Below are 115,343 nucleotides of genomic sequence, written 5' to 3'. Positions count from 1 at the left end.
CATTTTTGTGTTGGAACTGCGAAAAACGGGTTTTTCATTGGTAGAAAATTGGGGTATAATCAATTTTTATCAAAAAAACACAAAAAAATTTGACTTAATTATATATCTGATGTATAATATTAGCATATTAAGGCAAAATTTTTGTAACTTACAAAAAAATAAAACGTCTTAATGTATATCTGAAATAATTCGGGTTGTTTCGTTTAAGTGTAAGTAGCAGCTCGAGTTGAGGATTAGTGGTCGTTAGAGACGCTAATTTGACGAACGGGGGAATTTCGCATGCCGAAGAAAGTAAGTACGAAACAGGTACTGATTGCCTGCCAGATGTCGTTCGATGGTAAAAGCAACCGCGAAATTGCCAGCACACTCGGTTTCACTGAAACAACTGTATCGAATTGGCGGAAGTCGGAGGTCTGGCAGGAATTCGAGGCGGAACTCATTGATGCATACAAACAGCAAGCCTTAAGCCTCGAAAGTGCAACGCCTTCGTAATTTAAGCACTAATGACCCAAAAGCGCGGGTTGCGGACTGTGCACCCACGCAAAAAAGGTTAGTTTATTTTGTAAGAATGGGTTTATTTCCCTGAATCCATTCGATTGTTGAATGGAAGTCTTTAAAGTAACCAGTTAACAGTCACCAGTAAAGAGTCCTCTTCTCTGGCAACTGGAAACTATCAACTGGAAACTGATACAGACTTAACACTATTTTTTTTCTATTTACTTTTTGGAGGAAAATAACCTATGTCAAATCGATTGACATTTTCCTTAGCAAGTTTAATTCTAATTTTCGCATTCGCAGCGATGCCAGCAATGGCAGAACCGACTCTGAGTGCGACGTGGACCGCAGACGTGAATGGTGACGGAACTGCTGATGACGCAGGGTGGAACGCCACTCTTACGTATGCTGCAGCACCCGCGGCTACTGTTACAATTCCTGCTGCTACAGCAGCGGGGGGAACTGCTACTGGTTACTATACCGGCAACGATCCTACGGTTACGGTTACGGTAGGTGATGCTACTGCGACTGCGTTTAAGTTTAATGTAACACCTTCTGCTGCTGGTGCCGATGTAACTGTAACGTTTACAGCTGGCCGCAGAACCACTTTCAAAAATGCGCGGGATCTGATGGCAACAAGCATCGCTCAGCCGAAATTGAAGAGCATTACCGCACCCGAAGCGACAAATAAGTTCTTCAACGCTGTCATTACGTTTGAAACTCCAGCAGCTGCAATGACAGGTCCGCCAGCAGTCCCTGAAATAGGTCCTTCGGATAGCCTCGTCCAGGGTGATTTAACTGTAACTAACGGTACTATTCTGAGTTTCACTGATAATAGTGATGGTACGTATACTGTGGCTATTAATCCTACTGACACTCCGGTTACTGTGATCATAACTGCAGGTGGTTTCCCATTCCAAGCACCAGATCAGGCTGCTGACGCTACAGCGTCGGTTGTCTATGATACTTTAGTACCAGCAAGAGATGCAGCTACTAATGCTGCGACTGACGGTCCAGATACAATTCCTGTGAATAACAGGAAACCGGCACCGCCTGATAGTGGTCAGTGGGGCCCTGGAGATTTTGATTTTATTTTCACGATCATAGATGCTGCCGCTGCTGGTACTAGTGGTAGTAGTGGCATAAGAGCTTCAAGCATTATGCTTGAGGATAATCAGAGTCCGCACATCTTATCCTTTAGCAATATTGGCAGAACTCTTATAGCGAATCAGTTCGCCGCCACGGTTTCAACGGCAAATGTTGATATAGAGGCGGGCACTATAGTCACAGTCCTCGCAACAGTTAGTGATATGGCTGGTAATGAAGCCACGTTTCCGGTAGGCACTGTTACGTTGGCAGCGAAATCGATGACTATGGTGGATATGACTGCGACTTTCACTTCAGCAACGCCAGCTACCGGTGGTAGTGTTATGCAAGGCGGCACGATTGCTCTTGTATTTGGCACCGATCCGGGTGTTGTAACAACGTCTGTCGGTACTATCACAGGTACCGGTACAATGCGTACGCTCACGATTCCTGCTACTCAAACAGCAGGTGCTGTAAGCATTATGCTGAGTTGGGGAACTTCTGGTGCGCAAACGCTCGCCTACACGGTTACCGAGATGGATGCACCAGCTGCTGATGTCATGGTCACGATTCCAGCGAAGAGTTATGTTATTGTCGCACGGACGATGTCGCCTATGGGACTTCCAATGTCTGCGATTCCAGCTAACCCTGATGAAATGAGTTCGCCTACAACCATCATGGCTTGGCCAACTATGCCGAATTTGGAAGACTATTTATTCCGAGGCGCGACGCTGTTGTTGACAACCCCTAAGGCAACAATGTTGGATCGCGATGGTGACGGTGGTACTACCGCAGCAGAAGCAGCCAAAAAACGTGATGCGCTGATCACTGAAGTTATGGCAGCGGTCAATACGGCTGAAGTCGGAGAAATGGGGTATGACGCTCACCAATGGATTGAACTCTATAACAAACTTCCTGTTCCAATAACTGTCACGTTGAGTGCCACGCAAGGGCGTCCTGCTCCTGATGCTGGTAGTGATGATGTCCGGTTAGACCGTCTCAGTAACCAAGTCGGTGCAGGTTGGGCATTTGACCTCGGTCAGAATGGGTTTGATGACGGTGACATGGAAACCAGGGATGTTGACTTCGTCTCCTTCTACAGAAATGACCGTGGTCCACAGAATGACCGCGACGGCCACAACAAGAACAGGTGGTCAACATCAACGGACTACTATCTTAGTGGTCATAAAGGCACACCCGGTGCCATAGAACGTAAGACAGCAACCGTTGTTGGTACAACCTCTTTCAATGTCGGTCCGGTCATCTTCAACGAAGTTTCTAACAGATCAGCTGGTAAGTACGAATGGTTTGAACTTCGCAACAAATCTGATAGCGAACAGAACTTGAAGAACCGCGAGATTCGCATTGTGAAGGACGTTGGTACAGATACTTCGCTCTTCCAGTTCGGTGATCAGGATTTGAAGATTCCCGCACAGGGCGTCCTGCTCTGCGTGTTCACGGATCCGAGAGACGATGATGATCATCCGGTAGCCACGGGTTGGAACGTCGACTTGGGGGACAACGATCAGATCAACGGTGTCAACAAGGAAACATCCGCACGCTATCTCATCATAGAGGATAGCAGCAATGGGAAGCGTAAGTTTAATGAAGCTGCGGTTGATGTTGATGGTGAAGGGTTCCCTGCTGAATTCGTACTGATTCTGCGTAGCCGAAGGCACAATGATGATGTCGGCAAAGATACGAATATCTGGGACATTGCCGGTTATGACACGAGTTTGAAAGTCGCCGCTGAACAGGCTGGGTTCACGAACCTCTGGCCCCTGAAAGGCGGAGTCCGGAATGCCGAACTTTCTAACAACAAGTGGGTCGTTGGTGAAGTCCATCGTCGCCAGAAAGATAACGTCTGGGGTACGAGTTCTACCAATTACGGTAGAAACGGTGGTAACCATCACGATGATACCGCTTGGCGGAATGTCGGTTGGACCGGTATCGGCTATAGACGGAATGCCGCCGCAGGTAATGAGAACGGTGGAACACCCGGGTATGCGAATAACACGCTGCAAAGTAATGAAACGCAGGCAGGCGCGGATCCTGTCATCATCAGCGAAATTATGTATGCCACGGGTACCCGTGCGAACATACCGCAGTGGATTGAACTCTATAACACGTCGAAAACGGTCGGTATTAATCTCGACGGTTGGCGCGTCACTATCATCAACCATGACCAAGATTTAGGTGGTGAGACGTACGCCGGTGATCTGAATAAGGATTACGCTATTAATGGTAAGATCCCACCGGGTCAGACGTTCCTGCTTGTCGCATATGCGGGTCGGAATGATACAAACCTCCCGAGCGAACGTGTTCATGCCCTCCGTGGTAACAAACGGGGTGAATTGATCCTGAGTCAGTATGGCTTTGAGATTACCCTGCTGACGAAAGGCAAGGACAATAAGGATGCGAATCGTAAACTGGCTGATAAGGTCGGTAACCTCGCGACTGTCGTAGCAGGTGAGGGTCGTGTCCGTAGAAATCCGCAGTCCTATGAGGATCCTGTTTGGATGTTGCCGATGGGTACGAATGACGATGGTGATCGTGTCTCTATCGTTCGCGCATCCATAAAGGGCGATCCTATTAACGGGCAACTCGAAGGTGCTTGGAATACCTTTGATATGAGCGCGCAGTTCGTTTCAACACTTGAGACAACATCCTACGGTCATAACTCTGACCTCAGTTCTCCAGGTCATACCGTTGGTGGTGTGCTTCCCGTATCGCTTTCTAAGTTCCGTCCGGAACGGATGAAAGATACTGGCGCAGTCGTTATTCGTTGGATCACCGAATCTGAATTGAACAACGCTGGATTCAACATCCTGCGGAGTGAAACACGAGACGGTGAGTTCACGAAGATTAACACGAAATTGATCGCAGGTCAAGGCACGACGAGTGAACGTACAACTTACGAGTATGCCGATACATCTGCGAAACCCAATGTCATCTACTACTACCAGATCGAAGATGTTTCCTTAGAAGGTCATGCTTCCCGCTTGGCGACCACGCACCTTCGCGGTAACGTCACAGCAGCTGGTAAAGCAACCACGACATGGGGTGAACTAAAAGCGTTGCAATAATACGAAAGCACGCCATCACGCTGATAGTGATGGCGTGCCTTTCGACGCAACAACTCGGTTATTCAGGGAGAAGTCTATAACCGAACTAACCTAACGCAAAAGCGGTGGATTCCCTGTTCACCGCTTTGCACTTTTATAATGGCTGTCAGTTATCAGTACGATTTTTTCTTCGAAAAAATCTTTCAGTTGTCAGTACTCAGTACGCTGCGCTTTCAGTTATCAGAGGGATAGTTATCAGTTTTCAGTACGCTGCGCTTTCAGTTATCAGTTAAGAGAGAGGGGTGGTTCTCCAGCCACGCCTTTTTTGCTTAATTTTCCGAGCCCAAAAACGGACACACGCCTGCCACTGTCGCGTTCAGACTTAATATGCCGAAAATGGCGCGGAAAATCGCTAAATTGATACCTCTGGGTGCGGTTAGGAAACCGCACCATAACTGTCAATTTAGGGCATTCCCCCAGGCCCGGTAGGTTCGGTTTGCAACCGAACCAGAGGTATCAATTTTAGAAAAAATAACCGTCGTGATCCCGAGGCCGGTAGGTTCGGTTTGCAACCGAACCGGCTCCGACGCGTCAACCGTAACAACTTCAAAAACCTCTTGAATTCCGTTCTCGGTTTCTTCTTTAGGGGAACGCGTGTTCCGCAAACGCTGCATCTGAAGGTTTTCGCGAGGTATCCGGTGCGGTTAGAAACCGCACCTACCGGACCTGGGGTGCCGCTAAATTGACACCTATGGTTCGGTTTGCAACCGAACCGGATTTCTAACCAACAACCTTGAAGTCCTCTTGAATCCCACCAACTATCAATATTCCATTTGAAATTTGCATCGCCAATGCGGATAATCGCGAGGGGTCTCCACTATTCCCGCTCTTACCGGATTCGCATAGCAGTAACGGATGGTATCGTTTAATGCAGCGTCATCTCGAATACCCCAATCTGTATAACCTTTCTGCCAAAAGACACCTGCTGTGGATAACTGTTTGTTAATTTCACGCGCAGTATAACGTTTTATAGAATGCAACACTTTCGCGAGCGTCTGCTCCTCTCCGAGTCTAATGACCGCATGTACGTGATCAGGCATCACCCTAATACATATCCACTCCAAACGTTTTTCTCCTTCCATCCAATCAAAAGTCTGAAAAATGATTGATGCGACCTTGTTATCCGAGAGGATTCGCCGCCGCTTGTTGGTGACGATCACAATGTGGTAATATGTGCCTGGTATCGAATACCTACCTGTGCGTAAGGTGTGACTGCGGTGTTTTGGAAAGGTTTTCATGTCTGAAGTTCTCAAGAAAGGTTTTTGTGTAAAATCCGGTTCGGTTGCGATGCAGATCGCATCTGGGCGTGTACGCCGCAAAACCGAACCTACCGGACCTGGTTCTAAGACGGTTATTTTTCCCTAAATTGATACCTCTGGTGCGGTTAGGAAACCGCACCCACCGGGCCTGGAGGAAATTACCCAATTCATTTGTTAAACCTCATTAGGAGTGCTATTACTTCATAATGAGAATAAACAGGTAGCAACTTGCGTTATAAATACGGCACCTATGGTAAAGGTTCCCCTTCATTAGCTGTCCGTTCTGCATAAAGTTCCTGTAACCGAGTCGTCACGGGACCGATGCTGTCATCTCCAATTTTTCTACCGTCAACCTCCAAAACAGGACTCAATTCACCAACAGTCCCCGTCGTGAAAACTTCATCGGCAGTGTAAACCTCAACCAACGAAACATTCCGTTCTGTGAGCGGGATCCCCGCCTCACGGGCGATTTGGATGACCATACCCCGCGTAATGCCGGGGAGGCAGCTATCGGCGTGGGGTGTCAGGACATGTCCACGCTTTACAATAAACATATTCGTCGCATTCGTCTCTGAGACATACCCGTGAATGTCGAGCATAATCGCATCGTCTACGCCAGCGACATTCGCCTCAATCTTGGCGAGGATGTTGTTAATCAGGTTATTGTGGTGGATTTTAGAGTCAACGCACTGCGGTGGATTCCGTCGGATCGCTGAAGTGATCAAACGGATACCACCCTTTGAATAGATAGGCGGCTTCCACTCCGCGAGTACAATCAGACTCGTACCGTACTGATTGACGCGCGCGTCCATACTGGAGGTAACTTTTTTCCCGCGACTGAGTGTTAGACGGATATGGACACCGTCGCGCATGCCGTTGGCTTCAAGCGTCTCGAAGATTGCCGTTTTGACTGCCGCACGTGTTGGGATATTCGCGAATGCCATAGCGTGCGCGGAATCCATGAGTCGGTCAAGGTGTTCATCCAATGCAAAAATCTTCCCGTTGTAGACGCGCAAGCCTTCCCATACACCGTCGCCACCTTGGACGAGGCTATCGAACACGGAAATCTTCGCATCCTCACGGGGCAGGAGCTCACCGTTAACGTGGATTAAAATATCTTCATTCCTTGAATCAGGTAATTTAGGCTGCATTTATCCTCCATAAATTGGCTATCGGCTGTCGGCTGTCAGAAAGAATAGCCGTCAGCCATCAGCCGTCAGCAGTCAGCGGAATAGCCATCAGCAGTTAGCGGTCAGCAGTCAGGGCGGTTTTTCTCTCACTGCGAGGCATGAAAAAACCTCTCAGCGGTCAGCGGATTAGCGGTCAGCAGTCAGGGCGGTTTTTTCTACTAAAAAACCGCCCAGCGGTCAGTAAAGAGGGTGTTTGGTAAATCCAACGTCTTTGCTGATTGCTGACGGCTGATGGCTGATGGCTATTCTACCATGTATCCCGTACGCTTACACCTTCATCCGTCAGATAGGTCTTGATGCTCTCAATCGTGAATTCGCCGTAGTGTGTAATAGACGCAACGATTGCGGCATCGGCATTGCTTTCGACAAATACATCGCGCAGATGCTGCGGGTTCCCGGCACCACCAGAGGCAATCACAGGCACCGGCACGAGATCAGCGATAGCACCCGTCAATTCGAGTTCATATCCGGCTTTTGTGCCGTCTGCGTCGATACTATTGACGACAATCTCGCCTGCGCCCAAATCAACACCGCGTGCCGACCATTCCAAGGCATCCCAGCCGACAGGTTTCCGACCACCGTCTATGTAAATCTCATAACCGCTCGGAATCTGTTCGCTTTTCGGGACCCGCTGTACCTGCATACTCAGCACGACACACTGACTGCCGAATGCCCGCGCACCTTCCGCGATAAGTTCAGGGTTCCGCACAGCACCGGAATCTATACTCACCTTCTCTGCCCCTGCGAGTAGGACGCGGCGCATATCTTCAAGCGTGCGCAGTCCACCGCCGACAGAAAAAGGGATAAAAATCTCAGCGGCGACAGCGGAGACGACATCAATCATTATATCACGGCGTTCATTGCTTGCCGTGATGTCGTAAAAGACGAGTTCATCGGCACCGCCCTCATAATAAAAGCGTGCCATCTCAACCGGGTCGCCGACATCGACATTGCCTTGAAAAGCGATGCCTTTCGTGACCTTTCCTGCACGCACATCTAAACATGGAATTATTCGTTTCGTTAGCACTTTTTAATTTTTGAACCTCCGCTCCGATTTTTCCGTTTTGACCAACAACTCGTGCCTTATTCTATTATATTCGGAGTCGAGTTGTTAGTCAAAAAATCGGGTTTCTGATACGTATGAATCACAATTTGGAGTGATTAACATTTCTCAAAGTTCTGTATAGTTTTCGAGTCCCGCGGGACTACATTTTCTCCAGGCCCGGTAGTTGCGGTTTTGCGGCGTACCCATAGGTGTCAATTTAGGGATATTTTGCGATATTTGGTGCGCCCCGATCATAGATGCTGAAGAAACACCCTATCAAAAACCCCCTACGGGGCTTGGTTCTTGGCGGAGACACATTTCTACACAGATGCTGCAGAAATCCGCAGAAACACCCAAGCAAATACCCCAAGCAAATAAATCCTACGGAACTCAAGAGAGGTTTGAAGTCATCAAGGTTTCCGCGTCGTATCCGGTTCGGTTGCAAACCGAACCTACCGGACCTGGGTACCCAAGCGGTTATTTTTTCTAAAATTGACACCTATGGTGCGGTTTTGCGGCGTACACACCTGCCCCCCTGATAAGGGGGGATAAAGGGGGGTTTCTTGCGACCTGCATTATTGCCCGTTCCTCTCACCGCATAGTAGTCCTTCAATGTTCAGTTTATACATCATCCTGTTCGTAGTAGGGCAATTTTGCGGTGTACGCGAAGAAATACCCAAGCAATACGCAGAAATACCCAAGCAAAAACACCCCAAATGCGACGTGCATTATTGCCCGTTTCTCAATTGACGTAATAAATCAATCTTTTAATCTCAACCCCCGAGTCGCCGTTTGAATATATTCAAGATGTCATCAAATTCGGAGACCTGTAAAAGTTTATACATCGCCGCGAGTATCAGCAGCCCCAACCCTATTGGGGCAAATACTGCGACAGTGCGTGGGATGATGCCTTCCGTGCCGAGCCAATCGCTTTCAATGACCCCATTTGTCAGCCAGCAGACGAACCCCATCACCGCCGAAGCGATCAAGATTTTAAGCGTCAGTGGAACGACCGCGCGTAACCCCAACCCACCGACTTTTCGGCGGAGCAGCAACAATAGGATACCACAATTCAGCGTTACCGTCAAAACCGTTGAGAAGACCACGGCACGTGGGTCCAAGAAGAATCCGCGAAAGATAAAGAGATAGTTGAGGCAGATGTTAAGCATCACTGCGCAAATACTCACAATAACAGGGGCGCGAATATCTTTGTAGGCGTAGAACCCATCGGTCACAATTTTGAGTGTCGAGAACCCACACAGACCAAAGGCATAGACGAACAGAAGCCCGCCTGTCCTGATTGTGTCTTCTTCGACAGTTTCACCCCATTCGTAGAGCAAACGACAAATCGGTTCAGATAGCATCATGAGTCCAATGCCAGCCGGAATTGTTAAGACCAGCATTAAACGGAGTGCATAAGAGAGCGCATTGCGAAAATTCTGCGTCTCCCCGGCTGTTACGTACCTTGCGAGTTGTGGGAGTGCTACTGTTGAAATCGCGACACCGAATATCCCGATAGGGAGATGCATGACGCGGTATGCCCGACTAATCCACGTTAACCATCCAGAATCGGAAGTAATAAAGAACGTGTTCGTCAATAGGTTCACCTGTACCGCCGCAACGCCTAACACGGCGGGTCCAACAAGATGAAGGACTTGAAGCACTCTCGGATCGCGTAGGCTCAGCATCGGACGATACCGAAAGCCGACACGGTACATAGATGGCACCTGAATCAGGAACTGCAGGATACCGCCGACGATTACGCCGATCGCCATACCCGTTACGGGGTGAATCTCGAACAGTGGACACACATAGTAACCACCTATCCCAATCGCAAGAGAACTCACATTAAAGAAAGTGGATGCGCAGGCTGGAATACCAAACTTTCCCTTACTGTTCAACAACCCCATCGCAATTGCTGCAAATGACACAAATAGTAGATACGGAAACATCAACTGCGTGAGATAGATTGCCAGTTCAACTTTACTGTCAAATCCGAAATGTTGTAGGGGCTGGGTCGCCCAGTCCGTACTATTATCAAAATCATCCCGTGCCAACACATCAACAATAGTAGGTGCAAAAGCGATACCGAGAATTGTGATACCGACTAAAACGAGGAGCGTCAGATTAAAGATACGGTTCGCAAGATGCCACGCCGCTTCTTCGCCGTCTTCGGCTTCCGTCGCGAGGAATGTCGTAATAAACGCTTTGCTCAAGATACCTTCGCCGAACATATCGCGCAGAAAGTTCGGGATACGGAAGGCGAGGTAAAAAGCGTCCGCACTGACTTTTGAAGCGAAATAGTACCCGATCGCCGTTTCGCGGGCGAGCCCTAATATCCGAGATACCAGCACAGCGATGCTGACAACCCCTGCAGCACGGGTGACGTTTTGATGCTGTTGGTCCGTGGATTTCGTTTCATTTTCCATTTTTGTATTGGCTATCGGCTATCGGCTTTCAGCCGTCAGAAAGAATAGTCCCGTAGGTTGGGTTGAACGGATGCCCCCGAAACCCTCCAAATCATAGAAAAACATAGCTTTCTCCTGATACGCAACTGACACCAAACACCGAGTGAAACCCAACACTTTCGATACCCTGAAACTTCCTACACCCTGACAGTGTAAAGTTGGGTTTCACTACGTTCAGGAGTAGATAGAACGCGATATTAACTTTCTGGTGTCTTTGGCTTATCAACATCCAACTTCTCAACGCCGTTCTACCCAACCTACCGGACTGAAAACTAATAAATTGACATTTCACGTAAATTCGTGTAAATTTAGAGAAACCACAAAAGAAAGGAGAACGCAAGATGCAAGAAAAACGATACTTTACACTCGAAGAAGCCAACGCATGTATCCCCGACTTAGTTGATGAGATTTCACAGTTAAGAGCCATAAGAAACCTACTCGCAGGATTACATGCAGAAATCACACCACTTTTGGAGGTAGTCTCCTCTAACGGTGGCAGTAAGCACACCCCCGCACTCCTTAAAGCGACTGCCGACTTTGAGGAAATTTTGGAACGGATTGCGGCGCGTGGCTGTCATCTGAAAGGACTTGACCCCGGATTGGTCGATTTCCCACATCTCCGCGAGGGTCGGGAGGTCTATCTCTGCTGGCGCATCAACGAAAACGAGATCCGCTACTGGCATGAAATTGATGGCGGATTTGAGGGACGACAACGACTGTAGGGGAAACCGGGTAACCCAACGCCTACATCCTTAGAATTTACGCATTCCCTCTTAAAGTCCCCTTGATAAGGGGGATTTAGGGGGTTGAAAATAGGGACGACAACGATTGTAGAGGCTCGGTAACCAGTAGGGACTGGGTAACCCAGCCCCTACGTCTGGAAAAAATGGTTCGTCGGACCGTGTCCATGTCCGATATCCAAGGCGTGCTGAATAGCACCTGTAATATACGCCTTCGCTGTCCTGACAGCCTCCATTAAATCTTGGTTCCCGTGCGCCAGTTGTGTCGCAATCGCCGCTGAGTAGGTGCAACCGGTGCCGTGCGTGTTTTCTGTTTCAACGCGTTCCGCCTGAAAAAAAGACCACTCGCCGTTGTAATAAAGCACATCGGTTGCGTCGTCTCCGATAAGGTGTCCACCTTTGACGAGAACGGCGTGACAACCGAGTTCAGCAATCGCTTTCGCAGCACTTTTCGCGTCATCTATGCTTTGGATCTCCTGTTCTGCAAGCAATTCCGCCTCGTAGACATTAGGTGTAATCACCGTCGCCAGCGGAATCAATGCCGTTTTGAGGCTATCAATCGCTTCCGCTTTCAAAAGCGGGAATTTGCTTTTGGAGATCATCACCGGATCGACGACGATAGCAGGCGGTGTATATTCTTTTAATTTCCCAGCGACCGCTGCAACAATCTCCGACGAGGAGAGCATTCCTGTTTTGACACTGGCAACATCAAAATCCGTGAAGACCGCGTCCAACTGTGCCTCAATCAGCGAAATCGGTAAATCAAAAGCGTCGGTCACCGCGACTGTATTCTGTGCGGTAACGGAGGTAATCGCGGACATTGCAAAACCGCCATTCGCGGAAATCGCCTTGATATCCGCCTGTATACCGGCACCTCCGCCTGAATCTGAGCCTGCAATCGTTAAAATCTGTTTCATTTTTTTCCCTGCTAACCTAAAATATCAAGATAGCGTCTCGCCTGTTCTCCCGCATTTGTCGGAGACATAACGCCTGACATGACAGCCACGCCAAAAGCACCCGCAGCTAAGCACTCAGAAACTCTTACTGGTGTAATCCCACCTAATGCGAAGACCGGCAGTTTAACACTCTCTGTCATCTCTGCCAAGTGCTCTACGCCAACAACGGGACCGTATCCCGGTTTGCTTGCTGTCCGATAGATAGGGCTATAGGTTACGAAGTCGGCACCTTCCGCCTCTCGTCTTTGCGCTGCATCAAGACTATGCACCGAGCATCCGACATAGAGGCTGTTCTCTGTTCGCGCTTTCACCGCCTCTACCGATTCTGCATTCGCTGGCAGATGAACCCCCGCTGCACCGACTTCGAGTGCAATGTGCGTGTTTGTGTTGATGAAAAGTTTTGCATTATAATTTCGACACAACTCAGCGATCGGTTGTGCCAGTCCGATCAACTCGGTATTGTCTAAATCCTTCTCACGCAATTGGATGGCGTTTACGCCAGCATCTAACAATTCCGAGACGACATCGGCTAACGGGGTGGGTGTGCATCGGTGTCTGTCGGTAATGGCATACAACTTAAAATCAATTCTTTTAATTTTCCTTGCGGTTCGGTAAGGTAGGTTTAGATATTGACGTGCCTTTCCGTAGATCCGCCCTCCATTCCATTACGGGCTACAGTTTTGACTGATGCTCTAAAGAAACATTTTTAATTTTCCTAAATTTCTCTTCGCAGACGTGCGGCAAACGCGCCATCAACGCCGTGTTCATGTGGGAATGTCTGGACGAAGCCTTGTGGTGTTATCACACTTGGTGGCACATCGGGCAGAAAACCTTTAGCATTTTCTATCGTCCACATCGGAAAATCTGCCAAAAATCGCTGGACCACCTTTTCGTTTTCGATCGGTTCAATGCTACAGGTACTGTAGACAAGGATGCCGCCGGGTTTGATGTATCGCGCTGCGTTTTTTAATAGGTTATATTGTATTTCACTGAGGGCGCGAAGCTGTTCAAAGGTCTTATTCCACCGGATGTCAGGATGCCGCCGGAGTGTCCCGAACCCTGAGCACGGTGCGTCAATTAGCACGGCATCTGCAGTTTTCATAAAACTCAGACCGGCTTTTGTCGCGTCAAGCACTCGGGTCTTAACGTTACATGCCCCGACACGTCGGCAATTTTTTTCCAACACGGCGACTTTTTCGGCTGAGACATCCACGGCGATAATTTTCCCAGCATTGCCCATGAGATGTGCGAGATGTGTTGTCTTACCGCCGGGCGCAGCGCACAGATCCACGATGAATTCCGCGTTCTCTGGTGAGAGTAGGCGCGCCACTAACATTGCGCTCTCATCTTGCGCATAGATATCCGCTCGATTGAGGATATCCTTTAACGTCTGATCGCCAGCAGTATCAAAAGCGGTGATAGCCCGGCTTTCAAGGACCACGCCATCGGGTGCTATTTTGGAGGCGGTCGCGGCGATGCCGCTTGCTGCTAACGATTCGCAAGCTTCTTCACGTTTTGTTAGGAGGGTATTCACACGGAGTGCGAGCGGCGCGATCTGGTTGCTGGCACGACAGAACGCCAACGTCCACGCAACGCCACGTGTCTCAAGCCATCGCTTCACTAACCACGTCGGATAGGACAACGAAAACGAAATATGTTCGGTGGGGTTCGCATCAAGCAGTGGATAGGTGAGTGTCGCGCCTTCGCGTTGCACGGAACGGAGAACTGCGTTGATAAACCCCGCGGTTTTCCGTCCGCTGTTGCGTCGTAAATGGGAAGTCGCGAGTTGGACGGTTTCAAAAATAGCGGCGTGCGCGGGTATACCATCGAGGTGTAGCAGCTGAAACGCGCCGAGTCGCAGGATATTGCGATGGCGCGCGTCCAATTGAAATCTCGGATTGATAAACCGATCCAGCACCCAATCCAACTGTTTCTGCCAACGGATAACACCGTAGACGAGTCCATTAATGAAACGGCGTTCGCGTCCTTCAACAGCGTGCCGTCCGAATGCACCGTCAACGACAGATGCGATTGATGTACTGCTGTGCGAGAGGGTTAGTAAGCATTCTAAGGCGACTTCGCGGGCGTTCATATTTTTTTAATTTTCGCAAGGCGTGCAACAACACGAAACGCATTTTTAACTTTCGCAAGGCGTGCAATAACATGAAACGTTTAAAAGTATCCCTCGCCTCAGAACCGTCTGCCGCCGTTGTTGCAGACTTGTCTTCTTGGCTAAAGCACGGAAATTACGCTGCTGCCGCGGTGAGCGTATGCAACTTACGGGTGAGCCGAGACTTCTGACGATTTGCTGTCCCTTTTTTAATAACACCTTTACTTGCAGCTCTATCCAAGAGGCTTACTACGGTTTTGCACAACTCTTGTGCCTGATCAACATTGCCTTCCTCAAGTGCGGTTTCTGTCTGTTTGAGTACGGTTCGCAGTGTTGCTTTGCGGTGGCGGTTGCGTATCTGTTTCGCTTTATCCGCACGTGCGTGTTTCTTTGCAGATTGTCGATGCAAAATTCTGACTCCTTTTTGAGAACTTGTCGGTTCAATAGTTGAAGTGTTAAATATCTTTTTTCAATAGGCGTACTTAATGATACCACAAAATATCGGGTTTGTCCATATTTTTTCTTTAGCAGAGCCGCTGACTTCACCTTGCTTCCGGGTGCATCCATCTTTTCGCTTCAGCCGATTTCACTAAATCGCGCAAGGTCAGTGACGTATCAGTACCGTAATTGTCAAATTTTTCTTTGTCAAATATCCAGTAGTAGAGCATAACATATATCTCAAATGGGTTACATCCCTCCGTACCGAAATATTCCGAAGCGTCAATCTCGCACATATTTTGGATCTCGAATTCCTCACAAAACGCCTCAAGGAGTTCATAGCCATCGTCACCGGCTATCCCTAAATCGTCCGCCAACAGCGTGTTTGGATTGAGTTTTTCCGCTGATGTAGACCAGAATTCCGCTACGAAAGTTTTGACGCGAGCATAAAGTTCAGGATTTAGTTCCTCTTGAGGCTCTTCTTCTATCAGGGAACTCCCACAGCGTGAACATCTGATAGCGTTTTTTTTAGTCCCTTTTGAACAGTGAGGGCATTCCATTAGCGAGAAAAGCGCGTAGAAAAGCCGAGTCGCCACATACAAAACAGCAGAAATGACCACACACAAGCCCCAAAGAAGAAAAGTAACACCGAAAAACAGAAACAACACACCGAAAACAACAAGAATAACAGACTTAACAAATTCCATTTATATCTCTACTCGATTATTTGTGTTGGCTTATCTCTACTGATTTTTAAGCAATTTTTTCACCTCAGCCTTGTAGGACGTGTTGGGGTAGTCCTTCAGGAGCCGCGTAAATGCCAATCGTGCGGCGGCTTCATCTCCGAGTTCGAGATATGTTTTCCCCAACCCATATAGGACCTCAGGTCCAATATAGGATCGTCCCTTCTGAAAATAGGTATTAATGAATTCTTCAACTTGAGCAAATACCCGTCGTGCGGCGGCTTCATCTCCAAGTTCGAGGTATGCTTTCCCCAACCCATATAAAACTTCTGTCCTAACATAAAGGTACCAAGGATGCGGATAGGTCTTAATAAGTGCCTCAAGCTGCGTAAATGCCAATCGTGCGGCGGCTTCATCGCCTAACTCCAGATACGCTTTACCAAAGGCATACAAAACCTCATCGCCGGTATGCGGGTGATCTTCCTCCGGGTCGGTATAAAATAGTGCTTCATGCATGGTAAATACGCGTCGCGCAGCAGTTTCATCGCCTAACTCCAGATACGCTTTACCCAGCGCATATAAGATATGCCTTCCAACGGTTGGGGGCCAGCCATCATCTTGCAGGAAAGCATCAATTTGCGAATCCAGTTGCCGAAATGCTTGCCGTGCGGCGGTTTCATCATCCAGTCCGAGATATGCTTTACCGAGCGCGTATGAACTGTTCCACATCAGGCGAGCAGTGTCTCCGTACTGGCTTGAACGTGGGACGGATATTGACTTAAATTTGGAACTGGCTTCCTCGTACCGTCCCTGCTTGAAAAGAATGTACCCCCAAAGATAGAGGATACGTGCTTGATGGTCCGGAAGTATCGCAGTTTGGTAACTTTCTCTGATCGCCGCCTCGGCTTTGATATAGAGGGGTGCGTCTCCTTCTGCTTCTGCCAATTTAGCGTAGCAAAAAGCGATATTGTATTTGAGTAAAGCTGGAAATCTGACATCAATGATCTTGGTGGGGCGAGGACGAATTTTAAAGACTTCTTCATACTTCTTAATAGCCGCGCTGTATTCACCAATATGTTGTAGGTCGTTCGCTTCACTGTACAGTTCCACGTACAAATTCGGCAGCGTGTTCGGCGTAGACGGAAAAAGACAGCCACACCCGAGCATCCCCAGCGTAAGAACGCCAACAATACACCTGTTGAAAACTTTTATTACAACGGACATAAGAACCTCCGATCCAGTGCGATCCGATCAAACATACCTATTTCACCCTGTCCGATCCCCGAGCGAAAGTGCCGATGACTTCCCGGGATCCACGCTAATAGAGCCTTAAATAATATGCGTCGCTATTGAAGGAGATAAACTCTTCTGGGAGATATTCCAATCGCTCAGGAATACCTTTCTCATTCAAACGGATGATAAACATCAGGGTTCCTGGATATCTTGCAGAATTATACTCATCTATTGAGACGCTATACAGCTCTTCAGGTTCAAGAGGGACGGCTTTCACCTCTTCTCGGTAGCCCGGTGGTACTTCCCCGTAAGTGAGAGAAGACACGGGCGGCTTCGGATGCCACCCGAAGAGACAATTCATGTAATAGTAAGGGAGAAAATTAGAAGATTTGTGTTCCAGTTTCCAAACCGTTTGCCAAGCGTTATTTGGTATTTTCTGTTCCCAAAGGATTTTCCAAGTACCTTGTGGTATTTTCAACGCCGATCCCTTTTTGAGTTCAGCAGAAGGTTTCGCTTTCCGAACTATAATCGTTTCAATGTCCAAGCGTCCTTGAAAATATGGATCCGCGGATATATAAAACGTCGGCTGCCTCACTTTTGACCCCGAATCGATGTTGACATGCCCAAAGCCGGGGTGACAGCCGGTGAAAACCGAAAAGCAGCTGATGAGAATACTAACGAGTGCAATAGGGACACAGATTTTATCTTTCATCTTTCTCGCTATGGATATCAGGTTTTTCATTTGAAAAGACTCCAAAATTTATTTTACCATTGGGGTAAGTAAATCCGATCTATTTTCTATCGCCAAGCACACCACAGGCGATTAAAATAACCCATATCTGGGAACGAAGGCGGAGATGTTTCCTGCTTGCTCTCGTCTGGGTCCCGAAATCGAATTCTATGTGCACCGTCAAGTTGTTTCCAGTACGTCGTCTGCCAAGGCGCGATATAATCCCGCGCAACGGACTCTAAAACTATCGTCTCTGGTTCGTAATAACGCTGGGATTCAAAGTACTTTTCGAGCCAATCTTTATCTGCACAAATCATTTCCCATATTATATCTTCAGTGTCGTCTAAAAATCCAAACCCCGCGATTATGTATCTTTGCCAGTTTGGGGCAGTGAAGGCTTCCCATTGCGCACCGCCTTCCTGCGTTAGTCCATAATATGTGACTTTTTGTTTTTCCATAGGGACACCGACCCAGGATTTGGATTCATCCAATGCCAGTTCAATTTGTTCGGCAGTTGAAATAAAATCCAGCACCTCCCCTGAAAACAAGAAGCGAGTTTCCGCATAAATCAGTCCCGAAGAGAGGAGTCGATGAAGAGTCTCAACGAGTACATCTCGCGTTAAGCCGTGTCCTTTTTTATTCAGATGTAACTCAAGATCGCTGTCAATGAGACTGGAGATATCCCATTCGTGCTCGACGACAGTCTCAAGTAGCCAATACTCACCGCGTGTAAATCGTGGTTCCATGCTGCAATTCCTTGTAAAATTAAGTTCGCTTTTCAACCCATTTTGCTTATTTTTCACCTGGGTGGCAAGTAAATCTAACCCGTTTTTCTATTGCCAAGCATACCAGGCCTGATAAAAGTATCTTCCCCACGGCGGGTAAGGTGGTTTAGCGTTTCCCTCCGCGCTCTTATCTCGACACCGAAAACGGACGCTATGTCCGCCATCGAGTTGTTTCCAGTACGTTGCCTGCCACGGTGTAGCAGAATCCCACGCAATAGACGCTAAAAATAGTTCCTTTTGATTGTAGAAACACATAGCGTCGATGTACTCTTCAAGCCAATTTTGAATAGGATGGTGCCAGTCTTTATCAGCCTTGCGCCAATCTTTATTTCCACAAATCAGTTCCCATATTTCATATTCACCGTCGTCTGCCAATTGGAAACTCGCGGTTATGTATTTTTCCCAGTCTGGGGCAGCGAAGGCTTCCCATTGCGCACCGCCTTCCTGCGTCAACCCATAATACGTGCCTTTTCGCTCATCTACGGGGACACCGACCCAACGTTTCGGTTCATCGAGTGCCAGTTCGATTTGTTCAGTGGTAGAAATAAAACCTGTCGCCTCATTTTTGGCATAAATTAGCCCCGAGGAGAGAAGTCGATAGAAGGTCTCAACGAGTGAGGTGCGTGTTAACCCGTGCCCTTTCTTATTCAGGCGTAACTCAAGGTCGTTATCAACGAGAGCACAGATTTCTAATTCGTGCTCAACGGCAGTCTCAAGTAGCCAATACTCGCTTCTTGTAAATCGTGGTTCCATGCTGTTGTTCCTTATAAGTTGCGCGTCTACAATGTGAGGTGTCCAGTTTTGTATTAGTCCCCAAATGCATTCGCGACAATCACCAAATCGAGGATATTGACAACACCATCATTATTGAGGTCGGGTTCTGCTTCGCCAAAAGCATTCGCCACAACGACCAAATCGAGGATGTTCACCGTTCCATCGCCATTGACATCCGCAGAAGGTTGGGTTGCTTGTTTTAGATAGATTTCACCATCTAAATCGGGCAGCGTGTGTGTTATGCTTGCGATACTACTTGCGACACCGGTGGTTTGCATCGGGAGGCTAATCTCTTGCGCCTTACCACTACGATTATAGACCGCCCAGCCGTTGGTGAACTCTCGGATAAATACGCCGTCTCGGTTGTCGTAACGCTGCCCTTTTGTTTCTGCCCCACTGACAGGACGATCAAGATCGGCATCCCAGAAATCATACCAAATATGTTCATGGTCAGGTCCGCCGTAATTTCGCTTACCAGTATTGTAAAGCACGTAACCATCAGAGTGTGTTAATCCCATTGTAGTGAATAATCGCATCCAACGTCGGTTCTCAGGACTATCAGGCGGTTCTGTGCCAATCCCTTCACCCTCCAAACAATTGATCTGCGGGGAGCGTAGGTTTTCTTCATTCCAAAGTAGTATGTCTTCAATTTCAATGAGTTCACGATAAGTGTAACCTTCTGGATGATCTCTACCAAGTTCCATAAAACTTCCGTCAATGTATTCAGCATAGGCTGTTGGTTTCGATCTACCAGCATTAACAAGTATCAGAAAGTCCTTCCGAACCCGGTTTCGACCCTCACGCAATATACGGGTTGTTGCAGCGATGATTTCTTCATTAGTATGAGGATAGACATCTCGTCCGACAAAACCAGTAGCATTCCAAGCAAACCCGTCAATCATAATGCCATCATAAAGTCCACACTCAGCAATATTCACAATTCGTTCAATGAAATGATCCTGCACCTTCGGATTCATAAGGTTTATCATTGCCGCGTTAATAATCTCACTGTAAACTATTTCACCTCTGTCATCTCTAAGCAAAAAATCGGAGTCCGGTGGAAATTCTGATGGCGAAACTCCATGAATAATGATGTGTTGAAGGGAGACTATGTTCGGATTTAGAGCAAGAAGCCTATCACGTTCATCTTGCGCAGCTTCTAAATTACCCGCAACCTGAGTCGCCAAGCCGCGTGTGCTCTGACTCGGAGTTGTGTGCCAATTAAGCCCAAAAGTCAGATTGAAAGCGAGATCATGATAATCTATACCGCCATGTTTAGGTAACCCTGCAATTATGAGACTATCCCACGCCTTAAAAACAGATGGAAATGATCGTGTTAAGATACGTTCTTCAACAGGTAAAGACGGTATTTTACAAAACATGTTAGACGCAAATCTGGTCAGATTCAAATGCTGCAAGGCACTGAAATTCCAGATAGGATTATCTATAATATTCAACACTTCCAACTCGGTGAGATTTACTAATGGACTGACATCTGTGATCAAATTACTGCCAAGGATTAGTATTTTTAGGTTTTTCAATCCAGCAAGGGGAGTTACATCCGAGATTTGACAAGCTGCCAAATCTAAATCTTCTAAATGGATGAGGTTTGACAGCACTCTGAGGTCGCTTATAGGATTGTGGGCTGCATTGAAATATAAAAGGGAGGTTAAAGGTTCTAATGGCGATAAATCTGAGACTTGATTACCAAGCAGAACTAATCCACGTAATTTTGTTAAGCGTCGCAGCGGCGTTATATCTTGTATGAGATTTCCTCCAAGATTGAGACCCACTTCCAGATTCTCAGCGAATTCTAATCCCTGTATTGAACGAATCTCTCTGTTCTGTGCTTCAAGATGTGTCAACTGTTTAATATTGTCTTTAGTCAACGGCACTTTATCAGGCAACCCGAGTTTTTCTCGGATTGCCATGTACAGGTTCGGATCCGGCATCCAGTGCGGTTCTTCTGCGCCAGCGTAAAATAGACAGCCAATCGCTAAGAAAATAAGCGCACAGAAATTAAGCTTTTTCATATAGGTCTCCTATTTTTGTTATCCATAGGTGTCAATTTAGGGATTTTTGACAGCATTTTGTCAACTGTAGATATAAACATGTTGAAGAAACACCCAAGCAAAACCCCCTACGGGCTTGGATCCTTGTTTGATACCGCTGCTATAGACATTCCGTCGCTACGCGACTGAAGAGGGGTGTGAAGTCTTCAAGGTTCCCGGGTAGAAGCCGGTTCGGTTGCAAACCGAACCTACCGGCCTGGGGACCGCGAGGGTTGTTTTTTTAAATTGACACCTATGGTTCGGTTGATGAAGATTAATTTATTAATTCGGTAATTTTTAGGGAAGCCCGGTTCGGTTAGGAAACCGAACCTACCGGGCATGGGGAAAATTAGAATTACCGATTTATTTTCTTAAACTTCATCAAACCGAACCTACCGGGCATGGAGGACCGCTAAATTGACACTTATGGTCTCCTATTTTTGTTATTGATTAAATGCGTTCGCAACAATCACCAAGTGCCAGCACCCTGCATTCTACCTTGGATCTATAAGGTTCAATTCAATGAGCGGTGTGAAGTCTGTTATCGGATTCCCTTGAACCTGCAATGTCCGCAACGCGACTAACCCTGCCAGGGGGCTGATGTCTCCAATGGCGTTGCCGCTAATATCCAAAATACGAAGCCTCTTCAACGCAGCAAGCGGACGGACATCCGAAACCTTACTATTCGCCAGCCAAAGTCGTTCCAAGTTGATGAGGTTCGTCAGTGCGTGTAGGTCAAGATTTGGTGTGTTGGGCATCAATCCCGAAATATTCAAGACTTTAAGGTTCATCAAAGTCGTCAGGGGGTATAGGTCTGTTATCGAATTTCGACTCAGGTTAAGTTCTCTGAGGTTCGTCGCAAACTCTAAGCCGCGGATGTTATGGATACCTTTGTCGGAGATATTGAGTTCCTGCAGTTGTAGCATCTTCTCTTTGGTAAGCGGCATATTCGGTAGGAGTCCAATCTCACCGCGGACGGCAATGCGCAACGCAGCATCTGGCATCCACACTTCAGCAGAGTTAGTTTGTTGCGCCATCTGTTGGATAGCATCATATTTGAAGTCCGTGAGATTCAGTTTCGGGATCGGTGTAAAATCTGTGATCGGATTCCCCTGTACCCACAAAGTTCGCAGCGCAGTTAACCCAGAAAGTGGATGGATGTCTTCAATGGCGTTATATCTAATATCCAAGATGTGTAGGTTCGTTAACGCGGAAAGCGGACGGATATCCGAAATACCGCTGTATTCCAGACAGATATATTCTAAACTGGTGAGACGCGCGAGCTGATGCAGGTCTATTAGCGGACAGTGACTCGCGTCGAGTTCCCTCAGATTCAATCTGTAGAGGGGTCGCAAATCTGTGATTGGATTCCCTTCAATAGATAATGTCCGCAGTTTTGTCAATCCCGAAAGCGGTGTTAGGTCCAAAACGCCGCTTCTGTGCAAAAGGAGCCTCTCTAAGTTCGTTAAATTCGCCAGCGGATGGAGTTCAAGGTTCGCCATAGGGAGCGAGATATCTCCGATATGTAAGTCTTTAAGTTTCGTTAAGTTTGCGAGCGGACGTAAATCTGTGATTGGATTCCGACTCAAGCGCAGATCTCTGAGATTCGTGGCAAACGCTAAACCGGTAATATCAAAGACACCTTTGCCGTGCACATCAAGGGAGTCCAACCTTAACATCTCTTCTTTCGTTAATGGGATCTCCGGTAGGAGTCCGAGTTCGCCTCGAACTACGGCGCGCAATACTGGATCTGGCATCCATGCCTCAGAAGGCTGCGTTCGTGTTGCGTGATTTGCTACACCATCGTATTTCAGATCCGTAAGATGCAGTTCAGAGAGTGGGCGCAGGTCCTTTATCGGATTCCCCTTGATCCACAATATTTGTAGATGCGTCAGCCCTATAAGCGGACTAAAGTCTCTAATATGGTTTTCCGTAAGGATCAGATGGTTTAGGTTTCTCAAGTCTGCGAGCGGCACCACATTTTGCAAATTGTTGTCAAAAAGGTCTAATTTTTTTAAGTTTACCAGATTCGCGAGTGGACTGAGATCGTCTACGTAATTGTCAGCCAAATTCAGGTAAGTAAGCGCAGTCAAGGAAGCGAGTGGAGATATATCGTTTACTTGGTTATTCCAGAGGCTAAGCCCGGTTAAATGCGTCAGGTTCGCGAGCGGTCTCAGGTCTGTGACTTGGTTACCGCCTACATTGAGATAGGTCAGGTTGGTGAGCGTAGCGAGGGGTTTTAAGTTGATGATAGCGTTACCCTCATCGCCTAAATGTAAATCCACTAAATTTTGGGCAAATTCCAAGCCCTTTAAATCAGTGATACCTTTTTCACCGGCGTGTAGACGCTGCAGCACCAGCAGCATCTCCTGCGTTAAGGGCACGGCTGCCGGAAGTGCGAGTTCCTCCCGAATGGCGGCACGTAATGCTGGGTCGGGCATCCATGAGACGGTCTTCTCTGGATGCACCTGTGCACCTGGTGCTGAAACTGTTTCGGAATCTTGTAATCCGGGACTATTGGTCTTATGGGTCATGATAGCGCGTCCGACTTGAGAGTGAAGTGCCGGTTTTGCGTCAGTGTCAAGGACAATGGGTGCTTCAATGATTTCGATGGTCGGTTCCGATGCTGCCTCAAAACTATACGGTTGCTGAAACCGTATGAGGTATTTGTTGCTAAGTCCTAGCATCAGCACCACCAAAATTGCAGCCACGCCGACGGCGAGCCACGGAATAGGGGATTTTGTAGGGGGCGACGCGACCGGTTTCATATCGGCAATTTTCTGCGTGATGGTTTCTGCGAGGTCGACAGAGAGTCGGAAACTCCCGAGCATTTCTTGTATCAAGAGTGTCTCGTCCTGCTGTAAACGTCGTCGTGCCCGCTGCAGGCGGCTGGTAATTGTATGCACAGAGACACCCAGAAATCTGCTAATCTCTCGCGTCGTCATTTCACCGAGATAGTAGAGCGTCATGACAGTACGTTCGCTCTCAGGAAGTTTATCAATCAATCTCTTGACAAGCTTCTGGCGGTTTTCAACAGATTCAGCTTCGCGTTGCTCTGATATATAACGCGCGTATGCAGATTTATCAACTGCGTCCATAGCGATCGTCTCCAGCAATTGTAGCCTTGCTTTATTGTTGCGCCGCCAGTTGCTACAGTGCCGACTTGTCATAACATAAAGCCAGCCAGCGAATTGGCGCGGATCCTTAAGCGTTGAAAGTTTGTTATAGACTTGGAGGAAAATGTCTTGCGTAATCTCTTCAGCATAGTGGAAATCACCGATCTTCCGCCACGCCAAAGCATGTACACTTTTCTGATATTTTCGGACCAAAGCAGTGAAAGCTGCCTCATCGCCCGACAAAATTCTGTGGATGAGTTGAACATCTTCTTCTATCATTGTCGTGCTCCATGATGAATGGATTTGGGGTCTCTTGCCTATCCGTTACTTCTTGGATAGAACACGCCTTTCAGTTTTTCCGAAACTTACTTATTAGCGGTCCGCTAATGATATTTCTTAAAGACACATTTTATTCCCAAAAACGTGCATAATATAAAAAAAAATTAAGTAGCACCTACGCAGACAGGATGTTTTGTCTCCGATTCGGTGTATCTGTTTTCAGCGGGGTGGCAGTTTTTTCAACAGCGATTCAGCGGCTTGAATGTAATTTTCATCCTCGGCATGTTCGACGACCCATTGTAGATACGCTCGCGCCATTACTGCGTTGCTGCGATAGTAGTGTACCAACCCGATATAGAAATGGTATACCTCTTGTATTGCATAACGCTGCCAAAAATTATACTGCTCCAATAACCCAATGAAGAAATCGTGATTCTCAGTATAGAATCTTTCGTTATTCAAGATGTATGTGGCACCATCCCACTCGAAGAAACTCATCCATTGCAGGTATGCTGCGCCAGGCGCACCATCCATAGATATGCAATCGGGGATTTTGATTTCATAGATGCCATCATTATCCCAGTCAACGTACTCTACAGGGTTCTCACTGCGGGTAGAACTATAACCGCTGCAGACTTTCTTGAACTCACCGTTCTGGAAAGAAATCACAGCCACACCGTAGGCATGTTCCACCCAGATGTCTAAAACACCATCACCCGTCAAATCTATGAGTTCAAAGGAGACACCCTTGAAACCCCAAGACCCGCCTCTCTGCATCGTCTGAGAGAAGAAAGGTGCCCTATAAACGCCAACGGTTTTCCCTGGAACATCAAAATCATAAGAACCTGTACCAAAAAGTTTGAAAAGTTCTTTTTTCTTCGGCACAGCTCCCTCGGTCTCAGACCCAACAATGAGGAGAAACGCTTGGCACCAATCGCGCCATTCCTCTCCCGCCTCAGCCACCATCAGAACAATCGTCTCTTTTCCGGGTGTGTTATCAACATTTGCTGTGGCTTTCATGCGAGTATTATAAGAGGCACCTTGCGGTGCGGGGAACTGCAAAAAACGGTGATACCTCTGTCCCTCAGGGTCAATTGGCGCATCAGGATACCTTTTATATTCGATATCAGCATTTTGGGGTGTTTGGGTGTCAGCACTCACCACTGGCCCCAATAGCAGGAGCGAGATAGAAAACCCTAAAAGTGTGGTTTGAAGGTGTTGGTTCATATTTTGTCTCCAAATAAAAGCGGCGATGCTGCTCTGAATGGATCGGTTCTCATCTTCGCCGGTGTGGCAATTTTTTCAAGAAAGATTCAGCGGTTTGAATGAAATCATCCGTCTTCCCACGTTCGATAACTGACTGTAGATACCCTCGCGCCATTCCCACATTGCCATAATAGTAGCATACCAACCCTATGTAGAAATTGTATGTTTCGCACAGGGTGATAATGCTGCCGTGTCGAAGTATCTGATAATTATACTCGCTCAATAAACGAACGAGGAAATCGCCATCTTCGGCATAGAATCTTCGATTATTCAAAATATAAGCCGTTCCATTCCACTCGTAGAGGCTCATCCACGGCAGATAAGGCGCGCCAGGAACATCATTGATAGGTATACTATAGGGAATCTTTATTTCATAACTCCCATCACTATCAAGGTCAACATACGCAGCATCAGGCAGGAGCCCGGGAACCGTGTAACTACTCAGGACTTCCTTGAACTCACCATCCTGAAAAGAAATCACAGCCACAGCGTAACCAAATTTAACCCAAATATCTAAAATGCCATCGCCTGTCAAATCGACGAGTTTACAGACGATTTTGCGGGATTTAAGAGCATCTTTTGGCGGTTCAATGAAGACGAATGGTGGACTCCGAAGTTCAATCGCTTTCGCTGGCACATCAAGCGCAAGCGTACCCGAATCGAAAAGTTTGAAAAAAGCTTTTTTCTTTGGACCGGCTGCCGCGTTCTCAGCAATCAGGAGAAACGCTTGTGACCAGTTGCCAGCGTATGCGTAATTTTTTATACCAACATCAACCAGCATCAAAACAACGGTCTCTTTTTCGGGCGTGTCATCGATATTCGCTGTGGCTTTGAGCAGGGTACTGTACAAGTGTCCTTCCGGTGCGTCGGTGGAAAAAAAATCGTGATATTTTCGATCCTTAGGATACCATTGATACTTGACTTCAGAAGTCGTGGTTTTAGCGGTATCCGCATTCACCGCAAAACAACTGAGGCCCAGCAAAATAGAAAGCCCAAAAAGTGTGGTTTGAAGATATTTTTTCATATTTTTTCTCTCCAATTAGATCTGTTAGAGGTCAGACGCGGAGGATCCAGTTTCCAGCGAGATGTCAGTTTTTGCAAAAGGTCTTCCGCGGCGTGGATGAAGGACATATCTCTCAAGAGGTGTTTGATGATTCATTTCCTTAAGGGAAACCACAGTCAGTGATATCGGTTCGCAGGAATAGAAAAACAAGTTTGGGATCTTCTATTGCCAATCACACCAAACGTTATAAAAGTACTCCATACTCGGCGGAGGAGGCGGTTCAGCATCCTTCTCCTCGCGCGCGTCTCGCGCCTGAAATCGGAGTCTATATGCCCCCTCGAGTTGTTTCCAGTACGTCGCCTGCCACGGTGCAATATAATCCCACGCAACTGACGCTAAAGACACCTCTATTGGGTAATGAAAATAGATAGATTTAAAGTAGCTTTCGAGATCACCTTTATCTGCACACATCACTTCCCATGCTCTATATTCACTGCCATCTATCACTTGAAAACCTTCTTTTATGTACCTTTGCCAGTCTGGGGCGGCGAATGCCTCCCATTGAATGCCACCTTCCTCCGTCAGCCCATAAAACGTAAGTTTTTCCTTACCTACAGCGTCAATGTCCCTGGATTTCATTTCATCCAAGGCGCGTTTGATTTGTTCGTGCGTTGAAATAAACCCGGTCGCCTCACTTTTAGCATAAATCAGCCCCAAAGCGAGCAAGCGATGGAGGGTCTCAACAAGTGAGGCGCGTGTTAACCCGTGCCATTTTTTATTTAGATGTAACCCGAGATCGCTGTCCATGAGTGCACCGATTGCGAATTCGTCCTCAACAACGTTTCCAAGTAGCCAATACTCGCCGCGTGTAAATCGTGGTTCCATACTGTTGTTCCTTTACTTATGACACTAATAGTCAGATTTTACACCTTAAAGAACTCCGTAAATTATTTCGACATTGGCGGAAGCCAATCCAATCTATTTTTTTAACGCCAAACACGCAAAATTTCATGGTAGTCTTCCAGAGGCGGAGGCGGAAACGGTTTAGGATTCTCGCGATCGCGCTTGTCTTGATAGTGAAATCGGAGTCTATATGCTCCCTCGAGTTGTTTCCAATATGTCGCTTGCCAAGGGGCAATATAATCCCACTCCATGGACTCCAGAGACACCTCTACTTGACGATGAAAACAGAAAGATCGATAGTAGAATCCGAGTTGTCGTTTATCCGCACACATCACTTCCCACATTCCATATTTACTGCCCTTTGGCCAGTGAAAACCGTCTTTTATGTAGCTTTGCCAGTCTGGGGCAGCGAAGGCTTCCCATTGCGCGCCGCCTTCCTCCGTCAATCCATAAGACGTAGGTTTTTTGTTATCAAAGGGTGCATAACCTCTGGATTTGGGTTCATTCAGGGCACGTTCGATTTCCTCGGCGGTTGAAATAAAGCCGTCAACCTCATTTTCGGCATAAATCAGTCCCGAAGAGAGAAGCCGATAGAGGGTCTCACCGAGTGAGGTGCGTGTTAACCCGTGTCCTTTTATATTAAAGAATTCAGATTCGCTCCTAAAGAGCGCACCGATTGCGAATTCATCCTCAACGACGTTTTCAAGTAGCCAATACTCGCCGCGCGTAAATCGTGGTTCCATGCTGTTGTTCCTTTACTTATGACACTAACGGTCAGGTTTTACACTTTAATTTCTCAAAGGGAGCCAAAATTTATCTTCACATCGTGGACACGTCAATCCGATCTATTCTCCTATCGCCAAACACACCAAAGGCCACGATGCCATTCTGGACTTGCAGGTGGAGACCCTTGATAATCCTCCGCCTCGCTCTTGTCTTGAGCCTGAAATCGGAGTATATGTGCCCCCTCAAGTTGTTTCCAGTACGTTACCTCCCACGGCGCAACATAATCCCACTCAACCGATTCCAAAGACACCTCCAGTCGTTGATGAAAACATATAGATTCAACGTACCTTTCGAGCCACTCTTTATCCGCACATATCAGTTCCCATATTCCATATTCATCCTCGTCCTCGTCTGAAAATGTTTCGCCGCCCTCTACGTATTTTTCCCAGTCCGGTGCGGCGAAGGCTTCCCATTGCGCGCCACCCTCCGGTGTCAGTCCATAAGATGTGTGTTTTTTCTCACCTGCGGAGAAAACTCTCATGGGAGGTTCATTCAAGGCACATTCGATTTGTTCATAAGTTAAAATAAATCCGTCAACCTCATTTTTGGCATAAATCAGTCCCGAAGAGAGGAGTCGATAGAGGCTCTCAAGCAATGATGCTCGTGTTAACCCATGCCCTTTTTTATTTAGGTGTAACTCAAGCTCGCTATCAATAAGACCAGAGATAGACCATTCATGCTCAACGGCGATTTCAAGTAGGAAGTATTCGCCGCGTGTAAATCGTGGTTCCATACTGTCGTTCCTTTACTGCTTTGTATAACGTGAGCTTAAAAATAAAGATTGAAACTCCCGTAGGTTGGGTTGAGTGGTAAAAGACCAAGAACCCTCCCGTTGATGCAGAAGTAGCCGATTTTCAAAGACCCGTTTTTGTAGATACAAATAGCGAAACCCAACACCCGAAACGCTGTGGATGTGAAAATGCGTTGGGTTTCACTCGGTTTTTGGTGATTTCAGGTTTCTCTGTTCCCTTGAAAACTCTGTGCTGTATACGGTTTTTAGTAGGTCTCCGTTCAACCCAACCTACAAAATTCAAAATCTTTTATCAAACTCACGTTTTTATAGTGAACCTAAAAATAAAAAGACACTTTCAGTCTCCCCCGGTAGGTTCGGTTTCCCAACCGAACCGGTGCGGAGTGTCCAATTAATTCTAAAATCCATCAATGAACGAATTTGGATGCGTTGATATATGTCTGATGCGTTCACTTCCACAGAAGTACCGTACGGTCCCGACTTCTACTTGCAAGGGTCTTGCCATCCGGACTGAACAATACATTATAGACACTACCCGAATGACCCGCAAACTTCGCTTTCAACTCACCCGTCGCAACGTCCCACAAAAAAACCTTATAGTCGGGCCACGCATCCCCACTTGCGAGCGTTTTACCATCCGGACTGAACGAGACGCTATAGACACTGCCCGAATGCCCCGCAAACTTCGCTTTGAGGGCACCTGTTGCAACATCCCACAAAAGAACCGCATCGTCCCCTGCGTCCCGACTTCCACTTGCGAGGGTCTTGCCATCTGGGCTGAACGCGACACTCCTGACATCACCGTTAGGCGCGCCGAGTTCCGTTTTGAGGGCACCTGTCTCTACGTCCCATAAACGGACCTCACTATCATAACTTAAACTGACAAGTACCGTACCATCTGGGCTGAACGCTATACGCCTGATTCTACTATGGGTATCGAGTATCCTTTTGCGTTTACCCGTTTCAACGTCCCATAAAAAAACCTTATAGTCATAGTCGCCATAGTCTTTCGGGTTCCAAGTTACACCAGCGAGTGTCGTGCCGTCTGGACTGAACAAGACACTCCTGACCTCACCTGTAGGTCTCGCGAGTTTCGCTTTCACCGAACCCGCCGCAACATCCCATAAAATAACCTCGCCGTTATAATAATTCACACCGGCAAGTATAGCTCCATCTGGATTGAATGATACACGCCTGACCCAGCCTCTATACCCGGTGAGCACCGTTTTCACCGAACCCGTCGCAACGTTCCATAAATGAACCTGCCCGTCCGTATTCGCGCTGGCAAGTGTCTTGCCATCCGGACTGAACGCTATACTCCTGACCCGATCCGTATCAAGTCTCGCTTTCACCGAATTTGTACCAACGTCCCATAAATGCACCTCACCATCCGGACTCCGGCTGGCAAGTGTCTTGCCATCCGGACTGAACAAGATACTATTGGCAGTGCCTGTATGCCCGGCGAGTTTCGCCTTGAGACTGCCCGTCGCAACGTCCCAGAAAAAAATAGCGTGGTCACCTTTGCCCTGATTCGCGCTTACCAGTGTCTTTCCATCCGGGCTGAACAATACATGACTGACCATAGCCGTATGCCCTAAGAGTTTCGCTTTCACTGAACCTGTCTCAACATCCCACAAAAATATTGTTTTGTTTGAACACCCTGCGAGTGTCTTGCCATCGGGACTGAAGGCTACACTGTTGACCCTATACTTATGACCAGTGAGTGTCAATTTTACCACACCTGTCTCAACATCCCACAAAAATACTGTCCTATTTGAACATCCTGTGAGCGTCTTGCCATCGGGACTGAACGATAGACTATGGACCCCGCTTGTATGCCCTGTGAATGTGGATTTGAGGGTGCCCGTCGCAACGTCCCACAAGCGCGCCGTATCCTCATAACTCCAAGCATCACTGACGATTGTCTTACCATCCGGACTGAACAGCACATCACTGACTCCGCTTGTATGCCCTGTGAGTGTGGATTTGAGGGTGCCCGTCGCGACATCCCAGAGACGAACCGTACTATCATAACTTGCACTTGCAAGTATCATGCCATCGGGACTGAACGATAGGCTTTTGACCCCGCCCAGATGTCCAGTGAGGGTCGCTTTCACAGCCCCCGTCCCTACATCCCACAAACGAACTGTACAGTCCATATCCGCACCACCGCTGGCAAGTGTTTTGCCATCCGGACTGAACGATAAACTATAGACCCAATCCATCTGCCCAGCGAGCAAGGCAAGTTCTTGGAATGTTTTGGCATCATACAACCATATACCGATGTTCGTTCCTACCGCAAGCAACAAACCGTCTGGAGAATACGTTACCTCTCCCACGCTCCCTTTACCGAGACGCGCTTTGGCACCCTCAGGTAAACTGAGTTGCGTATATGCCATATCCTGCGCGAACCCAGGGCAGATACTGACGCACGAAACTATTAGGAGCGTCAAGGTGAACAAAAACGTCGTCTTTACTTTCATGTGCTCATTCCTTTTTTTCAGACGGATAGTTAATGAATTATACAGAAAAAGCGACAAGCCCCAAGAATAACAAAAAATGTTTCCGATAGAGACTAAACGTCGTATCCAGGATATCCTCAAATCGCATCGGTTTAAGGGCGGTTGTTCCTACAGTAGGCTCGCTGTTGTGATTTCGCGCTGTATCGTTGTGTGTTGGCATGTTTCCGCCTAATTATAGGGGGGTGTGCCAACTGGTTTAGGTTTTATTAGAGATTACACTTAGCAGTAGTTGTTTGTCTACCGCCATGCGTCGTGTAAGAATCGGAACCAGTTGCCGTGCATGATGGCGGCGATGTCGTCGTCGTTATAGCCGCGGGCTGACATTATGCCGGGTATCTTCTGGAGATCGGCGATGGTGTCCAAATCACTTGGGGACTGCTCACGTCCGTACCCACCATCCTTGGTTTGCAAGGCGGTCGATATTTGGGGTCTCGAAATGCTGCTGCCCATAGCAACTGAGCATCCCGCGTCCGAGATCGTCTGCGAAGATGAGAATGACATTCGGGGTAACTGTATTTCCCATATTATCCATCCAAATTTCCTGCGACAGCGACAAGATCAAGAATATTGATGACACCATCCCCGTTGATATCTGCGCGTGGTGCCTCATTTACAGGTTTACCGACATTTTTCGAGACAAGTACCAGATCTAAAATATTGATGACACCATCTCTGTTGACGTCCTCTTTGGGTCCCGTCCAAATCTCGTCTTCTGGTAATGGTGCGCGTTCTTTAATCTCTATCTCAAGTCTTGGGGCTTCCGAAGGGATCTCTTCACCCTCGCTATCAGCGAGAAGACAATTACCCGGCGTAAAGACGGCTGTCCCTATGTTTTTCGCTCTAAACTTGATAGACAGTAAGACTCCGCTTCCGTTGACCCCCTTCCCGTCCAACCGTAGAACTTTGTATCCACTAATGAGTCCTATTTCATTGTCGATGGTGCCTTCCTGAAATAGTGTCGCTGCCCCATCTGGCGAGAGGAAATCACCTTCAGTAACTTCAACAGCTTCAAGCAGATTCGCGTCAAAGGCGAGATTACACTGCCAACCCACTAAATTGCGTATGAACTGCGCATTGATGTCGAAAGTAAAGGGATTGCCGAGACCGACGCGCTCGGCGTTTGCAGAAAAAACAAATCCATTCGGCTCTATCTTGGTGTTCTTCCAGAGTTCGTCTAAAACCGAGTAATCGGTTATCGGATTATCTCGAATATTTAACCATTTCAGATTCGTTAAGTTTGCTAATGGCGAGACATCTGTGATATTGTTTTCTGCTAAAAGCAATCTCTCTAAACCTGTTAGATTTTGCAAAACAGAGACATCTGAGATATGGTTATTCAGCAGATACATCTCTCTGAGCTTCGGTGCATTCTCTAAAGAAGGGATTTCCGAGATTCCGGCACCACATAAATCTATCACTTCAATATTAGGATTTACGAATAGCGACATATCCTTAACTGGAGCATCCCATATTCGAATGGTTCTCAATTTTTCTTTACCTGCCAATGCTGAAATATCGGTTATATGGGCACCATCATGGTTGGTTAAAGCTAAATGTTCTAATTCCGTCAGTCCTGCGAGAGGTGAGAGGTCTGAGAGTGGATTCGCTGACATACCCAATTCTCGTAGGTTTGTCAGTCCCGCAATTGGTGAAAGGTCTGAGATATTATTATAATCAATCAACAATTCTCGTAGGTTTGTCAGTCCCGCAATTGGTGAAAGGTCTGAGACATTATTACGCTCAATCAACAATTCTCGTAGGTTTGTCAGTCCCGCAATTGGTGAAAGGTCTGAGACATTATTACGCTCAATCAACAATTCTCGTAGGTTTGTCAGTCCCGCAATTGGTGAAAGGTCTGAGACATTATTACGCTCAATCCACAATTTTCGTAGGTTTATCGCATATTCGAGTCCGGTTAAATCTCTAATACCTTTCTCAAATGTCGTTTCATCTCCGATTATTCTGAGTCCTTGCATCTCTTGGAGCGTAATCGGTTCATCCCTTGATTTGATTAATATTTTCGAGAGTACTTTTCGGAGGTTTGGATCCGGTATGTAGACCTCATCCGATCTGGATATGACCACAGTTGGCACGGGTTCAATTGTCGGTGAGTTCACTGCGGAAACAACAGATTTGAAATTGGCTGTCCATGTATCGCGTTTGATCTCACCTGTTTCCAACACACCAAGCCCCAGACTTTGTAAATTGACATTTTCTTGTATTTTTTCCAGGAAGGTCTGGGTCTGTAATCCGAGTGCCGCGGCAGCGTGCGATGCATCTAAAGTGCTATTGAATATCTCATAGAACCGAGAAATCGGTTCAATTTCACTAACCGTTTCACCCGTTGCGGCTACAAGTGACATTTCATAACGTTGTTTGTCAAAGGCTACAAGTCTATTCATTACATCCTGTTCGACATAAAGCCGCAATGCGTGTGTTCTATCATAAAGCGGACTCGGTGCTTGTTCAATAGCTTGGCGCACTTCATCCTCAAACGTTTTCATGCCTTCGGTATGACAGCCGATACAAGAGATGCCGTTCCTAACGGTCGGATCTCTTGTCGCAGGATTAGAAACAATCTCTACCGGTGCTTTGTCGAGTCTGTTTCCCCGCGCATCAGACAGATAATATGCTTGCAAGCCATTCGGTAGGTTGAATACGACCTCACCACCGTCGTGAGTAAAAGAAAGTGGATGCACGAGGATGTTTTGTTTGCCGACACTTCCAGCAAAATCATAGCTTTTCCAATACGCGCCATATTGCGAGGCGTGTCGTTCCACGACTCGGTTGTTCGTAGAAACCCCTGACTTTTTGAATCCTGCGCGCCAGACGCGAACGCCAGGGTCATTTTTGATGTTTTGCGCAACATTCACACCAAGGCGTGTTTCTAATTCTCGGTCTGTTTCAGGGAGACCCAGCACCTCATTGTAAAGCGGGGGTTGTGAAGCCGTTGCGAGGAACCAATCAATATGTACCACCGGCACCTCACATTCCATCTCATCCTGCAATAGGCTGAGTTTATTACGTAAACCGATCTGTTCTGCTCCCACAAAATCATTTCTGTAAGAATATTGCTGTTCTATCTTTGTCCATGCATCGTTTTTATCCCATTCATAGTTTCGCAAATCTATGTAAAAAATTGTCTGTTCCGGATTAATCGGTTTCGGTCGGACAACCGTGACCCCCCAAGACAGGCTGTTCACAAGTTTGGAAAGCGCAACGCTGTATGATTGCAGATCTTCAGATATATCACCCGCATTATAGAGATGTGTGAGTGTGAAATAGCGCGCGGAGGCGCGATCAAACGGCGTAAGGGATTGTAGATGGGTGTGGATGCTGTCAAGTATTACCTCGTCTGTGATAAAACGCCTATCTGTTTCTGGTAGAACATTCCAATCTGGCGCACCTGCGAGTATCCAGTCCCGAATTGTGGCGATAGATTCATCTGAAAGTGGTGGTTGTCCGAAAGGCATTTGCAACCCTCGCTCGGTAGGACCGAGTAAGCGCCGGTATAACTCTGATTCCTCCGGTTTTCTAGGAACAACTGTGCCATTTTCAAGCAACAATGACCAGTCTATAATGAGTGACTCCGCGAAGGAGCCACCTTCACTATGACAGCCGACACAGTACTTTTCAAAAATGAGGTATGCGTTTTGCGCTGTGTTGTTTTGGGTATATCCGTTCCCACAAACAGAAAGTAGACTTACGATTAGTAAACAATTCAAGAATTTCATACTCGGTTTTCTCCTCTCATTGGAAATGCCTCAGATGCCGATTGACACTATGAATGTTTCGAGGCGGATTCTGTTTATTCATGCAAAAGTGATTGGCCTTCCGGTTTACCTATCTGTTCATACTATCAGTTTGGACAATTTTAAGACGATACACATGTTGAAGAAACACCCCAGCAAAAACCCCTACGGGGCTTAGGACTTGGTAGGTATGCCGTTTCTATTCTCACTGCGAAGCAATTTTGAAGAAATCCGCAGAAACACCCTATCAAATACCCCCAGCAAAAACCCCAAGGAAATAAACCCTACGGGACTGGCGATTGGTGCAGTCGAGTTCATTTTTCTGTAAGTTGGATTTGTGTGAGAAACATTGAAAAAAATCAGCAATACTTTGGGAACCAGTCATGAATCTGACAGAAACTGTCCAAACTATAGTAATGAATTATAGTAAAACCCGAAAATATGTTTACACTTGTAGCATAGGCTGTTAGCCTGTGCCTCCATGAGATTGACATTCACAAGTTCACATAACGAGACAAGTGTATAAGTAATTACGAGACCTACTATAAAGGACCCGCTCAAAAACATGAAACATATTTTTCTGATTGTTAAAGACACAATTTTGGGGTGGAAAACGTGCATTTTGCAAAAAAAATGAAATAAATTTGGATTTTTTAGGGATTATCCGGTGAGTATCAGGATAGGTTTTTACCGGTTTAGGACGCATCCACACAATTTAATTATAACATCCGTTTAAAACGCATTGCAAGAAAAAGCAAAATACGTCTCTGTCTGCTCACCGAATTAGGCGAGGTTTGAACCTCGTCAACGAAGAGCGGATGCTTTCTATTTGATTTCTCCGTGAAAACGCGGTAAAATATATTTCAAAGGAGACCTCTTGATGAAACTGTTATCCCATCTACTCGTTTTTGCGATTGGCATCGGACTTTACACCACTACATCGGTACCCGCTGATACTAACAACACACCCCCGTGGCAACCCATAGGAAAATACATACACCCCGATATCCGAGAGAGTTCCGGCATCGTCGCGAGTCGGCAGTTTGAAGGTGTCTACTGGACCCTCAACGACTCCGGCAACCCTGCAACACTTTACGCTACAAGACTGAACGGCGAACTCATCGGAGAAATCGCAGTAAAAGGTTCTGGAAACTTCGATTGGGAAGCACTCGGTATTGACGATAAAAATCAGCTCTGGATCGGTGAAATCGGCAATAACAGCAGATTGCGATTCGATCTGAAAGTCGTTGTTGTCGCAGAACCGGATCCGTTCACCGAGACGGAGGCGGAAGTCATCGCGAGTTATCCGTATCGGTACCCGAACGAAAATGTGGATGCAGAAGGACTCTTTATCGTTGAAGGTATCCCTTATATCGTCTCTAAGGAGCGAGAACGGGCAGTACTTTACCGGTTCCCTATCCTGCAAGTCGATACAAAACAGGTCTTAGAAAGGGTTGGCGAATTCGCTGGGGCGAAGTTCGTGACAGGCGCGGGTGTGTCAGCAGATGGCACGCGGCTTGCTGTTTGTACTTATGACGCGCTCTGGGTTTATCACAGCACAACCGGTGATTTGGCGAAAATGATTCAAGGTACACCGTGGCACCTACCGCACAGTTTCTACGGGGAAGCCGTCTGCTTTGATGGCTATAATCTCGTTTTGACAAACGAGGCGCGGGACCTTTACGCAGTGCCACAGTTTTGGTATGAAAAGGAATGGACATTACCACCAAAGAACACCGAATCCGCAATTGCTCTATTACCTAAGACAACAGCCCATGGCGTAACGGTCCAGATAGAAAACTACCGCGCAACGGGGGTTGATATAGGCGGAAGCCATCTCGCTTTCACACCAGAGGTTGTTGGAGAGACAGGATCCTTAACCGCTCCGATTGAAGTGCCTTACAGAGATGTTTATGAAATTCGTGCCGTTTTGACACACGGACAAGCGTATGCAAGCGTTCAACTATCTGTCAATGGCACAGCAGTCGGGACACCCTACGATTGCTATGCTTCTGAGCCGATCGCTGGGACACTGGTTTCATTCGGGACTGCCCCTTTGAATGCTGGTGAAAATCAGATAATGCTCAGCATCGTCGGGAAGGCGCCCGAACCCACAGGTTCTAAAATCGGCGTTGATTCCTATCAGGTGTTACATGCCTCCCCATTCGTGAAGCGTTACATGATTTTGGGGCCGTTCTCAAAGACAGATGTTCAGACGATTGATGAACTGTTGCGCCCTGAAGGTCAATTGAACTTGAAAAAGACTTACACCGGTATTGACGGCAAAGCCGTCCGCTGGCAGGAAGCGACTACCCGAGCAGACGGCTTTCTCAATTTACGTAGGGACCTGAGTCCTACACCAATGACCCTCGGATACACGTTGGTATATGTCCACGCGCCGAAAGCAACCGATGCTGTGATGTTGATCGGGAGCGATGATGAATTCGCTGTTTGGTTAAACAGCACTGAAATTCACCGGAAAAGTATCAACGCTGGCGCGACGGCAGATGCAGATGCGGTGCGGTGTCAACTGAAAGCGGGATGGAACACGGTTTTGTGTCAGAAAGTCGATAATGGCTGGTCTTGGGGTCTCTATTTGCGGTTTACGGACGCGGATGGGGTTCTGAGATATGCCATCCACCCTGCAGAGTAAAGACCAACAATTTATCAGTTGGATTTCGTCCCAAAATCGGGGTTACAAACCCCTCCGACAAGCGAAAAAGGACATCTAATCCCCAAAATTTTACACGCGCTGTCCCATCAAATTTTCCTACCTATCACCCTGCTTGTACCCATTTCTATCAATTCAACGTTAAAGAAGTAGGTAAATATACCATCAAGGTTGAAACAGTGCAAATAGACACATCATCAAAGTTGAAAACAGCAGTGGGGTGTATTCGATGCAATTCAATTTTATTAGACGTAGCGGACAAAAGTTGCTGCTGCGAATCATACGAAAGATCGTTTTGGTTGGGGTAATCTTGGCAGTCGTCCCTGTTAGTGCGGGTGCTTCGAGTATAGCGCACCGTGATATTTTTGTCGGTGCGAGTGCACGCGCAGTCGGTATGGGGAGTGCTTTTACGGCAGGACCCTCCGCAAACAACGGTTTCCTCTGGAATCCGTCTTCATTAGGATTTATGGACGGTGCGGAAGTGAACATGGGTGCGATGCCGCTTGCGGGAAGCACCTCAAGCAGTGAACAGACATTCTCTGTTGCAGCGAACCCGAACACACTCGGTATAACGGACAGAAATTTCGGGAATCTCTCCTTCGCAACGTGGCTTGACGGCTGGGGCAGCGACATAACCGAATCCACACAGATTGTGCTTCTGGGATATGGACTGGCGTTCGGAAAAAACGCCTCGGCAGGTGCGAACCTACGTTACTATCAGAACAACACACCTTTCCGAACGAATTTTCTATGGAGCGTAGATTTAGGGATGCAGTTTGCCTATCCATTGGAAAAATGGGGTGATACGGTGCGGGTTGGTCTCAACTTCTCCGAATTGAGTAACGGTATTCGAGAGGAGGGCGTACTTCTTGAGAGTATCCCCTTAGCTGCACGTTTCGGCACAACGTACGAATTAGGTAAGGATACACTCTTTTCCGCCGATTTTGCTGTCCGAGGTGAGAACAACATAAATTGGGGAGAACGCCTCCGATTCCATGTCGGTGCAGAACGCTGGCTCATCAATGGACACTTCGGGGTACGCCTCGGTTATACCACTTTAACCACGCTTGACACACTCTGGAGTGGCGAATTAGCACGAGGCTTCAGCTTCCGAAATTCCACAGGACAACTTGATTATGCTTATGTGACTGGCACTGAATTAGAGCAAAATGTCCATTGGATCTCTGCGACCTTACGCTGGGGTCGGAGCGATACCAAACCTGCAGCAGTCGTCATACCCCCTGAGGTTGTTAAAACCGAGGAAACGCCAGCCGCGCCGATTCTGATGCCAGCAACGCTCACACCGACTGTAACGCCCCCTGAGACAATCACAGTAGAATTACAACTTTCAGTGCTCACAATTTCACCCAATAACGATGGTATTGCCGATAACACGATTTTTCGCTTTGATCTCCAAGAAACTAAGAATTCGCAACCCGTTGCGAGTAGCATCTTAAAGTGGCAGTTGAACATCCGTGATGAATATACCGAAAGTATCTGGGAAAAATCTGGGACAGGCGTACCGGCAGAAGGTATCGTCTGGAATGGCATCGCGAACACCGGTAGTCTGGTTCCTGATGGTAACTACGAGGTGCAACTGCATCTTCTTGACGCGCAAGGGAAACCGCACTTAAAAGATAGCAAGAAACTCGCAGTAGACCTCATTCCTACGACATTAGAGCTCTCCGGAAAAACACCGACAACGGTCGGCGTGAAAACGTGGGATATGAGTCCAATCGCACATTGGAAATTTGAACTCTTTGACACGGCGGATACACTCGTTGAACAGTTGGAAGGAGAAGGCTCGCCGCCTGAGGAAATCGCTTTAAGCAAAGTGACAGCGCAGCCAGCTGCGACTTACACTTGTAAACTGCACGTTCAGGACATCGCCGGGAATCAGAGTACACAACAAGCGGAACTACAACTCGGTACAGGCAGTCAGCCGACAGCAGCGGCAACACCAACAGCATCAGCAGGAAAATTAACGCTGATGGTCGGTTCTTTTGCGCAATCCAATAATGCCGAAATGTTGGCTGAGAATTTGGCGTGGATGTATCCAGATGAAAAGGTGCAGATATACACGGCTGTTGTCGACGCGAGGACGATGCATCGGGTAACGATTGGCGAATTTAACGCGCGGGCAGAAGCAGCGGATCTCAAGCAGCACATCCAAGAGACACAAGGCGTTGAACCGGTGTTGATTACGATTCAGTAGCATGGCTCTTGGCAGCGTCAATTTTAAAAAAGAACCGTCGCGCCTACCGAGTTGAGAACATCAGTTTATATCGAATAGAATTCCGAAGCGTTTTCGTAAAAGAGTCTGCTTTTCTCTGCATCCGAGGCATCTTCGACAGCCCATAAGAGTGCGTCTACCCACTCCTGATATGTCGCTGCCAGCGTGCAGACGGGCCAATCACTCCCAAACATCAGTCGCTCATAGCCGAATGCCTCTATCAGATGTCGGATATACGGCTTGAGCTCCTCGCGTGTCCAATTCTCGCTTGCGGTCGTCACGATCCCTGATACCTTGCAGTGGACATTCTCAAAAGCGGCGAGTTCACGGATATGGGTCGCCCAGGGTTCAAATTGCCCACCCTTTATATCCGGTCCCCCGCAATGGTTAAGCGCGTGCCGTACATCTGGTGTCGCCTTGACGAGTTCGATCGCCGCTGGCAGCTGCGCATGGTTCGCACAGAGTTCAAATGAAAGATCAAATTTCGTCAGCAATTTCACGCCGCTAATCAGCTCAGGACTCGCATAGAACCGCGGGTCGGGATGATGCCACGCCATCCGACGTACTCCTACGACAAGTCCGAAGCCTACAAGCTGCGCAAGGATAGCCTCGGCGTTCGGTTTTTCCAACGGTGCCGCCGCCGCGATTGCGCCTATCATCCCATCCGTCTCAGCGATCTCCGTCAGCCACTCGACCTCTTTGACGACATCCGTTTCAGCAGGATCCCCTTCAACATGAACCGACTTGACGACATTAAGATCACCAATCGCCGCGCGATAGTCTTCCGCTGTATACTGTTTCTCCAACAGGTCAAAATCCTCAAGCCACGGGTATTCCAAGTTTTCAGTATCCCAGAGGTGTTGGTGCGTATCAATTATTTTAAGCATCTGTTTTCCTCGTTTCCAATAGGTTAGACACATTCTGACTTGACAGTATAACACGTTATCGGAATAGCATCAAATTATAGAGATTTTCAGCTGAGGAAAAAATGATTTGAATTTCTCGGCAATATCCCGTATAATTTCTTAACCTAACAGATATTTAACAATAGAAAAGAAAACATAATTTGGAGGTGTTTACTATGTTTTGGGGTTTCTTTGACCCACTGTATTTTATAATTATTGCGCCGGGTCTGGCATTGTCTCTATATGCGACGTTTCGCACAAAATCGACATTCTCAAAATATTCAAAAGTCGGATCGCGTAGTGGATTGACGGGAGCAGAAGCCGCTGAGTTGATGCTAAGGAGACAAGGTGTCAACGGTGTACGAATCGAACGCTCTGGTGGATGGCTCAGCGACCACTACGATCCGGGTAAGAAGGCGTTGCGATTGTCCGATGATGTCTATTCGAGCCAATCGCTCTCTGCAATAGGGGTCGCCTGTCATGAAGCGGGGCACGCGATGCAGGATGCGCACAATTACGGCATGTTAGGTCTGCGGACTGCGCTTGTTCCTGCGACTAATTTCAGTTCAACCTTTGCGTATATTTTGCTGATAGCAGGAGTCTTTCTCCAGTTCACAGGCTTGATATTCCTGGGCGTCTGCCTATTTTCAGTGGGTGTCGTTTTTTCGCTGATAACGCTTCCCGTTGAATGGGATGCCAGCAAACGGGCAAAAGTCGCAATGGATGAAGCAGGGATGCTTTCGCCAGAAGAAAATCGACACGCCAGTAAGGTGCTTAACGCTGCATTTTTGACATACCTCGCAGCGGCATTGACAAGTCTTCTTACACTGGCGTATTATCTGATACGGTTGGGCGTATTCGGTGGCGATGAATAAAATTGGATAGATGGCGCGGCATGGACCGCGCCTATGAAGAATTAAGGCGTTAACTCTTGCTTTCGATATCGACACCGGGCCACTGATCGTCTTGCTCGGTAATATCAACGACGATACCGTCGGGGTCTTCCACCTTGAAAGCAACTGAGGGCAGTTCGTCCGAATTGGGATCGTAAGGGTTGCTGCCATCTAAACCTTCCCAAGTGATCTCAAATCCGAGGTCTTCACACCGTTGCGCGGCTTCTCGCAAGTTTGGCACACGAACGCCGATGTGGAGGTAATCTAACATTCCGCCGACGTGTTCGGGACGTTCGGGACCGCGGTGTTGAAATACACGGAAATTGTGATAACCATCGGTGAGATCGTAGCAGCCGTTCATCGTTGAGAAGACACTCAATCCGAGGGCATCGCGCCAGAAACGGATGCTCTTCTCCAGATCGGTCGTGCGGACACCGATGTGTACGAGTGTTGTTGACATAAGAGATTTCCTTTTGTTACGGCACGGCGGCGCGTGCCTACTACCTTGTTACGGCACGGCGGCGCGTGCCTACTACCTTGTTACGGCACACGGCGCGTGCCGACTTCTATAAACATTGTGAAGAAACACCCAAGCAAATAAACCCTACGGGGCTAAAAAGATTGCCTCTGACACAGTTTCAGGACAGACTTTATCAGAATCAGGTTTCGGCGTGGTTGAGTGAAGTTTTAGACCCAGACAGTTGGTTCTCGGTTTTCTGCGCGGTGTTCGTAGAGCATTTTGACATCATCGGGTAACTGATCAAACGTCTCACCCGGAATCGTGGCAGTATTGACCCCAAAGAGTTCCAAGTTCAGCCACCACGGTGCGTATCTGACGACGACCGCCGTCCGTTTGCCTGCACTCGGATTTTCTGCGTTGGAGTGCCAAATTCGGCTGTCCATGATAAGGACACTCCCGGCACCTCCAATGGCTTGCATTTCACCCTCAAGCGGGTTCCGGTCGCCGATACCGTCCTCTTTACCTCTGGGGTTGCGAAGGTCTACATGCGTCTTAGGCACAATCCAAGTACCGCCGTTCTCTGTCGTAAACTCAGAGAGCATCCAGAGGGTCGTGATACCGATGACAGCACTCGGAAACGGCTGTGAGATGTGCCACTTCTGGTTCAGATCATACGGGAAATCGGAGTGATACGCCCGCACTAATTCATAATGCGGGGGACGAATCTTATACTCAGTCTGCGAGATACGGACCTGGGGTCCCAGCAGCTGCTGGATAGTCGTGAGAAGCCGCTCGCTCGCGAGATGCGCGGCAAACTTCGGCATGAAACTGATAACGTTGCGTTCCCATCTACCGTGTTCTTTGCTGAATTCATTATAGTCTGCTTCTGAGGTTTCGACCTCATCACGAACCTCGTCAACGACATCGGCGGGAATAACGTTCTCCAAGACGCACCAACCTTCTTCCCGCAACTGCGTAACATAAGGTTCAACTGTTTCTAACAAATTATCGGTTTCCATTGAAGCCTCCGTGCATGTTAAGAATCGCAACCGGTTTCTCGATCGCGGTTATAGCGAACTGCTGTTTTAATGAGTGGTGCGAGGCGCATCACCTTACCAAGGGAACCGCTGATACCAATTTCGCGTGTGGTTATGGCACCCATGACGTTGAGTTCGCCCGTCCAAAATTTGTGTGCCACATCGCCTGTCATAGTGAGTTCAACATCTGGCGTTGGGTTATCGGACATACCGCAGATGATACTATATTCGCCATTTGCCGCTGTTAGCGTTATTGTACAATCAGGCACAGTGTAGTTAAACTGGACGGTCAGCGTCAGGGATTTGAGTGCTTCTTGTGCTTCTGGTAGCGTTGCGATTTCTGCAAACAGTTCACTCATATAACTATAGAGTTGTTCCGATGTTTCAAAAATAGCCATAGTCTGCGGTATAGCATACCGTAATAACATTTATGAAGTCAAGTAACTTTTTAAGAAAACTTTAGGTAACATAAAATGAAAAAATCAAACCCTTTAGAACGTATCTCCGAGGCATTAGGCGGTGAGCAGGGCTTAAGGCAGTTACGCAATGTCTTCGGCATCCCGAGTTTCTGCTATAAGTCCCCGATAGGATGGATCGACATCATCGCAGAGGAAAACCGTATTTCGCGTGCTTCCTTTAGTGAAGCAGCCCCATTATCTGTACCTACCTTCCCACCAACGCTCCCTGTTCTCACCAGAACGATTAAATTGTTGGATATCTATTTTGCTGGCGGACCGATTGATTTCGCCGAGATACCGGTGCAATTAGCATACACCACAGCGTTCCAGCAGCAAGTCTGGAAGGCCATTCAGCAAATTCCTTATGGAGAAGTGCAGTCGTATCAATGGATCGCCGATCGGATCGGGCGGCCGAAATCGGCGCGTGCCATTGGAAACGCAGTCGGGGCAAATCCGGTATCAATCCTCATTCCGTGCCATCGTGTCATTAGGAGTAGTGGTGCATTAGGAGGCTACGGCGGTGGATTAGACCGCAAACGTCAATTGTTAGCACTTGAAGGTCACGATGCCGAAAAATTCAAGTAAAACACCCTCTCCACACAAAAGCACCGAAAACAGACTTCAGGAGTTTTAAATGACATCTCAAAAAAAGTTAGGGAAAGCCACGCAAGCGATCCATGCGGGTGAAAGACCCCCCTCCGCCAGCGAAAAAAGTGGGACCCCCCTCCTACCGCCTATCTATCAGAACAGTACGTTCCGGTTCACGACAGCCGCTGAATGTGCGGAAGCGTTCCGAGACGAAGAGAGCGGTTATATCTATACCCGATGGGGTAACCCGACACAAGAGGTATTAGAAAAAAAACTTGCCGTACTTGAGGCAGGCGAAGCGGCACTCGCGACAGCATCGGGAATGGGAGCGGTGAGCACTGCCCTGCTTACGGCTCTATCTGATGGCGGACATGTTGTTGCCATGGAAAATCTTTATTCAGGGACGTTCCAAATCCTTAACGAAGATCTCCGACGCTTCGGTGTTGAAACGACATTCGTTGATGCTACCGACCTGTCGCAAATTGAACGCGCCATTAGACCTGACACGAAAGTCCTCTACCTTGAAAGTCCAACGAACCCACTCCTAAAACTGATTGACTTGCGGGCATCTGCCGAGCTTGCGAAAGCACACAGTGTGACCACAATTATTGATAATACGTTCGCGACCCCGTGTGGGCAGCAACCGATTGCTCTCGGTATTGATGTTGTCGTCCACAGTATGACGAAATATTTGAGTGGTACGGGGGCAGTGATTGCCGGTGCGATTGTCGGGCAAAAGGAATTTATTACGCACGCGAAAACAGGGGCACTGCGCAACTTCGGGGCAGTTATCAGTCCGTTTAACGCATGGCTAACGCTACAGGGGATCACAACGCTGCCATTGCGATTTGCGCGGCACTGCGAAAACGCGATGCACGTTGCGGCGTTCCTCGAAACACACCCAGCAGTCGCATGGGTTCGCTACCCCGGTTTGCCGAGCCATCCGCAACATGAACTCGCTAAACACCAAATGGAGGTGTTTGGGGGCATGATCACACTGGAACTGAAAGATGGACGTGCCGCGGGCGAACACTTCGTCAATCGCCTTCAACGCTGCGCGCTTGCAGTCAGTCTGGGAGACGTACGTACCCTAATTTGTCATCCTGCGTCAACAACGCATTCACACGTCCCTGCCGAAATTCGTCAGCAGATCGGAATTACAGACGGTTTGGTCAGAATCTCTGTCGGTCTGGAGGACGTTGCGGATATTATCGCCGACCTCAAGCAGGCGTTAGAGTCCTGTGCTTCTTAGGGTTTGTATATAATTCTCATTGACATTATTCGACGCATGCGTTGCCTCTTTATGCGGTTCTGGAAATTCCACGAGCAGCTTCTGATATGCTGCCACTGCTAAATCCGTTTCACTATTGTCCTCATAAATTTTTCCGACCCAATATTGTGCCATCCGTCGAGTGTCATAATCGTAGGTAGCATTATCCGCCACTTTTTGAAACGCATCAATAGCAGCTGCTATATCCTTGTTTACAAGGGCGATTTGTGCGATGTAAACCTGTGCGTTAGCGGCATTTTCGTTGCGTGGGAAAAGTTCGATCCCCTTTTCAAGTTGGGCGATGGCTTCGTCATACTTCTCAAGTCTTTCATAAGCCCATCCCATGTAAAAGTAGGCATCCTGCCCGGCTTTGGTGTCCGGATAGAGGTCAATGACCTTTTGATAGCCTTCAAGTGCCTCCTGATACTTGCCCTCCGCCAGATAAGACTGCGGGATACCGAAACTTGCCAAGGGTGCGAGATCGGGATCCCCGGAATCAACGACGTTTGTGAATTCAATGCGCGCGTTTTCGTATTCCTGTTTCTTGAGGTAAATCTCGCCAGTAACATATAAAATCTGATAGAGCAGCGGACTATCACTGAAGGGTACTCGAAGAATGTCAAACTGTGCGAGTGCATTGTTCAATTCATCTTTCCCATAGTAACACATTGCCGTATTAAACTGCGCTTGTTCCGAGAGTTCACTGCCGGGATATGTGGCGATTAATTGATTGAAAAGCGCGAGGGCGCGGTCGTAGTAGGCATCAAGGGATTCAAGGGTGCCAGTCTTTTTTAACTCCTCAGCAATCTGATAAGAGGCGAAAGCGATAGCGTACATCGAGTCGTCCGCCCACTCACTGTCGGGGTAATTGTTGATGAGTCGTCGAAAAAGCGCGAACGCCTCTTCATCGGTCCGCGAAATACGTGAGGCGAGCTGATAGATCGCATCATCTGCCCAGAGGCTGTCTGGGTAGTTCTCGAAAACTTCACGGTATGCGGCTCGGACTTCGCGCAAACGGCTTTTATCGGGACTATCAAGCCCGACGGGTGGTGCGTCAAGCTGCTTTACCGCCGTCCACGCCTTATCTGCGTTGTCGTAATAGTGCTCGTAACTGGTGTTGTTCCCAGTGACACGCCCCAGCCAAAAACCACCAGCAAGTGCAAGCAGAACACAGATTTCTGCGATTATGAACTTCTTCATCTTTCTTCTCCTTACCAAGTATTAATTCTAAGTATGTTAGCAAGACTGTTAAAATATGTCAAGCGCAGCGTACACAAGTTTAGGGATATTTACGGTAAAATCCAAACAGGACTCACGCAAATTGCGTAAAGGCGCAATATATTTTACCAAAAAAGTCAGTATTTCAGTTATTTAACCCGCTAAATCCCCCTTATCAAGGGACTTTAAGAGGAAATTCGATTGCTTCATTCTCCCTTCGATTCGCGCCCTGAATCTGTCATGACCTTTTCGCGATTAATAAAGATTCCCGCTTTCTTCTCCTCAACAACGACCATAACCCCCTCAGGTTCCTCATTGCCGCGATCACGCGCTGCAATCATATAGCCAAACCTGTCGCCTGTTTCAAAACGACCCGCTTCTAAGTCAACAACCCCCCCTCTGATTCCGCCATTCAAATCAAGACTCACCCTGTTGTGCGCCTTGCTGATGTGGAGTCTCACAGTTTTACCGCTGTTCGCTGTGAGGTCCCCAAGGTTAAGACCTTCACCCAGTTCGATGTGGGGGCCATCTTCAAGGATTGAGATGTCAATCTTGTCGCGCGTGTCAATCTTGTCGGGTGCCTCGCCTCTGGCCATGCTGATAGATGGGTCGCCCGTGTCGCTTGCGAAAAAGAGACGGATCTCGTTGGTCCCATTCTTCAGAATAATTTCAGAGCATTCGATAGTGTCAAAACGTGTAACGTTATCCTGTGCCGCCACCTCGCGGTCAGCATTCCCAACAAGGTATGCAACACTGGCAATTAATAAGCCGATAACCAAGTATGTGATGCGTTCAAGTATACGTTTCATACGATCATACCTCCTATCAATTTCATCGAAAAATAAGAATTTGCAATCGTTAACGCTGTTGACCTATTTTGTTCACTTTACTGTAGCAAGTTTCGTGCCGATCTGAACAATACTTTGCTAACGGAATTCTTCGTAAAACAGCCATAAAGTTCTGCACAAAATAGGGCATACACTATCATCCAATGCACGAAATGGGGCAGATTTGTGAGACAACCCGTTTGTACTGTGGGCTGCCTGTCTCTTATTAATTCCCTTGACAACCTAAGGACAGTTTGATACAATGTGTAAAAGATAATATCTACTGTCTGTTTATCAAAGAGTCATAAATTCGATACTGATAAAATTGTGAACAGTGATAACAGAATTTAATCAAATTGCCTTTTCGATAGAGGGCACATCAAAAAGAGAGGTTTTCTGTGCGTAATAAATTTTTGTTTCGCGTCTCCGTGTTAATTTTAGCGATTTCATTAGTGACACCACTATTTGCAGACAATCACGAGAGTATCTTGGACAAAGTTAAAAACAGGGGGAAATTAGTCTGTGGCGTACACGGCGGTTTACCAGGGTTCGGTTTCCTTGGTGAAGATGGTAAATGGAGCGGTTTTGACGCAGATTTTGGACGTGCAATCGCTGCAGCCGTTCTTGGCGATCCGAGCAAAGTTGAATTTGTGCCCTTAAATGCTGCCGAACGGTTTACCGCACTTCAAACAGGTGAAATAGATGTCTTAATCCGAAATACCACATGGACGCTTAGCCGTGATGCCGAGTTGAGTACTGACTTCACACCACCAACATTTTACGACGGACAAGGTTTCATGCTGCCCAAATCTCTGAACATAAAATCTATTAAGGAGTTAGCAGGCGCAAGCATCGGTGTCACCGCAGGTAGCACAACCGAGTTAAACCTTGCAGATACGATGCGGTCTTTAGGGCTTGAATTCAATCCAGTTGTTTATGAGGATATTGACACCCTTTACAGTAGTTATGATGCAGGACGTGTGGATGTCGTTACCAGTGACAAATCCCAACTTGTTGCGCGGCGTAAGGACCTTAAAAACCCAGACGATCATACCATTCTGGAGGCAACCATATCAAAAGAACCTTTAGGGCCTCTCACGATTCACGGTGATAATAAGTGGAATGATGCTGTAAGTTGGGTCGTTTATGCCACGTTCTTTGCCGAAGAGCACAATATTACGCAGCAGAATGTCAACACCTTAGAAACCGATAATCCAGAAATCAAACGTTTTTTGGGTGAATCCGGTGAAATGGGAAAAAAACTTGGACTTCCTAAAGACTGGGCAAAACAGATTATTTTAGCCGTTGGTAACTATGGCGAAATCTTTGAGCGTAACCTCACACCCATCGGCTTGCCTCGTGGTGTTAATAAACCGTGGACGCAAGGTGGTTTGCTCTACGCAATGCCGTTCCGTTAGGTTATATCTTGTAGGATGTGCTGGGATCTATTCCCCAACACATCCTACAAGACATCCAAGTCGATGAAGTGCCAACGTTAATTTAAGGCAGAAAAAACCCGCAAAGTTAAGACAAGTTTTGTGCCTCAACCGTACCTACCAACTGACAACTTCCACAACATAGATGAATAATAATACACATAAGATCATACCAGATAAAATCCCATTCTATCGAGATGTTCGGTTTCTGAAAGTATTTTTCCAGATACTTTTCCTTATCGGCATCATTCTGTTAGCAGGATTCCTCTACTCGAATATGTTGAATGGACTCAGAAAACAGAATTTAGCTCTTAATCTATCCTTTTTAGGGAGCGAAGCAGGATTTGGAATATCTGAAGGGATTGCGTACGATCCTTCAGAATCATATCTCAAAGCATTTTGGGTTGGTGTTGTCAACACAATAAAGGTAAGTATCATAGGGATAGTATTTGCGACGGTATTAGGTTTCATCTTTGGAATTGCGCGGTTATCCAGCAATTGGTTAATCCGAAATATTGCTACTGTCTACGTAGAGATTTTTCGCAATATTCCGCTGCTATTACAGATTTTCTTCTGGGCTGCGCTAACGCGTTCGCTCCCTACGGTTCGCAACAGTATTATAATATCCGATAGCATAGTTTTAAACGTGCGCGGCATATACCTTCCCTCATTTGAACCGGGTACTGGATTTTCCGCTTGGTTGTGGTATCTGCTTGTCGGCGTTATCTTGGCGGTAATTGTTGTTTTGGTGTTTGCAGTATTTCGGCATTTCGGACAACTTAGTGAACCTCATCATACAGACCGTCCTTCCTTCATCTCTAATATAACCTTTGGCGTGAAGTGGGCTGCCGCGCCTACTTTTTTGATAGTCGCAATTGCAGGACTGTTTCTAACATCAGAAGCCCCATTTGTAGTAAACCGCCCTGTGCTTCAAGGGTTTAACTATGTCGGTGGGATGAACCTTACACCAGAGTTCTCCGCACTCTTAATTGGGCTCGCTGTCTATACAAGTGCGTTTATTGCAGAAGTTGTAAGAAGCGGTATACAAGCAGTGGTGAAAGGGCAACGGGAAGCAGCCAGAGCAGTTGGCCTAAAAGAATCGCAGGTACTACGATTAATTGTCATACCCCAAGCGATTCCAATTATTGTGCCACCGCTTACCAGTCAATATCTGAACCTTGCAAAGAACTCCAGTCTTGCCACTGCAATTGGTTTCCCGGAACTACTTCATATTGGACACACAATGATGAATCAGACGGGGCAATCCATTCCTATTTTCGGGATGGTCATGGTAAGTTATCTCATCATGAGTCTAACGACATCCGCCTTCATGAATTGGTACAACTACAGAATCACCCGAATTGGTCGATCAAGGTAGCACTGAAAAGGAAGCAGAAACGTGGAAAATATTGCGATTACACAAGAAGTCAAACCTCCAAATACATCAAAAAGTCCGCTGAAATGGTTACAGGATAACCTTTTTAACACATGGTATAATACCATTTTGACTTGTTTAGCACTTGTGTTTCTGTTCTTTGTTTTCAGGGGAGTTTTGACTTGGGTGTTTACACAGGCAAAATGGGAAGTAATCCCTGCTAATCTGCAAATACTGATGATCGGCGCTTATCCGATAGAACAGGCGTGGCGGATATGGATAGTCCTTTATACTTTGTTTGTGTTGTTAGGACTGAGTGCGGGCGTATGGCAAGGTTTGGTTCTCCGCATTTCAACTGCTATTGCAATTTTTGGACTGATTTTACTGCTTATACCTTTGGATCTTGTTAAAAATAGTGAAACTGAATCTGCTACACTTGAATATAACTTCAATATTATCTATCTCATTTTTTTCAAGAGGAGATGGTTATTAGGTGGTTTAGTACTCTTTGTCGTCAGCTTCTTTCTCGGACGCGATAGGAATGAATTGAAGCGATGGGCCATCGGTGGATGGGTTCTCTCTTTTCCGTGGACGATGATAATGCTACACGGATTTGGTGAAAATACCGTCTCCACAACAAATTGGGGAGGACTTCTCTTAACGTTGATTCTGGCAGCTGTCGGGATTGTCGTCTGCTTTCCACTCGGTGTCCTTTTAGCACTTGGTCGTCGAAGCCAACTGCCAGCAATTAAGTGGGTTTCCACAATATATATTGAGACGATTCGTGGTGTGCCGTTAGTTACCATACTGTTCATGGGGAGTATAATATTTCCCATATTTATGCCGGGAGATTTTCAACTGGATAAAGTTATACGCGCAATGATTGCGTTGACACTTTTCTCCGCTGCTTATATGGCAGAGAACGTACGGGGCGGACTCCAAGCAATACCGCAAGGGCAAATTGAGGCGGCACAAGCGGTCGGACTTACTTACCCGAAAACAATGCTATTTATCGTGCTTCCGCAAGCACTCCGTTCCGTTATTCCGGCGATAGTGGGACAATTCATTTCGCTATTTAAGGACACCTCCCTGGTAACCATCGTCGGACTGCAGGATCTATTGGGAATAGCCCGAAGCATACTCGGAAACCCAAAATGGCAAGGTTATTATGTTGAATTATATCTATTTGTTGCGGCTATCTATTTTGTTTTTTGTTATGCAATGTCTTATGTTAGCCGGAAGATTGAAGCAGACTTAGGTGTCGGAAAGCATTAGGAATTTGTAACATCAATCTGGACCAATTTGTTATCATTGAAGAAGGAATCAGATATGACTGAAAACGAAAATATCACAAACGATCCAATTATTATATGTGAAGACGTACACAAATGGTTTGACGATTTCCATGTCCTTAAAGGAATCACCACTACTTTCAAAAAAGGTGAAAGGGCGGTCATCTGCGGTCCATCAGGGTCAGGGAAATCCACCTTTATCCGAACAATTAATCGCCTTGAAGAGCATCAACGCGGGACAATCATTGTTGATGGAATTGAGTTAAGCAACGATCTACGCAATATCAATCTCATCCGTCAGGAAGTCGGTATGGTTTTCCAGCAGTTCAATCTGTTTCCACATCTGACGAACATAAAGAATATCACCTTAGGGCCAATCCAAGTGAAGAAGATGTCAAAAAGCGCAGCGGAAGAAGCCGCTTTGGCTTTATTAGAGCGGATGGATATTGCTGACCAAGCCTATAAATACCCGACAGAAATATCGGGCGGACAGCAGCAGCGTGTTGCGATTGCAAGGGCATTAGCTATGGAGCCAAAGATTATGCTCTTTGATGAACCCACAAGTGCGCTTGACCCAGAAATGATCTCAGAAGTGCTTGATGTGATGCGCGAACTTGCACATTCCGGTATGACGATGTTGGTTGTTACGCATGAGATGGGATTCGCACGAGAAGTGGCTGATCGGATCATGTTCTTTGATGAGGGTGTGGTTATAGAGGAAGCAGCACCGGCAGATTTCTTTGATAACCCACAGCACGAACGCACGAAACTTTTCATCTCACAGACGCTGCAGCATTAGGGATATATTGCAAATCTGTTTAGCAGGCTGCTTGCAGAAGCGTAATCGGAATCGCTTCGGAAATTGAGGGTGTATACGACGAAAGCAAAAGTACATCGCTGACGGGTGGGCGTTGAAGAATATCTAAGACAATATCTCGGAGGTCTTCAGATAATTCGGTTAAGCCTGTGAGCGGGAAACTCCGGGGTCCCATGTCCGTCTTTTGGGCAAGTAAAGAGTATTCCAGAAGGGTCAGTCCAACAGCTTTGCGTTCCGGTTTGTTGAATCGTAGCAAGATATGGGGAGTCAATTCAATGCCTGTTGCCTGTTCATTTGGGACAAACGAAACATACAACGTATCGCTTACTTCATCGTAGTTAAAAATCGGTTGCGTCATAATTTATTTACCTAATTCTTTTTTGATAAGCCGTAACGATGTAGTTATTTGAGATAGGTTCGCTATCCGAACCTTCTCGAAACCGAAAAAGGACAATTGCAGTAATGTGTGTATTATCTGCTGGCAAATCAATGAAGGCATTGGTATATCGGTACTTTTGCGGATTTAACGAATCTTGTTTCCGCCTCCCGTGCTGAATTGTAGCCTTTAGGTGTTCCTCATAGTTTACCATATCTGGATGATTAATGGAGGCAGTAATATGTTGCCACCGTTCATGTGTTAGATAAATTTCGTTTCCATACCGATCATGAATTTTCCAACGTATACCAGTTGCAGTCATGCAAATTCTCTTTTGGTGCTTAAAGTCAAATTTTTCAATCTACTGTTTAGTATATCATATAAAATAAATGAAAGCAAAATATGATTTTTCAAAGGGTGAACGCGGCAAATTCTATAACCCAAAAGCCGTCTTTAATATTTCCAATCCCGATGGAAAAGATGTAGGACCAAAAATGCGATTGAATGACAAAATTGCTATTGTTACAGGAGCAGGACGCGGTATCGGCAAAGCGGTGGCTCTTCGGTTTGCTGAAGAGGGAGCGAAAGTCGTCGTTGATGATGTGAATGATGCCAACGGTGCTGAAACTGTCGCTGCGATCACTGATGCAGGCGGCGAGGCGATGTTTGTTAACGCTGATGTCTCCAATATTGCCGATGCTGAGCGGCTTATTGCTGAGGCTACTGATGCCTACGGCACGGTTGACATTTTGGTGAACAACGCTATCTGCTCGACAGCCGACGTGCTAAACAACAATTGGGAAGCGAACTTAGCGGTCGCGCTCCGAGGTACCAGCCACTGTTCAGATACTGTCATTCCCCTGATGCAGCAGAACGGAGGTGGAAGCATTGTTAATGTTGCTTCTGTCAACGGACTCATAGGGTTGCAGGCTATTCACGCCTATTCTGCTGCGAAGGGTGGTGTTATCGCATTGACCCGCTCAATGGCAGTTGCACACGGCAAGGATAACATCCGTATCAACTGCATCTGTCCGGGAACGATTCAGACCGAAGTCTGGGAACCGATGCTTGAACGTAACCCTCAAATCTTAGACGAAATCACGCCGTGGTATCCGTTAGGACGGATCGGACAACCCGTTGACATCGCGAACGCTGCACTCTTCCTCGCTTCTGATGAAGCCAGTTTCGCGACAGGTGCTGTCTTTGTCATCGACGGCGGGCTAACTGCAGGCAACCATCAGTTTCCAATTTGACAACATACAGAAGGAAGTATCCGAGAAATTAACATACGGAGAAGTATAATGGTAACTCAAGAACAAATCGACTTTTTTCAGGAAAACGGGTATGTTAAGTTTGGCAGAGTTTTAGATAACGATGGCGTGGAAACCATGCGTGCGGGATTAGATGCCGTTATTGAACTGGAACTCAACGAAGGCGATGATTCTTCGCCAGAGTTCAAGTACGGACACGACCGGCGTGAAGATAAACTCAATCGCGGTAGTGGTCACCCGCGTGCGATACATCAGTATATCAATATGTGGAAACGTGAACCGAGTTACGAGGCAGCTATCCACAACCCACTCATTGCGGGGACAGCGCGCGCACTTCTGAATACCCCCGAAGTCCGACTCTGGCACGATCAAATCATCTCCAAGCCGCCACACGATAATGGACACTTCGGATTCCATCATGACTTCTTCTTTTGGCCCCTCAGCCCACCGAACATCGTGAGCTGCTGGCTGGCTTTGGACGATGCGACAGTTGATAGTGGTTGTATGCATGTTATGCCGAAAAGCCATAAAGATGAACGGTTCTCGGTTGCAGCCAGAGCAGCATTCAACGCGGCATCCGCAAAAGCAAGCGAAGAAGGAAGCGAACCGCCTCCGAACCCGTGGACAGAGAGACGGGACTTGGACATCAGTCACGGTATCCCAGTGGAGCTGAAAGCAGGCGAGTGTATGTTTCATCACTGCCTCAACTGGCACGGAACACCGCCAAACGTTACGGATCATCAACGTAGAGCATTTGTCATGATTTTCATGGCGCAGGATGTCTGCTATAACAACACACAATCTCCGGGGCACGTCCTTGTTCCGGCAATTGAGGTTGCGGATGGCGAGCCGCTTGTCGGTGATGGATTTCCAGTAGCGTAACAAGGTTTGAATAGAAAAATGAAAGATTCAACGTTTATTACAAGAGTTGTTCTGAAAAACTATAAGAGCATCGCTGCGTGTGATGTGCAGTTGCAACCCCTGACGTTCCTTGTAGGTCGTAACGGTTCGGGCAAGAGCAATTTTCTTGATGCACTGCGATTCGTTGCCGATGCGTTGAATACATCGCTGGGTCATGCGTTACGCGATCGCGGAGGTATCAACGATGTCCGCCGCCGTTCACGTGGGCACCCGCACCACTTTAGCATCCGCTTGGAGTTTATTTTGCCCGAAGGTTTTACCGGATACTATGCCTTTCGAATCGGTGCTGGTAAAAGCGAAGGACACAATGAGTATAGGGTTCAGACAGAAGAATGTAAATTGCAGAATGAGAAACTTCTGAAACCTGAAGTATACTTTCGCGTTGACGAAGGCGTTTTAACTGATACAAGTGTAGAAGTTGCTCCCGCAGCTGCGCCTGATCGTCTCTATTTGGTAAATGCTTCCGGGTTACCCGAATTTCGTGCTGTCTATGATGCATTTTCTCAAATGGGATTTTACAACCTCAATCCCGATAAAATTCGGGAACTCCAAAACCCGGATCCTGGAGACGTGCTTATGCGTGATGGTGGTAATCTTACAAGCGTGCTCACCCGACTTGCACCCACTGTGAAAACAGATATTGAGGAATATTTAGAGAGTGTTGTGCCCGGTGTACATGCAGTTGATGTCAAAGCGTGGGGGCCCATGGCAACATTAGAATTCAGGCAGAAAATTGCGGGGGACAAGTACCCATGGCGGTTCCATTCAAATAACATGTCTGATGGCACGCTCCGCGTATTGGGAATTCTGGTAGCACTGTTTCAGGGAGATCACAATGACCAAAAACGCGTACCTCTCGTTGGAATTGAGGAACCAGAGATCGCGCTTCATCCCGCAGCAGCAGGAGTTTTGCTTGATGCTCTTCGGGACGGTGCCCACAAGACACAAGTGGTTATCACCAGTCACAGTCCGGACCTCCTTGAAGACAAGCACTTGGATGTGGATTCAATTCTCGCTGTTGAAGCGTATGATGGAAATACGGTAATTGCCCCTGTTGACGAAGTTAGCAGGTCTGTCGTGCGCGATAAACTGTTTACAATAGGAGAACTTCTACGTAAGGATCAATTGGAACCTGATGAGGCATCTGTCATTTCCCCTGAAAAGGCAAAACAACTTCATTTATTCGATTTAGAAAAAAAGAGTTCTAGTTCAATAAAGAATAAGGAAAAACGCAGATGACAGTCAAAGTCAGTTGCATTGTTGAGGGGGAGGGCGATGTGGCAGCTGTACCGCTCCTGATTCGACGCATCGCAGCCGAACTTTATCCAGAATTGGCGATCAACACACCGCGCCCTATCCGTGTTCATAGGAATCAAGTTGTTCAACCAGATAAACTTGAGCAAGAAGTTGAATTAGCAGCTCGGAGAATTGGCGGGCAAGGAGCTATATTTATTATCCTTGACAGTGATGATGACTGTCCAGCGGAACTAGGGCCTGCGCTCCTTGAGCGAGCGTTACAAACTCATGGCAATTTACCGATTGCTGTCGTGCTGGCAAAATGTGAATTTGAGGCATGGTTCCTTGCGGCAGCCGAATCCATCCGCGGGCGGAGAGGGTTAAGAAATGATATTCACTCTCCAGAAAATCCAGAGGCAATCCGAGACGCGAAGGGGTGGTTGAGCAACCGGATGGAGAATAGCAAAAAATATCATGAAAAGCGGGACCAGCCTGCTCTCACAGATAGTTTCGACCTTGAGCAAGCACGTCGTGTAGATTCGTTTGACAAATGCTATCGAGACATCGTTCGCCTTCTCGGTGAATTGCAAGACAGAACCGAAGTATAGTTGTCAGTACGATTTTTTTGCGAAAAATCTTTTGGTACTCGGTTTTCGGTAAGAGGCTATTGTGTCTGGAACATCTCCTGTTACTGCCACAAGAAACCTCTTTACCAGAGGTTTCCGACAACCGACAACTGACAACCGATAACTGTTCTATGGAGGATTCAATATGGAACAACAAAAACCTAATGTTATTTTTATTTTGACGGACGATCAGGGACCTTGGGCTGCAGGCTGCTGCGGTAATGATGAGGTACGGACACCTTATCTCGACCAGATGGCTTCAGAAGGCACCCGCTTCCCGAATTTTTTCTGCACAAGTCCTGTCTGCTCGCCTGCACGTGCGAGTCTGATGACCGGACGTATCCCGTCAGCACACGGTGTACACGACTGGATCCGCGACGGAAACATGCCGCCAGATCCCGCTCAATACCTTGAAGGCTTGACCTGTTATACGGATGTTCTTGCGGAGAATGACTACACGGTCGGATTGAGTGGTAAGTGGCACCTTGGTGATAGCTTGACACCGCAACACGGGTTCAGTCACTGGTTCGCGCTACTCACCGGGGGAAGCAAGTACAACGATGCGGATATGATTCGAGACGGGCAGGTAGAAATGCAACCCGGTTACCTCACCGACGTGATTACCGATGATGCATTGGATTTCATCTCAGCGAACAAAGCGGGACCGTTCTATCTCAGCGTTAACTATAACGCGCCGCATACACCGTTTACAGGTCATCCCCAAGACCTCGTTGACTCTTACGACGATTGTCCATTCAAGACGTGTCCACAAGAGGCATTGCATCCGTGGGCGGTGCAGGGTGCAGCGGCACACATGGGCAATCGCGAATCGTTGAAGGGCTATTTCGCAGCGATAACGGCACTCGATTTAAATGTCGGACGGATTCTGGATCGGCTTGCAACGTTAGGTATCCGTGAAAATACACTCGTTGTCTTCAGTAGTGATAACGGTTACTCGTGTGGACATCACGGATTTTGGCATAAAGGCAACGGTACATTCCCACTGAACATGTATGAAAACTCCGTTAAGGTTCCGTTCATCGTTAGTCATCCGGGTAGCATTCCAGAAGGACGCGTCAGTGAAGCGATGGTAAGCCAGTACGATTTCATGCCAACACTCCTTGACTATCTCGGTTTACCCGATCCGAATGATGATATGTCGCCTGGCAGAAGTTTTGTTCCTGCGCTTTCTGGAGAGACGAATGATGCGAAAGATGAGATTGTTATTTACGATGAGTACGGGCCTGTCCGCATGATTCGGACGCAAGAGTGGAAATATGTCCATAGGTATCCTTACGGTCCGCATGAATTATACGATTTGGTGAATGATCCGGGTGAACGGAAAAATCTGATAGATGACAAATCTCAGAATGCTCGTATCGGTGATATGCGTCAACAGATGGGGGCATGGTTTGAAAGATACGTCCTGCCGGAATTAGATGGGGCGCGATGCTCGGTTACGGGTGGTGGGCAAGCAGCAAAAATCGGAGAAGGAAATTACGGTGAAAATTCCTTCCATCCCAGATATGCCCCTCCTCGACGAAATGTGTAGACAACATATCTTCATCTGAATCAGATATGCTGAATGCTATACGCGCATTTAGCGTCGATTGAGTAATATCAAATGGAGGCATGCATGTCAGCTCAGGCGAAAAACGGGAGCCCGAATATTTCGCGGCGGCGTTTTTTTAAGCACATAGGCACTGGTACTGTTGCTGCGGCAGTTACACCAGCGGTCCTTATCGGTGCAGAGAAAACAGGAGAGAATCAAATGCAAAACCAACCAAATGTCATTTTTATTCTCACGGATGACCAAGGCCCCTGGGCTGCTGGCTGTTGTGGTAATGATGAAGTCCGCACACCTTTTATTGACCAGCTTGCTTCAGAGGGGACACGTTTTCCCAATTTTTTCTGCACTACTCCGGTATGTTCACCGGCACGTGCGAGCCTGATGACTGGACGCATCCCTTCTGCACATGGCGTTCATGATTTTGTCCCTGTCGGAAACATACCACCAAATCCGATACGTTATCTTGAAGGACTTACCTGCTATACCGACGTACTCGCTGACAATGGCTACACTGTTGGACTCAGTGGTAAATGGCACCTCGGCGATAGCCTCTCGCCACAACACGGGTTTAGCCATTGGTTCGCTATGCCCAGGGGGGGCAGCAAGTACAACAACGCAGATATGATCCGAAATGGGAAGGTAGAAGCGCAACCTGGCTATCTTACTGACGTAATTACCGATGATGCGTTGGACTTCATTTCTGCGAATAGTGAAGCCCCGTTCTACCTGAGTGTCCACTATAACGCCCCGCATACCCCGTTTAATGGGCATCCGAAAGACATTGTGGATTCTTATGATGATTGCCCGTTCAAGACGTGTCCGCAGGAAGCATTGCACCCGTGGGCGGGCCGAGGCACCCTCCCTCACATGGGAAATCGCGAGTCGTTGAAAGGTTATTTCGCAGCGATAACAGCACTCGATTTAAACGTTGGCAGGATTTTAGAACGACTTTCTGAATTAGGTATCCGCGAAAATACGCTCATCGTTTTCAGTAGCGATAATGGATATTCGTGTGGACATCACGGATTTTGGCACAAAGGCAACGGGACATTCCCACTGAATATGTATGAGAATTCGGTTAAAGTGCCTTTTATCATGAGCCATCCCGGTAAGATACCTGAGGGAAGCGTCAGCGAAGCAATGGTGAGTCAATACGATTTCATGCCGACACTTCTCGATTATCTCGGTTTACCGGATCCGAATGACGATATGTCCCCTGGCAGAAGTTTTGTACCAGCACTTACCAGAAAAACAAACGATGCGCAAGATGAGATCGTTGTATTTGATGAATACGGGCCTGTCCGTATGATCCGAACACAAGAGTGGAAATATGTTCACCGCTATCCTTACGGACCCCATGAGTTGTACGACTTAGCGAAAGACCCAAGAGAACGAAAAAATCTGATAGACGACAAATCGCAGAACCCATTGATAAGCGATCTGCGGCGACAGATGGGTGCGTGGTTTGAACGGTACGTAGACCCACGACTGGATGGCACAAGATGTGCAGTTACCGGTAGAGGCCAAAAGGCAAAAATTGGAGATGGGATGTATGGAGAAGATGCCTTCAATCCAAGGGATACAAGTCATCGACAAAACAGATAGGGGTTGTCTGACTCAATCTATGTAATTGTATCAAGAAAAATCAAGATGGAGATATTTATGACTACGAAACTTGAACATGCATTCACAGAAGCATCTAAACTCCCCTCGGAGGAACAAAATATTCTTGCAGAGTGGTTGCTTGCTGAATTGGCATCGGAAAAACGCTGGTCCAAACTTTTTGCCAATTCACAAGATATTTTGGCTACGTTGGGACAAAAAGCCCTTGATGAGCATCAAAAAGGCAAAACACAAGAATTAGATCCGGAGCAAATTTGAATTCAAAAACAACAAGTAGTTTCCGGGATATGCTTGCAACCTTGCCTCGTCAGATTCGGCAGAGCGCGCGGGAAACTTATACACTTTTTAATCTAAATCCTAATCATCCGAGCTTACAGTTCAAAAAAGTCCATAATACGCGCCCAATTTATTCGGTTCGCATAAATGTTGACTATCGAGCTGTAGGTGAAATAGATGAAAACGATATAATTTGGTTTTGGATTGGTCCGCATAGAGAATATGAAAAGCTGCTTAGACGAATTTGATTACTAATTTTATTCTTCAACTAATTGTTGTAAAAGAATTGTAGTTCAAGACTACCAAATTGTAAGTTTTGACTTTCAAAAAAGTTAAGCAGTTGCATCTGGATTTAGAAAATAAACAGGACGGGCACAGTTTCCTGAGTTGCTTCGTTCTCAGTTTTCTACGTTGACTTCAGAACAGATTTCGTGTATGCTATGTAACAAGCAACTAAAACCACAAGGACACAGATTTTCCGTCCGTTAAGGAGAATACCATGACGGCTATTGCTGTGCAAACCCATTTGACACCTGAGGAATATCTGGATTGGGAACGCAAAGCACCCTTCAAAAATGAATATCTCGCCGGACAGATACTCGCGATGTCCGGAGCAAGTCTCGCGCATAATCTCATCACAGGCAATATATTTAATGGACTTTATAACCAATTGGTGGAACGGGAGTGCATCACCTTTACCGGCGAGATGCGTGTGAAGGCAAATCCGTTAACATCTTACTTTTATCCAGATGTCGCTGTCGTCTGTGATGAACCCCGTTTTGAAGATGATGTGTTCGATACGCTCCTCAACCCAACTGTTGTCGTAGAGGTGCTTTCCCGGTCAACAGCAACTTATGACAAGGGCGAGAAATTCGAGTCTTATAAGCAGATCGCGTCCTTGCAAGAATACATCCTTGTTTCGCAAGATAGGGTAAACGTTGAACGCCATTTTCGCTTAGAAATGCAGTGGAGAGTGATAGAATTTCAGGAGCTTGCGGACATCCTGCGCCTGGATTCAATTCGCTGCGAACTGCCTTTGGGGCACATCTATAGACGCGTCAAATTTACAGATACGCCCTGATCCCACCGCAGACGCACTGTGTAAGTCCTATTTCTAACTTTAAGTATTTTATCTAATCTTCCGCTACAAAACCCAATCCTTCAGGTTTGGGATGTCGTAGCGGTTAAGCGGTTATGTGAAGAAAAAACTTGACAATCGCCTAAAAATATAGTATAACATAAATATCAAGTTGGCAGACATGAACAGCGTCGCTGCTTAGTGGCGTGTCTGCCTGCCCACTGTTCAGGGGTTAAAGACTTCAGACTTGAGATCCCATGAGAAACACAAAATATAAACCTTTTTTTGATCCTATCCTCGCATTACTCCATCAACAAATGGATATTTGTGGCATTGTGCGTAATCATTTCATCGCCTTGTCTCGACGCTATTACCGAATGTATGGGGAAGGGCTTTCGTATAAACAGATGAGTGCCCATTTGACGAAGTTGAAGAAACTCGAGCAGTATAAGCATTGGAATATTCCTTATGCGTGGAGCCTTCAACAAGTTATTAGAGACTTGGCACGTTCTTACCGAGAAATAAAAACGCTTGGTCGGGGTCGCCCACGGTTTAAGAAAGCCAAAAATCATCGGGGGATTAGATTTGATGGTTCTCAAATCGAACTCCGTCACGTCTTGCCTAAACAGAAAGGTCAACGTAAATATCCTGTTTATGAGTTGGTAGCAGGGGGTATGACTTATAGATTTTCTATGCATCGTCGGATCGTAGGTGAAATAAAGCAAGTTGCATTTACGCGTGACGCTATTGGCGAAATATATTTGACGCTTACTGAAGATTTTGTGGAATCTGTGCCAGAACCTAAGACTGGTAAAGCGGAAGGGTTCGATATTGGCATCAAAGATTTCCTGACTGGCTCTAATGGTAAAAAATATAAATCTCCAATGTTTTACAAGCAGCAGGAGAAAAAACTTGCCAAAGAGCAGCGTTGTTTGTCGAGAAAAGTCAAAGGTTCAAACAACTATGAACGCCAAAGAAAAGTTGTTGGTCGTATCCATATAAAAACAACTAACCAAAGGTCTGAACATCACTGGAAACTATCTGTCAAATTGTGTCGTTCGTTTGATGTGATGATTTTTGAAAACTTGAATATTGCTGCGATGAAAGCACTCTGGGGCAAGCAAGTCTCGGATCTTTCTTTTAGCAGTTTTTTGAATAAACTGAAACATCAAACCGACAAACGGAACCGTATTTTTCATAAAATAGGTCGTTGGATACCAACCACCAAACCTTGTTCGGTTTGTGGGTATAAGAATAATCATTTGACACTTTCGGATCGGCATTGGATGTGTCCTGATTGTGAAACATTTCTTGATCGTGACCATAACGCTGCTGTTAATATTTTACGAGAAGGGTTAGCTTCTCTTGGGTTAGGTGATGTAAGACCTACGATTGTTGATAAGACTTTAGTAGGCTGCACTGTTGAGTCATCCAGTCTGGCTCTGAATTCCACAAGTGCTTTCGCATAACTTTGCGGAAGCCCAAGTCTTTAGACTTGGGTCTATCACTGTTGAAAGGAACGAAATGGCGAGAGCATTTGCCCCTGGTAACATTTCGTGTGTTTTCAAGGTTATTCCGCACGCCGATCCGGCGCGTATGCACTCGCTCGGCATGGGGTTCACTGTTAAAGAAGGCGTAGAGGTCATCGTCTCTGAGTATCATGAGACAGAGGTGCTGTTTAATGGAGAGCATATCAACTTTCCGACGGTACGTGCTGTTGCCAACAGACTCATCGAAAACAGTAGCGTTGTAGGCATAAAAGTAGTTATCACGTCTCCACTACCCCTTGGTTGTGGTTTTGGACTCAGTGGTGCTGCGGCACTCGCAGCTGCTTATGCGCTCAATGCGCTGCTATCCCTGCAGAAAGACACTGAAGAACTCGCAATGATCGCACACGTTGCAGAAGTTGAAAATCGCACGGGGTTGGGTGATGTCTGTTCGCAATATCACGGCGGTTGTCTTGTCAAGTTGAAGGAAGGCTCTCCTTTAACTGCCGATAGCCTACCGATTGCAGAACAACCGATCTACTATCGCTACTTCGGACCGATCCAGACAAGCGAGGTGCTCGGAAACAGAGAACAGACGCTTCGGATCAATCGTGCAGCAGATGTTGCGTTGCGTACATTGCAAACGCTTACCAGTGCTAAGCCGAATGCCGACCTCTTTAATGCCTGCTTCGCGGTCTCAAAACAGTTTTCGGTAGAGAGCGGTTTGCTTAGCGATGCACGGGTGATAGATACGATCGCACGCATTGAGGCAGATAGTGGTGTTGCCTCCATGATTATGTTAGGAAACGGTGTTTTTAGTACGCATCCTTTTGAAAATGCTGTCGAAACGAGGCTTGTCCATAATCCTGCACGCCTCATGTTATAAGATGTAACTTCAGATGAAGCAAAAGAAATGAGAATTGTGCTTTTCTTTTCAGTTTTTACGGTATCTGTTGCCTTCGGTGCGGTTGAGATTGAGCATGTATCGTTCGGATTCAACGACGGCTACAAGACAGGTACATGGGCACCTCTGACTATTAGTGTTCGAGGTCAAGATGCGCTTGCTACGCCTATTGGTGTTCCCGGTCAGCGAATAGATCAGACCTATCTGGCAGTGGAAGTTAGAAGTTTTTCTTCAAATACACCTATCCAACGGTATGCGACGCCATTAACTGGCTCACACCGGAAAGACTTCTATATTTATTGTCCGAAAGATGCAACACAACTTGTCATTGAACTCGTACCTGCCCCACAGTCAGGGAACACAATGTCTCAGGACAAAGTGCGCCGCGTGATGCAGGAGAGCGCTTTACCGACACCCCTTGCCCGCAAAGACTTCCTCGTATTGGTGTTGGCACCGAGCGGTGATAAACTAAAACGATTCATTGACAAAAAGCAGTTAGCGGCTCATGACGACGCGTTGGTCCATGTGGCGTACGTAACATCATTGCCACACGACTGGATAGGTTATAGTGCAGTTGATATTCTCGTTATTCGCGAAACGGTCTTGACAGAGAGACGTATCTCTAAAGCCCAACAGACAGCGATGCTTGATTGGGTACAACGTGGCGGTACACTTATTGTCTCTGGCGGCAGTAATTATAAATATCTACGCCAAAGTTTTATAGAACCTTTTCTTCCGGTGAAATTAAAAAAACCGGAGCAAACAGAAACGATTCCGGATGCCGTACACAAACAACTCGGTTTTCAGTCATCGGATGGCAATAGGAACGTGTTTGAACGCATCCCATTTTCCGTGAAGCCCGGAGGTGAAACGTTAATCGGTACAAAGGAAGAGATCTATGTTGCGAAGCGGAACTTTGGAGACGGTCAGATTGTCTGTCTTGCGTTTGATTACAATGCCTCGCCCTTTGGCGTAAGCGGAAAAAATATAGAACAGTCGGAACGACAGGTGGGTGAAACATTCTGGAGCGAATTTCTGAGTAGATACGGTAAATCTCCGCGGCACCTCGCAGACCGATATGCCCTTGCGCTCCAACACGAGGAAAAAATTTACCGACAATTTTCATCAGTTTCTGTCAAAACTGGACCGACACAAGTGCCGCTTATTAAACTACTGGCTATAGTTTTACCAATATATTTGTTGAGTTTTGGTGGTTTCTTATTGCACTTTGGGAAGTCTCTGAAGTCCCGCGATCACGATCATCGTGATGGCGTGCTTCAGCAGAAGCGAAAGGCACGCACCTATTGGATAGGCGGACTTCTCTTTGTTCTACTCTCGTTGAGTACAATTGCAGTCGCGAGAAACATTTTACCAAATAGCGTTACAGCGAATCGTTTGTCAATTTTGTCAATCTATCCTGATCGGAATCGTGCACACTTGCAAAGCTACGTCTCTCTCAGAGCTACGACGCGTGCTGAAACGTCCATTGATCTCATAAAAGGGAGTTTTATTCGTCATCAAGAAACTGAGAATCCTCAAAAACTTGGAACATTGGTTCAGGATTCACATATTCAACTACGAGGTCTACCGGTGGAGCCGTGGCATCCGACGACTTATGTGCAAGAAACATTTTTGGATACGTCAGAAGTTCCGCGTATTCTTGAAAACGCGTGGCACGTTATAGGTAAAGAGATGACTTACTTAGGGAATGTCACACTTGATACCGAATTGGAGCCTGAGTTTTCAACAGCAGTTCTTCGGCGGCGCGTAACACCTGCGATGCCACCTGATAAAGACTTGCATGGTACGCGGAAGTGGTTTGCACAAATTCTACGGCAGGAGCAGGTGTTACGACATTTAGCAGCGGAGACGGACGCGCCCCTGTCGCCTTCTTATCGAATCGGATGGACTTCGCAAGGTTTTACGGACATCGTAGGGGTTAGGTTACCTAACCCCTACGGAAATGTTAAGACAAATAACGAAACTTTAGTGATTTTTCGACGCATTACTCGACTTTAAAGGAAAATTGTGGCAGAGTGGTTTTCAGTTAAAGGGATGTCTGATTAATCAAAATCTCTTAACCGACAGCCAACGGCTAATGGCTGAAGCCATTCCAAAGAGGTGAACCATGGACGTGCTATCGCTTGGTATTTACGTCGTTGACGTGCTCGGACGACCGATAGACCAATTCCCCGAAAAAGGCAAATTAGCACTCTTTGATGAACTCGAAATCCATACCGGAGGTTGTGCGAATAACACGGCTCTTGTGCTTTCGCGTTTAGGCATTCATGCGGGTGCGATGGGTAAAATTGGCACCGATGCTTTCGGGGATCTGATCCTGCAAACACTTAAAGACAACGACGTTGACGTAACTGGCATGCGCCAAGATCCCGACGTTAGCACCTCATTCACATTTGTCGCGATTGCTTCTGATGGCGAACGGACTTTCTATCACTACATCGGCGCGAACGGTGAACTCTGTGAAGCAGACCTTAATTGGGAACTTATTAAAACCACCAAGATTTTGCACATCGCTGGTGCGCTCGTCATGCCGAGTTTTGATGGCGCGCCGATGGCAAACATCCTTCGAGAAGCGAAAAGCCTGGATATAACCACTTCGCTCGACACAGCATACGATGCGACTGGAAAGTGGATGGAGACGTTAGAACCGTGTTTACATCACGTAGACATCTTTATGCCAAGCATTGTTGAAGCGCGACACCTCACTGGTATGTCCGAATGCCGTGAAATCGCACAATTTTTGCGGAACATCTACAATATCCAAACCATCGCCATTAAAATGGGCGAAAACGGCAGTTATGTCTCCACACCAGAGACAGAACTTTCTGTGCCCGCATATCCGGTCAATGTCGTTGACGCCACGGGGGCAGGTGATGCTTATGTTGCCGGTTTCCTCGCGGGAACCCTTATGGATTGGGACTTACAAGCGACTGCGGAATTGGCATCCGCGACGGGCGCGGCATGCGTCACTGCTATCGGTACTACTGCAGGGATTCAGAATCTTGAAGAGACCTTGAAAATTAACCGTCAGAGGAATTAGTTTTCAGTACGATTTTTTTCAAAAATCTTTCAGTCATCGGTTATCGGTTAAGAACCGTATTGATGTCTGAAGCCTTTCCCTTTACTAAAAACTCTCACTGCGAAACAAACCGTGCTGACAACCGACAACTAAAAAAATATGAATAAGACACCGATTGTTGAAACAGAAAATCTATCCAAATGGTATGGTGAAGTTATGGGGGTGAATGACATAACGCTCACGATTTACCCCGGCATCATCGGTCTACTGGGTCCAAACGGCGCGGGGAAAACAAGTTTAATTAAACTTATGACGGGACAACTCAAACCGAACCAAGGCGAGGTGAAAGTGCTGAACCAGTCGGTATGGAATAACACTGAGTTGACTCGGCGAGTAGGCTACTGCCCAGACATAGAATTGGCATATCAATTCATGAGTGGACTTGAGTTTGTCACCTTTTTCGCCACGTTAAGCGGATATGACAAATCAGAAGTAGAATCCCGAAGTCTACAAGTATTGGAAACGGTGGACATGTTATCGGCAAAGGACCGACCTATCGGCTCCTATAGCAAAGGTATGCGGCAGCGCATCAAACTCGCGCAGGCGTTAGTACACGAACCGGAACTTCTATTTCTTGACGAGCCACTCACGGGTTTAGATCCGAACGGAAGACGGCACGTTCTTGCGCTGTTGAAAGACCTCGCTGACAAAGGTATTAGCATTATCGTTTCAAGTCATATCCTCTACGAGATTGAAGCGTTAACAGAGACAATTTTGCTCATCCACCAAGGACGTATCCTTGCCGAAGGCACTATCTCCGATATCAGGGAGTTGATTGATGAACATCCACATAAAGTCTACTTAAGCACCGATGAACCGCGCCGCTTAGCACAAGTCTGCCTGCCTTTTGCGGATATCCTGAGCGTAACCTTTGTCAATAATGGTAACGCTATGGACGGATCAGAAACAGACATAGCAGGCGATATTATTATCGAAACCGCTAAGCCGGATGCTTTCTATGCCCGACTTCCTGAACTCCTCATTGAAAACGAATTGCACGTCTCCCAACTCTACTCCCCTGATGATAATCTCTCCTCCGTGTTTAAATACTTGGTCGGGTAGCCAGATTTTAAACTACATGACCATCAGGTTGTCCTAACTTCACCAACGCGCCGATATCCGGTTCATCTGCAAGTTTTGCGAAACTCCCGTCACAGATGGCGCGTCGCATTCCACGCATTAAACTGATGTAAAAGTGCAAATTGTGCAAGGTGTGCAGTTGCGAACCGAGAATCTCATTTTCAATATGTAGATGTCGGAGATATGCCCGTGTGAAGTTTTGACAGGTATAACAGGTACATTCCGGATCTAATGGACTGAAATCGCGTCTGTATTTTGAGTTGCGGATACGGATGATACCATCTGTTGTGAACAGGGATCCGTTGCGGGCGTTCCGGGTCGGCATGACACAATCAAACATATCAATCCCGCAGCGTACACCGTAGACCAAGTCTGCAGGCGTACCGACTCCCATTAAGTAACGCGGCTTTTCGTCTGGTAGCAGCGGCGCAGTGTACGCGAGTATCTCGTACATCAACTCTTTTTTTTCGCCGACGCTTAAGCCGCCAATAGCATATCCCGGAAAACCGATTGAGACTGTGCCATCCACGCTCGCCTGACGCAGGTCGCGTTCCATACCGCCCTGCACAATGCCAAAGAGGAGTTGCTTAGGGTTCTGATGCGCCTCTTTACTGCGTGCTGCCCACCGCAACGTCATCTCCATGGAATCCTTAAGATACGCGTAATCGTTTGGTAATGCTGGACACTCGTCGAAGACCATGATAATATCTGCTCCGAGGGCATTCTGGATTTCGATTGAACGTTCAGGAGAGATAAAGTGCTCAGTGCCGTCTATTGTAGAACGGAATGCGACACCCTCTTCAGTAATTGTTCGCAACGGACCGAGACTAAAAACCTGAAATCCGCCACTATCGGTCAAGATCGGACGCTGCCATCCCATAAACGCGTGCAATCCACCTGCCTCTTGGACAATCTCGTGTCCAGGACGGAGGTAGAGGTGATAGGTGTTTGCGAGAATAATTTCCGCCCGAATTTGGTCAGATAGCATTTGCGGGGTGCACGCTTTCACCGTTCCGCGCGTCCCGACAGGCATAAATATAGGTGTATTCACAACACCATGCGCTGTGTGGAGTCTGCCAACCCGTGCTGCAGTGGCTTTATCTTCATGGATAAGTGTATAGGGGGCTTCTATCATGTAGGGTTATCAGTCTTCAGTTATCAGTCTTCAGTAAGAAAGTCGCGAAGTGTGCTAAAGTGCCTAAAGTTTTGAAGTTAGCAACTTTATTAGGGGAAACACCCAAGCAAAAACACTTTCGCACGCTTTACAGACTTCTTTAACTGATAACTGATAACTGATAACTATTTAATGGATAATCTTCGCATTGAGGATAGGGCTATCCTGTACAAATGCTTTACCGTTGATGGTTGCTGAACCTCGGAATTTGAACTGATACGTCTTATCTTCTAAAGAACCGAGCACTTTTAAGGGAACTTTGACTTCGGTTTCATTCACTGGGATAGTGACAGCCTCGGTGGTAAACCCTTCTGGTAAATCAAGCGGTGTCAGTGTAACTTCATCCGTAAAACCGCCTTGCCGGACAATTGTCAGCGTGAGTATCGCCTCCTTTATCGCTGGCGTTTCGATTTCAGTCTTCTCGGTATCTGCAGTCGGGTTCGCTGCAATCGCTACGGTGCCGCCTTGCGGAACTGGCACTGCGTCATCATTTGCTGCTACCGCTGCGGGGAAAACGATGCTAAAGCGCAAAGGTTCCACCGTCACAATAAAGGGTGCTTCAAGAATCGTCAGTGGGATAGCAGGTGTTGACTGACTAACTGCCTCTCTGTTGATCGTCGCTGTGCCTACAACAGAGATATAGTTGATGCCCGGCACGGGTACGACAGAGAACTGTTCCCTCCGCTCAAAACTTCCCGCCTTCACTGAAAGGATTGCCTCATTTTTACCTTCGGCAATAGTGACAGGTTTTGCCGTCACGCGGGGTGGTAAGCCTACCACTGAAAGTGTAATAGGACCTGTGAAGTCGTCGCGCCGATTCGCCGTCACATGAAGGTTGACCGCTTTGTTATGTGTGACACTTGCACTAATTTCAGCGAGCGTCAGCGTGTACTCCGGTGCCTTCATCACTGTCAGAAGCATTGGAGAAGGTGTGGCCGTGCGTTCTACCTGACGACTGCCAACTGCAGAGACTCCAGCGACGGAAAACGGCATCAGCCCAAGTGGCGCGTCCCATGGTGCAGTCACCGTGAGTACAGCTTTGACTTGACCGGTCTCAACAACAGCGGGACTTACCTCGAATGTTTTCGGCAGGGTAGGGCAGTGTAAGCGAATAGGACCGCTGAGTTTATCGAGACGGTTCACGTTAACCTGCATTGTGAAAGTGCCACCTTGACTGACGCGCGGGCTATCGAGAGTAGACGGACGGTTTTGGCTGTCAAGCACGACTGCGCTGAGCGTGAAGTCTGGTTCCAATGGACGGATGTTGAAACGGTATGAATACGCCCCACCGCCTTGGTTGTTCAGATCTCGAATGGCGACAGAATACTTTCCTGCTTCCGTAAAATTCCACTCAATGCGTGCGTCAGCACCACTGGCATCGTCATTGACCATCAAGACCTGTTCTTCCGCTGCATCGTAGGTTTCCATGTCTGTCGCGGCTTCCATCTGTTTTTCTGCACCATAGAGCGTAAGGAGTGCATCAAGTTGTGATGAGAGCCTGAGTGCTTCCACCTCAAAGACGAGAAGTTGAGGTACTTTTATCTCAAATGCAAACCGATCAACATCACCGGATTCGTCAATTTTTCCGTTGATTGTTATCGGTGCGTTTACGGTATTTGCTTTTTCAGCCGTATTGTTGGGTTCAGTTTCTCCCATTTCTGCCAAACTTCCGATGGAGAAGAGGTGTGGATTGCTTGTCAATCCAGAAGGTGTTTTTACTCTGAGTGTCTGTTCACCTGTCGGCGTTTCGGCATTAATTGAGACCTGTATAGCGTTAACAGTTTCGAGATTCGCGCCGGTTACGGCAATCGTATTATCCGTTCCGCGCTGTCCGCCGAGCGGAAAAATTGTCTCAAGGTAAGGTAATTCACCGATACTTAACCGATAACGGAACCCGTTTCCACCTTTGTAGCGGATATCGCGGATATGGAGTGTATATTTACCTGCTTCAGGCGCGGTGTAATTTAGGAGTGAATCTAACCCGTTGCCCTGTCCACTGTTTGCGACTTCAACCCCATTAGCGTCTTGGAGGAGGAGATACGAATCCAGAGGCGATCCTATCCGTTGCGCCGTCACCTCACAGATAAGTTTCGCATCTTTTTTCAGGCTAAAACTGAAACTGTCTTGATCATCAATTGATGCGATTTCACCATTGACGGTAACCGGCAGCTCCAGCCAATTTGACATCTCAGTCTCTTCGGCTGCTTCACTTTCCTTTATTTCTGGTAGGTTACCGACAACGAAGTTTTGTGCGTTGGAAACACCATAAGGCGTAACGATACGCATCTGTTGGATACCTAATGGTGCATTAGGGTCAATCGTTAAGGAGGCGACCAACTGCATGTCGGTAGGAATACGTCCAGAGATCCCATCGCCATTGAAGAGGACAGCTGCTTGCTGCGTTTCCTGTCTAATTTCCGCGGTAATGCCGGTCCCACTGAACCACACCGCCGTTGCCGTGTCGAGGTTTTGACCTTTGAGGGTAATGTCCACGTTCTGTCCGTGTTGCGCGCCTTGCGGAGAGACAGTCGATAGTGCTGGCACAACCTGGGCGTGTGTGAAACCAATTGTTAGAAAAAAAATTGACAGGGAGAGAAAACAGTATTTGAGTGGAAGACGGAAAGTGGAGGAACTGACTCGTCTCCTCGACTTCCGAAATAACTTGTTAGGCATTTTGATTACCTCTTTAGTAGTCATCAGTCACCAGTTATCAGAGGAATAGTCGTCAGTTTTCAGTACGGATTTCTTTCAAAAACCCTTAACCGAAAGGGAACGTACGCGTTCCCCTACTGATAACCTCTCCTCTGACAACTGACGACTGAAAACTATTTTAGAAAATCCCGGCAATCGGTTCGCCTTTCACCAATTCGCGTGGTTGATCTAAATGGTTGTAGACGATCGTGTGCGGATCAATACCGAGTGTATGGTAGACCGTCGCGAGGATGTCGCGTGGATGCACGGGGTTCTCAAGCGGTGTAGACCCTGTTGTATCGGACTTCCCGTAAACCTGTCCGCCTTGGACACCTGCGCCTGCGATTAACCCTGTGTAGCAATAGGGCCAGTGGTCGCGTCCGTCAGGAGCGTTGCTATTACCAGAGGTACTAATACCCATCCGCGGCGAGCGTCCGAATTCACCAATCGCTAAGACGAGTGTATCCTCTAACATCCCACGTTGATCCAAGTCTTCGAGTAGTGAGGAGACAGCACTATCTAACTTCGGGCAGTGAAGGTTCTTCAAGGGACCAAAGTTGGTTGCGTGCGTATCCCATGCTGTGGTGTTTGGATCACCGTTGGCAACAGAGGGCCAGTTCACCTGAACGAACCGAGTGCCTGCCTCGACCAATCGCCGTGCGAGGAGCGCGCTCTGTCCGAAGGTGTGTCTACCGTAGCGATCGCGCATCTCATCTGACTCTTGGGACAGATCGAAAGCGTTGCGTGCCCGCTGGGATAGGATAAGGTTGTACGCCTTCTCATAATACTCGTTCAAGGCGTAGGAGTCCGCCACCTTATCAATTTCGGGCATACTGGCGTTAATCGTCTCAAGGAGATTTTTCCGGCGTTTCAGACGCACGGGTGGCACTTCTGGACGCAAGCTTAAGTCGTCGAGGTTAATATCCTGATTCGGGTCTTGGAAGAGGAAGTACGGATCGTAGGCTCTACCAAGGAACCCGGCGTTCCCGCCTTTGCCGATGATATTACTCTCTTGCATCGGACGTGGGAGTTGTACCGCCGCGAGCATTGGTTCATCGGGTGGTCGGTAATTTGAGATATGCGCTGCGGCATTGGGATGGTCGGCAGGTGAAGGTGGATCAAGCTGCCCAGAAGGAGCAACTTTGTCCGGCGTTTCGCCAGTAACCATCTGATACATTGCAGCGGTGTGGTTGAAAAGCCCTGCTGGTGTGTAGCTTACCGAACGGATCAAGCAGGCTTTGTCCATCTGCTGTGCCAAACGTGGCATCGTCTCAGATAACTGGATCCCCTTTACATTGGTAGGAATCGGTTTGAATTCACCGCGAATATTTGAAGGGGCATCGGGTTTTGGATCCCAGATATCGAGGTGACTAGGACCGCCTTGCAAAAAGAGAAGGATGACCGAGTTGGCTTTTCCCCATCCGTTTAGCGGTTTAGCGGGATCAACTGCCGTATTCGCGTTCGCTTGGAGTGACAATACCTGTGGCAGAGAAATGCCGAGCATCGCCGCACCACCGACACGTAGAAATTCACGACGTGAGAACCCGTCACACAAGCGTCCGGGCAGTTGTGGTAACGATAACATCTATTGTTTCCTCCATTGTTTCGTAGTTGTCGGTTTTCAGTTCGGTTTTTCTGCGAAAAACCTTTCAGTTGGCAGAGGAATAGTCATTGGTTATCAGTTAATCATCTGTGGCAGTGAAAATATGTCTAACTGCCATAAGAGGACTCTTAACTGAAAACTGAAAGCGCAGCGTACTGATAACTGAAGACTATTTTAGCGATTGAATAAGAAGGCGGGACTGTTAATCAATGCCCACAACAGATCTTGTGCGCCTTCTTCCTTAGATTCAGCGTTCGCGATATGTTCAACCGCTACTGCATATTCGCTCTTCTCTGGTAACCGAGAAAATGTTGCGAGATATAATTCTTCAACGAGAGCTCGGTCATCCTGATTCGATTTGATGAGTTGTGCGATACGTCCTTTTGGATCAATGAGTGCTTCTGCGACCGTTGGTCCATTAATGAGATTCATTGCGTGTGCGAGACTCACCTCAGTGGTGCGCTCACATTCGCAGGAAGTTTCGCGTTCGGGTCTACCAAACAGTTTCAAAAATCCATCATCTTTGACCTTGCTGTCTGGCAATTGGACTGCGCGGAAGTTTTTGGGTACCTCTTCGAACCGCGGTCGACTTCCTGTTGCGACCCCGATAGCGTCTAACAACTGTTCTGCCGTCAAGCGTCTTGCGACAGCGTGTGAGAAGTTAATCGTATCTGACTTGTTCCACTTATTCGTCTTGATACTCTGTTGATAGGTTCGGGAACGAACAATCGTTCTCATGATATGCTTGATATCGAATCCGCTGTCCACGAAATCCTTTGTCAATGCGTCGAGTAATTCAGGGTTGCTTGGCGGATTACTCGTGCGGATATCGTCAACAGGTTCAATGATCCCGCGTCCCATGAAGTAGCTCCAGATACGGTTCGCCCCTGCGCGTGCGAACATCGGATTTTCCTTAGAGGTGAGCCACTGAGCGAGCATCTGTTGCTTATTATCGGTTTCTGCTGCAACTTCACCAAATGGAACAGAGGGTTCAACCACTGCTAAGGTTCGGGGATGTTTCACAGGGGTTTCAGTGTAACTGGCGTAGACGATTTCATCTCCGGGTAGCTGCCCCTGTTTCACATTGACATCCGCGAAGAACGCTCCAAGTTCATAGTACTGGTTTTGCGTCCATTTTTCAAACGGATGGTCGTGGCATTTGTTGCATGAGAACCGAACACCTAAGAACAGCTGCGTTGTGTTTTCGACTGCAGCGGTATATTCACGGGATACACGGAAATAACTTGCCGCGGGATTTGCGTAGGTGCTTCCAGTTGCAGTAATCAGGTCCCGCACAAACTGGTCATACGGACGATTCTGTGCGATTGCCTGATGGATCCACTGTTGGAAGAGCCAGACCCCGCGTTCACCGAGGAATTTGCGGTTAGACTGTAGCAGATCTGCCCACTTATGTGTCCAGTGGTCGATAAACTCCGGTGTTTCGACGAGTGTGTCAATCAGTTTTTCCCGTTTGACTTTAGAGGCGGTAGTATCCGCGAGGAAACTCCGGGCCTGTTCGGGTGTCGGTGGGAGCCCTGTCAGATCGAAATAGATACGCCGTACAAACTCTTCATCTGTGCAGAGCTGAGAAGGTAGGATTTTCATCCGCTTCAATTTATTGTGGACGTGTGTATCAATATAGTTATACTCAGGCGTTTGAACCCACTTGTACCCGCTTCTGTCACCCATTACGATGATGCCGTTTGTGCTGTAGGCACCTTCATATCGGGTGAGGATAGCGGTTTCACCGCGGCGTTCTGCGGTTACCACACCGTCATCTGTGATCTTTGCGACCTCATTGACGCTGCTCGTGAATTTTGCTTCACGGGTGACATCTCGCGTTGTGCCATCGGGATAGTGTGCGACGACAATAAGCTGCTGCTTCATACCCGGCATAGCAAGTTCAGCGGTATCGGGTAAGACCTCTAACCTTTCAACGCGCTGTGTGGTTTCGACATCAGAATTCGCCCCTTCTGCTATCCATTGGTGGATGAGTTCATAATCCCGAGACCCCGGTACGACGACTTGCCCCCCTTTGTGTGGCACTTCGGATGTCGGTTTCAGCAACATTAGACTCTGTTCGGGGAAAGCCCTATTGAAGCGTCTGCCGGATATATCCTCAATCAAGAGTTCATAATCAAAATCGGGATCGTAGCCACGGAGAGAGAGTTTGAATCCGTTTTTACCCTTCGCTGCACCGTGGCATGTGCCGTTATTACATCCAGCATGGCTCAGGAGTGGCATAACATCCCGTACGAAACTCACAGGCGGGGCCTCCATACTCTTGACCTCTACGGGTAATTCGGCTCTCACGCCGCTGACAGTAACAATGATTTTCGTTGCGCCAACTGCCATCGGGAATATATAGCTATCTTCATGTACCTTCACCGCGCCAGTAGCGGGTGTTAGCACAGCCCACGGTGTTACATCTACCCATGTGCCATCTTTTGTCTTACCTGACACGAGTACACGTCTGCCATCACGTGCATGCTCCAATGTCAGTGACTCCGGATGAACCCTCAACTTCGTTAAAGCGACACTTGCAAGCCATTCTTCAGCTGTCGGTACTTCGGTACTCGCAGGTCGCGCCATCTCACTTTGCGCTGCTAACTGAAACGCGAAGCAGATGGCAAATGCAACAAGGAGTGTAGTTACAAAGTTAAACCTGGGTTTCATCAAAAATTCGGCGTGGAACCTTCCGGCTGTAGTCGACGGAGGGAACGCCGTCCTCCCTATTTTTACTTATTGGGTTTTGTCCCGTTTTTCTCCGTTGTCGAAAAACGGGTTTCCGCTTAATTTCGTAACGAAACTGGATACCTAACTAACAATTTTTTAACTATCGGGTTTTCGCTCCGTTTTTCTCCGTTGCCGAAAAACGGGTTTCCGCTTAATTTTACGAATCTATCTTTTCACCTTGGCAGGCACAGTTTGAAACCCCGCCAACAAAGGAAGATGCCTAAGTTCTGAATGGTTTACGAAAGGTCCCAGAGCAGCACGGAGTTATCTTCACTGGCACTTGCGAGCAAACTGCCATCAGGTGCATAAGCGACATTCCTAACACTACCCGTATGCCCAGTGAGTGTGGTTTTCGGTTTACCTCTCCTTGCATCCCACAAACGCACCGTTCCGTCACTACTGGCACTTGCGAGGGTTGCGCCATCAGGCGCGTATGCAACACTCCAGACATAGCCTCTATGTCCTGTGAGTGTGTTTTTCGGTTCGCCTGTTATCGCATCCCACAAACGAATCGTGCGGTCAGTGCTCCCACTGGCAAGGGTTTCGCCACTCGGAGAATAAACAGCAGAATTGACAATATGCTTATGCCCCGTGAGTGCAGCTTTTTGCTGCCCAGTGGCAGCATCCCAGAGTAGTACGGTGTCATCTCCACTGCCAGCTGCAATTGTACTTCCATCAGGAGAATACGTAACAGATCGAATAGAGAACTGATCCATTGTGAGTGTATTTTTAGTTTCTCCTGTGCTCATATCCCAGAGACGTACCGTACCATCAGGACTTCCACTTACGATCGTGGTCCCATCAGGAGAAAAGGCAACACTTCTAACAGCGTCAGTATGTCCTGTGAGTGTTGCTGTCGGTGCTCCACTGGTTGCATCCCACAAAACGACCGTGTTGTCAATACTCCCACTTGCGATTGCGGCACCATCAGGCGCGTAAGCGACACATCTGACGTATTCTCTATGCTCCACAAGGAGATTAAGCCCTATTGCGCTCTCTACATCGTAGACCCAAACCCCGATGTCGCAGGCAACAGCAAGTTGCGTGCCATCTGGTGAAAAGGCTATATCTCCAGTTAGGTTTCCTTGATCGAGCCGTGCTTTGACCCCTTCAGGTAGACTCGATTGTGGGTCATTTTGAGCGTTTATAGTTTCCAATGCGTAAAGTATTCCTCTTTGACGTAGTTTGTGTGCTAAAATTTGTTGTTATTATCGAGAAGTATATTAAAACGTTCCGCATTTTTGTGTCCATGTGATGTTTTAAACGTCACAGTGACGTGCAGATACCTTGTGGTGCGCGGGAATGTGACGTAATTTCCGAATTTTTTTATTCTTAGATTCGCAAGCGAATATTCCGCGCTATTCCTGATTTTTCAAGTGTCCCCAGACTATCGGCAATTTATCACCAGCAGAAACATCCAAGAATGCGGATTCACTTGCTAACCAGTTGATAACGTTTTCTGTAAGTTTCTCTATATGATCAATACTCTCGTTGTTCTTATGGAAATTCGGAATCCGCCAGTTCATGTTGAAGACTTTACCATCCCCAGCTTCCCAATAACCGAAGGCTGCGATTCTATCCGTGTAATCGGTACCGCCCTCCCAAGCATGCGCAAGCGTCGTAAAATTCTTCCAAATTTTGTCGTAATAGTCACCACTGACTGGATATCCAGTTGAATTGATCCGAATCCAATCCTCGACTTCCGGTGTTTTCCCATCAACATTCTCGAGTCCTTCTGTCAACCCGAGTTCCAACGTCTCTTTGAGGACAATAATACCGACATTGCTTCCGTCGTCTTCAACGGGTCCAAATTTCCGTGGTTCCGCGTCTTCTAATCCCAATGGCGTAGCATAACGGATCGCCGCGCCTGTCAAAAGCACTGCGCCGCCACTTTCAGCATAATCCATGAACGCATTAATTTCTGCGTCGGATAATCCGCCCGGATCTTCATCGCCATCATGCCACCAGACAACAGCGAACTGCTTGAATGTATTGCTCTTCAAGTCTGCTTTCGCGAGTTGTTGTGTTTTGAACGTTTTTTCAGCAAATTCCAATGCCGGTGCAGTAAAATCACCTTCTTTGCCGAGATTAATAAACCCGACTTCCACTGCAGCATTACCAATACTTATACCAAAACAGAGAAGAAATGTCAAATAAATTACGATTTTCCGTTCCATGCTCGCTCCTTATGTGTTACGCAAGGTAAAGTGTGTTCACTTGCGTATCGATAATAGCACATTTTAAAAATAGGATCGATGGACAGTCAGACTTCTCTTTGATGTCTCTATCTATAGATAATATCATGCAATCACGTTTTTGTCAAAGTATTCTGAACCGCAGATTTTTGCGGATTACACAGATTACGCGGATTTTAAGGAACTATCTGCGAAATTAACGCTAAATGTATTTCGGCATTTGAGATAAACCGGGTTTACAAGGTTTCCCTGCCACAAGAGACCATGCTTGCCTTCACTTATAAATGCAAGTCCGGTTTGTTTTGGCACTTTTGGAGTCGTTGGTTTCCCATTTTCACGAAACTCGGTTCAATTTCAAACCCGATAAAATCCCGTTGATGTCGCTGACACACCACAGGACAGGTCCCTACGCCTGCAAAGGGATCCAGCACCAGATCACCGGGTGATGAACTCGCTAATACAATCCGCTCGATTAACCGCTCAGGTTTTTGGATCGTATTGAGTACCTTCCTGTTCACTAACTCCTTCGATTTATAGGTTAGCTGCTTTATATCACCCCAGACATCGCCGGGATTCTTCCCTTTCGGATTGTATTTCGTCTTACCAAATTTTCCATTTGTCACGGATGGCACATTTTCACAACGAAGTCGATGCTCTAACTCAACAAGTTGCGAGACTCTGATAGCATCCAAGTTATAGCATTGTGGCTTTTTGCCTTTGACGAAATAGCAGATAATGTCGTAGTTATTGGTGTAATTGATGCGTCCTTGTGCAAGTCTGCTTGGTTGATACCATACAATTTTTGAACGAAGATTTAAAAACTTTCGATAGTCTATAAAGTCAATACAATCCGATTTACCGAACAGATAGAGCGCGCCGCCATCCTTCAACTTCGGCGTAAACTTTTCGATGAGTGCGAGGTTAAATTCCTGAATTGAGGAAATTTCATCCCACGAATTCTCTGTTACACCATACGGACCATCGCATACAATCAAATCTACGGAAGCATCTTGTACCTCTTTCAGCAGTGTAAATGTATCACCACAATGAATAGTATTGCGTTCAAGCATAATACGGCAGAACATCCTTTAGATTTACATCGGTCCCACCCGGCGCGGCCCTATATCCATAGCAAACATAGACGCGTCGAAATTTAGTTTTAACAGATCCATTTTGATGTCCTGCTTATCGGGTGTATGCCAGAGGTTGTCAAATTCGTCGGGATCCTCGATCAAGTCGTAGAGTTCTCCCTCCTCGTGTCCGTGATAAACTACTAATTTGTAACGTTCATTTCGGTACATTGTTGCGAAAGAATGGTCGCGGCCATTGACAGCGTCATAGTATTCACACCGGACAAAGTCGCGGTGATGGTCTGGATCGGTTTCACCTCGGAGGATAGGCAGTAGCGATCGCCCGTGCATGCCTTCAGGTGGTGTTAATCCTGCTAACTCCAAAAGTGTCGGTGCTTTATCAACGAGTTCAACGAGTGCATCGCTTTTTAGACCGTTCACAAACTGCCCTTGCCACGAAAAAATCAGTGGGACCCTGACCAAACCTTCGTAGAATCGGCAGCCTTTCTGAATCAATCCGTGGTCGCCGAGTGTTTCTCCGTGGTCGCTGGTGAAAATGATGACGGTATTTTCGCGTTGCCCTGTTTCCTCAAGCGTTTCCAGCACCCTGCCGAGCTGCTCGTCAATGAGTTGGATCATCGCGTAATAAGCGGCTTTGAGTGTCTTGGCATCTCTCGCACCGACTGCCTCTGTCTCTTGGCGCGGTGTTTGTGGCAAGATAGGACTCCGAATGTCCAAATTATCTGGCGTGCGTACTTTAGCCTGAAAATCAACTGCTTGCAATCGGGTCTGCTGTTCGAGATCGCTATCTCGGAAAAGCGGCTCTGGCATCTCCGATGGATTAAACCGTTCTCGGTGCGTCTGTGGTGGATTAAACGGCGGATGCGGATCGTAGATGTTGACGCTTGCGAGCCACGGACAATCACGTTCTTCACGGATGAACTCGATTGTCTTTTCCGCACACCACGTCGTCTGATGTAACGCTGCTGGCACGCCTTCTGGATTTCGATTCAACTCACCTAAAATATAGCCTTTCGAGCGCACCCAATCTGCGTAGTCGTGTCCGTGTTCCCAGTCGTCTCTTGGTGCATGGCTGTATTGCCAATAGCGGTATCCGTCGTCTGTTCGTGGCTCTATTCGCCGGTAAGCACTTGCGAGATGGAGTTTGCCAATCAGCCCGCAATCATAACCGATGTCTGTGAGGGTACGCGTCACAAGCGGATACGCGTTAGGAAAAAAATCGTTTCCGTTGCGATTCGCGTGTGTTGCGTTGGGATACATGCCTGTGAGAAAACTCGCCCGACTTGGTGTACAGATAGGACTTTGACAATAGGCATGCGTGAAGGCGACTCCGCCTCCTACGAGGCTATCAATGTTCGGGGTTGACACGAACGGGTTCCCCAACGCACCGATTGTGTCGTAACGTTGCTGATCTGTGCAAACCCAGAGTATATTTGGCGTGTTAGCAGGCATACATCAACCTCTGTGTGTCTGCCGATTAGAGAAAGAAACTTTTGATGAGGGCGGCAAGGGCGATAACAGTTGGAGTGATCCACGCGGCATGCTTCCAAAAACGCATTGCAAATGCCCGTTCGCCGTGTTGAATCGCGACAAGTTCTAATACTTTATCAAGTTTAGTTTCCATACGATCCATACGCGTATCAAGGCGGTCTTGGCGATTTTCTAGTGCTTCAAACCGCTGAGTCATATGGTTTCCTAATACCTCAAATCGCTGAGATATAATTTCCTGAAGTTCTTGGACTGTCATGAGAAACTCCAATATGCTTCGCGCCCTATTTCGCCTTCGCGCTGAATCCGGTCTCCTTGACGATGTTCGCGAGATCGTCCGCGGTCGCGGTGTTTTTTCGGACTTTAATGACGGCTTGATCGGGTAGAGAAACTTGGACGCTGATAACGCTTTGGTGTTGTGTAAGTGCACCCTGCACTTTTGCGACACATGCCCCTCACGTCATGCCCGACACGACCAGCGTGACATCTTCACTTCCTGCCGGTTCAATCGGGACAGACATAAAGGCGTTCAGCAATTTCCCTGAAGCGGTATCGAATATCCGAATTTTTCCGTCGAAACCGCCTGTAGCGAGTTGTGTACCATCAGGATGGAACGAAACCGCAAAGACACCGACTGCATCGCCTTGCATGCTTGCTAAACGTTTCCCATCTGCTACGTTATAGATACGCGCTTCGCCGCCTGCGCTGCCAGTAGCAAATCGGGTGCCATCTGCTGAGAATGCTACACCTTCAATTGTCCCCGACTGTGCTTCGTAGGCCTGGATGAGGTTAAAGTCTGTATTTCCGACATCCCTCCGTATTTCACGGAAGATTTTGTAGAGCCGCGGTATCCGGTCTTCACCAGCACTTAGAACATGGTCTTCTGTCGGATGCCGTGCGATGGTGTTAATTTCACCATAGCCTTTGTTACTGGAGTTGATGTCATCAACAAAAGAGCCTGTATCTACCTCAACCAATTTGAGGGCAGTATCACGCCCACAACTCACAAAGTGGGAACCGTCAACAGAGAAGATAGTACCGAAAACCCAGTCGCTGTGGTTATCAAACTTAATCAGTTCTTTTTCGTCTTCGACGGATAGGACACGCACTGTTTGATCGGAGCATCCGAAAGCAACACGACTGGCATCTGGCGAAAAAGAGAGTCCGTAAATCGTATCATAACTGGAGCGCATCGCTTTGATAAGGGTGTTCGTTGCGGTATCCCAGAGCTGTACTTCGCCAAATTGTGCGGCGGATCCGCCTGCCATACCCAATATTTTACCATCTGCTGTATACGTCAACGATTCTATTCGACGCGCTTTACCCACCAATCGCTCTTTAAGTTCAAAATTTACTGTGTCATACAACAAAACTTCGCGGACACCTGATACTGCAAGCGTGCTGCCATCGGGCGAGTATGCCAGCGCAGTAACCACCGGCGGTACGGTGTAGATCGGATAGTTTCCCTCCGCCATATCATCGACTTCGGCGGGTGTGTCATCGGGCGCGCCTTCAAGAATCCACCGCCGAAACAACTCGACCTCGTCAGCAGAGAGCGGTTCCATGTTTTGTGGCATTGCAGGTTCATCGCCGGAGATGAGCGCAATGATGAGACTGTCATCGGGTTTCTCCGGGACGATTGTTGCATCACCCGCCATCCCGCCTTGTTTGAGATCGGTATAGGTTGTGACAACCAAGCCGCCGTTTGGATCGCCTGGGTGATGGCATCCTTGACAACTCCGTTTGAGAATTGGGACGATCTGTGAATGGTAACTCACTGGTGCCTCTGCGCCATGATTATCTGCTGCGACAAACGGGATCAACATCACAAAACAGAGCAGATACATCATTAGACAAACTGTAAACTTTGATCTCAATATGTTCATATCGGTTGGAACCCTCCCACTCATTAAGGTAAGGTGAGGTGCTATAGTTGGTTGTGTCAAAATGTTGGATCGACATATTTTCTTGGTAATTATATCACAATTTTATAATGAAATTCAAAAAAAAATCGGACGCAAGCCGAGTGTGTAAATATTTTGTCAATTGTTGTCTGAATGCAGGGCGCATTTGGGGTGTTTTTGCTTGGGTATTTCTGCGTATTGCCAACGCTAAAATCCAATGCGAAGAAAGTGTTTCTTCGCGTACGCCGTAAATCACGGAAACAAGGTTAAAATATTAAGATTTAGGCAAATTCCTTTGCAGTCACGTGAGTTTGAAAAAGGTTTATGGCTTAGAAAACGCCAGTTTGAAAAAAGTATTATAGTAGGTTTTAGAATTAATAAGACACCCCTCGGTAGGCGAGATTAGGGAACCTCGCCTACCGAGGGGTGAAAATGTCTATTTATACCATTTCCAAATAATATTGTTACATTACTGGTTTTCGTGAAATGTGTAGCGATGCGGAACAAACTAACAGTTTATTCTACATAAAGAGAGATTTATTAACAGAAATGGTATTATTCATAAGTTTCACCCTAATATTGCTTAATACTCTCAAGCAAAGAAAGGCGAAAAAGAGTGATACCATTTGTGGGCATATTTATTCAAGTTTTAACTCTGCGTCCATTTCTGGAATCTCGGTTTTGAGATATTTGGAATTTGGTTGTATGTTGGTCGGATAGCGTATTTCCCAGATTTTGACGGGCGCGGTTGAGAAGTTTTCTATTGGGTAAACAGGAGCGAAAGTTTTGTTTGGAATGTCTCTTAAGAACAATTGGATAGAAAGCATATTCCATGCGATTGGCGGTACATAATAGCCTTTTTGATATTTCTGATGTTCGTCAAAATACATTACAATGCCGCCAAATTTAGAGTCCGTTTGACTTTCCGAGTGGACGCGTTTTTTGTCAAGATAAACAACATAAGGAATCTCTACAGTCTGACCGTCATAAAGAACGGCTTTTGCTTTTTTGTTGGTATGAGGATTCCATTGAATATCTTTGAAAAAGTCATTTTCCTCAATAGGAACCAAAAGGGTCCGTTTTTGTGGGTGTTTAATAATAAGGAGTGGCGTAATTTCAAATCGGAGGTTTTGTGTTGAAGTACTTCCGATTGCCGAATGGTTAGGTGCAGCTGCAACGAGACCTTCCTCGCTGATCATGAGGTGTGTTGCTTTGTGAGTTTTTAGGAACTGGAGGGCTTCTATTTCTGACTGTCCACAAAAAATGTATCGATTGTATAAATGGATCCAATGCTGTATGTAATGATCCTGATCAATAATGGTTTTGACACCACCAAGAACATTGAGCTTGCTTCCGTAACTCCAGTTGGCTGCAACAACGGTATTGCTTGGCAGTTGTGCCTTCATCCACCTGAATGCTTTTTTTCTTGCGAGATCTCCTGATGATGCTTTTTTTACTATTTTTATCGAAGTAACCATACGCGTAGCATATCCGCCTAGAGGTTGCCAGAACATAAGTGCTGTAAGTACGACCAGGACAACTCCGAATTTTAGCAGGAATTGTGCGTTGTTTTTACGCAAGAGGTTTACGGGTTTAAGTTTTTTTATCAAAGTCATCAAACCGATTTGTATCAATTCAGCAGTAAAAAAAGCAATAGCAGGTCCGAGAAAGAAACTATATCGCGCTGCGTCCCGTGTGAGAGCGACCCAAAAAAACAACCATGCTATGCCTGCTATATAGACCTCTTCGTATTTGTTGGTTTCGTTTATCCGCCATGCAATGAGAAGGACAATACTAATGGTAAAAAATATGGATGCCAAAAAAAGCATCCGGCTCATGTCCGCGCCCAAAATCGCGCTGAGTTCTTCTGACAAGAAAGTTGTCACAATGAACAGGCAGACTGGGAATACAAACACGGAACCGAGTGTTTTCCAGCGGTGCATGCAAGAAACCATGAGTCCAATACATCCTAAAAAAGAGATACTACCGTAGAGGGCGACCCAAGAATTGTACTTAAAATCCATTAATTCTTGTACGCTTTGCATGAGCGGGTTCTCGCTGAATGGTACTGTAGTATTTATAAACGTGTCCATTTGAATACCAATATACCCGAGTATCATTGCGAGGCAAAGGATCATTAAACCCAGAGAAATTGTGCGCGCACGTGAATGAAGTTTATCTGCCAGGGGGAAACCTTTTGTGATAATAAAGTAGCGAAAGGTACGGATGCACAAAACAACGATCGGTGGCATCAGCATAAGTGCAAAGAGATGTGTTGAAAAGCCATGCCCGCTCCGATAGGCAGAGGATGAAAGATAGAGTGCAGGGACGAAGGTAGATACCCACAAAAGATAAAACCCTAAGCCTTCTTCTGTTTCGGAGGATAGAAACCGCCAGATTTCAACAAAAAGAATAATACTCAGGAACACGCCGAATCCTTCCCAAGAAAGGCCACCGAGGAAAACGAAAAAACCGCTGATGAGCGTCCAAAGAATCCGTTTACGTGGTGCTTGCACTTGTAGAGCCGTGAGATAAGTGATGACAGACAGGATGCCGAGCAATAGACACCAACTATCTCTATCGCTGAATCCAGCAATACTGCGGGTTATGGTGCCGGGAAGGGTGGCTAAAAGAATCCCAACGAAACTGGAAAAGAAAAATCCAAAAGTACGGTAGAGAAAAAAGCAGATGACACCGAGTCCCATACAAAAGCAGATGACTGGCATGTAGAAAGAGACGTGATAAAGCGAGATGTTGGGAAATACCCATGCTATCGCTTTATGCGTGTAGGCGAGTATATAGGAGTAGAGATTCAGGGTTTGCCCTAAATCTCTACCCACTGGCAACCACCGATGCATATCCCGTTCGGGGAGTTTTCCGTGTTCGGAGATAAGCTCGGCTTGCCAATAGTAAAGATAAGCGTCGTTAGAAGAAAATTCCGTATACGAGCCAGCTGGAGTCTGAATGCGAATCCATAAAGCAATGAGTAAAATGCACGCAATGGTTGCTCCAGCGATGATATGTAAAAAGTATCTGCGCTTACTTGGTTGTTTGGTTCTCATGGCGTATCCTTTCATTTGCTTTTGCTTCTGCTTGTTTACGTTCTCTTGCCCGTCTTATCATCTCCTTGACACGCATCATTCGTTCTGTACAACAGTCACAGTCTTCTTTTTTTGCTGTTGACGTAGTTATTTCTACGTTTTCGTTTTGTTCGGAGACAGCAGGCACGAGTTGTTTATCAGGTTGTATTTGGCGCGTATCGTTGATATAAACCATACCAATAGCAAGGAATGCACTCCCCATAAGGAATATACTTGCATAGAGGAAAACCTTTTTTTTCATTGACTTGGCTCCTTCGGCGCCCCGATACGCCTCTCAACAACTTCGGCAATTTCAGGGTCTGATTCTCTGAGTCTACGAACACCTTCTTCGGGTCCATATTGGTTAAGGGTTTGCATTGCCTTATTGAGTCGTTGTGGTGAAAATCTCTCAGGATTGAGTTGTTTGCGGAGTTGTGACTCAATGTTTTCTTCTGTTGGGAGTCCCACGGATTCCAATGCCTCAAGTGTCTCCAGTGTGATGGTTTCAGGATCTTTTTGGAGCAAATCATCAAATGGAAACGAGTCCTCAGAAATATCAGCAGACTCAACATCAATGAATGTGTTGGCATCTGGAGGGGGTGTCTCTTGGGACAACCCGTTAGTTTCACCTTGCGAGAATCCATCACTTTCACTTGGTATGGCAAATTCTACTGGATCGGAACCGTGGATTGTTTCATCATTTGAGGTATCCCCGTGAATAAGTTGCTGACGAATACCTGAAGTCCAGGCAGTGAGCGTTTCCTCTCTACCTATCCCTTCTCTATTAAAATACCCTTTAATCCATGCCTGATTGCGCGAATCCGTAATAAATTTAGCAGCATTAGCGAAAACCATATCTATTTCATTCTCCGCAGTGATACCTTCAAAAAGTGCTGCATATTTCGCTCGCATTTCAGGTTCGTAGTCCTCAGGTTCCCCATCTGGGAAATATTCTCGAAACGCTTTTTTGAAACGCTCCGGATCGTAAAAGAAACCGCGTTCCGCCCACCACCTATCGAATTCTTTGGTTGTGGGTTTTGTGGCGAAAAAGTCGAAAAATTCCCCAGAAGCGATGATTTCATAAGCCTTTTTTGCATCAGCGTCCATGGCGTCCCGATCTTCGTCCGTGAACATTGAATGGAAGGCAGCCACAAGTGGGGCATCCGGATAGAGTTTAGCGAGTTCTTCAAAACTCAGCACGTTCGATAAGTTTTTCAAAACAAAGGGGTCGTCTTCCGTCTGCTCTTGGGAAAGATTGACAATTGCTGTATCCGCTTCTATGTTGGAGGTGCTGCTGACAGTAGGGGTTTCTTTTGTTGTGGGTGTCCACAACAAAAGAAACGTTCCAACGAGGCAGAGCGGGATTGCACATAGTGCCAGGTGGTACCATCTAATTTTCATTGAACTCTCCTCCTTTTTGTCCATGTAAAAAAAACATCGGTGTCATTAAAACTTGAGAGAATTCTTGCAAATAAGAGGGGTTTTTGGATAGCGAGCCTTATGAGTCCATCATTTTGCCCGTGTGTTTCCAAAAGTGTTTTAGTGCCTTCTATGTCTTTGATGACGATATCAAGATTAAAAACCATTAGGCTTAATAAGAATTGTCCAATTTGAGGTCCTGCATTCTCTTGTGTGACAATTTTGCGCTGAACCATCCATTCCTGAACATCCTTATTCATTATGCCCTTCATTAGAAAGGGCATCATAGCATCTGGAGTCATCTCCTCACCGTGAAGTTGTTGGACATCGATTTTCCAGAGTTGCTCAGACAGTTGATGGAAAATGGCATGCTCTCTTTCTGTAATTTCATCAACGTTTTTGACGTTGAAGTGTTCCTGAAAGTATTTGAGATACCGTTCTTTGGGAGGCAGTACGTTTTTTGGAAATTGCTCAAACTTCTTAAAAGGTTTCTCAGCAGCGTAGGTTTCCGAGAGGTAATTCAGGTACCTCTTGTGTTCAGAGAGTTTCCGGAGCGTTTTGAACTCGTCCCGAAGCAGTTCTCCGGGAAATTCTGTCTTCAAGAGTGTGAAGATTTTTTGCTCGCTTGCAGAGAGTTTATTTTCCCTGATATTCGGCGTTTCCCCAAGTTCGTTGGCGTTCCCTACTGTGAGAAGCGCGGGGGCCCCTATCAAAAGCATCAGCCAGAGGCATATAGAATAAGAAAGAAAAAAAACAGAGGATTTCATAATTAAGAATTCTCCTTCCTGAGTAAATGTCGTCACTCACACGTTGTGTGAGTGACGAACGTTGCTGTTTATCAGACTGGACTGATACACTTAACGGATACACTCAAGGTATATCTCCCAACAATTGGCAAGCATCCTGCCTACGGAAACGATACAAGACCAGCTGGGTGGCCAACCACAGTCTATGTTATTTATAGCATTGACGCAATTCTCATAAGCGTCTGCACAATCACCGGCACTTACCTCCGCTATCGGAGAGAGCGTAAGTGCAGCAACACCTAATATTAGCAAAGATGCTACAAATTTGAGAGTAATTTGAAGTTTCATCTGTGACCTGTCCTTTCTGCCTATAATGCCTATGGCAACGATATAGGCAATTTTCAGACGATTGCTTTTGAAATGGAAACAATCAGGTATTTCGCATTCTCGGCAATCTTTCCTATTATGACTATTCAGTTTTTGACAATTCTCGATTCTCAGTCCTACATCCTACGGTGTAGAGTGAACTCTAACTCACAACTTCCCGATAGAATTCAGGAAAATCCTAAAACTAAATAGTCTTGGGGACTAACCTAAAAGTTGAACAAAAGTTTTATTCTATGCTATAATTAGGTTAGTACTGTTATATTCCTCTAAAATTACTATGGCAGTGCCGCGCCGATGGGTGTTCATATCACCCACGGCGCACCTTTAAAAAATAGAAAACTACCATTTCTTAAGTGTTGGACGCATTTTGAAAACCCTCACGTAATAGATTAAGTTAGTTGGCAATACCTTGGGTATCTCTCTAACCTTTTTTCTATATGTCGTTCCGCTGAGGAAATTGTGTCTGTGTTTTCGGCGTTTCATACGTATCGTGAAAAATTTGCCTAATAACACATAAATTGTCCAACTTATAGAAAAGGTATGGAATACCTTCTCTATAATTAGAAGACACAATTTTTTCCCAAAAGGGTGCATACTGTGAAAAATAAAACAATCTTTGATGTATACTCTCGTTTTAAGTTTCACGTGAAAGGCGAATTCCAACAATGTGAGTTCGCAAGAGTGGAAGTAGTAATCGGATGGAAATAAAAAACCTTAAGAAAATAATTTGAATTAGCGTCTTTTAGACAGATTTTCAGGTTCCCAGCGGAATTTCGTGTTTCGTTTGCCTCCGATGCTCTCAAGTTTCTCACTGATTCTTATCGTCTTTTCAATCAAAAGACTCTCTTCTCCAATCGCTTCAACATTCAACCGCAGCAGCGGTTCTGTATTGGATTCCCGGAGATTAAATCGCCAACTGCCAGAACCCGATAGAAATCTGACAGATAAACCATCAATGGGTGCTTCAAGACGCGGATCGCCCCAAGCGTGTATCGCATCGCTAATGACATCCAGTGCATCCGGTATCTGAGAACGTGTTTCAAAAGAGTAGTTGATCTCACCGGAGACCGGATATGCCGCTCGCAAAGGATTCACGGTTTCAGTTAACGATATTCCATTTATACTGAGATATTCAAGCAGGAGTAGAAATGGAATCATCCCGTTGTCGGCATAGAAATTGTCTCGGAAGTAATAGTGTCCGCTCGCCTCTCCGGCGAAAAGAGCATCTGTTTTTCGCATACGCGCTTTGATGAACGAGTGCCCACACCGGTTGAGAATCGGGATGCCGTTCGCAGAGATGACAGCATGCTCTACCGCCCACACCGCTCTCGGATCAAAGATGACCCCACCGCCACTTCGCTCCGGCAGGATGCGTTCTGCGAGTAGTGCCGTGATATAACACCCTTCAACAAACGTTCCCGTCTCATCAAAGAAAAAGCATCGATCGGCATCGGCATCCCATGCCACCGCCAAGTCTGCGCCTGTTTGCCTAACCGCTGCTGCGGTTAACTCACGGTTTTCTGGTCTCAGCGGATCGGGTCTACCACCAGGAATCTTTGCGAAGCTCCCATCGGGATCTACAAACAAACGCCTACATACCTGAATCGGTGTGTCTGCTAATAGGCGTTCAGCAATCTGCCCGGCGAGTCCACTATTGGCGTTGATAACGATCCGTTTTGTCAATAACCGTTCCAAATCAGCAAACGAACGAAGATGTGCTAAATATGCGTTCAGAAATTGAGAGGATTGAAAGATAGCACAGTGGTGTCCGTTTCGTTTCTTAAATGGGCGTTCGCTTACAATGGCATCTCGCAGATCAAGGAGTCCAGTGTCCGCGGAGATCGGCGCGGCATGTCGGCGAACCAGTTTCATGCCGTTATATACAGCAGGGTTATGTGATGCCGAAATTACAATACCGCCATCTGTTTTATAGTGTGCGACACTGAAATAGAGCATATCCGTCGAAATCTGCCCAAGGTTAATCACCTCAGCACCGCTATCTTGTAAACCGTTTGCAACCTGTCGCCACAACTGCGGCGAACTTTCACGAACATCATGCCCCAATGCAACGGTCTTTGGTTGAAAACAGTTGGCATACGCACACGCAATGCGATAAAAGTCTTTTGGTTCAAAATCTACGCCAAAAATACCACGAATATCATAGGCTCGGAAGATGTCAGGATTCATCGTAAAACTCCATTTAGAGGTCTGTAACCTCCTTTATTCGCAGGGTGTTCCACTCTCCCGCAATAATTGATTTGCTCGAAATTTATGCCCATCCACCAAAATCGTTGGAGACGCTTTAATCCGTAAATCCGCAGCACGCGCAATATTTTCACGGAAAAGCTGCTCTGCTTCCGGTGCATCAAACAACGCTTGAATCTTTGCCACGTCAATACCAAGTTTCTGCGCGCAGTTCTCCCAGCTCTTGTCCAGTTTCTTGCCGCGGCATAAAATATAGTCAAGATACCGATCTGGATATTCTTGTGCGATCAGCAGCTGTCGGATATCCTCTGCGACTTCGGGGTAGCCGTGGAGGCTTGTAAACAGCGATATATTTTGCGCGGCGGGTGCCATCTTCTCCTGTGCGATAAACTGCAGCTTGAAATCAATCGCGTTTCCAAACTTTTTCACAATCGGAATAATCTTTTCTTCCGCCTGAACGCCGTAGGGACAATGACTCATCACAAACAGTTCCAGCGTCGGTTTCCCCATCCGTGCGATGCGAGACGCTAAGAGTTCCTCTAAGTTCATCGGTGCGAGGCTGTGATCAACATCCTTGGTATGCAGTGCGACCACGGCAGAGAAACCGGGCGAATGTTTTGTGTCGTGGCATTGCAAACAGAGGGATGTATCGGCACCATTGCGGATATTGCTCTTTTTCGGGTTGCCGACGTGTTGCTTGCCGGGCCCGTGGCAGGTTTCGCACTGCACCCCTTCGAGTGCTGAATCCGAGTCGCCGATCTGAAATCCTGTTGAATACCCAAATCCAGTCGTATGGCAGGAGACACACCCTGTGTCGAAGTACCGCTCTTTCTTCAGAAGGGTCTCGTAGGCGAAAGCGTGGCGCGTGGCGGACCATTGCAGATATTCCTGCTCATGGCATCGCTGGCAGGCTGTTGCCGAGGCATATCCGTTTTCCTGCTGCTGTTCTAAAAGTTGCTTGGCAAAAAGCCGCGAATCCTGCGACGGGTTTTCAGATGCCATCTCTCGATAGAAATCCGTGAGCAGTTGACGGACAGTTTCAGATTCACCGACTTCCGCTGTCAATGCCACTTCCGTTGCATAGTGGCGCGCCACCTGCGCGTTTGAATCTATCCAGAGTGCCAACACGCCCAATGTCTTACCTTCAGATTTACAACCAACATAAAGGGGTCCATCTTCAGTGCCCATTGGTTCGGTCTCGTCTGGGTAAATCACAACATCAATATGTTCAGCGTCCTTTGGATCCCCTAAAGCCACAACAATATCTGACAGCGATATTATTTCCTCGGGGGCTTCACCTACAACAAAAGCGACGCTGTGTTGTCCAATTTGTTCAACGACAAACGGCTGCGTGAAATTGTCGCGCCTCACATCGGGTGCTAAAAACGGAAAAGCCGCAACGGCGCGCTGTCGCCTCAGATAAGTATCCGAGTATGTAAGATCCGATTCACTCAGTGCCATTGCTGAATACTGCATCGCTGTCAATGCTTTCATATTCGTTTCACAGCGGCGTGCATCTATCTCTGCCTCACCATCAAAAATGTTTCCAGCATCAACCAAAAGCGTCAGGAATCCACGCTTCCGAAATTCCTCGACAACATAAGCACGTCTCGGCAATCCACCGGACTGCTCTTGATAACACCCGCACGGCTCCAGGTGGCTTCGCGTCCCGCTGGTATACAAGATCACTACAGAAGGCGGTGTACCGCTTTCAAGTCCTGTCATTACCATTTCCAAACGATCCCCGAAAACCGGACGTGCCTGTTGTTTTACGGTTTGTATCTGTTTAAGTCTTTGAGATTCTGCCCATTGTGAATAAAGTGGTGGTAATGTCACTCCCAGCGTCAAAACTATTAGAACTAAAATTGCACGTTTCATAAAAAATAAAATCAAAATGTTTTGATTCGTAATCCTTTCGTGTGAGAATAGTTGTCAGTTATCAGTTATCAGTTATCAGTTACAAGAGGGTTCTGCTAAACGAAAACCTCTTAACTGAAAACTGAAAGGTTTTTCGCAGAAAAACCGAACCGATAACTGATAACTATTAAAATAGCTGCATCAGTTTCAGATAAAAGGGTCCTTGGCAGAGAACCGTGAGAAGTGCCCCGATGGAAATCACCGGTGCGAAACGAACAGAAGGTTGAATCTTTATTTGGTTCTTAAATTCCGCAAGCGCACCGGATGCTGCCAGGTGCTGCAAGTCCGCTATTTCTTCGGCATCAAGCCCCATAGGATTCGGCGAAACGACAATGTTGTCGTCCTGACCACTTGAAAACGCAACCTGTCTTTTCTCGTAACGGACACCACCATCCGGTCGCGGTACCCGAACAATCTGCTCCGCAGGAATCATACCGACTTGCAGACCGTTCACATCAACAGTATTATCTAACGCGATACTCGCTAAACCGAGGACCAACTGCTTGGCAATAACAAAAACGAGGAGATACAATCCTGAGAAAAAAGCAAAGCCTAACAGAAACACTGACACAGACGGTGCTGAGCGAACTGAGAGCCAGACCCACGCGAACCCGACAATCACATAATACACCGGCGTTTTCGGAACCGGTGCCAGCATCTTCTGTATTAAAATGAAAACCGTTAAGACCAAAAGTAGACGTACAAATCGGTCAGGTTGCCAGTCCAGCAGCTCCAACAGGGATGTCAGCGCGGTTGCGATACCGATAAAGAAAAACAGATTAAAAAGTTTCTCAAGGAGTGCTGCGATCTGAAAGTTTGACCTCACAGAACTGCGGAGAAATGCTAACTTGTTTGGCATCAATGCAAATTTGAAGAACAGATACGTGAGCAACCCTACCGAATAGGGAATGACGATATTCAGCGCGAGAATTAACGGTGGAAAGCTCAGGCTACCGCTCAAGCCTTTGAAAAGCGATAACGGTAAAATCAGACCCAATCCCCAAAGGAGTTTGGAATCACCCGGTGAGAAGATACCGAACCAATAGAACGCGAAGGCGATAAGCCCGCTTCCAAAGAAAAGCCCCAAGATATAGAGCGGCGTTGTCGTGCCGAGATACCATGACATCAATTGGCTCAGTATCCCTGCATAAAGGAGCCCTAAGGAACAAATGTTGCGGATCTTCTGTGTCTTCAGATCGGTGTAACTTGCATACCCACAGAAGATAAGGGCTAAAAATAGAAGAAAAGTCTCGTAGTATGACATCCGTGTATTCTCAATTGCTTTGTTTAGGAGCAGTGTATCATTCTCCTCTGTAGGCGAGGTTCCAGGAAGTTTAAATTAAATAAATCTGGGGGTTGCTTGAGTGTTTCCTAAGGTCTCGTGCCTGCCCACACTACTTTCTGATGGAGAGCGATCCTGCTATGACGTAACAGGATCGCTAAAAACGAAGCGTCAATAACTTGAATCAATTTTTGTATCACAAGGATCACGATCCAACGCATTTGTTTATCAACGTTCCATCACAAGTGCCATTGTCCAGTGACCCATCACACACAGATTCACAAGATTCGCCTGGGTCGCATTCAAAATCAAACTGGCACTCATCAGCATAAGCAGATGGGGAAAGCACTGATTGAGCTAACAACAGGCTGCCACTCGCTATCCCTAATACCATCGGTGTTTTGAGACCAACACGTCCCTCTTCAGATTTTAGGAAGTGATTAATTTTATCAAAGATTTTAGCATTCATTTGGGGTTCCTCCTTTCTGCCAATGCTCCATATTGGCGAGATTGGTTTCCTGACCACCACGGCTCGGAAACTTATTTCCAGCATCAATTGTATCAGAGGTCGGAGCGGAACCTGCCCACTGGAAATGCTTGAAAACCGAATCAACTTCAGCAGATGTATGATGTTCAGACAACACTTCTGCCAATGCGGTTTCAAGATGTTCATACGTGCCCGTCCTGTGTCGATAGGCACACGTGTCTATTGTCCCGGTCCCTGGGTCATATCGACGACAGAAAATTGATGGAAATGGCGACTTCGTTGTTCTGGAAAGACTCTTCTTTCTTCGAGGCCCTGCTTTAAACAACCGCGCGATCTCCTCTGCCGTTTTCTCCCAAGTCAATCGTTGCATCACACCTTTCGCAGTGTCTTCAAATGCTGCACGGGCACTACAAGGTGCCAACAACCCGTTTATTGTTTCTGACAGTTGCCGCATCGGCACCCGGAAATTACCAAAATTATCCCATTCTGATTCTACGGCAACCCCAGCACTCGCGACTTCAGCTGGCATCCCATATTTCGTCATCACAACACAAGCTGCACCGTACGCCATCGCCTCGGAAACAACTGAAAGTGGTGTTCCAGGAACTGCTGGAAAGCAGACAAGGTCCAGTGCCTGAAAGAATAACGGTAAAATCGATCGGCTCTTCTCATTGTCAATACTGAAAACGACTACGTTCTCCGGCAGATGTTCCGCGTGTCGCGCTAACATCGCATCATAGACGAAAATAGCGAGGTGTCGGTTAGATAGCGCAAACTCAGAAATCCATGCCGCGCCACGATTCGGTTCAAACCCAGATATCAGTCCGATAACGGGTTGTTTAACGAACATCGGATTATCAAAGATAGCAGCAGTGTGCCGCTTCGCCAACGCCTTATCTCCGAACGGTTCGGAAACCACGTTTATGCCATCGGGAATAACACACACATTTTCTCCTGGAATACCCAACTCACCGAGCCATGCCTTCATCCACGATGACTTAACAACCAATGTATCTTTCGCATCTTGGAATGCATTCAGCGTCAGCAGCGTCTCAAGCATACGCCCTTGTAAACCTTGAAAACCCTCTATACAGTGCACAATCGGGACATCTGGAACCTGATAGAAGAACATATCACTTAAAAGAAATTGGGACAGGAGCAGGATACCGGTGTAGTCGGCACCTGCATACCACGCTTGGGAAAAGGTATTGTCATCCGTAACTTCTATATGGCGAACACTAATCTCACCGAGATCTATATCCGCCTCCGGTACCTCTTTGGAAAGAGTTAACGTCTCTAACTCGGCATACTTTGTCAGATGCGTTAAAAGTTGATACCGCTTCAAATTCGCAACGTGGTCCAGTGACAACTTTTCCTGCGCGAAATCGAACGGGACCAACACCTTCGGATACCGCTCCGTCTCTTCCCAATCGGTAGCAGCCTCACCTACACTCCTGATGACCGGGCTTAAAAGCGAACCCTGTCTGCCGAGGTGCTCTAAACGCTCAATTCCATCAAAGATAGCGGACACCTTGTACTCCTGCTTCAATCCCTCTACGATCTGATACCATGTTTGTGATTCATAACGCGAAAGGATCTCCCATTCCACGGCGTTTACTTCAAGAATATCGCCTGTCTCAAGATCCGCTACATACTTGCGATCCTTCTGCTCAAATTTGTAATGCTGTTTTAATCGATAACGCCTTTGAGATACCATAATTTCACTCCTATTTTTATTGGTTATTGACTATCGATTCTCAGTTATCAGTTAATGCCTTGTGGCGGTTATGGATACAGCAACTGCCACAAAATCTCTGAACTGAAAACTGAAAGATCCCTCGCAGAAAACCGAACTGAAAACGCATTGATCATGCTGTAGCATTAATTAAGCCACGAACCCTTTTAAGAGTCGCCTTGGCTTCTATCTCATCGGGAACCAGTGCGGAGAGCAGTGCCTCGGCTTCTCTGACAGTATGATCTTTCAAAATACTCAGTGCCAAGCCATCTTCAACACGCATCGGATACAAAGCGTTTCTTATGAGACATCGCTCGTAACGCGTGTTCATACTTAAGACAATCGACTTGTATTTCAGCATTTCCGTTTCTTTGAATGCTAACGTCTGTGTCGGCGCAAACACATTCAAAAGCCTGTTCGGATTCATAAGTCGCTTTTTGCGATGCAGTTCCTCAAATAACTCTATAATCCGGCGCGCCGTCTTATCCCACGTGAACGATATTGCCCGTTTTCTCGCTTTGCGAGAAAGCGTCTCGCGCATCTCTGCATCGCTGACTAACGCGTTAATTTTTTCAGAAAAATCTATAGGACACGGATAACTTACAAGCGTCGCTATGTCTTGGTCGAAATTCTCGGCATCCGCAATCAATCCAGCGTTCTTGACAACCGACGGAACACCATCGAAATTCGGGACGACAGGCGGCACCCCACACGCCATCGCCTCCAATACTGTTAAACCGAACGTCTCTTCACCTGACATCGACAGAAAACAGTAGACATCAAAAGCGTTATAGATAACCGGTAGTTTTTCACGTGGATGGAAACCGACGTACACAAGGTTATCGGGCAGCTGTCGCGACGCGTACCTACCGAGCCCTGGTCCTGCAATCAAGAAAAGTAGATGCGGATTCAACTCCGCCAACTTCAAGTAGACCGATGCCCCTTTCTCCGACTGTACACGAGACAGATAACCAACAGTCGGCATGGTCTCAATACGCGCGTCTCGGATCCCTTCAGCGACTTCCCGCTTCGCTGCTGCCTTATCCATCGGTTGAAACAACTCCGAATCCACACCGTTCGTCAACGTGTTGAAGAAACTCGGATCCCAGACGTAATCCGAATAAAAGTCGCGGACATAATCTGAGGGCGCAGTAAATCCATCACAATCCCGCATCGCCGCATAATGTCGTAATAGGGAGTTGATAGCTCCCCCACCGTGTCCGCGCGGGGCATGACACTGAACCAGAATCGGGGGGAGTTCAATCTCTTGGTAAAGTGGGAAAAGCCACTTCTCATGCTCTTGATGTAGCGTGAGAATACCGAAGTATGTTTCACTAATTCTTCGACTCAGCCGCTTGAAGTCGCGCACATTCATATTGACCTCATACATACACTCGGCTAACTTCCGATTTTGTTTACCAGCAAAATAGAGGTCTACGTAGTTGGTGAGGTGATGAAACATGTAAGAAAGTGCCATGTTCGTACCAGCAGATAATGTTTCAATATCAAAAAATGAATCTACAGCGATCCCCGGAATAGCGACAAGTAACTTGCGCCGTTGACGCTCTGTAACGAAAGTCGTCCTGAGACCTTCGCCACGATTGAAGAGTAGACCTTGCTGCTCAAGTACCGCGAACCTTTCAAATGCCTCAAAAATGTCATCATCCGGATAAGAATTTCCGAGTGTCCGCTGGATTTCTTGATCGTTCTGTGTCTCCGCAAACTTCAACATCTCTGCCATCACAACTGACAGCTCAACAATGCGTGCTTTCTCGAGGTCCGCTGCATAAAGCACCGCATCGTCTTCAAAGATATGTAGGGGATGCAAGGTTTTTGGAAAAAAATCTTTCACTGTTATTCTCCATGCTTTCGTCTCGTTAAGTTGATAAAATTTTCTACGTGCTAACTTTTCACGCTTTATAACTTAAAGACACACCTATTAGCGAAAAAGGTGCATACTGTTAAAAAAGTCTTAAAGGTGTAAACTGTCTAATAAGGGATTTACAACAATCTATAGGAAAATTTAAAAAAATACTCTGAGTAGGAAACAGGGTATCTTGACACCAACGCCATAAACCTCCGAATGAACATTAAACATAATAGCATCTTAGAAAAAATGGCTCTGTACAAGGCATTAACCTAAAAATCTCAGAAAACAAATGTACTTTATGCTACAATTAGGTTAATAGTATCATTACTGATTTAATGAGGCTGCAGCGTCTGCATTGTAGGTTGGGTTGAACGGGAGTCTACGAAAAAATCGCACAGAAAGTTACTTTGTGACGATATCAAGCGACTTAAAATCATCAAACAGGCATGGAACCCAATTTTTATTTTTTCTCGTATTTCATAAATGATTTGACGGTATTATTCGATAATGATCTTCCAAAATAGACTATTCACCCTTAAAAACCTTAAAAAAGTAAAAAAATCCGAATTTTTGACCTTAAATGCACCCTTTTTGGAATAAATTGTGTCCTTAACTTAAAAAGGGCTGCGTAATGCTCTTAAATTTCACCAATACCATCACACATGTCGGACATATTTTACATCAACTTGAGTAGCGGCAATATCACGGGAACCTGTCCATTTGCTATCCAGAAGCATATAGCCGTAAATTAACTTGTAGCAAGGAGAATTTTGATGGTAGCTGACAACGTTCAACTGATTCGTAGAATTCTATCTGGCGATGACGAGGCTTTCAGCATATTAATGCAGAAACACCAAAAAGGTGTTCATGCCCTTATATGGCGGAAAATTGGGGATTTTCACATTGCAGAGGAAATTACTCAGGACACCTTTATCCAAGCCTACAAAAAACTTGGGACATTAGAGGATCCAAACAGATTTGAAGGATGGCTTTACGTCATCGCGAATCGACGCTGCATTAATTGGATAAAGCGGAATAAAACTAAAATGGACAAGTTGAATATGCAATCCTTAGAAGATACACGTCCAGAAGAGGTTGAAGAAGCCTCCTACGCACATCATATATCGTATCAGCGTGAAGCTGAAAACACTAAGCGTCGGCAAATTCTTGCCAAAAGACTCCTAGAGCAGCTACCGGAGAGTGAACGTACCGTTGTGACGCTTTACTATCTCGGTGAAATGACAGCAAAGGAGATCGGCAAATTCTTAGGTGTGTCGGTGAATACAATTAAGAGCCGAATTCGCCGTGCCCGCAAGCGTTTACAAGAAGAAGAAACATTGGTGCAGGAAACGCTTAACGGGGTCCAATTGTCTGACACTCTCATTGAGAACGTCATGCGACACATTGCCGACCTGAATCCGACACCGACACCCCCTGCTAAGAAACCGTTACTCCCTTGGGCAGCTTTCGGTGCTGCAATAGCATTGGTGATACTCTTGGGTATGGGTAGTCAATACTTGCTCCGGTTTCAGCAGCCATATAGTTTTGACGCACAATCTGAACCTACCATTGAACTCGTTGATGAACCTATCCTTATTGAGATTGTCGCGCAACCTGATGTGCGGAATCAGCTGGGTAGAACGATCATCCCGAGTAAAAATAACGGTGCTGGCATGCAAACCTCGCAAACCACCCTCACCACAAACGCATGGAACGACGATGCAGCCAACTTTTCCGCTTCACAATGGACACAGTCAATCGGACCAAAAGGTAGTGTCGTCTATGACATTTTTAAAGCCGCTGATGGAACGGTCTACGCTGCCGCAAAAACGGGTCTCTATAGGTTGACACCCGAGGCAACATGGGTGCTTATTAACGCTGATATCCCCACCGGACAGTACCGGGTACCTATGACAGAGCACCAAGGCACCCTCTATACTGTTTCCGCTGATGAGGTGCTCGCTTCAGGAAACAGTGGTGATACGTGGAATCCTCTTGGACAGCGCCCCCAAGGCATCGCCAGTGGACTCATCGTCACCGATGCAAGCCAGAAACACAATCCACAAGAAAACATAACACTGTATCTCGCCCTTCAAGAAAAAGGTATTTTTCAATCTACTGATGCCGGTCAGCATTGGATGCCCTTAAACAACGGATTAGCAGGCAAACGGATTTATACAGTCGCTGCAATCGGAGACACCGTATTCGCTGGTACAAACCGAGGGCTCTATCGCCTCGTTTTAAATAACTGGCAACAGTTGCTTACTGACACATCCGGTGCCGTTTACGCCTTGACCGTTGAGAAAAAGAACCTCTATGTCGGAATCGCACCTGATGTTGTCTACTCGGCTAAATCATTTCCAAACATACCAACCCCTGAAACATTAGAAAAAAAGGTTTTTCACTCAGTAGATCTTGGAGCGTCGTGGACTGAAATAACACCTATAGATAAATCCCAAGTGATAAACCTTGCTTCCGCTATACAGGTCTTGGCTGCAGGTAAAACACTCTTAGTTCTGGGTGTATCAGAATTTCGATCCGTTGATGGCGGAAAAACTTGGACTTCCCTCAGATCCAACATCAGTTCATATATGGCACCCAGATTCCCAGCTATCGCTATTGATGAGAGGATATTTTACAGAGTCGATGCATGCGGCATCAGCCGCACAACTGATGCTGGTGCGTCCTGGCATTCATTTGTAAATGGGATGACAGGTCCCAAAATCCACGACCTGCTCGCCCTAAATAGTAGACTCTATATGCATATTGGGGGAGACCTTGTGCAGTCAACCGATGGGGGTGAAACTTGGGAAAGTGCTCACTTCAATACGCACGAGCAAACGTCCCCATTAAACACCGATTTTTATCTGAACATGAAGTTAAAGATTGCCGGTAATGTCCTTTATGCTATTTCGATTCAAGAGAACAAACCGAGTATTTTCCGCACATCCGCTATGGGCGATGAACTGATTCCCGTTCAAGGTGTCCCCGCTTTTAAAGCCGAGGTAGCACCAGAGGATAGCACTGACCCATCATATAGGTTGCATCTACTTAGGAAAAAACACACGAACATCGGAACTTTCGCTGTCGGTGGTGGGATATTTTACGCTGAATATAGACAGCGGCTTTTCAAATGGAGACCCGGTGATCCGGAATGGACGGACACAGGATTCGTCGATATTGATTCGGAATCTACATTGGCTGTTTCAGGTGAAACCGTCTACGCTGGTAAATCGAATGGAAAATTGTTTCAATCCCTTGACAATGGAAACAACTGGAAAGACATTACCTCAACGCTGCCGATCCCAGTTGCGCATTTCAAAGAGATTACCTTCGCAGGTTCAACGATTTGTCTGGCAACGGATACAGATGTCTTGATGTCACAAACTGGAGAACATTGGCAGGTCATCACCGATCAAACGGGTATGCCCAGCGTTATAGACAAATTCGCTGCAGACGATACAACAATCTATGGTATCGGTGGTAGCGGTGCTTATCGTTTAGATGCTCACAACAGCAAGTGGGAACTGCTTTCCGCAGAGGTTCCGAGCAGCATACAATCCTTTGTTATCAGTAACGATCGACTTTACGTCGAAACCCGACATCAGGGCATGTTCCATATTTCGCTTACAGAAACTGAGAAGGCTAAAGCACATTTTACAAGTATTGATACAAAATGAAGAACCCACAAAATGTCATTGATACGTTATATCGTATTCCTGTTTAAAACTCGGAGATGTACCAAGTCAACCCGATCCTTGATGATGAAAGGAAGGAATAGATAACATGTACCCAAATTATAGATATAAAGGGGCACGCCTTAAACCCAAAATCGCCATGGCAATTATCTTAGAACTATTCGCAGGAAAAACAGCAAGCAGGCGAGAAATTGATGAAGGGATCATCCAATATCATCAATCACATGGCGGCCTTCCATCAATAGCTAAAACAAACCCTATCAAAGCCGCGCTAAGGTACTTGAAAGATAGGGGGTTTGCCGAAAATGTTTCCAAAGGCTCTGGCAGCACTTGGCGAATTTTTGAAAACCCCAAACCTGTACCTGAACCGTCAAATGCCCGAGAGTTGGTCGGACTCATTAGATCAGAAATCCAATATCTCACAAAGCAGATAGAATCTTTTGAACGTCGCATCACCGAACTTGAAGCAACACTTATCAAAAGCAGTCAATAATCCTCTCACACTACTGGATTTGCAACAAAGCAGGATTGATGAAAAGCGTAAAAGGCAATCCGCTCGTTCCTATCCGTTAATTTCAGAAAAATAATTGTTCATGGTCCAAACAGGATTTCAACACTAACAACTTCTACGAAATGAGAAAAATATGACAAACACTTTAGTCTATACAGAGCTCAGCTCCCTCAATGAATCGGAACTTATTACGCGTACGCAGAATGGCGATTCAGAGGCGTTTAATCCGCTCGTCCGGAAATATCAGCAGCGAATCTACAATCTTATTTATCGGCGCGTCCGAAATCATGAAGCTGCCGAGGACATCTGCCAAGAAGTGTTCCTAAAAGCGTGGCAAGCACTGCCAGATTTTAAGGGAAAATCTGTCTTTTACAGTTGGCTCCACCAAATTGCTGTTAATTGTAGCATTGATTTCATCCGTAAACAAAAACGAGAGATTGTTTTCACCTACGAAGAATTAACGGCAAACCCAGACGACACCATTCAAACGCCGCAAACACACGCATCCCCGCATGAAATGCTTGAACAAGAGGAGCTCGGACACATCATCCGAAAAGCAGCGGTCCAACTCCCAGCAGGTCAGAAACGCGTTTTTAATCTCCGCTACCGAGAAGAACTCTCAATAAAAGAGATCGCCGCTCACCTGAACAAGTCGGAGGGTACTGTTAAATCACACTTATATCATGCCCATCAGAAACTCCGACGGATGCTACATCCTTACCTCCAAAATGAACCCTCCGCAATGAAGAAAATCACTTTATCCAATAGTGATTAGCAATTACATGTCAATAAGCAAATCAACTTGTGGGGAGGCTCCGTAAATGTCCGGCATCCTCCCCCGCCTCTTCTGTAAGAGCGATCTCCTGGTCACGACTTCCATTACCTCACAACCCCACCCCTAACCGACAACTAACTGCCATCTTTTTTCGTTATATGCACCCTTCTTGTACAAAATTGTGTCTTTAATTATAAAGAGAGTTATACACCACCTAACGGGTACACATTCACCTATTCATAGACTGTCCCTAACGATAAATAGCATGAACACTTTAATAAAGGGAAACATCATGTTTAGATTTCTCCTAAAAAGCCTCGCGATCGCTTTCGGGATGGGCATCATCCTGATCTTACCACTTTTATTTGCAAACACTCAACACCTACCGTCAACACCGCGCAATAAGACAGTAAAGGTAAGTACACCACCGAGCACAACAAAACGCCCGCAGTTAACAAAGGACAAAGATAGAGAAGTTCGCTTTCAACAAACTAAGTTCTACCGCACTATCATTGATAATAACCTTTTCCGTCCCCTCGGTTGGAGCCCCGCACGCCCCAAGGAATCTTTTCGGTTGCTTGGAACCCGCATCCCTACAGATGGAAAAACACCACCGCAAGCGATTATCCAAGCGATCCAAGGAAACAAAACGTATATGTTTACTACCGGCGATACCCTTTCTAAGGACACAACCATCACCAACATCCAATCCAAACAGGTCACACTGGAAAAATCCGGACGCCAGAGAACCCTTAAACTCGGCACTACTATATGGCTGAAATAATCGGATACTCATTGGGTTCCGGGAAATTTTTATGTAAAGATTTTAGCGTCTTTTACAGAATTATCGAATTGTTTTTTCAGGCTTCTGCTGTTGCAAACGCCCCTCTTGATCGCCATCCTTTACACAAGCATCATACCCAAATACCCATCCAAAAATGCCCAAATATTGGTAATCTACCGTTCAAAAAAAACACCATCGCGATCTACATCTTAGCGTTTACACAAAATCCATTTGTTTACTTGCAGATCGGAAGACTGATTTTCGTTGACGCGTTTTGAAAAACACGGTATACTTGCCTTGTTTTTGTGCAATAGACACATTCTTTATTTAGTGAAATTTCAGAATAAAAAAGGAGATCAGTTTTCAATGAAAATGGATTTAGGACGGAATTTGCGGGTTTTCAGCACCGGAAGCCTTGTACTTTTGCTGCTTATCGGTTTTGCTGGAATTACGCAACCTATGAGTGTAACATCGTATGAAATTGACACTGCACATTCAATGATACTTTTTCGCGCAAAACATAACGGCGTTAGCTACAATTATGGCAGATTCAACGAATTCAGCGGTCAGATCGTGATGGGCGCAAGCGATGCAAGCGGTCGTTCCGATAGCACGGTGGAATTTGAGGTCAAAGCAGCAAGCGTTGATACTGGCAACGAAAAACGCGATCAACATCTCAGAAGTTCGGACTTCTTCAGTGCCAAGCAGTTTCCGGTGATTACCTTCAAAAGCACGGAAGTCCGTGTGAAGGAAGACAAAAAGGATGTACTGGAGGTTACGGGCGACCTTGAGTTACACGGCGTTAAGAAATCTATCACTGTGGATGTCGAAATTACGGGGCGCGCTACGGGCAGAGATGGTGAATCTCTCATCGGATTTGAGAGCATCTTTACGATTAAGCGGAGCGAGTTCGGCATGACTTATGGAATCGGATCCGTTAGTGACGAAATCCGTCTTATCGTCAGTATTGAAGCGAAACACAAATAGGTTCACGTTTCCGATTCGCTACGAACGCGCTTGCATTAAAAAAGAACTGTTCGTTGACGAGGTTGGCTAACCACGTCAACGGGGATATTGGCGATGTTAATATTCAAGCAACTTGTCTTCGGTCTACTTCTACCAGCCATAGTTGGTGGCGGGATTTTTATTTTCGCAAACATTCTTGCCTCTAAAAGAGTCCGCGATCAGACCGAGGCGCGGAACGGTTTATCTCCGGGGTGGCTTTTCGGTGCCGCATTGAGCGTCGGTTACATCGTCGGATATATCGGTTTAGAAGGGCTGCCGCCGTTTCCGCCACGAGAAGGCGTGCATTGGCTCTGCTATCTCGCGCTTATTGGGTTTATCTTAGGTGTCTTTTGGCATCTCGCGCTATGGGGACGCTTGATTGCCTCGGCAGTTATATCAATTGTTGTGCCGCGACTGCTACTGAATTCAATGTTCAAGTATAGTTGGGGGCAGGTTGAAGGTATTATCTGGTGGGTGTGCATTGCCGTTACGATTTTTATCTTTTGGAATATAGTCCAACAGAGTTTTACGATTTTACCGTCTGGCAGTTCAAGTCCATTTGTGTATTTTGGACTTTCTGGTGGCACTGCGCTGATTCTTGCGGTTTCTGGAAGTTTGCGGTTGGCACAGCACGCTGGTATTCTGGTAGCACTTTTTGCGGCGATCTGGATTATCACGCTTGTTGCACGATCTGACGACAAAGTCCCCGTATTTCCGATCGGGGTATCCGCGGTTATAGCACTCGCGTTGGCAGGCATCTGGATGAACGGTTACTTTTATGAAGAAGTTCCAGTAGTGAGTGCCGCCCTGCTATTGATCTCGCTATGCTTAGCCCCTGTTGGACGGATAGGAGCAATCCAGAGGCTCGGTGCAAGGCGTTCTGCTTTTGTTCAGATAGCAGTCATTGCGCTGCCCGTTGTCATCGCAATAGGTATTGCTGTAGCACGTTCAGGTCTTTTCGGTGAAAGCGACGGTTATTAATGATGTGAACATATAACTGGGGGAGTTTGTCTAAATATGTTGGTGTTATATTATTAAATCTGCCCCATTTCGTGCAATTGGATATAACGTACGCCCGATTTTGTGCGGTTTTTGCCATATATTCTGTCAAGAACCGACTCATAGAGTGGCACGGAATTTGCTTGGAATATATACAAATAGGACTTACGCAAATTGAACGGAAAATCGGTATATTTTGCTGAAAATGCCTCACAGTGAAAGTATTGGGTTGTATTTAACCCCCTAAAGCATCAGAATCAACGGTATGAATGCTTTATGGTATTCCCCGCCCCTTATCCGGCGGACTTTAAGACGAAATGCGTAAGTCCTGTACAAATTTCAACTTAAATAGCAGTATCTCGCGGAGAAGAGATTCGTTTTGTAACCACAATAAATCCAAACCATCTTCTCGGCTTTCAAAGGAGAACAACAACCGGAGGTAAAAATGAGTTTGATAAGTAATGTGAATTCTGGCGTATTTTGCAAGCCGAAACTTGTTGTCAACGGATTTGTCATAGTATGTCTGCTCGGTATTCTATTCCTTTTTAACGGATGTGTTAAGATGGAGGCGACACGAAAAGCAGATTGGGAGACGCATTTCACGGATCTCCACTTTGTTAACCATAAACAGGGGTGGATCGTCGGGGAGAGTGGTCTGATAATTCATACGGCAGATGGCGGAAAGACGTGGAAGCAACAGGAAGTCGATACAACAAGCCCAGGATTTCGTATGCCTGATGCCTCATTAGATTTCAAAGCAGTTTATTTTACAAACGCACAGAATGGATGGGCAGTCGGCGATGAAGGGTTAGTTGCAGCAACCGATGATGGCGGCAGACACTGGTCGTTGCAAAAGAGTGGCAGCTCCGCGATGCTCCTTGATGTCTTTTTTGCCAATTCAAAACAAGGTTGGATTGTTGGTGAAGATTCGGATGTGCTCTACACCAAAAACGGTGGAAAAGAATGGAAACGCTACGAGTATGTTAGCGAATTTATGCTCAACGGGGTCTGGTTCGCTGACAATTCAAAGGGATGGGTTGTTGGTACACACGATAGAATTTTTCACACCGAGAATGGTGGCGAATCGTGGCGAGAACAGAGCAATCGCTTTGAAGGCGAACGCGACCGCATGATCAATGATAACAAACAGGTGTTTTTCGTCAGCGACAATGAAGGTTGGATCGTTGGCAGTGACGGCTCTATTTTCCATACGACGACTGCGGGTGCGAACTGGGAACGTCAAGACAGTCGTATTCCGCTGATTAATGGACACGTCCGAGATACGATCAATAGCATCCATTTCACAGATGAAAACTACGGGGTCGCCGTAGCGGATGTCGGCTTTATCACACGGACCGAAGATGGTGGTGACAATTGGCAATTGATGGAGAGTGGCACGGAAAACAATTTAACAGGCATCCAGTTTACAACGCCTACAGAGGCGTGGGCGGTTGGATGGTACGGTACTATTTTACACACAACGGATGCCGGTGCAACATGGGAGATGACGAGCGGTACAACAGCGAACGATCTGCAGAATGTCCAGTTTACCGATGCCAACCGTGCAATCGCAGTCGGTAGACGCGGTACGATGGCGATGAGCAACGATGGCGGACAGACCTGGAACGAAATTGAGACAGATATCTGGGACGGTATCTGGAACATCTATTTCGCGACCGATAAGCACGGCTGGGCAGTCGGTGAGCGTGGACTTATTGTCCATACGAATGACGGTGGCATGAATTGGGAGCGTCAGCGGGGCCCCACTGCCTTTACACTCCGTTCTGTCCACTTTGTTAGTCCTCAGATGGGTTGGATTGTAGGGGATATTGGCAGCATCATACACACAATAGATGGAGGCGAAACATGGCTCCCACAAACCGCAACCGGCGATTTCTTCTCGCTCATGCTAAAGGGTGTATTTTTCCTCAATGAAAAGAAAGGTTGGGCTATCGGATGGCCCGGTGTTTGCCTTGCGACAGAAGATGGTGGTTTGACATGGAACCAACAGACGACCGGCACTTTCAACGAACTTTATGCCGTCTACTTCGCAGATGAGAATACCGGCTGGATTGTTGGACAGTTTGGCGAGATTTTACACACAAAAAACGGCGGGAAAAAGTGGAATTTTCAACGCAGCGGCACGCAAGAGAATCTCAATAAACTCTATTTTGCGGATACACAGCACGGGTTAGTTGTTGGTGACAACGGCGTGATGCTTACCACCATCAACGGCGGAAAAAAGTGGGAGATGCAGGAGAGTGGTACTGACAATGACCTTTACGGCTTAGCGCTCTCGCCTGATGGTGTTGTCGCCGTTGGTAAAGGCGGAATTGCGATGCGGTATTCGGTTGAAGAGGCACAACTGCCCGCGAAATTGCCGCCTGTCGCCGAAGAACCCGAAATCGTTGTTGCTGAAGAGGAGGCTCCGGTTGAACCGGTTGCTTACCATTGGGACATTATCCGTCAGGCGGCTTGGCGCACTGATTTTGCAGATACACACTTTGTAGATGCCCAAAACGGCTGGGCGGTCGGTTCCAGTGGTGTTATCGCCCATACTACGGACGGCGGGAAAACGTGGTTACCGCAGCACAGCGGTATTAGTGAAAATTTAAGCGAAGTGGAATTCGTTGACGCGAAACATGGAAGAGTTCTCGGTTCTGGCACTTTACTCCAAACAGAAAATGGTGGTGAAACGTGGGAGCCGATTCTGCAAGCAACCAAGCAAAACCTTCCTCGCGTGAGCACAATGCACTTCCTGAACGCCGAAGAAGGGTGGCTCGGTGCATCGATTGGGCAGACCTTGCATACCATTGATGCGGGCAAGACGTGGAAAGTCCAAAAAACCGGAACAACAACAGGAAACATCACCGATCTCCATTTCATCAATAGTCAAGTAGGGTGGGCAGTGACTCCGCAACGTCGAGACGGTGGATTTATCCTTCACACAGTTGACGGCGGAGACTACTGGAAAATTCAGGCGAAGACCAATCAACCCGGTATCGCTGTACACTTTGCCGACGAAAACCGCGGTTGGGTCATCCTCGGTAACGGGAACTCCTTGTTGACTGAAGATGGCGGCGAAACGTGGAAATTGAGAACTACGGCACAAAGCACACGTGGCTTGCGGCGTGTCACTTTCCGTTCGGATACACACGCGTGGGGACTCGGCGGTGGTGGTGCGTATATCACCGAGGACCAAGGGGTAAATTGGAATCCAGTCCCTGTTGTCACAAGAGCTGATCTGCTCGCTATGCGAGAAACCGAACCAGAGACACCAGAAGCACCCTCACCAGAAGCAGACGAATCAGAAGCAGCGGTTGTAGAGGCACCCACGTTACAGTATGATGAGACACCGGAGGAAATACAAAATCGACTTCGGGCAGAGAGAGAACGTCCGGGTCGGCTTGCCCCTGAAGGCGCATTGCCACCGAATGCCGAACGCGCGAACCGTCCGCCGCCACCCAAGGAACAACAACCGCCTCCACCACCTGAACCTGAGAGACGAAGGAGACGCGGTGGACAACGAGTTGCGAGTGTGTATTTCCTTGATGCGGAACACGCTTGGGCGGTTGGCAGTGCGGGTAGTATTTACTACTCCGCAAATGGTGGAAAAACGTGGGAACGTCAACTCGGTGAACAGGAACGCAACGACTTCCGTGAGGTGCTTTTCTACGATGACAAGAATGGCTGGATAGCGGGTAACGGTGGTGTGCTATTGGAAACCCAAGACGGTGGAGAAACATGGAAGAAACTCCGAACTCAAACGCGTCAACGCTTCATCGGTGTGCACTTTGCGAGTCTGGAACCGAAATGGGGTTGGGCAATGCAACGCGACGGGACTGTGCTCTACACTACAGATGGCAATATCTGGACGGCAGGAGATACACCGGAACGTCCGCCGTTTATGGAAGGCGATTCGCCGGGTAATTTCTCGCTAAATGACGTTGCTTTTGGTAAGTTTTCTGAAGGCTGGGCGGTCGGTCAATTCGGAGACATTATCCATAACAAAGACGGCGGTCCTACATGGACGCTTCAGCGGACGACTGCAAACGACAGGCTCCTGAGTGTAGATATGAAATTCGCGCCGCTCGGTTGGGCGGTGGGTCAAGGTGGTGTCACGCAGCGGACTATTAACGGTGGTCAATATTGGCGGATGCACGAAACGAAAACGAATTACAATCTCAACGCGGTCTCATTTATTAGCAAGCGGAAAGGATGGGCAGCGGGTGAGGGTGGCATCGTGCTAAGGACAACCGATGGTGGCTTTGCGTGGGAACCTATATTGACGGGTATTCCTAAAGATCTTCACGGCATCGTTGCACTCTCCGAGCAGGAGATCTATGTGGTCGGCGACGAGGGGACGATTGTCCGCTCAACCGACGGCGGTGAAACGTGGGAACAGGAACACACCGATATCGATAACAATCTGTATGTTATTACCCGTGCTAAGGGCGGTAAAGCACTATGGGTTGTTGGGCAGTGGGGTGTTGTTCTGCGCCGGAAGTTAGAAACGCAGGAGAAGGTGTCAATGCGGTAGGTTATGCCGTCATACGTCCTGTGTAGATAATTCAGAAAAACTTGACGTAGGCAATAAGATATACTATACTTTATGCGTAATGGGCAATTTTAACTTTGTTGATCTTTTCGCTGGCATTGGTGGAATTCGTATTCCATTTGAAAAGTTAGAACGTGGCTACAATCATTTATCGTCTGTTGATTTTTGATAACCTCAGATTTGGTAATTAGGAAATTTTAATATAATGAAATCGAAATCCAGTAAAGCGTTTCTTGTTTCAGTTCTATTGCATCTCGGTGCTGGCGTGCTTGGACTCTTCTATTGGTTTAGTACGGCTCCGATGCGAGAAACGTCGAGTATTAATGCCTTGTTTGTTCGGGAAGAGAAACCGAAAGTCAGACGTGTAACACCGCCGAAACGTGCGCAAATTGTGCAAAACAAGACACGCGATGTTAGCCAGCAGCGTCTGAAAATCCTCACGAGCAATGCGCCTGTTAGTAGTCGTGGGGTGGTTTCCGCAGCGGACCCCGCGCCCTTCCAGCAGTTCGATAGTAACGACCTGAGTGAACCCATTGGACCCACTGCAACATCTGTTGAATTTGACAATGTGCCTCGTGTGCAAAAGGTCATCGAACGTCCGTTTGTAAAAGAAAAAAAAGTCGAAACTCGATATAAAAGCAGATTAGTGAAGTTCATTGAAGCGCAAGAGGGCCCCCAGCGGATTGTCTACTGCGTAGATTTGTCGACCAGTATGCAAAACCTTCCGCCGCACAAACTCAAGAAGATTATAGACCTCATGCGGGATTCGCTGACTTTCCTTGAGCCACATGATAGTTTCAATATTGTTGCGTTTAGCACGGAATTAGTGGTTTACCGCGAAAACTTTGTCGCAGTAACCGACGAAATAGTTGCCGCGTCGTCAAACTATCTCGCCAACATCCAACCCCAAACCCATACCAAAGGTACCGATCACGATATGTTAACGGCATTGACAGAAATCGCTAAGACGGGTCCCACGCTTGTTGTTCTCTTCAGCGACGGCATTCCTACGACAATTGAGGGACCGGATCTGACGCTTGTAGGTCAATACGCTACAGGCAATGGACGCATTTTTGCGATGGGTATCGGGATGGCACCCAATTTTCCTGGGGCAGTCATGTTGAAACGGCTTGCGACCGTCAGTGAAGGGGATCTCTGGCTCGTTGACAGGCAGGGCAGATAAGGGGAAATGCATGCAGCAAGCCAGCCTCACGCATGCTGAAGAAATTGCTAAAGGGTTGTACCCACATCAAATAGAAGGGATCGCTTTTCTGCTCGGTCGCCGTCGTGCGCTCCTTGCCGATGACATGGGATTAGGTAAAACGCGCCAGTCGATCATAGCGATGGTTGAAGCAGAAGGAGCCGGTCCTTACCTTGTGATTTGTCCTGCTTCTATCAAACGCAACTGGGCCCGTGAAATCGAAATCGTTTTCCCCGATGCCGAACCTGCCATCGTCGGGCCTGCCCCGCTCCCGCCTCCAGATCATTGTGGTTGGATTATTGTCAACTATGAAATCCTCGGTAAGAACCTTGACAAACTCCTTGAGTTTGACTGGAAAGGCGTTGTTTTTGACGAAGCACATTACCTAAAAAATTATCAGAGTCAGCGGAGTCAAAACGCATCGAAACTGGTTAAGGAGATCAAACGTGACCTTGTCGTCCATGCATTAACCGGTACGCCAATGACAAGCCGTCCGCGCGACCTTTTTCCGCTGTTGCAGATTCTGGGTCATTCTCTTGGCAAGAGTTTCCTGAGTTTTGCGAAACGTTATTGCGATGCGTATCAAGGTGATTTCGGGTTGGTGGCAGATGGTGCAAGCAACATCGAGGAATTGACTGTGCAACTACACGGTGTCATGCTGCGCCGCACAAAAGATGAGGTGTTAGACCTACCACCTAAAATGCGAACATGGATGGATATTGAGCTGCATCCTTACGCCATCCAGCACTTTAATCGACTGGCACAAGAATTCATATCAAAATTTGACACACCTGAAGCCATTGATGGCATACCAGAATCCGTTGGCTTATCATCAGAACATCACAATGAATTAGATGATTCAATAGATACTACGGATTTAGGAACTGGCATAGGTAGGCTAACCCAAGTGCGCCGCGCAATTGCCTTTGTCAAATGCCGTCACACCATTAAATTCGTGGAAAATGCGCTGGAACAGGGTGAAAAGGTCATTATTTTTACATCCTTCCTCAATACGATGCAGCGTTTCCAAAGGCACTTCAAGGACCGAGCGGTTTATGTTTCCGGTGAAGTGCCTGTCCATGAGAGACAAAACAGGGTTGACCGCTTTCAAAACGACGACGATACCAAACTTTTCATAGCCAACATGCACATAGCAGGCGTTGGTATAAATCTCACAGCGGCGCGCCAGATCGTTTTTAATGACTTAGATTGGGTGCCTGCTAACCACTGGCAGGCAGAAGATCGCGCTTATCGCATCGGTCAGACAGGTACCGTCAATGTCACCTATATGATTGCGACTGGTACTGTTGATTCATTCGTCAAGACGGTATTAGAAACAAAAGCAGCATTGATGGATTCCATTGTTGAGGGATCCATTTTGATACCAGATGGAGCGGCTGCCCTCCAGTTAGATGTCCTTAGCGAACTCAAGCGAATGATGAATGCGTTGTCTGTTCAAACCAGTGAACTTAAAGCATCTGAACTGCATGATGTGCTTCAGAAAGCGGGGGAGACATACCTTGAAGAAAATGCCTCACATCTCCGTAAAGCAACGCGTGCGCAGCTACGTCCGTATTCCGAAGAAGCCATCCGTACCTTAGCACAAGTCCTTGCTGGTCCTGAGCGGAGCGTCTATCACGCTGAGAGTTCGTCGCAGGCAGGCAAATTCTACACGCTGGAGGTTGTCGGTGTAGATGTAACATGCGACTGCCCCGGTTTCACACATCGCGGCAGTTGCCGACATGTCCGCCCGCTGAAATCTGCGCTCGTCGCTGGAAAACCGTTACCAAAAGGTTACAAGCAAATCAGTTCAAATTAGGCAAACTGTCCGTATTACCGGCGTATAGGCTATGTCTCCCGCTTCGGCAGTGCGTATATCCCCCACCGTACCCGGACAATTTCACCTGTATCTACAAGACGCTTGAGTTCATTTTTTACTGCTTTTGGATGCCCTTCAATAGCTGCAACGAGTTCCGCTGTCCTCTTCTCACCATCAGCAAGTAGCACGAGGATCTGCTTACGGAAAGGCACCCGTAATGGTGCCCCACCTCTAAATTCTCTCAAGACTCGGTTCGCCTGCCTTGAGGAGCATCCCAAGACCCGTTCTACTTCTTCTCTGCTGGATTCGGCAGTTAACTTCCCACGCGCTGCTTCAAAACGCTCGCGCGTGGCAATCATCTCAGGGAGTTCATGAAGTCCACCAGCAATTTCAAAATCTTCCCAGTCGAAAAGGAGCGTTTCGGGTCTGTCGGTAATGTCAGGTATTGCCAAGCTTGAGATGAGTACAACGGTCTTGTCTGCCCAGTGCTCCAATCCTGTGCGATGAATAGTTCGTGTGAGTACGCGAACAATGCCCTGTTCATAAACATCTTGGATTCGCTCGTCTTTATAGCGGCCGGTTTCTATTTCTTCCGCATAAGAGAGCGGTTCCTTGTCATCGCCAAACAAAATCTGCGCGCGCCGCCAAATGAGGCTTGGCAGCCATTGTGGCGTTCCGATTATCCAAATGACTTGCGTTTTTCTAAAATCAGCACTGAGTCCCCTCACATTATCGAAATTGGTGACGAAAGAGACGTTCTCTTTTTCTGTGATATCGCCCAACAGCGGAACCACCGACTTATAGGTGATAATTGCATGTTTAACGCTTGGATCCCTCTCAATTTCTGAGCGGATACCCGCAAAAAAGCGTTGTCCAGTTTTAGAGATGCCAATAACATCAGCGTTGTTATTGTACCCCAAAATTGTTTGCTTCGGATAAACACCTGTACGAATCTGAAAGACTCGATTTCCCGGGATCCAAGATGTCGGTTCAGCGCGACACGCTTTAATGTTCTCATGTGGAAACGCCCTACGGATGTGCCGCTCGGAGAAGTTTACCGACATTAGTAGAAGACGTTTGATGCTCGGATGGAGCAAAGGGGGCAGCCAGAACCGTAGCACGTCCGTGCCCCATCGTATTGGTGCGTCGGCATCCCGCGAGTAATGCGCAAAGAAACGCTTGAGTTGATGCCAATACGTCCAGTTTGGATCCGGACAGGCTGTAGGGAATTCCTGAATACGTTCCACAGTACTTGTATCTAAGATCCGCAAACGGATGGCTTGCGCCATCGGCATCATGATTTTCATGTCCTCATTGATTGCAAAGCCGGAGAGTCGAAAAAACGGTATCCCTTTGATCTTGAGTCTATCTGCTGCATTATCATCCAAAGGAACATAAGCAGAAATACC

Annotated in this window: 88 protein-coding genes and 3 pseudogenes; 35 read left to right on the top strand and 56 right to left on the bottom strand. The window is 47.0% G+C overall.

From position 1 onward, the window contains the following. Nucleotides 1-279: 279 nt before the first annotated feature. Entirely contained in the window at nt 280-492 is a 213-nt protein-coding gene (locus OXH00_02620) for a hypothetical protein (GenBank protein MCY3739894.1), read from the top strand. Nucleotides 493-740: 248 nt separating this feature from the next. After that, the gene (locus tag OXH00_02615; GenBank protein ID MCY3739893.1) at nt 741-4,667 is read left to right on the top strand and encodes a lamin tail domain-containing protein; all 3,927 of its coding nucleotides are present in this window, start codon (nt 741-743) and stop codon (nt 4,665-4,667) included. 800 nt (nt 4,668-5,467) lie between these two features. Here the strand turns inward: OXH00_02615 and OXH00_02610 are convergent. From OXH00_02610 to murJ, 4 genes are all read right to left on the bottom strand, one after another. Beyond that, nucleotides 5,468-6,025: a transposase gene (locus OXH00_02610; GenBank protein ID MCY3739892.1), complete on the bottom strand. Its 558-nt coding sequence runs from the start codon at nt 6,023-6,025 to the stop codon at nt 5,468-5,470. Between the two features lie 188 nt (nt 6,026-6,213). Next, nucleotides 6,214-7,116 carry a branched-chain-amino-acid transaminase gene (gene ilvE / locus OXH00_02605; GenBank protein ID MCY3739891.1) on the bottom strand — a complete coding sequence of 301 codons (903 nt, stop codon included), beginning with the start codon at nt 7,114-7,116 and terminating at the stop codon, nt 6,214-6,216. A 286-nt stretch (nt 7,117-7,402) separates the two neighbouring features. Continuing rightward, nucleotides 7,403-8,182, bottom strand: coding sequence for an imidazole glycerol phosphate synthase subunit HisF (gene hisF / locus OXH00_02600; GenBank protein ID MCY3739890.1), 780 nt, complete (start codon nt 8,180-8,182; stop codon nt 7,403-7,405). Between the two features lie 791 nt (nt 8,183-8,973). Further along, on the bottom strand, nt 8,974-10,629 hold the full coding sequence (murJ, locus tag OXH00_02595) for a murein biosynthesis integral membrane protein MurJ (protein ID MCY3739889.1): 1,656 nt from the start codon (nt 10,627-10,629) through the stop codon (nt 8,974-8,976). 380 nt (nt 10,630-11,009) lie between these two features. Between murJ and OXH00_02590 the strand changes: the two genes are divergently transcribed. Beyond that, complete coding sequence (locus OXH00_02590; protein ID MCY3739888.1) at nt 11,010-11,390, top strand: DUF2203 domain-containing protein; 381 nt, start codon at nt 11,010-11,012, stop codon at nt 11,388-11,390. Between the two features lie 149 nt (nt 11,391-11,539). On the opposite strand, the gene thiD is transcribed toward OXH00_02590, so the two are convergent. The 21 genes and pseudogenes from thiD to OXH00_02485 all read right to left on the bottom strand — a co-directional run bounded on the left by thiD (nt 11,540) and on the right by OXH00_02485 (nt 35,528). After that, the gene (gene thiD, locus OXH00_02585; protein ID MCY3739887.1) at nt 11,540-12,325 is read right to left on the bottom strand and encodes a bifunctional hydroxymethylpyrimidine kinase/phosphomethylpyrimidine kinase; all 786 of its coding nucleotides are present in this window, start codon (nt 12,323-12,325) and stop codon (nt 11,540-11,542) included. Nucleotides 12,326-12,336: 11 nt separating this feature from the next. After that, on the bottom strand, nt 12,337-12,939 hold the full coding sequence (gene thiE / locus OXH00_02580; protein ID MCY3739886.1) for a thiamine phosphate synthase: 603 nt from the start codon (nt 12,937-12,939) through the stop codon (nt 12,337-12,339). Between the two features lie 140 nt (nt 12,940-13,079). Then, nucleotides 13,080-14,456 (bottom strand): 16S rRNA (cytosine(967)-C(5))-methyltransferase RsmB, encoded by a 1,377-nt coding sequence (rsmB, locus tag OXH00_02575; protein ID MCY3739885.1) that lies wholly within the window; start codon nt 14,454-14,456, stop codon nt 13,080-13,082. A 154-nt stretch (nt 14,457-14,610) separates the two neighbouring features. Continuing rightward, the gene (gene rpsT / locus OXH00_02570) at nt 14,611-14,883 is read right to left on the bottom strand and encodes a 30S ribosomal protein S20 (GenBank protein MCY3739884.1); all 273 of its coding nucleotides are present in this window, start codon (nt 14,881-14,883) and stop codon (nt 14,611-14,613) included. 133 nt (nt 14,884-15,016) lie between these two features. Further along, nucleotides 15,017-15,619 (bottom strand): DUF1493 family protein, encoded by a 603-nt coding sequence (locus OXH00_02565; protein ID MCY3739883.1) that lies wholly within the window; start codon nt 15,617-15,619, stop codon nt 15,017-15,019. A gap of 36 nt (nt 15,620-15,655) precedes the next feature. Next, nucleotides 15,656-16,819, bottom strand: coding sequence for a tetratricopeptide repeat protein (locus OXH00_02560; GenBank protein MCY3739882.1), 1,164 nt, complete (start codon nt 16,817-16,819; stop codon nt 15,656-15,658). A 94-nt stretch (nt 16,820-16,913) separates the two neighbouring features. Then, complete coding sequence (locus OXH00_02555) at nt 16,914-17,570, bottom strand: hypothetical protein (GenBank protein MCY3739881.1); 657 nt, start codon at nt 17,568-17,570, stop codon at nt 16,914-16,916. Between the two features lie 56 nt (nt 17,571-17,626). Further along, a complete protein-coding gene (locus tag OXH00_02550; GenBank protein MCY3739880.1) occupies nt 17,627-18,304 on the bottom strand; it encodes a hypothetical protein in 678 nt (225 codons plus the stop codon). Between the two features lie 87 nt (nt 18,305-18,391). After that, nucleotides 18,392-19,096, bottom strand: coding sequence for a hypothetical protein (locus OXH00_02545; protein MCY3739879.1), 705 nt, complete (start codon nt 19,094-19,096; stop codon nt 18,392-18,394). Nucleotides 19,097-19,149: 53 nt separating this feature from the next. Further along, nucleotides 19,150-21,150 carry a leucine-rich repeat domain-containing protein gene (locus OXH00_02540; GenBank protein ID MCY3739878.1) on the bottom strand — a complete coding sequence of 667 codons (2,001 nt, stop codon included), beginning with the start codon at nt 21,148-21,150 and terminating at the stop codon, nt 19,150-19,152. A 512-nt stretch (nt 21,151-21,662) separates the two neighbouring features. Next, the gene (locus tag OXH00_02535; protein MCY3739877.1) at nt 21,663-24,563 is read right to left on the bottom strand and encodes a sigma-70 family RNA polymerase sigma factor; all 2,901 of its coding nucleotides are present in this window, start codon (nt 24,561-24,563) and stop codon (nt 21,663-21,665) included. Nucleotides 24,564-24,782: 219 nt separating this feature from the next. Then, nucleotides 24,783-25,790 (bottom strand): hypothetical protein, encoded by a 1,008-nt coding sequence (locus OXH00_02530; GenBank protein ID MCY3739876.1) that lies wholly within the window; start codon nt 25,788-25,790, stop codon nt 24,783-24,785. A gap of 49 nt (nt 25,791-25,839) precedes the next feature. After that, complete coding sequence (locus OXH00_02525) at nt 25,840-26,853, bottom strand: hypothetical protein (GenBank protein ID MCY3739875.1); 1,014 nt, start codon at nt 26,851-26,853, stop codon at nt 25,840-25,842. A gap of 201 nt (nt 26,854-27,054) precedes the next feature. Beyond that, complete coding sequence (locus OXH00_02520; protein ID MCY3739874.1) at nt 27,055-27,717, bottom strand: hypothetical protein; 663 nt, start codon at nt 27,715-27,717, stop codon at nt 27,055-27,057. A 101-nt stretch (nt 27,718-27,818) separates the two neighbouring features. Next, nucleotides 27,819-28,478 carry a hypothetical protein gene (locus OXH00_02515; protein ID MCY3739873.1) on the bottom strand — a complete coding sequence of 220 codons (660 nt, stop codon included), beginning with the start codon at nt 28,476-28,478 and terminating at the stop codon, nt 27,819-27,821. 110 nt (nt 28,479-28,588) lie between these two features. Continuing rightward, nucleotides 28,589-29,254, bottom strand: coding sequence for a hypothetical protein (locus tag OXH00_02510; protein ID MCY3739872.1), 666 nt, complete (start codon nt 29,252-29,254; stop codon nt 28,589-28,591). Between the two features lie 467 nt (nt 29,255-29,721). Then, nucleotides 29,722-31,755, bottom strand: a complete 2,034-nt coding sequence (locus OXH00_02505; GenBank protein MCY3739871.1) for a WD40 repeat domain-containing protein — start codon at nt 31,753-31,755, stop codon at nt 29,722-29,724. 37 nt (nt 31,756-31,792) lie between these two features. Next, complete coding sequence (locus tag OXH00_02500; GenBank protein ID MCY3739870.1) at nt 31,793-31,954, bottom strand: hypothetical protein; 162 nt, start codon at nt 31,952-31,954, stop codon at nt 31,793-31,795. A gap of 77 nt (nt 31,955-32,031) precedes the next feature. After that, nucleotides 32,032-32,193 (bottom strand): annotated as a pseudogene (locus OXH00_02495) (membrane dipeptidase). Continuing rightward, nucleotides 32,192-32,326 (bottom strand): annotated as a pseudogene (locus OXH00_02490) (sulfatase-like hydrolase/transferase). The pseudogenes OXH00_02495 and OXH00_02490 overlap by 2 nt, the downstream one beginning before the upstream one ends. Continuing rightward, the gene (locus OXH00_02485) at nt 32,319-35,528 is read right to left on the bottom strand and encodes a leucine-rich repeat domain-containing protein (protein ID MCY3739869.1); all 3,210 of its coding nucleotides are present in this window, start codon (nt 35,526-35,528) and stop codon (nt 32,319-32,321) included. Before OXH00_02485 ends, OXH00_02490 begins: the two are co-directional and overlap by 8 nt. Before the next feature lie 898 nt (nt 35,529-36,426). On the opposite strand from OXH00_02485, the gene OXH00_02480 reads away from it, so the two are divergent. Both OXH00_02480 and OXH00_02475 read left to right on the top strand, forming a co-directional pair. Beyond that, nucleotides 36,427-38,199 carry a hypothetical protein gene (locus tag OXH00_02480; protein MCY3739868.1) on the top strand — a complete coding sequence of 591 codons (1,773 nt, stop codon included), beginning with the start codon at nt 36,427-36,429 and terminating at the stop codon, nt 38,197-38,199. 247 nt (nt 38,200-38,446) lie between these two features. Further along, complete coding sequence (locus OXH00_02475; protein ID MCY3739867.1) at nt 38,447-40,432, top strand: SPOR domain-containing protein; 1,986 nt, start codon at nt 38,447-38,449, stop codon at nt 40,430-40,432. Between the two features lie 65 nt (nt 40,433-40,497). Here the strand turns inward: OXH00_02475 and OXH00_02470 are convergent, their stop codons facing one another. Continuing rightward, on the bottom strand, nt 40,498-41,337 hold the full coding sequence (locus OXH00_02470; GenBank protein MCY3739866.1) for an amidohydrolase family protein: 840 nt from the start codon (nt 41,335-41,337) through the stop codon (nt 40,498-40,500). A gap of 194 nt (nt 41,338-41,531) precedes the next feature. Between OXH00_02470 and OXH00_02465 the strand changes: the two genes are divergently transcribed. Continuing rightward, nucleotides 41,532-42,230 carry a zinc metallopeptidase gene (locus OXH00_02465; GenBank protein ID MCY3739865.1) on the top strand — a complete coding sequence of 233 codons (699 nt, stop codon included), beginning with the start codon at nt 41,532-41,534 and terminating at the stop codon, nt 42,228-42,230. A gap of 49 nt (nt 42,231-42,279) precedes the next feature. Here the strand turns inward: OXH00_02465 and OXH00_02460 are convergent, their stop codons facing one another. The 3 genes from OXH00_02460 to OXH00_02450 all read right to left on the bottom strand — a co-directional run bounded on the left by OXH00_02460 (nt 42,280) and on the right by OXH00_02450 (nt 44,143). Next, the gene (locus tag OXH00_02460) at nt 42,280-42,708 is read right to left on the bottom strand and encodes a VOC family protein (GenBank protein MCY3739864.1); all 429 of its coding nucleotides are present in this window, start codon (nt 42,706-42,708) and stop codon (nt 42,280-42,282) included. Between the two features lie 227 nt (nt 42,709-42,935). Continuing rightward, nucleotides 42,936-43,727, bottom strand: a complete 792-nt coding sequence (locus tag OXH00_02455) for a phytanoyl-CoA dioxygenase family protein (GenBank protein MCY3739863.1) — start codon at nt 43,725-43,727, stop codon at nt 42,936-42,938. 17 nt (nt 43,728-43,744) lie between these two features. Next, entirely contained in the window at nt 43,745-44,143 is a 399-nt protein-coding gene (locus OXH00_02450) for an SCP2 sterol-binding domain-containing protein (protein MCY3739862.1), read from the bottom strand. A 378-nt stretch (nt 44,144-44,521) separates the two neighbouring features. On the opposite strand from OXH00_02450, the pseudogene OXH00_02445 reads away from it, so the two are divergent. Next, nucleotides 44,522-44,788: pseudogene (locus OXH00_02445) on the top strand (MGMT family protein). Nucleotides 44,789-44,837: 49 nt separating this feature from the next. Next, nucleotides 44,838-46,043 (top strand): aminotransferase class I/II-fold pyridoxal phosphate-dependent enzyme, encoded by a 1,206-nt coding sequence (locus OXH00_02440; protein MCY3739861.1) that lies wholly within the window; start codon nt 44,838-44,840, stop codon nt 46,041-46,043. Here the strand turns inward: OXH00_02440 and OXH00_02435 are convergent. Both OXH00_02435 and OXH00_02430 read right to left on the bottom strand, forming a co-directional pair. Then, the gene (locus tag OXH00_02435) at nt 46,023-47,261 is read right to left on the bottom strand and encodes a tetratricopeptide repeat protein (GenBank protein MCY3739860.1); all 1,239 of its coding nucleotides are present in this window, start codon (nt 47,259-47,261) and stop codon (nt 46,023-46,025) included. The two genes, OXH00_02440 and OXH00_02435, sit on opposite strands and share 21 nt — an antisense overlap. 224 nt (nt 47,262-47,485) lie before the next feature. After that, nucleotides 47,486-48,088 carry a hypothetical protein gene (locus OXH00_02430; GenBank protein MCY3739859.1) on the bottom strand — a complete coding sequence of 201 codons (603 nt, stop codon included), beginning with the start codon at nt 48,086-48,088 and terminating at the stop codon, nt 47,486-47,488. Between the two features lie 416 nt (nt 48,089-48,504). Between OXH00_02430 and OXH00_02425 the strand changes: the two genes are divergently transcribed. The 4 genes from OXH00_02425 to OXH00_02410 all read left to right on the top strand — a co-directional run bounded on the left by OXH00_02425 (nt 48,505) and on the right by OXH00_02410 (nt 53,008). Then, nucleotides 48,505-49,524 carry an amino acid ABC transporter substrate-binding protein gene (locus OXH00_02425; protein MCY3739858.1) on the top strand — a complete coding sequence of 340 codons (1,020 nt, stop codon included), beginning with the start codon at nt 48,505-48,507 and terminating at the stop codon, nt 49,522-49,524. Between the two features lie 163 nt (nt 49,525-49,687). Then, nucleotides 49,688-50,920, top strand: a complete 1,233-nt coding sequence (locus OXH00_02420) for an ABC transporter permease subunit (protein ID MCY3739857.1) — start codon at nt 49,688-49,690, stop codon at nt 50,918-50,920. Nucleotides 50,921-50,941: 21 nt separating this feature from the next. Beyond that, complete coding sequence (locus OXH00_02415) at nt 50,942-52,192, top strand: amino acid ABC transporter permease (GenBank protein MCY3739856.1); 1,251 nt, start codon at nt 50,942-50,944, stop codon at nt 52,190-52,192. 87 nt (nt 52,193-52,279) lie between these two features. Continuing rightward, nucleotides 52,280-53,008: an amino acid ABC transporter ATP-binding protein gene (locus OXH00_02410; GenBank protein MCY3739855.1), complete on the top strand. Its 729-nt coding sequence runs from the start codon at nt 52,280-52,282 to the stop codon at nt 53,006-53,008. Nucleotides 53,009-53,027: 19 nt separating this feature from the next. Here the strand turns inward: OXH00_02410 and OXH00_02405 are convergent, their stop codons facing one another. Both OXH00_02405 and OXH00_02400 read right to left on the bottom strand, forming a co-directional pair. Then, complete coding sequence (locus OXH00_02405) at nt 53,028-53,384, bottom strand: DUF2283 domain-containing protein (protein ID MCY3739854.1); 357 nt, start codon at nt 53,382-53,384, stop codon at nt 53,028-53,030. A 7-nt stretch (nt 53,385-53,391) separates the two neighbouring features. Further along, entirely contained in the window at nt 53,392-53,724 is a 333-nt protein-coding gene (locus OXH00_02400; protein MCY3739853.1) for a hypothetical protein, read from the bottom strand. 67 nt (nt 53,725-53,791) lie between these two features. Here OXH00_02400 and OXH00_02395 point away from each other — a divergent pair, with 67 nt between their 5' ends. From OXH00_02395 to OXH00_02330, 14 genes are all read left to right on the top strand, one after another. After that, nucleotides 53,792-54,655 (top strand): glucose 1-dehydrogenase, encoded by an 864-nt coding sequence (locus OXH00_02395; GenBank protein MCY3739852.1) that lies wholly within the window; start codon nt 53,792-53,794, stop codon nt 54,653-54,655. A 48-nt stretch (nt 54,656-54,703) separates the two neighbouring features. Beyond that, nucleotides 54,704-55,555: a phytanoyl-CoA dioxygenase family protein gene (locus tag OXH00_02390; GenBank protein MCY3739851.1), complete on the top strand. Its 852-nt coding sequence runs from the start codon at nt 54,704-54,706 to the stop codon at nt 55,553-55,555. An 18-nt stretch (nt 55,556-55,573) separates the two neighbouring features. After that, nucleotides 55,574-56,833, top strand: a complete 1,260-nt coding sequence (locus OXH00_02385; GenBank protein ID MCY3739850.1) for an AAA family ATPase — start codon at nt 55,574-55,576, stop codon at nt 56,831-56,833. After that, nucleotides 56,830-57,438: a DUF4276 family protein gene (locus OXH00_02380; protein MCY3739849.1), complete on the top strand. Its 609-nt coding sequence runs from the start codon at nt 56,830-56,832 to the stop codon at nt 57,436-57,438. Before OXH00_02385 ends, OXH00_02380 begins: the two co-directional genes overlap by 4 nt. 163 nt (nt 57,439-57,601) lie before the next feature. Beyond that, nucleotides 57,602-59,008: a sulfatase-like hydrolase/transferase gene (locus OXH00_02375; GenBank protein MCY3739848.1), complete on the top strand. Its 1,407-nt coding sequence runs from the start codon at nt 57,602-57,604 to the stop codon at nt 59,006-59,008. Between the two features lie 219 nt (nt 59,009-59,227). After that, nucleotides 59,228-60,631 carry a sulfatase-like hydrolase/transferase gene (locus OXH00_02370; GenBank protein ID MCY3739847.1) on the top strand — a complete coding sequence of 468 codons (1,404 nt, stop codon included), beginning with the start codon at nt 59,228-59,230 and terminating at the stop codon, nt 60,629-60,631. A 57-nt stretch (nt 60,632-60,688) separates the two neighbouring features. Next, nucleotides 60,689-60,907 (top strand): hypothetical protein, encoded by a 219-nt coding sequence (locus tag OXH00_02365; protein MCY3739846.1) that lies wholly within the window; start codon nt 60,689-60,691, stop codon nt 60,905-60,907. Then, the gene (locus OXH00_02360; protein ID MCY3739845.1) at nt 60,904-61,173 is read left to right on the top strand and encodes a hypothetical protein; all 270 of its coding nucleotides are present in this window, start codon (nt 60,904-60,906) and stop codon (nt 61,171-61,173) included. Before OXH00_02365 ends, OXH00_02360 begins: the two co-directional genes overlap by 4 nt. A gap of 251 nt (nt 61,174-61,424) precedes the next feature. Next, the gene (locus OXH00_02355; GenBank protein MCY3739844.1) at nt 61,425-62,006 is read left to right on the top strand and encodes a Uma2 family endonuclease; all 582 of its coding nucleotides are present in this window, start codon (nt 61,425-61,427) and stop codon (nt 62,004-62,006) included. Between the two features lie 254 nt (nt 62,007-62,260). Further along, on the top strand, nt 62,261-63,472 hold the full coding sequence (locus OXH00_02350) for a transposase (GenBank protein MCY3739843.1): 1,212 nt from the start codon (nt 62,261-62,263) through the stop codon (nt 63,470-63,472). 55 nt (nt 63,473-63,527) lie between these two features. After that, nucleotides 63,528-64,376, top strand: a complete 849-nt coding sequence (locus OXH00_02345; protein MCY3739842.1) for a GHMP kinase — start codon at nt 63,528-63,530, stop codon at nt 64,374-64,376. Between the two features lie 27 nt (nt 64,377-64,403). After that, a complete protein-coding gene (locus OXH00_02340) occupies nt 64,404-66,413 on the top strand; it encodes a hypothetical protein (protein ID MCY3739841.1) in 2,010 nt (669 codons plus the stop codon). A 109-nt stretch (nt 66,414-66,522) separates the two neighbouring features. Next, on the top strand, nt 66,523-67,455 hold the full coding sequence (locus tag OXH00_02335) for a sugar kinase (protein MCY3739840.1): 933 nt from the start codon (nt 66,523-66,525) through the stop codon (nt 67,453-67,455). A gap of 138 nt (nt 67,456-67,593) precedes the next feature. Continuing rightward, nucleotides 67,594-68,556, top strand: coding sequence for an ABC transporter ATP-binding protein (locus OXH00_02330; protein MCY3739839.1), 963 nt, complete (start codon nt 67,594-67,596; stop codon nt 68,554-68,556). Between the two features lie 7 nt (nt 68,557-68,563). On the opposite strand, the gene tgt is transcribed toward OXH00_02330, so the two are convergent. The 22 genes from tgt to OXH00_02220 all read right to left on the bottom strand — a co-directional run bounded on the left by tgt (nt 68,564) and on the right by OXH00_02220 (nt 98,566). Further along, complete coding sequence (gene tgt, locus OXH00_02325) at nt 68,564-69,709, bottom strand: tRNA guanosine(34) transglycosylase Tgt (GenBank protein ID MCY3739838.1); 1,146 nt, start codon at nt 69,707-69,709, stop codon at nt 68,564-68,566. Nucleotides 69,710-69,877: 168 nt separating this feature from the next. After that, nucleotides 69,878-72,421, bottom strand: a complete 2,544-nt coding sequence (locus tag OXH00_02320) for a pre-peptidase C-terminal domain-containing protein (GenBank protein ID MCY3739837.1) — start codon at nt 72,419-72,421, stop codon at nt 69,878-69,880. Nucleotides 72,422-72,578: 157 nt separating this feature from the next. Then, nucleotides 72,579-74,024 carry a DUF1501 domain-containing protein gene (locus OXH00_02315; GenBank protein ID MCY3739836.1) on the bottom strand — a complete coding sequence of 482 codons (1,446 nt, stop codon included), beginning with the start codon at nt 74,022-74,024 and terminating at the stop codon, nt 72,579-72,581. A gap of 192 nt (nt 74,025-74,216) precedes the next feature. Then, nucleotides 74,217-76,718: a DUF1549 and DUF1553 domain-containing protein gene (locus OXH00_02310; GenBank protein MCY3739835.1), complete on the bottom strand. Its 2,502-nt coding sequence runs from the start codon at nt 76,716-76,718 to the stop codon at nt 74,217-74,219. 296 nt (nt 76,719-77,014) lie between these two features. Beyond that, a complete protein-coding gene (locus OXH00_02305; protein MCY3739834.1) occupies nt 77,015-77,935 on the bottom strand; it encodes a WD40 repeat domain-containing protein in 921 nt (306 codons plus the stop codon). 201 nt (nt 77,936-78,136) lie between these two features. Beyond that, nucleotides 78,137-78,955 (bottom strand): hypothetical protein, encoded by an 819-nt coding sequence (locus OXH00_02300; GenBank protein ID MCY3739833.1) that lies wholly within the window; start codon nt 78,953-78,955, stop codon nt 78,137-78,139. Nucleotides 78,956-79,251: 296 nt separating this feature from the next. Further along, nucleotides 79,252-80,043 carry a DNA methyltransferase gene (locus OXH00_02295; protein ID MCY3739832.1) on the bottom strand — a complete coding sequence of 264 codons (792 nt, stop codon included), beginning with the start codon at nt 80,041-80,043 and terminating at the stop codon, nt 79,252-79,254. Nucleotides 80,044-80,067: 24 nt separating this feature from the next. Further along, the gene (locus OXH00_02290; GenBank protein ID MCY3739831.1) at nt 80,068-81,516 is read right to left on the bottom strand and encodes a sulfatase-like hydrolase/transferase; all 1,449 of its coding nucleotides are present in this window, start codon (nt 81,514-81,516) and stop codon (nt 80,068-80,070) included. Between the two features lie 25 nt (nt 81,517-81,541). After that, nucleotides 81,542-81,811: a hypothetical protein gene (locus tag OXH00_02285; GenBank protein ID MCY3739830.1), complete on the bottom strand. Its 270-nt coding sequence runs from the start codon at nt 81,809-81,811 to the stop codon at nt 81,542-81,544. 25 nt (nt 81,812-81,836) lie between these two features. Continuing rightward, nucleotides 81,837-81,989 (bottom strand): hypothetical protein, encoded by a 153-nt coding sequence (locus tag OXH00_02280; GenBank protein ID MCY3739829.1) that lies wholly within the window; start codon nt 81,987-81,989, stop codon nt 81,837-81,839. An 18-nt stretch (nt 81,990-82,007) separates the two neighbouring features. Beyond that, nucleotides 82,008-83,438, bottom strand: coding sequence for a hypothetical protein (locus OXH00_02275; protein MCY3739828.1), 1,431 nt, complete (start codon nt 83,436-83,438; stop codon nt 82,008-82,010). Between the two features lie 656 nt (nt 83,439-84,094). Further along, entirely contained in the window at nt 84,095-86,518 is a 2,424-nt protein-coding gene (locus OXH00_02270) for a hypothetical protein (protein MCY3739827.1), read from the bottom strand. Further along, nucleotides 86,496-86,798, bottom strand: coding sequence for a hypothetical protein (locus OXH00_02265; GenBank protein ID MCY3739826.1), 303 nt, complete (start codon nt 86,796-86,798; stop codon nt 86,496-86,498). Before OXH00_02265 ends, OXH00_02270 begins: the two co-directional genes overlap by 23 nt. Continuing rightward, nucleotides 86,795-87,937, bottom strand: coding sequence for a hypothetical protein (locus OXH00_02260; protein MCY3739825.1), 1,143 nt, complete (start codon nt 87,935-87,937; stop codon nt 86,795-86,797). The genes OXH00_02265 and OXH00_02260 overlap by 4 nt, the downstream gene beginning before the upstream one ends. Then, on the bottom strand, nt 87,934-88,722 hold the full coding sequence (locus tag OXH00_02255; protein MCY3739824.1) for a hypothetical protein: 789 nt from the start codon (nt 88,720-88,722) through the stop codon (nt 87,934-87,936). The genes OXH00_02260 and OXH00_02255 overlap by 4 nt, the downstream gene beginning before the upstream one ends. 90 nt (nt 88,723-88,812) lie before the next feature. After that, entirely contained in the window at nt 88,813-89,049 is a 237-nt protein-coding gene (locus tag OXH00_02250; GenBank protein MCY3739823.1) for a hypothetical protein, read from the bottom strand. 771 nt (nt 89,050-89,820) lie between these two features. After that, on the bottom strand, nt 89,821-91,275 hold the full coding sequence (locus OXH00_02245) for a phosphomannomutase/phosphoglucomutase (protein ID MCY3739822.1): 1,455 nt from the start codon (nt 91,273-91,275) through the stop codon (nt 89,821-89,823). A gap of 33 nt (nt 91,276-91,308) precedes the next feature. Then, on the bottom strand, nt 91,309-93,171 hold the full coding sequence (locus tag OXH00_02240) for a multiheme c-type cytochrome (GenBank protein MCY3739821.1): 1,863 nt from the start codon (nt 93,169-93,171) through the stop codon (nt 91,309-91,311). 166 nt (nt 93,172-93,337) lie between these two features. After that, nucleotides 93,338-94,474: a hypothetical protein gene (locus OXH00_02235; protein ID MCY3739820.1), complete on the bottom strand. Its 1,137-nt coding sequence runs from the start codon at nt 94,472-94,474 to the stop codon at nt 93,338-93,340. 223 nt (nt 94,475-94,697) lie between these two features. Next, nucleotides 94,698-94,961, bottom strand: coding sequence for a hypothetical protein (locus OXH00_02230; protein MCY3739819.1), 264 nt, complete (start codon nt 94,959-94,961; stop codon nt 94,698-94,700). Continuing rightward, nucleotides 94,951-96,696, bottom strand: coding sequence for a hypothetical protein (locus OXH00_02225; GenBank protein MCY3739818.1), 1,746 nt, complete (start codon nt 96,694-96,696; stop codon nt 94,951-94,953). Before OXH00_02225 ends, OXH00_02230 begins: the two co-directional genes overlap by 11 nt. Before the next feature lie 151 nt (nt 96,697-96,847). After that, complete coding sequence (locus tag OXH00_02220; protein MCY3739817.1) at nt 96,848-98,566, bottom strand: glycosyltransferase family 4 protein; 1,719 nt, start codon at nt 98,564-98,566, stop codon at nt 96,848-96,850. 791 nt (nt 98,567-99,357) lie between these two features. Between OXH00_02220 and OXH00_02215 the strand changes: the two genes are divergently transcribed. From OXH00_02215 to OXH00_02175, 9 genes are all read left to right on the top strand, one after another. Beyond that, nucleotides 99,358-102,264, top strand: a complete 2,907-nt coding sequence (locus tag OXH00_02215) for a sigma-70 family RNA polymerase sigma factor (protein MCY3739816.1) — start codon at nt 99,358-99,360, stop codon at nt 102,262-102,264. Between the two features lie 106 nt (nt 102,265-102,370). Further along, nucleotides 102,371-102,775, top strand: coding sequence for a hypothetical protein (locus OXH00_02210; protein MCY3739815.1), 405 nt, complete (start codon nt 102,371-102,373; stop codon nt 102,773-102,775). Nucleotides 102,776-102,926: 151 nt separating this feature from the next. Then, nucleotides 102,927-103,568, top strand: coding sequence for a sigma-70 family RNA polymerase sigma factor (locus OXH00_02205; GenBank protein MCY3739814.1), 642 nt, complete (start codon nt 102,927-102,929; stop codon nt 103,566-103,568). Between the two features lie 292 nt (nt 103,569-103,860). Then, complete coding sequence (locus OXH00_02200; GenBank protein ID MCY3739813.1) at nt 103,861-104,352, top strand: hypothetical protein; 492 nt, start codon at nt 103,861-103,863, stop codon at nt 104,350-104,352. 366 nt (nt 104,353-104,718) lie between these two features. Next, entirely contained in the window at nt 104,719-105,339 is a 621-nt protein-coding gene (locus OXH00_02195; GenBank protein ID MCY3739812.1) for a YceI family protein, read from the top strand. A gap of 93 nt (nt 105,340-105,432) precedes the next feature. Next, complete coding sequence (locus tag OXH00_02190; GenBank protein MCY3739811.1) at nt 105,433-106,338, top strand: hypothetical protein; 906 nt, start codon at nt 105,433-105,435, stop codon at nt 106,336-106,338. Nucleotides 106,339-106,801: 463 nt separating this feature from the next. After that, nucleotides 106,802-110,896 carry a YCF48-related protein gene (locus OXH00_02185; GenBank protein ID MCY3739810.1) on the top strand — a complete coding sequence of 1,365 codons (4,095 nt, stop codon included), beginning with the start codon at nt 106,802-106,804 and terminating at the stop codon, nt 110,894-110,896. 223 nt (nt 110,897-111,119) lie between these two features. Beyond that, nucleotides 111,120-112,097, top strand: coding sequence for a VWA domain-containing protein (locus tag OXH00_02180; GenBank protein ID MCY3739809.1), 978 nt, complete (start codon nt 111,120-111,122; stop codon nt 112,095-112,097). A 10-nt stretch (nt 112,098-112,107) separates the two neighbouring features. Then, complete coding sequence (locus OXH00_02175; protein ID MCY3739808.1) at nt 112,108-113,934, top strand: DEAD/DEAH box helicase; 1,827 nt, start codon at nt 112,108-112,110, stop codon at nt 113,932-113,934. A 29-nt stretch (nt 113,935-113,963) separates the two neighbouring features. On the opposite strand, the gene OXH00_02170 is transcribed toward OXH00_02175, so the two are convergent. Then, on the bottom strand, nt 113,964-115,343 hold a 1,380-nt coding region (locus OXH00_02170), incomplete at its 5' end, for a hypothetical protein (protein MCY3739807.1).

The organism is Candidatus Poribacteria bacterium (assembly GCA_026706025.1).
Lineage (GTDB): Bacteria > Poribacteria > WGA-4E > WGA-4E > WGA-3G > WGA-3G.
The sequence above is the reverse complement of the archived record's forward strand: the minus strand, read 5'-3'. Positions and strand labels throughout refer to the sequence as shown.

Coding starts and splice junctions, on each gene's coding strand:
- OXH00_02530 (MCY3739876.1), bottom strand. CDS start 25,790: ATGAACCAACACCTTCAAACCACACTTTTAGGGTTTTCTATCTCGCTC.
- OXH00_02190 (MCY3739811.1), top strand. CDS start 105,433: ATGTTAATATTCAAGCAACTTGTCTTCGGTCTACTTCTACCAGCCATA.
- OXH00_02540 (MCY3739878.1), bottom strand. CDS start 21,150: ATGAAAAAGCTTAATTTCTGTGCGCTTATTTTCTTAGCGATTGGCTGT.
- OXH00_02315 (MCY3739836.1), bottom strand. CDS start 74,024: ATGTTATCGTTACCACAACTGCCCGGACGCTTGTGTGACGGGTTCTCA.
- OXH00_02465 (MCY3739865.1), top strand. CDS start 41,532: ATGTTTTGGGGTTTCTTTGACCCACTGTATTTTATAATTATTGCGCCG.
- OXH00_02470 (MCY3739866.1), bottom strand. CDS start 41,337: ATGCTTAAAATAATTGATACGCACCAACACCTCTGGGATACTGAAAAC.
- OXH00_02290 (MCY3739831.1), bottom strand. CDS start 81,516: ATGCCTGCTAACACGCCAAATATACTCTGGGTTTGCACAGATCAGCAA.
- OXH00_02375 (MCY3739848.1), top strand. CDS start 57,602: ATGGAACAACAAAAACCTAATGTTATTTTTATTTTGACGGACGATCAG.
- OXH00_02395 (MCY3739852.1), top strand. CDS start 53,792: ATGAAAGCAAAATATGATTTTTCAAAGGGTGAACGCGGCAAATTCTAT.
- OXH00_02515 (MCY3739873.1), bottom strand. CDS start 28,478: ATGGAACCACGATTTACGCGCGGCGAGTATTGGCTACTTGAAAACGTC.
- OXH00_02480 (MCY3739868.1), top strand. CDS start 36,427: ATGAAACTGTTATCCCATCTACTCGTTTTTGCGATTGGCATCGGACTT.
- OXH00_02295 (MCY3739832.1), bottom strand. CDS start 80,043: ATGCTTGAACGCAATACTATTCATTGTGGTGATACATTTACACTGCTG.
- OXH00_02535 (MCY3739877.1), bottom strand. CDS start 24,563: ATGATAGAAGAAGATGTTCAACTCATCCACAGAATTTTGTCGGGCGAT.
- OXH00_02620 (MCY3739894.1), top strand. CDS start 280: ATGCCGAAGAAAGTAAGTACGAAACAGGTACTGATTGCCTGCCAGATG.
- OXH00_02510 (MCY3739872.1), bottom strand. CDS start 29,254: ATGGAACCACGATTTACACGCGGCGAATACTTCCTACTTGAAATCGCC.
- OXH00_02440 (MCY3739861.1), top strand. CDS start 44,838: ATGACATCTCAAAAAAAGTTAGGGAAAGCCACGCAAGCGATCCATGCG.
- OXH00_02285 (MCY3739830.1), bottom strand. CDS start 81,811: ATGACAGTCCAAGAACTTCAGGAAATTATATCTCAGCGATTTGAGGTA.
- OXH00_02455 (MCY3739863.1), bottom strand. CDS start 43,727: ATGGAAACCGATAATTTGTTAGAAACAGTTGAACCTTATGTTACGCAG.
- OXH00_02380 (MCY3739849.1), top strand. CDS start 56,830: ATGACAGTCAAAGTCAGTTGCATTGTTGAGGGGGAGGGCGATGTGGCA.
- OXH00_02525 (MCY3739875.1), bottom strand. CDS start 26,853: ATGAAAAAATATCTTCAAACCACACTTTTTGGGCTTTCTATTTTGCTG.
- OXH00_02270 (MCY3739827.1), bottom strand. CDS start 86,518: ATGAGAACCAAACAACCAAGTAAGCGCAGATACTTTTTACATATCATC.
- OXH00_02255 (MCY3739824.1), bottom strand. CDS start 88,722: ATGAAATCCTCTGTTTTTTTTCTTTCTTATTCTATATGCCTCTGGCTG.
- OXH00_02245 (MCY3739822.1), bottom strand. CDS start 91,275: ATGAATCCTGACATCTTCCGAGCCTATGATATTCGTGGTATTTTTGGC.
- OXH00_02365 (MCY3739846.1), top strand. CDS start 60,689: ATGACTACGAAACTTGAACATGCATTCACAGAAGCATCTAAACTCCCC.
- OXH00_02205 (MCY3739814.1), top strand. CDS start 102,927: ATGACAAACACTTTAGTCTATACAGAGCTCAGCTCCCTCAATGAATCG.
- OXH00_02435 (MCY3739860.1), bottom strand. CDS start 47,261: ATGAAGAAGTTCATAATCGCAGAAATCTGTGTTCTGCTTGCACTTGCT.
- OXH00_02500 (MCY3739870.1), bottom strand. CDS start 31,954: ATGCCAACACACAACGATACAGCGCGAAATCACAACAGCGAGCCTACT.
- OXH00_02175 (MCY3739808.1), top strand. CDS start 112,108: ATGCAGCAAGCCAGCCTCACGCATGCTGAAGAAATTGCTAAAGGGTTG.
- OXH00_02430 (MCY3739859.1), bottom strand. CDS start 48,088: ATGAAACGTATACTTGAACGCATCACATACTTGGTTATCGGCTTATTA.
- OXH00_02545 (MCY3739879.1), bottom strand. CDS start 19,096: ATGGAACCACGATTTACAAGAAGCGAGTATTGGCTACTTGAGACTGCC.
- ilvE (MCY3739891.1), bottom strand. CDS start 7,116: ATGCAGCCTAAATTACCTGATTCAAGGAATGAAGATATTTTAATCCAC.
- OXH00_02240 (MCY3739821.1), bottom strand. CDS start 93,171: ATGAAACGTGCAATTTTAGTTCTAATAGTTTTGACGCTGGGAGTGACA.
- thiD (MCY3739887.1), bottom strand. CDS start 12,325: ATGAAACAGATTTTAACGATTGCAGGCTCAGATTCAGGCGGAGGTGCC.
- OXH00_02320 (MCY3739837.1), bottom strand. CDS start 72,421: ATGCCTAACAAGTTATTTCGGAAGTCGAGGAGACGAGTCAGTTCCTCC.
- OXH00_02555 (MCY3739881.1), bottom strand. CDS start 17,570: ATGAAAAACCTGATATCCATAGCGAGAAAGATGAAAGATAAAATCTGT.
- OXH00_02475 (MCY3739867.1), top strand. CDS start 38,447: ATGCAATTCAATTTTATTAGACGTAGCGGACAAAAGTTGCTGCTGCGA.
- OXH00_02355 (MCY3739844.1), top strand. CDS start 61,425: ATGACGGCTATTGCTGTGCAAACCCATTTGACACCTGAGGAATATCTG.
- OXH00_02390 (MCY3739851.1), top strand. CDS start 54,704: ATGGTAACTCAAGAACAAATCGACTTTTTTCAGGAAAACGGGTATGTT.
- OXH00_02310 (MCY3739835.1), bottom strand. CDS start 76,718: ATGAAACCCAGGTTTAACTTTGTAACTACACTCCTTGTTGCATTTGCC.
- rsmB (MCY3739885.1), bottom strand. CDS start 14,456: ATGAACGCCCGCGAAGTCGCCTTAGAATGCTTACTAACCCTCTCGCAC.
- OXH00_02260 (MCY3739825.1), bottom strand. CDS start 87,937: ATGAAAATTAGATGGTACCACCTGGCACTATGTGCAATCCCGCTCTGC.
- OXH00_02520 (MCY3739874.1), bottom strand. CDS start 27,717: ATGGAACCACGATTTACACGCGGCGAGTATTGGCTACTTGGAAACGTT.
- OXH00_02550 (MCY3739880.1), bottom strand. CDS start 18,304: ATGGAACCACGATTTACACGCGGTGAGTATTGGCTACTTGAGACTGTC.
- OXH00_02225 (MCY3739818.1), bottom strand. CDS start 96,696: ATGGTATCTCAAAGGCGTTATCGATTAAAACAGCATTACAAATTTGAG.
- OXH00_02275 (MCY3739828.1), bottom strand. CDS start 83,438: ATGAACATATTGAGATCAAAGTTTACAGTTTGTCTAATGATGTATCTG.
- OXH00_02330 (MCY3739839.1), top strand. CDS start 67,594: ATGAATAAGACACCGATTGTTGAAACAGAAAATCTATCCAAATGGTAT.
- OXH00_02615 (MCY3739893.1), top strand. CDS start 741: ATGTCAAATCGATTGACATTTTCCTTAGCAAGTTTAATTCTAATTTTC.
- OXH00_02420 (MCY3739857.1), top strand. CDS start 49,688: ATGAATAATAATACACATAAGATCATACCAGATAAAATCCCATTCTAT.
- OXH00_02460 (MCY3739864.1), bottom strand. CDS start 42,708: ATGTCAACAACACTCGTACACATCGGTGTCCGCACGACCGATCTGGAG.
- OXH00_02215 (MCY3739816.1), top strand. CDS start 99,358: ATGGTAGCTGACAACGTTCAACTGATTCGTAGAATTCTATCTGGCGAT.
- OXH00_02485 (MCY3739869.1), bottom strand. CDS start 35,528: ATGAAATTCTTGAATTGTTTACTAATCGTAAGTCTACTTTCTGTTTGT.
- OXH00_02210 (MCY3739815.1), top strand. CDS start 102,371: ATGTACCCAAATTATAGATATAAAGGGGCACGCCTTAAACCCAAAATC.
- OXH00_02560 (MCY3739882.1), bottom strand. CDS start 16,819: ATGTCCGTTGTAATAAAAGTTTTCAACAGGTGTATTGTTGGCGTTCTT.
- OXH00_02250 (MCY3739823.1), bottom strand. CDS start 89,049: ATGAAACTTCAAATTACTCTCAAATTTGTAGCATCTTTGCTAATATTA.
- OXH00_02350 (MCY3739843.1), top strand. CDS start 62,261: ATGAGAAACACAAAATATAAACCTTTTTTTGATCCTATCCTCGCATTA.
- OXH00_02185 (MCY3739810.1), top strand. CDS start 106,802: ATGAGTTTGATAAGTAATGTGAATTCTGGCGTATTTTGCAAGCCGAAA.
- OXH00_02385 (MCY3739850.1), top strand. CDS start 55,574: ATGAAAGATTCAACGTTTATTACAAGAGTTGTTCTGAAAAACTATAAG.
- murJ (MCY3739889.1), bottom strand. CDS start 10,629: ATGGAAAATGAAACGAAATCCACGGACCAACAGCATCAAAACGTCACC.
- OXH00_02450 (MCY3739862.1), bottom strand. CDS start 44,143: ATGGCTATTTTTGAAACATCGGAACAACTCTATAGTTATATGAGTGAA.
- OXH00_02180 (MCY3739809.1), top strand. CDS start 111,120: ATGAAATCGAAATCCAGTAAAGCGTTTCTTGTTTCAGTTCTATTGCAT.
- OXH00_02590 (MCY3739888.1), top strand. CDS start 11,010: ATGCAAGAAAAACGATACTTTACACTCGAAGAAGCCAACGCATGTATC.
- OXH00_02400 (MCY3739853.1), bottom strand. CDS start 53,724: ATGACTGCAACTGGTATACGTTGGAAAATTCATGATCGGTATGGAAAC.
- OXH00_02335 (MCY3739840.1), top strand. CDS start 66,523: ATGGACGTGCTATCGCTTGGTATTTACGTCGTTGACGTGCTCGGACGA.
- OXH00_02235 (MCY3739820.1), bottom strand. CDS start 94,474: ATGTCATACTACGAGACTTTTCTTCTATTTTTAGCCCTTATCTTCTGT.
- OXH00_02265 (MCY3739826.1), bottom strand. CDS start 86,798: ATGAAAAAAAAGGTTTTCCTCTATGCAAGTATATTCCTTATGGGGAGT.
- OXH00_02230 (MCY3739819.1), bottom strand. CDS start 94,961: ATGAATGCTAAAATCTTTGATAAAATTAATCACTTCCTAAAATCTGAA.
- OXH00_02300 (MCY3739833.1), bottom strand. CDS start 78,955: ATGGAACGGAAAATCGTAATTTATTTGACATTTCTTCTCTGTTTTGGT.
- OXH00_02195 (MCY3739812.1), top strand. CDS start 104,719: ATGAAAATGGATTTAGGACGGAATTTGCGGGTTTTCAGCACCGGAAGC.
- OXH00_02505 (MCY3739871.1), bottom strand. CDS start 31,755: ATGAAAGTAAAGACGACGTTTTTGTTCACCTTGACGCTCCTAATAGTT.
- OXH00_02370 (MCY3739847.1), top strand. CDS start 59,228: ATGCAAAACCAACCAAATGTCATTTTTATTCTCACGGATGACCAAGGC.
- OXH00_02340 (MCY3739841.1), top strand. CDS start 64,404: ATGAGAATTGTGCTTTTCTTTTCAGTTTTTACGGTATCTGTTGCCTTC.
- OXH00_02565 (MCY3739883.1), bottom strand. CDS start 15,619: ATGGAATTTGTTAAGTCTGTTATTCTTGTTGTTTTCGGTGTGTTGTTT.
- OXH00_02200 (MCY3739813.1), top strand. CDS start 103,861: ATGTTTAGATTTCTCCTAAAAAGCCTCGCGATCGCTTTCGGGATGGGC.
- OXH00_02405 (MCY3739854.1), bottom strand. CDS start 53,384: ATGACGCAACCGATTTTTAACTACGATGAAGTAAGCGATACGTTGTAT.
- tgt (MCY3739838.1), bottom strand. CDS start 69,709: ATGATAGAAGCCCCCTATACACTTATCCATGAAGATAAAGCCACTGCA.
- OXH00_02345 (MCY3739842.1), top strand. CDS start 63,528: ATGGCGAGAGCATTTGCCCCTGGTAACATTTCGTGTGTTTTCAAGGTT.